Consider the following 109,701-nt stretch of genomic DNA (forward strand, 5'->3'; position numbering starts at 1 on the left):
CGTCCTGGTGCGCTTCGACGAAGTGCTGACCCGCAGCTACGTCGAGGGCATCGCCAACCCGGCCTGACCTTTCCCGCCACAACGCAACAGGACACTGCCATGCTCGTCAACGCAGCCAATCTCGATACCCTCCGCGTCGGGTTCAAGACGTCTTTCCAGGGCGGCCTGTCGCAGGCCTCCACCATGCACCTGCGGGTGTCGACCGTCGTTCCGGCTTCGACCAAGAGTCAGAAATACGGCTGGCTTGGCAAGATCCCCAACGTGCGCGAGTGGATCGGCCCGCGCGCCGTGCAGAACCTGTCGCAGCACGACTACACGATCACCGAGAAGCCCTGGGAGCTGACGATCGGCGTCGACCGGGACGACATCGAAACGGACAATCTCGGCATTTACACGCCGATGTTCAAGGAGATGGGCCAGTCCACCGGGGCCAAGTGGGACCTGCTGGTCTACGACTTCCTGAAGTCCGGCTTCTCGACGGTCTGCTACGACGGCCAATACTTCTTCGACACCGACCACCCGGTGCTCGACGCCGACGGTGTCGCCCAGTCGGTCGCCAACACCGATGGCGGTGCGGGCACGCCCTGGTTCCTGATCGACGCATCCAGGGCGCTGAAGCCGGTCATTCTGCAGAAGCGCCGCGACTTCCAATTCCAGGCGATGGACAATCTGACCGACCAGAACGTCTTCATGAACAAGGAATTTCTCTACGGCGCCGACGCGCGGGCCAATGTCGGCTTCGGCTTCTGGCAGTTCGCCTGGGGCTCGAAACAGACGCTCAACGCCGCCAACTACGCAATCGGCCGCGCCGCCATCTCCGGCATGAAGGGCGACCACGGCCGCCCGCTCGGCCTGATGCCGAACCTTCTGATTGTGCCGCCGTCGCTCGAAAGCGCAGGGCGCAAGATCCTCAACTCGGAAAATGGCTCTGGCGGCGAGACCAACGAGTGGAAGGGCACGGCCGAACTGCTTGTCTGCCCTTGGCTGGCCTGACGCATTCGGCGGCCGGTGCCCCTGGCCGCCGATCTACCCGCCGGCAGGGTATCACCGGCGGGTCTTTCGAAGGTCCCCATGTTCAACCTGGAGAGTTACTCATGAAGCTTATGGGTCTTTGCTTAGCCCTCGCGTCCGGCATCCTTGCCGTGTCGCTCGCCGTTGCCGCGCCAAGCCTGGCCATGGGCAATCGGATGGTCATCACCTCTTCCGCGCTGGAGCCGGCGCAGCTCTTCTCTCTCGACGTGACTTTTGTCCTGGGCGCCATCGCAGCCGTTGCCGTTGTCGTACTGGTAAAGGTGGGCGTGCCTGTCCGCATCGCCTTCCGCACCGGCAGGCGCTGGGTCTCGCGCTGTCTCGGGCGTGTGTCCGACCTGTTCATTCCGCGTCCGCTTCCATCGCCGAGTTGAGGGGGCGGCGATGTAGGACTGATCCGCCGGGAGCGATCCCGGCGGGTCTTTCGAAGGACGGCCCGCGCGGCCCTCCTCCCAAAGACCCGGAGACAGACATGGCGAAAGCATCAAAGCCGACTCGAGCGGTCAAAGTTCCCGATGGCGCAGCCGTGGCGGAAGCCGCGGTGGGCAAGAGTCCGGTCGACGCGGGCGGCGCGCAGCCCGACCCGGCCTTGGCCGAGGAGCGTGTGTCCTCCTCGGTGACCAATACTCAGGGGAAGCCGCCTCGCCCCGACGAGCAAGATGGGAGCGCCGAGGCGAGACCCATCCAGGCGGACACCGGGGCGGGAGACCCGGACACGAATACCCCGAGGGGGAGCTCTGGCACGGCTCGCGAGGCCTCCAGCACCGATGGCGGGACGACGGCGGAAACGCCGAGCGTAGGGACACAGTCCGGCTCCCCGAACGGGATGTTTGAAGAGGCGATGGAAGAGGCGAGGGCGATGTATCCTTGCTTCTTCACGGCGTCCGAGACCTGGAAGGCGGCTCATCCCGGCACCCTTCCGACGATCGTTCGGATATCGTCAAAGATCGAGGGCTTCCGCCGAGCCGATCTCGCGCATTCCAAGGCGCCCGTCGACCATTCGATCTTCGACTTCGACCCGGATCGGCTTGAGCGGCTGCTCGCCGAGCCGAACCTGAGGGTGGAGTTCGCGTGAGCTACAGCACCCAGGCGCAGCTCGTCGAGCGCTACTCGGAGAAGATGCTAATCGACATCTCCGACCGCGGCGAGACGCCGACCGGCGAGATCGACGCGGCGCTGATCGCGCGCGCGATCGCCGATGCAGATGCGCTGATCGACGGCTACCTGAAGGTGCGCTACGCGCTGCCGCTGGCCGACGTGCCGGACCTGGTGCGCGACCTGTCCCTCGCCATCTCGATCTACAAGGCGCATGCGCACGTCGCAGCCGAGAAGATCACGGCCGACTACAAGGATGCACTCAAGACGCTTGAGCAGATCGCGCGCGGCCTGATCCAGCTTGACGTCGAAGGGGTGGAGCCGGCGCCGTCGGGCGCGGCCGAGGTGCGCACCAATCAGCCCGAGCGGCCGCTCTCCGCGGCGACGATGAAGGGCTATATCTGATGACTGGCGTGCGCTTCGAGCTCAAGGGCAGTGACGCGGTGCTGGCCGCGCTGGCCGACACGCTCAGCAAGACTGACGACAAGCGCGGCCTGTTCGACGCGATCGGCGCGGCGCTCGCCTCTTCCACCCAGGCTCGCTTCGAAACCGAGACCGATCCGGAGGGCTCGCCCTGGCCGGACTCGTTGCGGAAGCTGGTCAATGGCGGCCGGACACTGACGGACAGTGCCCGCCTCGTGCAGTCGCTGACGCATGAGGCCACTGAGGAGTCCGTCGCGGTCGGCACCAACGTCATCTATGCCGCCATCCATCAGTTCGGCGGCACCATCAAGGCCAAGACCTCGTCAGGTTTACGCTTCCGCGGGCCGGGCAATGGCGGCTGGGTCACCAAGCAGTCGGTCGAGATGCCGCGCCGCACCTTCCTCGGCCTCGATGACGACGACGAGGCGGAGATCGGCCATCTCGCCGCCGAATGGCTGGGCGCGGACGACGACAGCGGAGGCGGCGATGCTCGTCTCTGATCTAGTTACCCGGATCGCCGGAGAAATCGACGCGCTCGACGACCGGGTCCAGGGCGCGGCCGAGCTGTCCGAACTGGTCAGGCGCAAGGCGCTGCCGCAGGCCTCGCCCTTCGCCTTCGTCCTGCCGAACGGTCTCATCGCGCGCAACCAGGGGGACGCGGGCGCCGCCGCCTTTACGCAGATGGTCGACGAGGTGTTCGCCGTCGTCCTCTTCGTCCGCGCTTCCGGCGACGTCACCGGCGCCAAGGCGCTGCCGACCATCGACGCGCTGATCTGGGCCGTAATCGAAGCCGTGTGCGGCTGGGGGCCGGACGACGCGATCGGCGTCTTTCATATGCGCCGCGGCCAGCTGCTCTCGGCGGAGGCCGGCGCCGTCATCTACCAGCTCGATTTCGGGCTGCAGCAACAGGTGAGGATCATCTCATGACCGAGACCCGCGTTCGCAAGATCCGTCCGCCGATGCCGGCGGAGGGCGGCAGCTATTCGCGCCAGGCGGACGGCGCGCTCGAGCTCGTCGAGCGGACGGCTCTGCCCGAGCCCGGCAGTGTCGCCGCAACGGCCGCCGAGCCGCTGGAAGCCGCGCCGCAGGATCCGCCGGCTGGCAAGTCCGCACGGCGCGTGAAGGAGGGTTGAAATGCCGATCAAGTGGAAGTCGAAGATCCTCCTGTTCAAGATTGAAAGCGTCTACGGCACCGATCCGACGCCCACCGGCGCGGCCAACGCAATCCTCGCCACCAACATCGTCTTCTCGCCGATGGAAGGCCAGGACGTGTCGCGAGAGCTGGAGCTGCCGTGGCTTGCCGCCCAGGCGACGATCCCGGCCGGCCTGCATTGCCGGATGACGTTCCGGGTGGAGATGGTGCCGTCCGGCACGCCGGGCGTGGCGCCCGCCTGGGGGCCGCTGCTAAGGGCCTGCCGGGCGGCGCAGGCGATCGTCGCGGATACGTCGGTCGCCTATAACGGGATCAGCGACAACCACGAGAGCGTCTGCGGTCATTTCTGGGTCGGCTCGACGCGCTACGTGATGAAGGGCACGCGCGGCAACGTGGTGATGCGCTTCACCGCGCAGGGGATTCCTTATCTGGAATTCAACGTCGTCGGTCTGTTCTCGCTGCCGTCCGAACAGGCCCGCCCGACGCCGACGCTCACCGCCTTCCTCAAGCCCGACCTGGTCACCAACGCCAAGACGACGTTCGAACTCGATTCCATTCCGCTGGTGATGCGCAGCTTCTCGCTCGACCTCGGCAACCAGGTCGAGACGCGATTCCTCGTCGGATCCGAGGGCGTGCTCATCACGGACGCGGCCGAGACCGTGGCCATGCAGGTCGAGGCGGTGCCGCTTTCGACCTTCGATCCCTATGCCGCGGCGGCGAACCAGGACGAGGTGCCGATCGTGATCACTCACGGAACGGTCGCCGGCCGGACCGCCACGCTCGAGATCGACGGCGCGCAGATCCAGCGGCCCTCCGGCTTCGAGAACCAGCAGAACATCCTGGAATGGCCGCTGCGCGCGGTGCCCTTGCCGTCGGCCGGCAACGACCAGTGGGTGCTGACGCTGACTTGATTTCGCTCACGGCCGAGCGCGCCTGCGGCGCCGGCCTCCGCGCAGGCGCGACAAAGGCCGCGACGGCCGGTCGGCCTACCGAAAAGGACAGAAAGGAGATCCCGTGTTCAATGTTGACGAGGAACCGACGTTCACCGGCACCGCAAAACTGCCGCCCAGCGTCGGCAAGGAGCCGGAGACCTTCACCGCCGACTTCCGCGCACTGCCGATCGACACGTTCTCGGCGTTCGACTTCTCGAACCCCGACGACGTGAAAGCGATGCTCGAGCAGTCGATCTTCAATCTAGGCGACATCATCGACGCGAAGAAGCAGCCGGTCCCCTACAGCGAGGAGCTGCGCGCGAGGCTGCTCAACAATCCGATCACCCGCGCAGCGCTGTTTCGCGCCTATGTCGAGACGATCGGCGTGGCGTCACGGGGAAACTGATCGCGGCCGCGCAGGCCTGGGCGGCCGGCGGCCTGATCGACGACATCGCCCAGCCAGAGCCGGAAGCCGTGCTCGACGCACGCCGCTGGAAACTGCCCGCGGAAGAGATCGCAGCGTTGCGACTTCATCTTGCCGGCCGCCGCGAGGGCGAGTTCGCCGGCGTCTGGCCGGACAATGTGGGCGCAGTGACCGCGTTCCTGCTGGCCGCCTCACAATGGCGCACATCGATCAGAATGGATGAAAGGAGGCTGCGCACAGTGTTCGTCGGGCTCGACTATTCGGGGGCAAAGGTCGCGATCGACGCCGCCGGCATTGTCCTCTCCGGTCCGACCTTCGCCGGCCTGCAGGTGATGGAGATGGCCGCGCGCGACGCCCTCAACGGCGAGGCAATGTCATGACCTTGCGCATGTCCCTCGTTATCGACGGAGAAGTGTCGGGCGCTCGCCGCGCTGTGCGCGAGACGAAGGACGACATCGTCGATCTCGGCAAGACGGCCGAAGAGACCAACAAGAAGCTCGCGCCAGGCAGCACGATCGACTGGGGGCCGAAGGCTGCGGACAGCCTGAAGAAGATCAAGGACGATGCGCCGGGCGCGGCCGACGCCCTGGCCGATGTCGGCGAGGCCAGCCGCGATGCGAAGCCGGAGATCGACGCTGTCGGATCGGCGGCGGCGGGCGCTGCGCCGAAGTTCTCCAACCTCAAGACATTGGCCGCCGGCGCTCTGGCGGGTTTTGCGACCGGTCTTGGCGCCGCTGCGATCGCGGCAGGTCTGTCGGCGGCCGCGGGTGCCGCCGGCGAACTGGCGGCCGAGATATTGTCGAACACGCCGATGATCGAGCGGGACCTCAAGTCCCACGAGCAGCTCGTCCGCAACATCAAGGGCGCCTATGCGGAGGCCGAGGGCGCCGCCTCGTCCTACGGCAAGAATTCCACCTCGCTGCTACGCTTCCAGGCGCAGCAGGACATCACCAGGCTGGAGCGCGACCTTGAGGCGGCGCTGGCTGACGCCCAGCGCGGTGCGCTGCATCCGGCTGCGGATCCGCATGGGGGGACGCGTGCTTCGGGTGCCGCGTACGACCTCATCGCGCAGTTTCGCCAAGAGCTCCAGGAAGGCAAGGCCGATGTCATCGAATTCCGCAACGAGCTCGGCAAGATCGGCGAAAGCCTTCCGGCCGGAGATTCGCAACGCGGGCTGATCGAGCAGATCGTCGGGCAGACCGAAACGGCGGCGCAGCTGCAGTCGGAACTGGAGCGCGCCCGCGACCTGCTGCAGGGTCTCCAAGGCGACGCGGACGCTGCGGCGACGGCGCTCGGCGGCTCGGCCGATAAGTATCGCGGGCTGGGCGAAGCCAGCGGCGCTGCCGCTCCGCCCCTCGGCGAAGCGGCCGGCGGGATCCGGGCGGGCGGCGACGCCGCAGCGGCCGCCAATCCGCACCTCGCCGAGACGGAGCGGCTGCTGCGCGCCATCGCCGGTCTGCCGAGCCCGGCGCGCCAGGCGGTCACGCCGGTGACGGCTGGCCGCGCCTTCGCCGCGGGCGGCTACACCGGCGACGGACCGGCCAGCGAGGTCGCCGGCTTCGTACACGGCAGGGAATTCGTGTTCGACGCGGCGTCGACCGCCGCGATCGGCGTCGGCAATCTGGAGGCGATCCGGCGCGGCGTGCGTGGCTATGCAGCCGGCGGTTATGTAGGTTCCACCTCCGCCGGCACCGGGGCGAGTTGGCTCGGGATCGGCTGGGGCGGCCTGAGCCTGGACGACCTGGAGGACGCGCTCCAGGACCTGCGCGGCGCTGCGATCGGCCTCGCCAAGGCGTTGCTGTCGGGCGAAGATCCGATGGAGGCCCTCGCACAGGCGGCGCTGTCGCTGGCGGACAAGCTGGCGAACGCGGCGCTGAACGAGTTCGGCGACTATCTGTTCGGCAAGGCCGGAGAAGGCCTGAGCGGCATTTTCGGCAACGCGCTGAGCTGGCTGTTCGGCGGCAATGTGACCGCCGGCCTCTGGCACTCCGGCGGCACGATCGGCGCCGCTCCCGCCGCGTCCCGGTCGGTGCCGGCGTCGCTGTTCGCCGCCGCGCCGCGCCTGCATGGCGGCGGCATGATCCGGGCGGGAGAGAGGCCGGCCATCCTGATGGAAGGAGAGGAGGTCGGCTGGCCCGATCAGCTCGCCCGCAAATATGGCGGCGACCGCGGGGGACAGACGGTCAACAATTTCTATGTCGAGACACCGACGCCGCGCGCCTTCGCCGAAAGCCGCGCCACCGTCGCCCGCGGCGCCTCCCGCCTCGTCAACCGGCTGGGGCGCTACTCATGATGGCGCTCACGGGCCGCACCGCTCGCGTTGCTCGCTGGCCCTCCGCGGGGGCGGCGAACGATCGCCGGCGCGCGGTCGCGCGCTTGCCGCACCGCTTTTGCAGGCCGCAAGCGCGGCCCGGCCGTCGTCGGCCGCCTCGTCCGGAGCGCAGGCCCGAAGGCCCGCTCGCGCGTGAGGACAAATCATGACAACCGCCTTCATGGACGACGCGATCTTTCCGCTCCATGTCAGCCTAGGCTCGCCTGGCGGTCCTGACTGGCCGGCCGAGATCGTCGAGCTCGCCTCGGGCCGCGAGGAGCGCAATACGTCCTGGTCGGCGCCGTTGAGGACGTACGATGCGCGCTTCGGCGTGCGCACGCCGGCGGAGCTCTACGAGGTCCTGTCGCTCTATCACGTGGCGCTCGGCCGCTTGCGCGGATTCCGCTTCCGCGACTGGACCGATTATCGCTCCGGCGCGCCGAACCAGCAGCCGACGGCCACGGACCAGGCGCTGGGCATCGGCGACGGTGCGACCACTGTCTTCCAGCTCGTCAAGCGCTACGGCTTCGCGGGCGAGTATTTCGACAGGCGCATCACCCGGCCCTACGGCACGCTGCTGATCGCGGTCGACGGGGCGCCGATGGTCTCGGGCTGGTCGCTCGACGTCACGACCGGCACCGTGACGTTCGACGATCCCCCGGCCGACGAGGCCGTGCTGACATGGGGCGGCCAGTTCCATGTGCCGGTGCGGTTCGACTGCAAGCTCGACCAGATCTCGCTGCGCTCTGCCGCGATCGGCGACATTCCGTCGATCTTCCTGAAGGAGCTGAGGGAATGAAAACGCTTCCGTCCGGCCTTGCCGCGTCGGTGGCCTCCGGCGTCACGACGTTGTGCACCTGCTTTCGTGTGACTCGGCGCGACGGCGCGGTGTTCGGCTTCACCGACCACGACCGCGCTTTGGCGTTCGAAGGCGTCGATTTCGAACCCGGCACCGGGTTCACCGGCTCCGACGTGTCGGCATCCATCGGCCTCGCCGTCGACACGATGGAGGTGGACGGCGCGCTGTCCTCGGACGCGATCACCGAGGACGATCTGGCGGCAAAGCGCTGGGACGGCGCGGCGGTGACCGTGTGGCGGGTCGACTGGAGCGACGTTTCCGATCGCGTCGTTGTCCTCTCCGGCACGCTCGGCGAGATCGAGCGCGGGCCGGTCGCACACCACACCGAGCTGCGCAGCCTGGCGCATGCCCTCAACCAGCCGACCGGCCGGATCTACGGCGCCACCTGCGACGCAGACCTGGGCGACAGCCGCTGCGGCGTCGACCTTGGCGCGCCGGCCTATTCCGACACGGGCTCGGTGGCGTCGAGCTCGTCCAGGAATGCGTTCACGACGGCCGGACTGGGTTCCTTTGCCGCCGATTGGTGCCGGCGCGGCAAGCTGACTTGGACAAGCGGGGCGAATGAGGGGCTGATCGTCGAGGTCAAGCGGCATCTGACGCTCTCCGGCGCGCGCGCGATCGAGCTCTCGGAGGAAATGCCGTTCGATATCGAGGCCGGAGACGGCTTCGCGATCGAGGCCGGCTGCGACAAGACGATCGCCACCTGCGCCGCCAAGTTCGACAACGTCGTCAACTTCCGCGGCTACCCGCACATGCCAGGCAACGACTGGATCATGTCCTATCCCAACCGGGACGACGGCAATGACGGCGGCAGCCGGCTGCGCGATGGAGGCCTCTTTGCGACGTGACCTTATCGTCGCCGCGGCGCGGCGCTGGATCGACACGCCCTATGTGCACGGCCAGTCGGCCTGGATGGCGGGGTGCGACTGCCTCGGGCTGGTGCGCGGCGTCTGGCGCGACCTCTATGGCAGCGAGCCGGAGCTGCCGCCGGTCTATACCGCGGACTGGGCCGAGATCGGCGGCCGGGAAGACCTGCTGTCGGCCGCGCGGCGCAACCTCGCCGAGATCCCGCTCGCCGAAGCTGCCGCGGGATCGGTTCTGCTCTTCCGCTGGCGGCCAGGCCTTCCTGCCAAGCACTGCGGCATCCTGTCGGCGCCCGGCCGAATGATCCATGCCTATGACAGGCGCCGCGTCCACGAGATCGCGCTGCCGGCCGGCTGGCGGCGCAGGATCGCCGCCGCCTTCGACTTCCCGGGGGCGAACTGATGGCAACGCTCGTCTTCGGCCTCGTCGGCAAGTGGATCGGCGGCTCGCTGCTCGGCGCGCTGGGCACCATCGCCGGCCGCGTCGTCGACCAGATGCTGTTCTCGCCGACCATCAAGCGGGAGGGGCCGCGGTTGTCGGACCTCACCTTCTCGGCATCGACCGAGGGCGCACCGGTGCCGCGCGTGTGGGGGCGCATGCGGATCTCGACACAAGTGATCTGGGCGACCCGCTACAAGGAGGAGAAGAAGACGACGACCTCCGGCGGCAAGGGCGGGCCGCGCGTCAAGACGACCGAGTATCTCTATTCCGTCTCGATGGCCGTGGGCCTGTGCGAGGGCGAAATCGCGGGCGTGGGACGAGTCTGGGCGGACGGCAAGGTCATCCGGCTCGACGACTACAACCACCGCGTTCATCTCGGCACCGAGGACCAGGAGCCGGATCCGCTGATCGCCGAGATCGAGGGCGAGGACCGGACGCCGGCCTTCCGCGGCACCGCCTATCTCGTCTTCGAGGATATGCCGCTGGAGAAGTTCGGCAACCGGGCGCCGCAGATCACGGTCGAGGTGATCCGCAGGCCCGCCGAGGGCGCAGCACTCGAAGACATGATGCGTGCCGTCACTCTCATCCCGGGCACGACCGAATTCGGCTATGCAACGACGCCGGTGTTCCTGTCGGAGGTGGACACCGAACTCGACGACGCGATCGGCGAGAACCAGACGGCGTCGAACGCCGCGACGGACCTGGTCATCTCGCTCGACCGCCTGCAGGCGGAGGCCCCGGCCGTCCAGGCGGTGGCCCTCGTGGTGGCCTGGCACGGCACGGACCTGCGCTGCGGCGAATGCGAGATCCGGCCGAAGGTCGAGGCTACCGGCCGAAACACCAAGCCGTTCGAATGGCGCGTCGCGGACGTGACGCGCGGCACGGCCCTGGTCGTCAGCCAGTATGGCGGGAGCCCGGCGGCCGGGGGGGCGCCCTCGGACCGCAGCGTCTACGAGGCGATCGTCGAGCTGAAAGGGCGCGGTTTCGAGGTGACGCTCTATCCGTTCATGCTGATGGACATCCCGGCAGGCAACGAGCTGCCGGATCCTTATGGCGGCGATGAGCAGGCGGCCTTTCCGTGGCGCGGCCGCATCACCTGCCATCCCGCGCCCGGCGAGCCCGGCACGGCGGACAAGACGTCCGCGGCGGCCGATCAGGTTGCCGCCTTCTTCGGCACGGCGTCGGCCGCCGACTTCGGCTGGAATGCGGCGCAGAAATGCGTCACCTATTCCGGCCCCGACGAATGGTCGTTCCGGCGGCACATCCTGCACCTGGCGGCGATCGCGGCGGCGAGCGGAGGATTGTTCGGCGGCGATCCGCTTGTCATCGATCGCTTCCTGATCGGCTCGGAAATGGTCGGGCTCACCTCGGTCCGGTCATCGTCGTCAAGCTATCCGGCCGTCGCCCAACTGATCGACCTGGCGGCCGAGGTCCGGGAACTTCTCGGCGAGGACACTCTCATCGGTTACGCGGCCGACTGGAGCGAATATCACAGCCACCGGCCCGCCGACGGCTCGGGCGACGTCTTCTTCAATCTCGATCCGCTGTGGTCGGACGACGAGATCGACTTCATCGGCATCGACAATTATCTGCCGCTCGCCGACTGGCGCGACGACCCCGTCCATCTCGACAAGACCGCCGGCGCGGCCTCTATCTACGACCTCGACTATCTCAGGTCGAACGTGGAAGGGGGCGAGTATTTCGACTGGTACTATACCGACCAGACGGCCCGTGACGCACAGGACCGGACGCCGATCGTGGACGGCGCGGAAGGCAAGCACTGGGTGTTTCGCCAGAAGGACTTCCGGGCCTGGTGGAGCGAAGCACACCATGACCGGCCGGCCGGCGTGGAAGCCGGCAGCCCGACCGCATGGGCTCCGCAGTCCAAGCCGATCGTCTTCACCGAGCTCGGCTGTCCGGCCGTCGACAAGGGCGCCAACCAGCCCAACGTCTTCGTCGACCCGAAGTCCTCGGAAAGCCATCTGCCGTACTATTCGCGCGGCCGTCGCGACGACCGGATGCAGCGTGCCTATCTGGAGGCGGTGTTGTCGTACTGGAGCGACGACGCGAACAATCCCGCTTCCGGCGAATATGACGGCAGGATGGTCGACGTCGACCATATCCACCTGTGGACCTGGGATGCACGGCCCTGGCCAGAATTCCCCCAATTCGCCAGTCTCTGGGCCGATGCGGCGAACTGGCGGCTCGGCCACTGGCTGTCGGGCCGTCTCGGCGCCGTCAGTCTCAGGGATGTCGTCGCCGACATCGGCGGCGGCTACGGCGTCGAACTCGACACGGGCCGCTTGGCGGGCCTGGTCTCCGGCTACCAGCTCGACCAGGTGATGACGGCGCGCAGCGCGCTCGAACCGCTGGCGCGCACTTACTTCTTCGACGCCTATGAATCAGGGGAGACCCTGCGCTTCCGGCATCGCGGCGAGACCCCGGCCGCGAGTTTCGCGCGCGCCGATCTCGTGGTGCGCGACAATGGCGACTTCGCCCTGACGCGCGCGCAGGAAAGCGAGTTGCCGCGCGGCGTGGACTTCAGCTTCTACCTTCCCGAGGCGGACTACCGGCAAGCGGCCGTCCGTTCTCGCCGGCTGGCGGGCGCGTCCAGGTCGATCGAGCAGGAAGGGGCGGCGATCGCCTTCTCCGAAGGCCGGGCGGGCGCGATTGCCGACACGCTCCTGTTCGAGGCGCACGCGGCACGAGAGAGGGCAGAGTTCACCTTGCCGCCGAGCGCGCTCGCCCTCGATGCCGGCGACGCCGTCGCACTGACGGTCCCCGCGGGCGGCGGAGCGCGGAAGGTGAACCTCAAGCTTGGCGTCGTCGGGCTCGACCGGGCGCGGACCGCCTCAGGCACCCGCGAAGACGCCTCGGTCTACGACCAGGACGACGGACCGGAAACGCCGCGGGCGCTGACCCGGCCTAAGGCGACCCCGCCGCCTGTGTTCCGCTTCCTCGACATTCCGCTGCTGCGCGATGCCGAGGCGGCGACCGCGCATGCGCCGCGCGTCGCGGCCTGGTCTTCGCCCTGGCAGTCGGTCAGCCTATTTCGCGCTGCCGCCGAAGGCGCATCGCTAGGCCTCGACACCGAGATCTCCGATCGGGCGGACATGGGCAAGCTGGCGCAGGCATTCTACCGCGGTCCGCTCTGGATCTGGGACGAGGGCAACGATTTGGTGGTCGACGTGGCCGCCGGCGTGACGCTCGCCTCTGCCACGGAGATCGACGTGCTTTCCGGCGCGAACACTGGGGCGGTGCATACCGGGTCGGACCGATGGGAAATCCTGCAGTGGCGGACGGCGGAGCTGATCGCGACACGCAGATATCGGCTGACCGGGCTCCTGCGCGGGCAGCGCGGATCCGACGCCGACATGGTGGACGAGGTGCCGATCGGTGCTGCTTTCGTCGTGCTCGACGTGGCAGTTACCGCGACCGGCTTGCCGGCGGCACTGGCGCTGCAACCGAACTACTGGCGCTGGGGACCGGCCGGAAAGGCCTCGACCGACGCACTCTACGAGGGGGCTACCAAGACCTTCGCCGCTGTCGGCCTGCGCCCGCTGTCGCCTGTCCATCTCGGTGCGTCGTGGGAGACGGACGGCGACATCCAGATCGGCTGGACGAGGCGCACCCGCATCGGCGGCGACGGCTGGGAACAGGTCGAGGTGCCGCTCGGCGAGGAGAGCGAGACCTATGAGGTCGAGATCCTCGATACGGCCGGCGCCAGCGTCGTGCGCACGGTCAGCGGCCTTGGCGCGCCGGCATGGCTCTACACGGTCGCGGACCAGACCGCCGACCACGGGGCGCCGCTCACCTCGATCAGGTTCCGCGTCTACCAGATGAGCGCCACGATCGGCCGTGGCGCGATGGCGGAGTATCCCTGATGGCCGTCACCGCCCTGAAGACAAGCTGGCTCGGCTACGAGAGCGAGACGGGTGCACTCGTCTTCTGGGACGGCTCGAAATACCGGCCGCTGCAGGAGGCGGCCGGCTATGCCTCGGCCGTGCACGGCCACGCGATCGCCGACATCGCCGGCCTGCAAGGGGCGCTGGACGCGAAGCTGGCGCTCTCCGGCGGATCGATGAGCGGGGCGTTGGAGGTGCCCCTAGTCGATCTCGGCGAGACCCGCCTGTCGGGGGACGGCGACGATCTCTATGTCTGGGGATTCAAGACCTGGCATCAGGGCAATGACGGGGCCGGCTCGGGCCTCGACGCCGACCTGCTCGACGGGCAGGACGGCGGCTACTACACCAACATAGCCGCCCGGCTCGGCTACACGCCCGTCAACAAGGCCGGCGACACGATGACGGGCACGCTGAACCTGCCGCAGCTCTCCCTGCACGCGTCGACCCCGCTGACGGGCGACGCCTCGGGCCTGTATGTCGCCGGCAGCCGGATCAAGACCGAGGGAAACCTGGCTGCGGGCCTGTTCCGCTCGCAGCAGACGTTCATCGCCAGCGGCACCTGGACCCGATCGTCCGGCATCAAGAGGATCCTCGTTTTCGCCTGGGGCGGCGGTGGCGGCGGGGGCGGAGCCCAGGGAGGGACGGCGAACGGCGCTTGCGGCGCCGGCGGCGGGGCCGGCGGATTCGGCTGGAAGCTGATCGACGTGACGGCGATCGCGAGCGTCACGGTGACGATCGGCGCCGGCGGCACTGCCGGCAGTTCGTCCGGCGGCACTGGCGGCACGGGCGGCACGACGAGCTTCGGCACGCACCTGTCCGCGACGGGCGGCATCGGCGGCACCGGCCAGACCAGCGGCAACTGGGCGCAGATCGTCGCCGGCGGATCGGGCGGCACCGCGTCCGACGGCGATTTCAACGTAACCGGTTCGCCCGGCGCACCGGGCATTCGCCTCGACTACCAGAACGGCATCGCGGGTCGCGGCGCGGCGGCTGCCTGGCTGGGCGGCGGCGGCAACGGATTCGCTGGCAACACCGCCGGCCAGGCCGGATTTGCGCGCGCCGACGGCGGCGGGGGCGGCGTCGTGGCCGACAACGCGACGGGACGGGCCGGCGGCGCGGGCGCGTCGGGCATGATCTGGGTCTGGGAATTCGAATAGGGATCGATCGATATGACGAACTCGCCGCAGCTGCAGCTGCCCTACATCGCCGCCGAGCAGGCGCAGAAGCACGTCACGCACAATACGGCGCTGCGCAAGCTCGACGCGCTGGTGCAACTGTCCGTCAGGGACCGAGACCTCACGGCGCCGCCCGGCGCGCCTTCGGACGGTGACCGCTACATCGTGGCGGGGGCGCCTACCGGCGCATGGGCCGGGCAGGCGGGAAAGATCGCCGCCTGGCAGGACGGAGCCTGGCAGTTCTTCCTCCCGCGGGAAGGTTGGGTCGGCTGGGTCGACGACGAGGACGTGCTGGTCTACTGGACCGGCGCGGCATGGGCGAAGATCAGCGCGACGACGACCGGCGCCCTGCCGGACTCCGGGGGCACGGGCATCGGCGTTTACAGCTTCGTCACCGCTGCGTTCACACCGCAAGCGCCCGTCTCTGGAACCGCCATTCACATGGCAAACGAGGGCGCGCAGACCCGCTTTCTGTTCGACAATTACCTTTCGGGCGCGGGGGGAAACATCATCACGGGCCGCAAGGCACGCGGGACAGCGGCGGCGCCATCAGCACTGGTCCTCAATGACAATATCCTCTCGTTCCATGCGTTTGGCCGCGGAGCCACCGGCTACTCAGCAAACCCGCGTGGGTTCCTCAATATCGCCGCCGCAGAGACCTGGACCGACTCCGCCCAGGGCACCAAGCTCTCGGTTGGCCTGACTGCGGTCGGCGCCGCGGCAGCAACGCTGGACCTCCTGACCCTGACCACGACTGAGATGAACCTCGACGGCGCGGTCGCCGTGACGATGGGCGGCGCCGCGAACGTGGTCATCGACACCAACCGGCTGTTCCGGCTGCGCTCCTACACCGTCGCCGCGCTGCCGACGCCCGGAACCGTCGGGCGCATGGCGTTCGCCTCGAACTGCCGTGTGTTCAACGGCGCAGGCACTCAGGAGGGCGCGGGCGCCGGGAGCGGCGGCCTCGTCGTCGACAACGGAACCGCATGGAAGATCGCCGGCACCAACGTGACTGCCGTCGCCTAACCAAGGAGAGTCTCATGGAAGAATGGATCGAGGAGTTTCTCTATCGCGGGAGACCGCCGAGCGGACCCGGCAGCGAGATGCCGAGCGAGTTCCAGGTGACGATCGGGCAGCAGGCGCCGAACCCGTTCGACCCGGCGTTGCCGCCGAGCCGCCGCACGATCGGACCGCTGACGCCGACGCAGGCCGCCGAGGCCGGCTGGCCCGTCGAGCGGCTGGTCGCCGGGCTCAACGCCGCGGCCTTGCGCGATCTGGACGCCGCGAAGGCCGATCTCGCGACCGTCACCGACAAGCTCTCTGCGCGAGAGGCCGAACTCCTGGCCCTCACGAGGGAGGCTGCCGACGCAACTACGTTCGATTCCTGACCACGGATGGCCCGGAGTTTGCTCCGGGCAGCGGGACCGCCGCCAAGCAAGAACCCGCCCGACAGCCAGGGAACATACCTGTCGCACCCGCTGCCCACGGAGGACCGTGGGCGAAGCGAGCGTGACCGATTCCTGGACACCCTTGAATGCCTGTTGAAAGCGAATTCACACCTGTTTCATCGACCCACCCGCCGGCGCCCTATATCGGCGGTAAGCGCCGCCTCGCGGCCGAGCTCGCGCGCCGCATCGCGGCGGTGTCCCACCGGACCTATGCGGAGCCGTTCGTCGGCATGGGAGGCGTCTTCTTCCGCCGCGATCGCCGGCCGCCGGCCGAAGTGATCAACGACCGAAACGGCGAGGTGGCGAACCTCTTCCGTATCCTGCAGCGTCACTATCCGCAGTTCATCGAGACCCTGCGTTTCCAGATCTCCGGGCGGAAGGAGTTCGAGCGGCTCAAGGCCTCAGACCCGACCACGCTGACCGATCTCGAGCGCGCCGGCCGATTCCTCTATCTCCAGCGGACCGCCTTCGGCGGCAAGGTGGCCGGGCAGAATTTCGGCGTCGATCCTCGCTCAAGCGGCGGCTTCAACCTAACGCGGCTGGTACCGGTACTCGAAGACGTGCACGAGCGGCTGGCCGGCGTGGTGATCGAATGCCTGGACTGGCAGGAGTTCATCCGCCGCTATGACCGGCCGGGCACGCTTTTCTATCTCGATCCACCCTATTGGGGTTCGGAGGGCGATTATGGGAAGACGTTGTTCGACCGGGCGCAGTTCGCGCTCCTGGCCGAGGTGCTACGCGGGATCAAAGGGCGTTTCATCCTGTCGATCAACGACCGACCGGAGGTCCGAGAGGTCTTCGCGGGCTTCCAGGCGGACGGGGCGGAACTGCTCTACTCGGTGGCCGAAGGCAAGCCAGTTGCGGCCAAGGAGCTGATCATCAGCGGACCCGCGCAATGAGGTGCGCCGGCCGTCAGCGGATCCAGCCGAAGGTCAGCGCCACGTGGCCGATCATGGACCCGAAGCGCGAGATGAATGCCAAAGCGAGCAGTAGACGGCCATACCAGGGCATTGCGGCGCTCCTAGATGAGATCCGGCGGAAGCGGATCAAGGATGTCCGGGGTGTTGTTTTTCGGCGACCCGACCGCGCGGCCGATCTTCCACATGGTCATCAGTTCGGCGGGGAAAGGCCGCATGAGGTCTGCCGGGTCCTCGCCGAACATCCAGCGGTGATAGTCCGCCGGGGCGATGATGACCGGCATGCGGTCATGGATCTCGGCGACCATCTCGTTCGGCGGGCAGGTGATGACGGTGAAGGTGCGGATGACCTCACCTGTCTCGGGGTGCATCCATTCCTCCCAAAGCGCCGCCAGGGCAAACGGCTCGCCCGAACGCATCGCGATCGCGTAGGGCTGTTTGTTCTTGCCGGTGCCAAGGATGTCCTTCCACTCGAAGAAGCCGTCGATCGGCATCAGGGCTCGGCGGGCCTGGTAGGCGGCGCGGAAGAGGCCGTTGGTTTTTACCGTCTCGCACTTGGCGTTGATCGGCTGCGGTCCGCCGCTGGCCTCCTTGATCCAGCGGGGGATGAGGCCCCACTGTGCCGCGATGAAGCCGCTTTCGCCGTTGGCGGCGTCGGCGGCGACGATGATCGGGTATTTCTGGCGCGGCGCGCCGTTCCACCTGGGCAGGGAATTGCCGAGCCCCTCGACCTCGGCCGAATTGGCGAAGCCGAACTGCGCAACCAGCTCGCGCAGCGTATGCTTGATGTGAACCCGACCGCACATGAACTGACCTCCTCACGCCTACGCTATGGGCATGTCGCCGCCGGCTTGACGCTCCTCGGGCGGCGCTCCATTTCTGTTCCCATGTCCTCAACCCGGCTGGAAACCATAGGCGATCTCGTCGATGGCGGCTACTCGCTGCACTATCTGTGCTGGTGCGGCCGACACGGCTGGCTGGACCTTGAGGGCATCGCCGAGGGTTTTGGTCGCGATATCCGCTACCTGCACGACAACCTGACGCGTCGTCTGACGTGCGCAGCCTGCAAGAGGAAGGGCCAGCTCACGTACCGGCTTCACGGTCCGTTGACGGACGGAACGCCCGTCAGCCGGGAGCGGCCTCGGATGCTCTACGGGGCGGGCTAGGGAAACCTTCCTCGGACAGAGCTCGGGCTGGCGTCCTACCACTGAGCTGAGCGTCTTAGCTGGCATTGGAGCGGCGGGTGCCCGCGCCGGGACTAGGCCGAACGTTGGGCTTTTCGTGGTCGCGGCGACAGTCTAACATGACAGCTCCGAATGATGAGGGTTGGGGGATGCTCATCATGACTACACGAGAATTGCTCTTGAGAGCGCTGGAAGACGCCCTGCGGGACGAGCGCTGGTTTCTGGCTTATCTGATCGAGATGGCTGTCCAGCAGGCGCACGACGAGGAGCACCAGCACTACCGCCCACGTCTTGTCGACCGGGAAGATTTCAGGGGCGTTGAATGACAGTTGAAGCGGGGGAGGATTCCGATCGCCGGTCGGGATGGGTGACCTTCGGCTTTATCGCCACGGCGCTCTATGCACTTCTGTTGGCGGTCTCAATCTGGTCGCCATGGACTGGCTGGGGCTGGTCGGCGTGGGTGACGCGGGGCCAGGCTCTCAGTCTCAACGAATTCGGTGATCTACTGGCGGGCGCCTTTGCTCCGCTCGCCTTCCTTTGGCTGATGGTCGCGGTGATGGTTCAATCGCAGGAATTGAGGCTGCAGAAGAAGGAGCTCGAATTGACGCGGCAGGTAGCGGTCGAAACGCGCGCCGAGATCGCCGTGCAAGCAAGTGCGGCAAAGGCAAATGCTGACTACGTAGGACAGCAGACGGAGATCCTTACCAAACAGCTCGAGAGGGAGCAGCGCAGAGCTGCTAGCGACCAATTTGCGATACTGGTTCAGCTCACCGCTACGGTCTTGCGCACTCGCCTCGCAAACGAGGTTCATTTTTTCAAGGATGGCCACCCAGGTTGGCATCTGGTGAGGTCAGAGTGGTTCATTGGCGATGACTACAGGGACTTGGTTGCCGCTTCGCGCCAGATGAGGCGGGTCAAGGAAAAGCACAAGTTGGAGCTTGAAGCAGGAACTCTCGTGCTAAGGACGCCCTTCACGCGACGTCGACTACTCCAGCTCATCGACCTTCTTGATGCAATGTCGAGCCTCTCTGTCACCGCATATCATATGTCGCCGTTCATGGACGCCATCGAGGTCGCTGATTGGCGTCAAGATCTTCAGTGGTTGGCTGACCTTCCGGGAACTGCCTAGCGGTGCCATTTGAAGTTGCGCGCCGCGCCGTTTGATTTTGCGCGCTACAGGAACCGGCGGGCTTCGCACGCAAACTCATTCATCTGGTCGCTCCATGGCTGTCGACCAGAGAGTCCACCGAGGGGGAGAGGGTGCGGATAGATTCATCGAGCAGATGACGTGTAGACGCCGGATTCCTCAATTGAATCAAGGAACGGAAAATCAGATAAGGGAAAAGTTTCCCAATTATATACTTGACAAAGCAAGCTTGATGGCGCTAGATAGCGACAACAGGGGGAACAGCAATGACCAACAAGACCGAGCGACAGATTGTTGAAGAGTTGCAGGCCAAGGCTGACCGCCAGCGCAAGCAAGCTATCGAAATCCAGTTGGGCGACCCCGGTCCTTACGTGACCCCTCGGTTTGTTCGGTTCGACTCCGCCATGATTTCGGATCAGAACACCGTTCAACTGTTTCTAGAGACAGCCAAAGGCCAACAAGTTCGGGTGCAAATTGCCGCGGACCAGCTTCCCGGAATGAAGCTGATGCTGGACCACCTAATTTCACAGAAAGCCCGATAACGGCGCGCGGGAAGAAACCCATGAAACTCGACTCCCCAATCTTTCAGGACGCCGACGCAGCCCGCGTCCACCTGGAAGCGCAGCGTTGGCCGCATGGCCCGAACTGCCCGCACTGCGGCAACGCCCGCGCCGACCGCATCACCGCCATGAAGGGCAAGGCGCACCGCCCCGGCCTCTACAACTGCATGGAATGCCGCGAGCAGTTTACCGTCACCGTTGGAACCGTTTTCGAGCGTTCCAAGATCCCGCTGAACAAGTGGCTGCTGGCAACCTTCCTTATGGCCTCCTCCAAGAAGGGCATGTCCGCGCACCAGCTCCACCGCATGTTGGGTGTCACCTATAAGACCGCGTGGTTCATGGCTCACCGCATCCGTGAAGCCATGAAGGAAGACGTTTCGTCCGCCGGTCCCATTGGCGGCGAAGGCAAGACCGTTGAGGCCGACGAGACCTACATCGGAAAGCGTGAGACGCCCCGTAAGCCTTCACCCGCTCGCAAGGGCCGTCCCTACACCAAGTCGGGCAAGGCGGGCGGCAATCAGAAGCGTATCGTGGTCGGCCTTGTGGAGCGCGGCGGCAAGGCCCGCATGTTCCACTTGAACGACGCGACCAAGGAAACCGTCCGCGAGGTTCTGGTCCGTAACGTCGACCGCGCCTCCACCCTCTATACCGACTCGTCCCGCCTCTACACCCGCACTGGCGAGGAATATGCCAAGCACCGCACCACTAACCATGCAGCCGGTGAATACGCTCGCCGCGAGGGCGACGTTGTGGTTCACTCCAATACGATTGAAAGCGTGTTCTCAGTGTTCAAGCGCGGCATGATCGGCGTCTACCAGCACTGCGGTGAAGCCCACCTGCATCGCTACCTTGCCGAGTTCGATTTCCGTTACAATCGACGCGCCGCGCTGAAGATCACGGACGCCGAACGCCACGACCAATTGCTTGCACGAATTGAAGGTCGACGCCTCACCTATCGGCGGATTAGTGAAGCCGATTACGCCTAAGCAAAAAGCGCGTAAGCTCCTCCAGATCAGGAGGAAGTCAAAATGAAACTTTCAGTCCAGAAAATGCCAAGGGCCTCGCTCTTGGAAGATGGAAGCTTGGTCGAACTTGAATTTGAAACGTCAGGTGCACCCGTGACGCTTCAATTCGACCCTGACTCCTTAGAAAACTTTGCTGTCCGTGCGGTCGAACTCATTCGCCATGCTCAAAATCAAAAACGAGCCAGCGCTGGCCATCTCTCACTTCGAGCGTCGGATGTGGTAGCGGTTGCCGCAGACGCTCCAGTCGGCAGCGGCAAAGTTGTTGTCTCCTTTCGAGGCACAAACGGCATCGTCCAGTCATTCGCGCTAACGCCCAAAATGTCTGAAGGATTGCGGCCAACCCTGCGAAAAGCAGAGGCCAAGGCGCAACAAAATTCACAAGCTTCACGGCACTGAATTCTCCCCGGACTCGACTCGTGAATATTCCAGGTCCACATTCGGCATTGCACCGCAGCTCGCGAAAGCCCCGACTGCTCAGTCGGACACCCTGGATCGATCCCTGCGGTCCCAATGCCGATGTCGAGAAGGACTGCGCTCAACCCGCAACACCCTAATCGGCAACCTTGGAGAGCCTTGGGATCTACAGGAGGCGGAAGGCCAACGCCGAATGTGGGCCGGTAATCGCATCAACGGCGGCTTATCCGTTCATGCGGCGCTAACAGCGAAACCCTAACCGGTCGAGCTGCGCAGCGAGGCCGAGGGAACTCCCATGCGCAAGCAGGAACAACCTCGACTCATCGTGACTGTGAACGTTGATCTAGCGGCGTGCCTTCGGGCTCTTGCCGTTCTGATCGCCCTCTTCACCTGATCGGGGGCGCGGGGCTTCGGCCTCGCGCTTCCCCTTTTTCGGCTCGGGCGGTGTCTTCAACATCCGCTTTAGCGTCTCGTTGAACGATTGCTCGTCGGCGTCGGGCGTCGAGTTATCCCCGACATCACGCGCGCGGCTGGGGGAAACTGGCCTTTTGGACTCGCGCTCCACCGTGGCTTTCCCATAAATTCTGATTCGTCAGGGCGATGGAGGGGGTGTGCTCACTGTCCAAGGCGCACACACCCGCCTCACAAGGCTCTCTGACTGGCGCACCCGGCATTGCTGCTGGTGCCTTCTGCCCCGATCCATCGCGAGGCAGTCGTAAGTGGGGGCGGCTTGGTAGCTAGTCCGGGCTTCCGACCTTGGGTCTAGAGGGTTCAACCCCCTCCGCCCCCACCGCTGTGCACTGTGAATCAGTCTGACTAAATTTCCAACCCGCTTGACGCCTTTTCTTTTTCCACAGCTTCCGGCCTGTCACGCAGAACGAATCATAAACCGGACACCATGCTTTGTCACGTATATAATTAGGAAAAGTTTCCTATTTCTGTTCACACCCTCGGACCCCGTCGCTATAAGAAGAAATTCCTATTGTGGACGGAGGGACGGAGTGGCGACGACACAGGCCTTGTTCAGCGACCCGAGCGATGCACCGGAGCCACGGCCGCCGCGGTTCCCGGTGATCCGCTCCGTCCGCCACATCGAGCGGAACATCGAACTCTGCGAATGCATGATCGATATCGCCGCCGCGCTCTTCAACGTGAGCGGCCGCGATCTGCGTCATCCCGGCCGCTCCTCGCATTCGGTCGCCCGGGTTCGCCAGATCGCCATGTATGTCGCCCATGTCGTCCTGGGCCTGTCGATGAACGAGGTGGGCAGGGGATTTGGCCGCGACCGGACGACGGTGCTGCATGCGTGCCATCTGGTCGAGGACATGCGTGAGGACATGGAGTTTGACCGGATCGTCGCCATGACCGAGCGCGTGGCGCGCGCCGCACTTCGCAACCGTGATGGGGAATACTGATATGTCGAACGACCAGACCGCAGGATGGCTGGCGCTGTGTGCCATCGCCGACGGAAAGTGCCACGTCGCGGCGGGCGATGGGCCGGAGAGCGTCGTTCTCGCGGATGCGGCGGGCGGACATCACCGGACCGATTCCGCGGTTCTGCGCACGCTCGCCCGCAAGGCGCTCGTCCGGCGCCAACAAGACCGGCTGGTGCTGTCGGTGCTGGGCAAGGCGCTGCTGCGCGGGGCACGTGGTTCCGATCCGTTCCAGGCGCGGCGGCTAGACCTGGCGCTCGACGAGGTCGAGACGCCGCAAGGCCGCGCGACCGCTCTGGTCAACCTGGCGGAATCGCCGCTCAGGCAATTGGTGCGGCGCAGGACCCGGAACGGCGACGCCTTCCTCAGCAAGCAGGAATTCGACGCGGGCGAGCGGCTGCGCGCGGACTATACGCGGGCGCAGATGCTGCCGCGGCTTGGCGCCAATTGGGAGCAACCGATCTCCACCGGCCGCCGCGCGGGCTCGGCCGCCGACCTGTCCGACGGCGCGATCGCCGCCAGGGAGCGGGTTGAGCGCGCGATCGAGGAGGTCGGCCCGGAACTCTCCGGCGTGCTGATCGACGTGTGCTGCTTCCTGAAGGGACTGGAGACGGTGGAGGCCGAACGCGGCTGGCCGGTCCGTTCCGCCAAGGTGCTGCTCAAGGCAGCCTTGGGCGCGCTGTCGCGGCACTACCAGCCGGCGGCGACGGGGAACAAGCGCTGGCAGATCCTGTCATGGGGCAGCGAAGACTATCGGCCGTCGATCGGCGGCTGATCAGGCGGCGGCAGTGGCGGCGTCGCGGCGGATGCGCGCCACCATCGAGCGCAGGCCGTTGGCGCGCTGCGGCGTCAGGTGCTCGTCGAGCCCGAGACGCTTCAGGACGGCCTCGGCGTCGATGCGCGCGATCTCGCTCGCCCGGCGGCCGGAGAATAGCGCCAGCATGATCGCGACGAGGCCGCGCACGATATGCGCGTCCGAATCGCCGATGAAGCGCATGACAGGGTCAGGTCCGTCGCCGCGCGTGGTCTCGAGCCAGACCTGGCTGACGCAGCCCTGGACCTTGTTCTGCGGCGTGCGGGCCGAATCGGGGAAGGCAGGCAGGTCGCGGCCGAGATCTATCACGTAGCGATAACGGTCCTCCCATTCTTCGAGGAGTTCGAAATCGTCGAAGATCTGCTGGATGCCCGGGTTGAGTGCGGTATCGCTCATACCCTGCATATAGGTCGAAAGATGCGGCCGTCACAATGGCCGCGTCGGCAAAGCCTATTCGGACTTGGCTTCCTCGGAAGCCGCGGCAGGAACGGTCTGTGTCGCCGGCACTGTGCCGGTGGTCGTCGCATCCGGCTCGCCGAACCTGTCGTCCAGCAGTTCGAAGGCGATTCGCGAGGCCTCGCGCGCCCTGACACCGATAGTCTGGAGCGCGGCCTTGCCGGTGACACAGACATCCGGCTTGCGCTCGCAGATGCCGCTGATGTCGCCGACCGCCTCGCGCGCCGCCGACAGCGCCTGGATCGGCCCGACCGATTCGACTGTCTCGTTGCCGCCGGAACTGCCGAACGGAATGATCAGAAGAACGAGCGAAAGCCAGAAAGTGCAGCGGATCAGAAAGCCCATCGTCGCAGTCCCCGTGCCGGTTCGTTTTCGGGCGTTTTCCAGATGCAATGCGCCCTTGACGCTGCGACTGTCGCACCGACGCGCAAATGGCGGCTTGCGGCGAAAGCGACGATTTGGCGCGAATTCGCATCAAATTCGAAACATCCGGATTTGATTCAAAAACGATGAAAACTTGAATGGATTGCTTAACTTCGGATTAACCATATAAGTCTTTGAAGATATTGAATATTCGTCCTGTCTTGCCGTGGCGAGGACGAGATCTCGCCTTTTTCGACCGGCCGTGCGGGCATAACGGCACGTTTACCATGACGGCATTTCGCGCCGTTCCGCGATCCGCAAGGCGCCCGTTTCGGCTCTGGCAGGGACGGAAACGAGCCCGCCTTATTCATTCTTTAAACCGTGGGTGCGAGGGTCGGTCCAAGGAAGCAGATCCGCTCTGCGGAAGTGTCTCGGGTAGACCGGTTTGAGTTCAGTTGCGTCCAGCGTCATCGGGTTTTCGGCAGGAGTGGCCGCGAGCTGCGACCGTCTCGTCGCCCCCACGGTCGGGGGCGTGGAGCGGGCGTGCCAGCGGCGCCTCATCGCCGCTTTGCTTGCCGGTCCCTTCGTGCTGGCGGGTGTCTGGCCGTCGGTGTTCGCCGCCGGCCTGCCGCGCGATCTGAGCTTCGGCGTCCTGACGCTCTGCTTCTTGATGGCCTGGGCGAGCATCGCCTATGTCGCGACACGCGCCGACCTGCCTAATACCGCCTCGGCGACGCTCGCGGCGGCGACGATGCTGCTGGCCGTGGCGATTGCCGGCGCGGGAGGAGTTTCCTCCCCGGTGATGCTGATCGCCGGTGCGCTCACCTTCGAATCCTGGTGGATCATGCGCAGCCGCAGGGCGCTCGTCTGGGGCGGCGTCGCGGCAGCCGTCGCGATCACCGCGCAGCCTCTGATGGGAATGTTCGGCCTTGTGCCGGCCTCCGCCTTCAGCGCGTGGCACTGGCTCGTGCCGCTGGCCTATGGCGCCATCGCCGCGCCGCGCCTGGCGAGCGCCGTGCGCGAAGAGATCGAGGCGCAGCGCCAGCCGCGCGAGACGGCGGTCGAGGACGTGCTCGACGCGGTGGTGCTGCGGATCGCCCGCAGCGGCGACACGACGGATGTCGGCGGTCGCAGCGACGCGCTGCTGGGTGTCGCGCCCGAGCTGCTGCTCGGCGAAGGCTTCTTTGAGCGCGTGCATGTGAGCGATCGGGTCGAGCTGATGCGCGCGCTGGCGGATGCCGATCGCGGCCATGCGGACTTCGAGTTGCGCATCCGCGTGGCGGGCGACAGCGCGGGCACCTTCCGCAGCTTCGAGGCAGAGCTGCATGGCGGGTCGCCGCGCCTGCTGGTACTGCGCGGCAACGGCAAGGTGGAAGCGCTGCGGCAAGAGCTCGCCGAGGCGCGCGAGCAGGCGGCCGGCAGCGATGTTGCCAAGGCGCGATTCCTCGCAGCCGTGAGCCATGAGCTGCGCACGCCGCTCAACGCCATCATCGGCTTCTCCGACATGCTGGCCTATGAGATGGTCGGCCGCTTCACCGATCCGCGCCAGAAGGAATATGCCTGCCTGATCCGCGATTCCGGCGGCCATCTGCTGAGCGTGGTCAACTCGATCCTCGACGTGTCGAAGATCGAATCGGGCGCCTATCCGATCCGGCCGGAGCCGTTCCGGTTCGCGGAAGCGGCGTCCACCTGCCATGCGATGCTGGCGCTGCAGGCCGCCGAGAAGTCGGTCGAGCTCTCCAACCGCGTCACGCCGGCCGTGGGCGAAATCTGCGCCGACCGGCGCGCGGTGCAGCAGATCCTGATCAATCTGCTCTCAAACGCGGTGAAGTTCACGCCGCGCGGCGGCTCGGTGAAGCTCGACGCGCGCCGCCACGGCCGCATGATCACCTTCGAGGTGGCCGACACCGGCATCGGCATCGACGAGGAGGATCTTGCGCGGCTCGGCCGGCCTTTCGTACAAGTGCACAACGACTATACTCGCCAGTTCGACGGCGCGGGGCTGGGGCTTTCCATCGCCAAGGGTCTGGTGGCGCTTCACGGCGGCGCGATGTCGATCCAGAGCTCGCCGGGCGCGGGCACGGTGGTGAGCGTGACCCTGCCGATCGAGGGACATGCGGTGGTGGCCGCTCCCGAGCCGAAGGTGCAGGACGCGGAGGTTGAGGAGTACGACGGTGCGACGTTCCGAAAGTCGGCTTGAAGAAGACAGCCCCGTCGGCGCCTTCCTGCGCGACGGCGTCTATGCGGCAGGGGCTGCGATCTCGCGCAATCCCGTCCTGGTCGGCGGCACCACCGCCTTCCTGGTGACGCTGTTCTACGTCTCGGCCAACGCGCTGTGGTACCAGCCGCAGCCGCATGCGAGCGCCTTCTTCATCACGCGCGAGATGCCGAACTACGTCGCCCCGCAGCCGGAGACCGATCCGTTCCAGGACGAGGAGGAAGAACACTCCGCCGCGCCGCCTCCCGCTGCCGCGCCCCGCCTGCCGGCGGACCCGACCGTGCAGCAGGTGCAGGACATTCTCGGCGACCTGAACCTCTATACAGGCTCCGTGGACGGCATCGCCGGACCGCAGACCAAGAAGGCGATCGCCGACTACCAGAAGCTGGTCGGGCTCGATCCCTCGGGCGAGATCGACCAGAGCCTGCTCGACGAATTGATGGCGCGGCGCGCACCGCAGAAGACGGACGACACGTTGCCGCCGCGGCCAGCACCTCGGCCCGCGCGCGTTGAAGCGGTGGCCGCGGTCGCGGCCCAAGAGCCGCGCGAGGACGTACTCAAGATCCAGGCCGGGCTCAAGGCCTTCGGCCATGACGGAATCGAGCTCGACGGCAAGCTCGGGATGAAGACCAAGACGGCCATCCGCGAGTTCCAGTCTTTGTTCGGCCTGCCGGTGACCGGCGAGCCGGACGAGAAGCTGCTGGCCAAGATGCGCCAGATCGGCTTGACCAACTGAGCTTTCCCGCGCAGGGAAGGCGATGCGTGTCACCAGCGATCTCTGGGTCTCGGCCTTGCTGCGACGGGCCTTCGGCGAGGGCGGCTTCGGCGCCGTGCTGCGCCGCGGCGGCGACAGCGCCGGTGCGATCTTCATCGTCACCCGCGACAGGATGGGCGAGGCGACCCTCTACGGCCCGGCACCGCAGACCGGCTACGACGATGCGCGGCCTGACGACCGGCTGTTCGTGGAGCTGATGCGGACGACCGAGGAGGCGCGGATCGACGAGCGGCTGGCGAAGGAGAGCCGCTTCGACCCCGACCTGTGGCTGGTCGAGATCGAGCCGGGACGGCCGGACGCCGAGCTTTTTCCGCTCATGAAGCCCTGATCACGAGGCCCTGAGAAGCCGCGCTTCGCCGGCGACCGTTTCGGCTTCAGCCTGACGCTGCACGAGCGCGGCAACGCTTTCGGCCTTGAGCCGGCGGATCTCGTCTCGGCCCGCTTCGGCATGGATGAGATTGTAGTGCTCGACAAAAAGGCGGATCGCCTCCGCATGCGGGTGGGCGTTCGGATCGATGGCGCTGACCACCAGGAAGGCCTGCTCGACGCTGAGACCTAGACCGCGCAGCACCAGGACCAGCGAGCGACGCAGGGCGCGCTGCGACAGCGGCCGGGCCTGCGTGTAGGCGATGTCGGCGGTGTCGGCGAGCGCGGTCTGGAAGAGGGCGGGGACGCCGGTGAGCGCGGTGTCGCGCAGCTTGCCATAGTCCGTCGTAGCTGGCTGGGCCTCGGGATCGGGAAGCGACCGCCTTGCTTCGCCGCCGACGGCCATCATCGCGCGCAGCCTGGCGCGCGCGCCCTCGGCCGTGCCGGCGGGGCGCGGGATCGCCGTCTCGGCGCTGGGCGACAGGACGATCTCCTCCTCGAGCGACGGCGCCTGGTCGGACGGAGCGTCCAAGGCCTCCTGCGCGGCGGAAGCCGCTTCCAGGGCTCGGATGAGCCGGGCGATCGCCGGGTTGAGGGATGAGCGGTTGGCGATAGCACGCGCATGGTCGATGCCGTGGCGGGCGATCAGGCCGATCAGGTCGACATCCTTCAGCGCGCGCGACCGCATCAGGATCGGGGCGGAGATTTCTAGTGGTTCGGCCGCAAGACGCCGAACCAGACCGGCGGGGGCGGGCCGGCATTCCGACAGTGCGGCGGCTACGTAGCGGCGGGCTTCCGCGGAGACCTGATCGTAGAGAGGCAGGGTGAGATCGTCGAGCTGGACCGCATTCTGCCGTGTCGGGCGGGTGAGGGCGCAGAAGGCGGAGACGGAGGCGCGGAAAAGCCTTTCGGCCTTGCCCTCCTCGCCGCGTATGGCGATCTCTCTGAAGTCTGAACTGGACACGGACGCTGCTGATACTCGACGCGGAACTGGCGTGAATGACCGCAAACGGCGGATTTCACGGGGCATTCTTCATTTTAGACATGATCCGTTAGCAGTCCGTTAACCGTATGGGCGTCTCATCGACGAGAGGTTGAGTTGCAGTCGCAAGGAGTGTGCATCCAGAAAGGCGGATCGAATGGCGACCATACTGAATTTCCGACCAAGAGAGTCGACGATTTCCAGACCGAGGGAGGGCAGCGGCCCGGCCCAGGTGGTGTTCTTCACCGGCGTGCGCTACGAGCGCACCGCGTCGGGCGAGGCGCGAAAGGCCGAAGCGAAGGGCGACGACCGCAAGCTAGGCTCGCAGCAGGCCACGCTTCCCCACTAGAGCCGTCAGCCCGCTCCCGTCTCGCAGCGCGCGGCGGAGATGTGGCGCTCGACGGTCTGCCGCCAGCTCGGATCCGGCACGAAGCTGCGCAGGATGACCATGCCTTCCGAAATGTCGGTTTCCACGAAGACGGCGTTCTCGTAGTTCGCCGGCATCGCCTTGCGAAGCTCGATCAGCTGCAGCGGTTTCGCCACCACCACGTCGAGGATGCCGCCGGTGGCCGTGCGCTCGCTGAGGCTGAAAACGTTCTGGCCCCGCCGGTCGAACACCGACAGCGACCAGTAGGGAACGTGCCCTGGCGAGAAAAGGTGCACCGAGCCGTCCTCGAGGTCGAACCGGCAGGCCGCGACCTCGAACATCGGATCGGCGTTCGCGAGCGCCTTGCCCGCAGGGCCGGCGCGGTCGAGCCGGTGGACCAGGTAGGGCGGACCCGCCTCGGAGACGAGCGCCCATGAATCGCGCTCGGAATAGAACGGGATCAGGAAGACGATCGCGATGTGGACGATGCCCGCGCCCACCAGCCCGACCAGCACGGCATAGAGAAGCCTAGCCATCGCAGCCGACCCTCAGAACCTGTGGCAGCTCCGTGCCGGCGATGTCCTCGTTGGAGGCGACGGGCGTGTCGTAGAGGGTGAGCACCAGCGCCATCGTCCCGTCGCCGGACAGGGCAAGCCAGTTGCCCGGTGAAGGGTGGCGGCTCGCAGTGAGCACGACCGAGCCGTCGCTTTCCCGCATCAGCGCCTGCGAGGGCAGCGCCGCTGCGCGGGCCACGCCTGCGCCGGTCACATGCAGCGTCCAGAAGCGGGCGGAGGGAACCTGGCCCTCGACGCGGTAGGTGCAGGACAGGCGCAGCGGCTCCCCGCCTGAATCGCGGCCGGTGGTGAAAGCGATGCCCTCTGCGCGGCCAAGCGGTAATTCGGCTTCGCGCGCGACGCGCGCCTTCGAATAGGGATCGGCATCCGGCGAGCCGGCGTTGGGATAGGCGGTCCAGCCACGCACGGTGAGCGCGCCGACGCCTTCCGCGCTTTCCAGCGCATACCATGCGCTGGCCGCGCCGCCACCCACGGCGATCACCGACGACAGGAGTATGGTCATGGCATCGCGAAGCATCGGATCAGGCGGGCCGGAGGGAAACGGCGACCGGTCTAACGCGGCGGCGCGGGGGCAGGCAAGTGCGGGTCACAGGGCCGACAGCGTCTCGCTGGCGGGTGGCGCGATCTTCGGCGCCTCCTCGAATCGCTTCGACAGCGACATCAGGAAGGACGCCGTCTCGGCGGACAGGGAACGCGGCAGCTCCGGGGCGGGGGCGGCGTTCTCGGCCGGTTTGGCCGCGGCCACCGCCGGCTCCTTCGGCTTGTCGACGAAGGGATTGTCGATCAGCGGGATCGGCTTCAGCTCGACGTTCTGGTGGGCGTACGCCATCAGCCGCTGCCAGGTCATCGCCGGCAGCGAGCCGCCGGTCATGTTGCGGGTGGGCGTCGACTCGTCATTGCCCATCCAGACCGCCGCCAGGTAGTTGCCGGTGAAGCCGACATACCAGGCGTCCTTGTAGGCCTGGGTCGTGCCCGTCTTGCCCGCGCTCCGGATACCGGGAAGAGCCGCGCGGCGGGCGGTGCCGGTTTCGGGGATCTGGACCATGATCGAGTTCATCGACGCCACGGCCTGCTCGGACAGCACGCGGTGCGGGGGAGGGGCGTCGCGGGCGTGGTCGTAGACGATCTCGCCGGAATGGGTGGTGATCTGGGTGATGCCGTGGCGCGTGCCGGCCATGCCGCCGTCGGCGAAGACCTGATAGCCGGTCGCCTGGTCCATCACGGTCAGCGAGGAGGTGCCGAGCACCATCGTTTTGTCGGAGAAGACGGGCGATTCCACGCCCATGTCCTCGGCGAGCTTCTTGATCGGCGCGATGGTAAGATGCTCCTTGGCGAGCCTGACCGGCACGGTGTTGATCGACTTGATCAGCGCGGTGGCCAGCGTCATGCGGCCCGAATAGCCGCGCGAATAGTTCTTCGGCGACCAGTTGCCCCACGAAATCGGGCCGTCGGAGATGACGGACTCCGGCTTGAACCCCATCTCCATCGCGGTCGCATAGACATAGGGCTTGAACGACGAACCGGTCTGCCGCTCGGCCTTGGTGGCGCGGTTGAACTGGCTCTCGCCATAGTCGCGCCCGCCGACGATCGCCCGCACCGCGCCCGAATGGTCGAGCACGACGATCGCGCCCTGCTTGACGCCGTAATCCTTGCCGAACTGGCGCAGGTGGAATTCGAGCGACTCCTCCGCCGCCCGCTGGATGTTCAAATCGATCGTGGTGCGCGCCACCAGCGAATGCGAGGGCGCCGCCGCCGCGATGCGCTTGACCTCGTCGAAGGCCCAGTCGAGGAAATAGTCCGGCCGCTGCGTGTCGCCGCGGTCGACCGGAGTGGCCGGGTTGCGCCGCGCCGCCAGCACCTGGCCCTCGGTGAGGAAGCCGCCGTCGACCATGGCGGTGAGCACGACATTGGCGCGGGCGCGTGCGGCCGGCAGGTTGATGTGCGGGGCATATTTGGCCGGCGCCTTGAACAGGCCGGCCAGCATCGCGGCCTCGGCGAGGTTCACCTCCTTGATGCCCTTGCCGAAATAGAAATCGGCCGCCGCGGTCACGCCGAACGTGCCGCCGCCCATATAGGCGCGGTCGAGATAGAGCTGCAGGATTTCCTTCTTGGTGAGGTTCATCTCCAGCCAGACGGCCAGGAACGCCTCCTTGACCTTGCGCTCGATGGTGCGCTCGTTGGACAGGAACAGGTTTTTCGCCAGCTGCTGCGTCAGCGTCGAGCCGCCCTGGACGACGGAATTGGCGCGCACGTTCTCGCTCATGGCGCGGAACAGGCCGAGGAAATCGATGCCGTAATGCTCGAAGAAGCGGCGGTCCTCGGTGGCGAGCACGGCCTTGATGACATGGTCCGGCATCTCGTCGATCGGCACGGAATCGCGCTGGATGATGCCGCGCTGGCCGATCTCGTTGCCGTAGCGGTCGAGGAAGGTGACGGCGAATTCCTGCTGCGAGCGCCAGTCCTTGGAGGTTTCCTCGAAGGCGGGCATGGCGAGCGCCAGAAGTACGATCGAGCCGGCCGCGCCCATGGTAAAACCTTCGGAGAAAAGCTCCACCAGCCCGCGCCGCCAGCCCGACACGCGGAAGCGGCGGAAGAAGATGGTGATCGCCTCCCATCCCTGGCCGAGGCGAAAGCCGAGATCGTAGAGCGAGGAATCGATCCATGCGTCGAGATCGAGCAGCCTTGTGGCTCTCGGACCCCGCGATGTCCTCTTCCCCGTGCGATCGTCCATAGCGCTTCAGCCCACCGCCAGCGGCCGCATAGATGCGCCCGAGCACGGCAATTTCGGGGCAGTCCCCACCCGGTTTCCCCTCAGGCCGCCCTTGTCGGCTATTTCGCGGGGAGGGACAAGAAGGATTCGGGCGGGGATACGGAAAGGTGAAGGAGGGTGGGAAATCGCAGCGGGCGTCCGGATGAGGGTTGAGCGACCGACTTGGGGCCGCAAGGAGACGGGGTGCTGCTTTCATCGAGGCAGGGCTGACTGACCCTGGCTAACCTATTCAGCGCATTGTGGGGCGCTGAAGCCGGCCGCGTAATGTTTCCATGCAGGCATATTGCCCGCGGACACTCTCGGCCGGCCTCCACCGCCTTAGTGTAAGCCGAATTCCCGCAGCAGCGCCTCGCGGTGCCGCACGAAGCGATTCTCGCTGCGATCCCGCGGACGCGGCAGATCGATATCAACCACACGGATAGGCGTTCCCTTTTCCTTCGGCATGACGAGCACCCGATCGGCCAGGTAAATCGCCTCTTCCAGATCGTGGGTGACGAGGATCATCGTGACCTCCTCCTCACGCCAGATGCGCGCGAGCTCCTCCTGCATGGTGATCTTGGTCATCGCATCGAGAGCGCCGAGCGGCTCGTCGAGCAACAAGATTTCCGGTTGCACCGTCAGCGCCCGGGCGATGCCGACCCGCTGCGCCATACCGCCGGAAAGCTGACGCGGATAGGCATTCTCGAACCCGTCCAGGCCAACGAGGCGGATGTAACGTCTTGCCTTCTCCTCGGCGTATGCTTTGGAATCGCCGCGAACATCCAGCCCGAACGAAACATTTCCCAGCACTGTGAGCCATGGGAGTAGCCGCGGCTCCTGGAAGATGATTGCACGCTCGGTTCCAACGCCGTGCACAGGCACGTCGTCAATCAGCACCTCGCCGGCATCTGGCACCTCCAGCCCTGCCAATATTCGTAGAAGCGTGGTCTTGCCGCAGCCTGAAGGCCCTACAATGGCCAGTATCTCGCCGCCCCGGATATCTAGCCGCAACTCTCGCAGCACGTTCAGGCGTTGCCCATTCATCGCGAAGGACTTGGAAAGACCGCGAACGGCGACCTCTCCGCGGCGCGTTTGCACGACAACGCTCATCGCCGCTCCCTCAGTTGGTCGACGCGCCGCCGGTGACAAGGAGAATGTCCTTCGCCACCAGCTTGCCCGCTTCGATACGGCCCTCGCGCTCCAGCACGTCGATCCAGAACTGGATATCGCGCTCCACGGGCAGACCGCCGGCGCGCACGCCGTAGCCCTTGAAGTGCTTTGCAAGATCGGGGTTCTCGCCACGCTCCTGGAGGGCCTTGGCGAGGATAACCCGCGTTTCCGCCGGGTTCTCGCGGGCATAGTCGAGCGCCTTGGCAGCCCCTTCGACGAAGGCCCGAGCCTGTTCTGGATGGGCGTCGACCCAATCGCGGCGAAGCACCACAAAGCCGCCGGCGATCTCGCCGAGCACGTCGGTGTCGTCGAAGATAGCGCGGATTCCGCCCTTCTCGCGCGCGGCACCTTCAAAGGTCGTCTGCCAGTAGCCGAAGGCCGAGATGTCGACCTGCCTGGAGCGCAGGACCTGCTCCAACTGCGGGCCCGGGACGACGATCAGGTTAGCCGCATCTTGCGGCAGCCCGTTCTGGTGCAGCGCTTCACGGACGGCATAGTCGAGGTGCGCGCCGAGCGTGTTTACGGCGATCGTCTTGCCGGCGATGTCCTTGATGCTCTTGATGGGGCTGTCGTCCAGGACGTAGAAGATGGACTGCGCCTCGTCGTTGATGCCGTTCGACGGATAGGCGGCCACGAAGTCGTTGCCTCCTGCTATCGAATTTAGGACTGCGGCGGTGGCAGCACTTCCAAGCTCGACGCTGCCTCCGGCAAGAGCGATCAGCGATTCCGGTCCGCCGGTTGCATATCCGACATTCTCCAGCTTGATCTCGGCCTTGTCGTAATAGCCGAGTTCCGCGGCCAGCTCATGGGCCGAGATGCCGCCATGGCTGGCGAGGAAGCGTATGGTAACTTCTTCTGCCAGCGCGAGATGGCTGGTGGTCGAGAGAAGGACTGCGAGGGTCAGGCTTCGAACAAGCGCTTTCATGTGGATCTCTCCTTGTTGGTTCACGTCTGTGGTGGTGAAAAGGTTTAGCGCGCGACCTCCGACCAGCGACACAGGCGGCGCTGGAGCGTGACGAGTACGGCATTTGCCGCGAGGCCAAGCGCGGCGAGCAGGAAGATTGCGCCGAACATCAGCGGGATCTGGAAGTTGTACTGAGCGTTCATCACCTGGAATCCGAGGCCCTTGTTCGCGCCGATCATCTCGGCCGCTATGAGGAGCAGGAGCGCGGTGGTGGCAGAGAGGCGCAAGCCCACGAAGATCGCGGGAACCGATGCCGGGAGGACGACGCGCCTGAACACCGTAAGCCTCGACGCCCCGAAGGTTCGTGCCATTTCGATCAGCTTGGGGTCGACCTCCTTCACGCCGCCGATGGTGGCGAGGAGGAGGGGAAACAGCGTCGCCCAGAAGATGACGAACACCTTCGATGTTTCGCCTAGTCCGAGCAGCAGAATGAATACGGGATAGAGCGCCAAGGCGGATGTCTGGCGGAACAATTGCAAGATTGGATCCAACGCCCGCTCCACGGAACGGATCTGGCCCATGAAGAGACCAAGCGGAATGCCGATGATGACTGCCGCCCCGAACGCAATGCCCGACCGTTGCAGGCTGATCGCGATGTCCCCCACCAGACGCCCGGATGCGAGCGCCTTCCAGACTGCCGCAGCGATGGTGTCCAGAGGCGGGAAGATGGACGGGTTCACCCAGCCCATCTTCGCAGAAACCTGCCACAGGACGAGGAAGCCGACCAGCAGCCCGTAGCGAGAAAGCGCGTGTTGAAACGCGACGGCGGCTGGATGACTGGCTACGCCAACGGGTTCCCCGCGACGACGCGGAAGCGGCAAGGTGTAGACGTTCTGAATGGTCATGGCCTCACTCCGCTGCTTCGATCGAGTGTCGGGCGGTCGCCCAGCGGTTTTCGGGGAACGGCAGGCCCAGATTCTCGCGAAGTGTGCGGCCTTCATAGGCCGTGCGGAACAGGCCGCGACGCTGCAGCTCGGGAATGACCAGTTCGACAAAGTCGTCGAGCCCAGTCGGCAACCAAGGCGGCAGGATGTTGAAGCCGTCTGCAGCCTCGTTTTCGAACCACTCCTGCAACGTGTCGACGATCTTGACGGGCGTGCCGATGATGGTGAAGTGGCCGCGCGCAGAAGCAACCCATTGGTAGAGCTGGCGGATCGTGAAGCCGTTCTCGTCCGCAATCTGCCGGATGAGCGCCTGGCGGGACTTCATTCCCTCCGTCGGCGGAGCAGGCGGCAGCGGACCATCAAGGTCGTATCCGGCGAGATCGAGTGTGCCCCCTGTCAGTGCATTGAGGAGAGCGATGCCGTCTTCTTCGAGGATCAGGCTGGTCAGGCGGTCGTACTTTTCGCGGGCCTCGTCTTCCGTTCGCCCGATGAAGGGGGAGACGCCGGGCATGACAAGGACATGGTTCGGGTTACGGCCCAGACCGCGTGCGCGGGACTTGATGTCTCGGTAGAATTCCTGGGCGGTGCCAAGATGCTGGTGGGCGGTGAAGATCACCTCGGCCGTCCTGGCTGCAAGACCCCGACCGTCATCCGACTGCCCGGCCTGAACGATGACGGGGTGGCCCTGCGGCGACCGGGGAACGTTCAGCGGTCCCCTAACCTGGAAGTGCTCCCCCTTGTGATCCGTGCGGTGCAGTTTCTGAGGATCAAAGAAGCGTCCGGACGTCCGATCCCTAAGGAATGCGTCATCCTCGAAACTGTCCCAGAGCTTCTTTACCACGTCGACATGTTCGCTTGCGCGTCGATAGCGGTGTGCGTGGGGATGCTGAATGTCGAGGTTGAAATTGTGCGCCGCGGCCTCCGTTGCCGTGGTGACGACGTTCCACCCTGCGCGTCCGCCCGAGATCAGGTCGAGCGACGCGAATTTTCGCGCCAGGTTGTAGGGCTCTTCGTAGGTCGTCGAGGCTGTAGCGATGAAGCCGAGGTTTTTAGTGAGCGGCGCGAGCGCCGAGAACAGTGTCACGGGCTCGAAGCCCGCGACCTTGGCGTTGCCGCCTTCCGTTCCGCCCCCGAAGCTGACCGCCAGTCCGTCCGCGAGGAAGTAGGCGTCGAACAGGCCGCGTTCTGCCGTCAGGGCCAGCTGTTTGTGGAACTCGAAATTGGTGGCGCCGTCGACCGGCTGATCCGGGTGACGCCAAGCGGCGACGTGCTGTCCGCCGCCGGGCAGGAAAGCGCCAAGCTTTATCTGTTTCGACTTGGGCTGGTTCGTCATGGAAACCTCCTCAAAATGGGCGCACACCACCGCTCCCGCGCCGGGAGCGCGGGCTGGTTGATCCTTCATGCTTTGGTACGGCCGCTAGGCGGCCAGGCTCACGCTTTCAGTTCCGCCGATGGCACGGCACGCCTCGGCGACAGCCTGCTGCGCCCTCGCGCGGATGGCGTCGGAGGCGAGCGCGCCGTCGGCGAAATCGCGGTCCGACGCGTAGATGGCGGTCGGCATGGTCAGCGCCTCGAAGAAGCCGAACAGCGGCCGGAGTTGGTGCTCAACGATGAGCGAATGGCGTTCGCCTCCGCCGGTCGCGGCGAGGATGACCGGCTTGCCCCGCAGCGCCGATGGATCGAGCAGGTCGAAGAAGTGCTTGAACAGACCGGTGTAGCTGCCTTTATAGGTGGGCGAGCCGACCACGAGCACGTCGGCGGCCACAACCCGCTCCACCAGGTTGCGGGCGGCCGGATCCAATTCACCAAGCCGCCGCGCTTGGCCGAGCGACAGCCCGAGATCCTGGATGTCGAAAGTCACGGATGCCGCGTCGATGCGTACAGCCACCTGCCCGACTATGTGTTCGACAAAGGCTTTCGTCTTCGACGGGCGAGTGATGTTGCCTGACACTCCCAGCACGAGCTTTGCTGACATTCCACGCTCCTGATCAGCTATTGCCCACTAAATCTACCAATTTTGTAGAATTTAGCAAGGAAGAAGATTTTGAAGGTCGGCACGTTCAGGGGACCAGGTTCTATATTCCGGTAATGTCGGAGCAATTCGCGCGGCCGATCGCGATGATTGGAGATGCAGCCTTCGTGCGCGGACGTTGTGGACCAGCACCGACGGAAAGCCGCTCTCGCCCTTGAACTCCGCCTCGCTCCGTGACAACAGTGACGTTGGGGCATTGGGGGATTTTCGATGAACATCGTCAGGGTGGCGGCGCTTGGCGTTGTGTGGCTGGGGCTTTCGCAGGCGGCTGAGGCGCAGACGGTCAATTGCGTGGAGATCGCGGCGCTGCCGGCGGTGATCTCGGAGCCCGGCGTCTACTGCCTGAAGAAGAACTTCTCGGTGAGCCTGGCCGACGATGTCGCCATCGCGGTGCTGGCCAGCAACGTCACCATCGACTTCAACGGCTTCAAGATCGGCAACATGCCGGCCGGCGAGGAAACGCTCGCCGTGGGGGTCGGCGTGTTCGAGCGGCGCAATGTCGTGCTGCGCAACGGCAACTTCCGCGGCTTCATGATGACCATCGGCCTGCTCGCGTCGGATCCCGAGAAGTCCTCGGGGCACCTGGTCGAGAACATGATGATCGATTCCAGCCTGGTCTACGGCATCTTCGCCGTCGGCAACGGGCTGGTGCTGCGCAACAACCAGATCGTCAACTCGGCCGACACGCGGGTCAGCTCGACGAGCGTGACGCGGATGCTGGCCAAGGCCGGCGCGGGCGGCGTGACACGGCAGCTGCGCGCCATGCGCACGGCCCGTGCGCGGGCTCATGCGCGGGCCGGCGCGGCCGGCGTCGCGCCGCAGATCGACACGCCCGGCGTGGCGCCGATCATGGCCGCCGTGACCAACAGCGTGATCGAGAAGAACACGATCTCCTCCGTGCGGGCGCTGGGCGAGGCGGACGGCATCGTGGTGCTGGCCGGCCAGGGCGTGGCGGTGCGGGACAATTTCATCGCCGGCCTGCGCGCCGGAACGCTCGTCGCGGGCATCGGCGTGTCGGATTTTTCCGACAACATCCTGCTTCAGAACAACACCATCCTGGACGGCGAGACGACCGGCGCCGACACGGTCTACGGGATCGAGTCGCAAGCGGTGAGCGGCGTCATGTGCCTCAACAACGTGATCGCCGGCTTTTCCACCGCCGCCTCCTATGGCTGCGTGCCGGCGACCTGCGACGACGGACGGGCCGATGCCTGCACGACGCCGACGACGGGCGCGGTGAGCAACGGCCGCGTGCCGGCACCGACGAGCCTGCGGGCGCGGTAGAGCTGCCCGGTGCCGCAGGCGAGGCTGCGATAGCGCCGGGCGTGGCCGCCGTGAGGCCGGTGAGGCCGGGCATCCGGCCGACACCGAATGCCCGGTCGCCGGGGGCGAAACGCGGGGCCTTGTTTCGAACACCATTTGCGCCTATATGTCGTTCATCGATCTTGCTTGTTGAACTTTCTTTCTGGCGCCTGGCGCTGTCTGCGATCTTCCTCTCTCAAAATCGATCTGAACCGTTTGCGCTGCATGTGCAGGGCAAGCCATTTGCTACGACCGATTGACAGGAAATCGTCATGAACACTGGTACCGTCAAGTTCTTCAATGCGACCAAGGGCTACGGCTTCATCGCTCCCGACAACGGCGGCGCGGACGTCTTCGTTCACGTCTCCGCCGTTGAGCGCGCTGGCATGCGCACCATCGTCGAAGGCCAGAAGCTGAGCTTCGAAGTTGTGCAGGACCGCCGCAGCGGCAAGAGCGCTGCCGAGAACCTGCAGGCCGCGTAAGGAATCGTCTTCGATCCGCGACCGCGGATGTACCGGCGCGGATCGTCGAGACGACTGGAGAGGTCGGGCCAACGCCCGGCCTTTTTGCTTTTCGGGGGCAGGAAAGGAACGACGCCATGAGCGATGTAACCCAGCAGAACCTGTTCCGGCCGGCCCGTTCGAAGGCCGAGTCGAAGGCAGACATCACCAACAACGCGGCCCGCGCGATCATCGACGACGAGGCCGCCCGGCGCGAAGCCAAGACCGCCAAGCTGAGACAGGCGCGGCTGGAACTGGAAGCCGCCGCCGAAGCCGAGGCCAAACCCGCCGCGCGCAAGGCGAAGCGGCGGGGCTGACTGCGCCCGGCCAAAAGGCCGCGGCCGGCGCATGAAATATCATAGGAAAAAAGTCCTTGACGCCGTGACGGTGGTCTGATAGGGTTTCGTCATCGTCGGAAGTGTGCCCCTCAAGCTCCTCCCCGGAGCGGGCGCCCCGGCGGGTTTCATGTCATCACATCGTCGGAGCAGTGGATGGGCCGCGGGATCAGCGAGGCGCAGTGGTTTGCCGCGCGCGAGCTCTCGGAGGGCCAGCCGCCGACCAGGGTGCGGGTGGCGGCCGTGCTGGGCGTCGACAATTCCCACGTCTATTCCCGTTCTTCCGCCGAAGGCTGGAAGACGATCGACCATCGCAACCAGGAAATCCGCGGCCTCTATCGCGAGGTCCAGGCGATCGCCGCCGCCCTGTCGGGGCGCGCGCCGCCGGAGGAGAAGGTCGCGGATTTGCCGCCGCTGGACGAGAAAGAAGCGAGGGGACCTGAAGGACAGCCGCGTCCTGCAAACCCGCCGGCGGACCCGGCCGCGATCGCGCCGGAGCCGGCGATGGGCCCGGACGCCGGGGAGGGCGCCGCGCGCGGCCCTGCCGCCGAGCCCGCGCTTGCCGTGCCCGATTGGGACAGGATGGACCCGGTCGAGCTGCTCGCCAATGCCAGCGGCTTCGTCGCGCGGCAGGTCGGCCGGCTGATCGAGAATGCCGACCGGCGCGGCGGGCGGCTCGACAAGGCGCAGGTCGAGGGGCTGGCCGCGCTCGGCAAGATGATGGACCGCTGGGAGGTGCTGGCGGCCGAACGGACGAAGGACGACAAGAAGAAGAGCGATGAGAAACTCGCCGACGTATTCAAGAGAATTGACCGCCGAATTGTCGAACTCGCTGTCGAAGGCGCCGAGTTCCTCGACCAGCGGCGCCGGCGAGGACGAGGCACGACGCGTCGACGCGGAATGGCTGATGCGGGGTCGCCCGGAACAGATTCCGATCTGGCGCAGCCTGCTCGCTGACCCGCCCGAGACCTGGCTGGTGGTCGGCGGGCGCGGCGCCGGCAAGACGCTGCTGGGCGCGGAATGGGTCGCCGGGCTGGTGCGCGGCTTCCCGCCTTATTCGCGACGGCCGAAATACAGGAACATCGCGCTGGTGGGCGAAACGCTGGCCGACGTGCGCGAGGTGATGATCGACGGCCCGTCGGGAATCCGGACCGTCGCGCGCGGTTCGCGGCCGCGCTTCGAGGCGACCCGACGACGGCTGGTGTGGGACAACGGCGCGGTGGCGCAGGCGTTCTCGTCGGAGGATCCGGACAGCCTGCGCGGGCCGCAGTTCGACGCGGCCTGGTGCGACGAGTTCGCCAAGTGGAAGAATCTGCAGGCGACCTGGGACATGCTGCAGTTCGGGCTTCGCCTCGGCGAACCGCTGCAGCTGATCACCACCACGCCGCGGCCGGTGAAGCTCCTGAAACAGCTGATGGCGCATGAGCGGGTGCATGTGACGCAGATGCGCACGGCCGACAATGCGCAGAACCTGGCGGCCGGCTTTCTCGCCGCGGTGAAGGAGCGCTACGGCGAGACGCGACTGGGCCGCCAGGAGCTCGACGGCGAACTGGTCGAGGACCGCGACGACGCGCTGTGGAACCGCGCCAAGATCGAGGCCGAGACCGCGCCGGCCGGCGAACTGCGGCGCATCGTGGTGGCGGTCGATCCGCCAGCCTCGGCGACCAAGCGCTCGGACGCCTGCGGCATCGTCGCGGCGGGGCTGGAGGCGGACGGACGCGCGGTCGTGCTGGCGGATTTGAGTGCTGCCGGCCTTTCGCCGCTCGAATGGGCGGGCAGGGCGGTGGCGCTGTACCACCGCCTCGGCGCTGACTGCATCGTCGCCGAGACCAACCAGGGCGGCGACATGGTGGGCACGGTGATCACGCAGGTGGATCCGGCCGTGCCGGTCAGGCCGGTGCGCGCCAGCCGCGGCAAGTGGCTGCGCGCCGAGCCGGTGGCGGCCCTGTATCAGCAGGGCAAGGTGCGGCACGCGGAACGGTTCGCGGCGCTGGAGGACGAGATGTGCGACTTCGGCCCGGACGGCCTCGCCAACGGCCGCTCGCCCGACCGCGTCGACGCGCTGGTCTGGGCGGTAACGGAGCTGATGCTGAGGCAGCGGTCGGAGCCGCGGGTGAGGGGGATGGGGTAGGGGAGTAAGGCAGTAGGCAGTAGGCAGTAGGCAGTAGGCAGTAGGCAGTAGGTGCAGGACTTCATGAGCCCAACTATTGCCGTTTCGCTTATGTTGCGGCCTGACCAAGCGGTTTGTAGTTCTCCTACTGCCTACTGCCTACTGCCTACTGCCTACTGCCTACTGCGTCACTCCGCTCACCATTCGACCGCAACAAACTCCAAGGAGGTAGCCTCGATGGCTTGGACCTGGCCGTTCGCCGGGCGCGGACGTGTGCGCCTTTCAGAGACCCTGGAGAGGCGCGAGCCGGTCGCCTCGCCAGTAGCTTCGACGCAAGTGGCGGCAACCAAGGCGTCGTCCGGTTTCGTGGCGCTGCACATGCAGGGCGAGGCGGCGTGGACCAGGCGGGACTATGCCGGGCTGGCGCGGCAGGGCTACATGATGAACCCGGTCGCGCATCGCTGCGTGCGGCTGGTGGCGGAGGCGGCGGGCGCCGCGCCGCTCGTGCTCTACCAGGGCGCGCAGGAGCTGGAGCGGCATCCGGCGCTGGAGCTGCTCGCCGCGCCCAATCCGCGCCAGACGGGCGCCGCCTTCATGGAGGCGCTGGCCAGCCACCTGCTGATCTCGGGCAATGCCTATATCGAGATGGCGGAGGCGAGCGAGGACGCGCGGGAACTGCATCTGCTGCGACCGGACCGGGTGAGCGTCGTGGAGGATGCTGGCGGCTGGCCGGTGGCGCTCGACTATCGGACGGGCAAGGCCAAGCGGCGCATTGCGCTGGGCGAAGAGGCGCTGCACCTGGCGCTGTTCCACCCGCTCGACGACCACTACGGCTTTCCGCCGCTGGAGGCGGCGCTGACGGCGCTCGACCTGCACAATGCATCGGGGCGCTGGAACAAGGCGCTGCTCGACAATTCGGCCCGGCCCTCCGGCGCGCTGGTCTATGCGCCGAAGGAGGGCGGCAACATGACCGACGAGCAGTTCGACCGGCTGAAGGTCGAACTGGAGCAGACCTACTCGGGCGCGGCCCATGCCGGGCGGCCGATGGTGCTCGACGGCGGGCTCGACTGGAAGGCGATGGGGCTGACGCCGAAGGATATGGACTTCCTCGAGGCGCGCAACGGCGCCGCGCGCGACATCGCGCTCGCCTTCGGCGTGCCGCCGATGCTGCTCGGGATACCGGGCGACAACACCTATGCCAACTATCAGGAGGCCAACCGGGCCTTCTACCGGCTGACCGTCCTGCCGATGGTCGGCCGGATCGCGGACGCGTTTTCGCAATTCCTGTCGGGCCGTTTCGGCGAGGAGCTTCGGCTCTGGTACGACCCCGACGGGATCGAGGGCCTATCTCTGGAGCGCGAGGCGCTGTGGCGCCGGCTGCAGGCGGCGGACTTCCTGAGCGAGGACGAGAAGCGGGAGGCGGTGGGGTATGGGAAGAGGCAGTAGGCAGTAGGCAGTAGGCAGTAGGCAGTAGGGAAGAAGATCCTTCCGTGCCGGATAGCCTTACTCCGACTACTGCCTAAGCCCTACTGCCTCCCCCAAGGGATCATCCAACATGACAGATCTGTCGAACACGGCCTGGCTGTGGGTCGCGAAAGGGCTTGGCGCGGTGGCGGGGTCGGCGATCTCGATCGCCTATGTGCTGCCGAAAGGACGCCGCGAGGCGGCGATCCGGTTTGCGGTGGGCGTCGTCGCGGGGCTCGTCTTCGGCGGGGCGACCGGCATCAAGATCGCGGCGGAGCTCGAGATCGCAGATCGGCTGGGGCCGGTCGAGACGACGCTGATGGGCTCGGCGGCGGCGAGCCTGTGCGCCTGGTGGGCCGTGGGGCTCGTCTCGCGCCGGCTGGCGCGCAAGCCAGCGGCCGCGGCGCGCGACTGATCGCGGGCGGCGTCGCCCCGTAGGCCGGCACGGAGCCAGGCAGCACAATCACAAGGAGAGCGAGATGACGGTGGAGCCGGCGCGCCGGCCTGTCGAGCGCAAGTTCGCGGGCGTGGTGCTGGAGGATGTCGAGGCGGACGGCGCCTTTTCGGGCTATGCCAGCCTGTTCGGCAAGGTGGACCTGTCGCGCGACGCGGTGGAGCCGGGCGCCTTCCTACGCTCGCTGAGGCGGCGCGGGCCGGAAAGCGTGCGGATGCTGTTCCAGCACGACCCGAACCAGCCGATCGGCAGGTGGATGACGATCCGCGAGGATGCACGCGGGCTCTATGTGCGCGGCCGGCTGACGCCGGGCGTGGCGCGGTCGCGCGAGGTGCTGGCCCTGATGCGCTCGGGCGCACTCGACGGGCTGTCGATCGGCTTCCGCACCGTGCGGGCACGGAAGGACGCGGGCACCGGCGTGCGGCGCATCCTCGAAGCGGATTTATGGGAAATCTCGGTCGTGACCTTCCCGATGCTGCCGGAGGCGCGGATCGACCGCGTCAAGGGAACCGGCCCGGCGGGCATGACGCGGATGCGCCGGGACATCGTGCGGCAGCTGCGCGGCGAAGCCGCGGCGCTGAGGCAGGCAGGGCTGGCGGAACGGTTCCGCCAGACCGCGCAGACACTCCAGACAGAAGAAGAGGACAGGTTCGCATGAGCAACGACACGCATGCGCCCGAGGTTAAGGGCGCCGACATTTCCGAGGCCTTCGGCGAGTTCATGAGCGCCTTCGAGGCATTCCGCGAGGCCAACGACGAGCGCATCGCGCAGATCGAGACGCGGTTCGGCGAAGACGTGGTTACGGCCGAGAAGGTGGATCGCATCGGCAAGGCGCTCGACGAGCAGAAGCGGGCGATGGACCAGCTGCTGCTCAGGAAGGCGCGACCGGCGCTCGGCCGCGAGGCGGGCGGCCGCGTCGCCAGCGAGCACAAGGAGGCCTTCGAGGCCTATGTGCGGCGTGGCGACGAGCGAGGCCTGCAGGCGGTGGACGTGAAGGCGATGTCCTACGGTTCGGGCCCCGACGGCGGCTACCTGGTGCCGGAGGAGACCGAGACCGAGATCGGCAAGCGGCTGGCGAACCTGTCGCCGATCCGCTCCATCGCTTCGGTGCGGCAGGTGTCGACCGCCGTGCTGAAGAAGCCGTTCGCGGTGTCCGGCCCCGCGTCCGGCTGGGTGGCCGAGACCGCGTCGCGACCGCAGACGAACACCTCGACGCTGTCCGAACTGTCGTTCCCGGCGATGGAAATCTACGCCATGCCGGCGGCGACCGCCTCGCTGCTCGAGGACAGCGCGGTCGATCTCGACCAGTGGATCGCGAGTGAAGTGGAGGCGGCCTTCGCCGAGCAGGAGGGCACCGCCTTCGTCACCGGCAACGGCACCAACAAGCCGAAGGGCTTCCTCGACTATACGGCGGTGGCGGACGGGTCGTGGAGCTGGGGCAATCTCGGCTATGTCGCGACGGGCGTCGACGGCGCCCTGCCGGCGTCCAATCCGTCCGACAAGCTGATCGACCTGATCTACAGCCTGCGGGCCGGCTACCGGCAGAACGCGAGCTTCGTAATGAATCGCAAGGTTCAGGCGTCGATCCGCAAGCTGAAGGATGCCGACGGCAACTATCTCTGGCAGCCGCCGGCGGGCCCCGGCGCGCGGGCCATGCTGATGGGCTTTCCGCTCGTCGAGGCCGAGGACATGCCGGATGCGGCGACGGATTCGCTGTCGATCGCCTTCGGCGACTTCGGTCGCGGCTACCTGGTGGTCGACCGAACCGGCGTGCGCGTGCTGCGCGATCCCTACTCCGCCAAGCCCTACGTGCTGTTCTACACCACCAAGCGCGTCGGCGGCGGGGTGCAGGACTTCAACGCGATCAAGCTGATGAAGTTTGGGGAGTAGGGGAGGGAGGGGAGTAGGGGAGATAGGGGAGTAGGGCAGTAGGGCAGTAGGGCAGTAGGGCAGTAGGGGCAGCCGCGATGGTGCTCTTATTGCCCGAGTCGGCCCGACTGCCGCTGCTCACTCCCTTACTCCCTTACTCCCTTACTGCCTTACTGCCCTACTGCCCTACTGCCCTACCCCCCAACTCCCAGGACCCCTCATGACCCTCTACCGAACCGTGGATCCAGCGGGCGAGCCGGTGACGCTTGCCGAGGCGAAGGCGCAGTTGCGCGTCGCGCATGACAGCGAGGACGTGCTGATCGCGGGCCTGATCAGGGCAGCGAGGGCCGAGGTCGAGGCGCAGACAGGTATGGCGCTGATCGACCAGTCGTGGCGGCTGTCGATGGACGACTGGCCGCACGACGGACTGGTGCGGCTGCGCCGGCATCCGGTGAAGCAGATCCTGTCTGTCACCGTATATGGCGAGGAAGGCGAGGCGGCGGTGCTTGATCCTCAAAGCTACGAGGCGGACCTGGCGAGCCGGCCGGCCAGGCTGCATTTCACCGCGCCGCCGGCGCCGGAACGGCGGCTGAACGGCATCGAGGTCGATTTCACCGCCGGCTTCGGCGAAGCGGGGACGGATGTGCCGGACCTTCTGAAGCGCGCCGTGCTGATGCTGGTGGCGCACTGGTATGAGTTCCGGGGCAGCTACCGCGCCGAAGACCAGCCGGTGTCGATCCCCGCCGGCTTCGACCGGCTGATCTCGACCTATCGGACGGGGCGGCTGTGATGCGGGTCGACCCGGGAGAATTGCGCACGGAGCTCGTGCTGGAGGAGGCGTCGCGGACGCCGGACGGCGCGGGTGGGTTCACGGAAAGCTGGACCGGAATCGCGACCGTGTTCGCGCGATTGCAGCCGATCGTCGTGCGGGACAGGTTCGGCGCTGACCAGACGATCGAGGAGGTGACGCATCGCGTGACGATCCGCCACCGGCCGGACGTCGCGAGCGGGATGCGCTTCGTCATGGGGGACAGGACCCTGTCGATCCTCACCGTGCACGATCCCGACGAGACGGGGCGCTATCTCGTCTGCCGGACCAGGGAGCAGGGCCGATGAAGGTGGCGCTCAGCCTGACCGTGGACGGGCTGATCCGCGCGCTGCGCGGGCGCGGGCACGCTCTGGCGGAAACGGCGGAGGTTCGCTACCGTCGCGAGGCTCATGCCCCGCGCAAGCCGAAGCGGGCTAACTCCGCACGACGGATCGAGGGGAGGGATCGCGATGACGTCGCCGGCCGTTGACCTGCAGAGGGCGATCCATGCGCTGCTGACGGCGGATGCCGCGCTGGTGGCGCGGCTGGGCGGGCAGAAGGTGTTCGACGCCACGCCGCCCAATGCGGCCTTTCCCTATGTCAGCTTCGGCCGCACCTCGATCTACGACTGGAGCACGGGGACCGAGAGCGGCACGGAACAGCTGTTCACCATTCATGTCTGGTCGAAGGCCAAGGGCAAGACCGAGACGCTGGAGATCATGGAGACGATCCGCCAGCTGATCGACGCTGCGCCGAAGGAACTCGACGGGCACGCCCTGGTGAACATGACGCTCGAATTCGCCGAGGCCCGCTACGACGAGGACCTGTCGGTGCACCACGGCCTGCTGCGGTTCAGGGCGGTGACGGAGCCGGTGGGGTAATCGGACGGCTGCGGTCTTCGACGCACTGGCCAGAGTTCCCACCTTTCATATTCGACGCCGTCATGCCCGGGCTTGACCCGAGCATCTGCGGCGTTGGTCACTGTTGCACGACGTCAATCGCAAGGGTCGGCAGATGCTCGGGTCAAACCCGGGCATGACGGCGCAGATTTTTTAACGTCAGATCAGGGAGACCTTCATGGTCGCACAGAAGGGCAAGGACCTGCTGCTGAAGCTCGACCAGAGCGGAGAGGGCAGCTTCGTCACGGTGGCGGGGCTGCGGACGAAGCGGCTCGCCTTCAACAGCGAGACGGTGGACGTGACGGATTCGGAGAGCGCGGGACGCTGGCGTGAATTGCTCGCCGGCTCGGGCGTGCAGCGGGCTTCGCTGTCGGGCGCGGGCATCTTCAAGGACCAGGCGTCGGATGCGGCGATCCGCAGCGCATTCTTTTCCGGCGCGATCCGCGACTGGCAGGCCGTGGTGCCGGATTTCGGCACGGTGGAAGGCCCGTTCCAGATCACCTCGCTCGAATATACCGGCGCGCATGACGGCGAGGTGACCTTCGAGATCGCGCTGGAATCGGCGGGGCTGGTCGCCTTCGAGGCCGCAGCATGAGCGTGAACCGGCACCGCGGCGAGATCGCGGCGACGTTTGACGGCAAGCCGTTCAGGCTTTGCCTGACGCTCGGCGCGCTGGCCGAGCTGGAGGATGCGTTTGCAGCCGAGGACCTGTCGGCGCTCGTGGCGCGCCTTTCCGCAGGACGGCTGTCGGCCTCGGACATTGTGCGTATCCTCGGCTGCGGGCTGCGCGGTGCCGGACACGCGGTGAGCGACGACGAGGTGCGCGCGATGCGCTGCGAGGACGGCATTGCCGGCTTTGCGCGGATCGTGAGCGAACTTCTGACGGCGACGTTCGGCAGCGCGAAGGAGCGCCCGTCCACGGACCCTTAAGTGCCGCAGCGGGCGCGCCGGCGGCCTTTCCCTGGGCGCAGGCGATGACCATCGGGCTTGGCCTGCTGCGGCTTTCACCAAAGGATTTCTGGGCGATGAGCCCGCGCGAATTCGACCGCGCGGTGCGCGTGCTGTTTCCAGCGGGAGACGGCGCACCCGGCCGTGCGTCGTTCGAGGCGCTGATGCGCCGCTTTCCGGATGAGGAGAAGGACGGATGGACGAAGAGGTGATCGTCTCGGTCAGGGCGGACACGGCGCCGTTTGCCGACGCGCTGGCGGAGCTGGAGGGCCTGGCGGACGCCTTCGGGTCGCAGCTGACCGGAGCGCTGAAGTCGGCGGTGATCGGCGGCAAGGAACTGGACGACATCCTGCGCCGCGTCGCGCTGAACCTCGCGGGCATGGCGCTGAACCAGGGCCTGGCGCCGCTGCAGTCGCTGTTCGGCTCGTTCTTTTCCGGCCTGCTGGGCGGGATCCTGCCCTTCGAGAAGGGCGGCGTGCCGGGGCGCGTGACCCCGTTCGCGGCCGGCGGCGTGGTCGCCGCCCCGACCTATTTCGGCATGCAGGGCGGGCTCGGCCTGATGGGCGAGGCGGGCGCGGAGGCGATCCTGCCGCTGCAACGCACCGCCGACGGGCGTCTGGGCGTGGCGGCGGGCGGCGGTGCGGCCACGCAGACGATCGTGTTCAACGTGACGAGCCCCGACGCGGCCTCCTTCCGCAAGTCCGAGGCGCAGATCTCCGCGATGCTGGCGCGAGCGGCGTCGAGGGGGATGAGGGGGATTTAGGGGAGGCAGTAGGCAGTAGGCAGTAGGCAGTAGGCAGTAGGCAGTAGGCAGTAGGCAGTAGGAAGCATCCTCCCTGCATGTCTTGCCGCGGCTGTTTTGCTGTCCTGCAATCCTTCCCTACTGCCTACTGCCTACTGCCTACTGCCTTCACGACGGGACCAACCACCATGACCGACCTTTCCACCTTTCACGACGTGGTGTTTCCGATTGCCGTGTCCTTCGGGGCGACGGGTGGGCCGGAGCGGCGCAATGAGATCGTCGAGCTGATGTCGGGGCGCGAGACGCGCAATGCGCGCTTTGCCCATGCCAGGCGGCGCTATGATGCCGGAACGGGGCTGCGTTCGACCGACGACCTCTACGATGTGCTCGCCTTCTTCGAGGCGCGGCGCGGCTCGCTGCATGCGTTCCGGTTCCGCGATCCGTTCGACATGACGTCCGGGCGACCGGAGGCGGAGCCGACGCCTCTCGACCAGCCGATCGGCGCTGGAGACGGAGAGACGGCGACGTTCCAGCTCGCCAAGACCTATGGCGATGGAGCGGATGCGTATGTGCGGCCGGTGACGAGACCGGTGGCCGGCAGCGTGCGGGTCGCGGTGGGCGGTGAAGAGGTCGGGGAGGGTGTGGCGTTCATGGTCGACGCCGCGACAGGTGTCGTGACCTTTCTCCCGGGCCATGTGCCGGGCGAGGGCACCGCGGTAACGGCGGGGTTCGCGTTCCATGTCCCGGTGCGCTTCGATACCGACCGGATCGAGGCGAGCCTGGCAAGCTTTCGCGCCGGCACGGTGCCGACCATTCCGCTGGTCGAGGTGGTCGCATGAGCGGCTTCTCGGAGGATTTCCTTGCGCATCTGGCGCGGGATGTGACGACGCTCTGCCACTGCTGGACGGTGGCGCGAACGGACGGGTTTGTCCTCGGCTTCACCGACCACGACCGGACATTGACGGTCGGCGGCGCGTCCTGCGAGCCGCAGAGCGGCATGACCGCGACCGAGGCGCGCGATGCGATCGGGTTGGCCGGCGACGCGACCGATGTCGAGGGCGCGCTGTCGTCAGATGCGATCAGCGAGGCGGACATCGCGGCAGGTCGCTATGACGGCGCCGTGGTGACGACCTATCTGGTCAACTGGCGCGCGCCCGAACAGAACGCGGTGGTGCGCAGGGCGACGGTGGGCAAGATCACACGCGCCGACGGCGCGTTCCGCGTCGAGCTGAACGGGCCGGCGGCGTCTCTGGAGAAGCGCGTGGGGCGGCACTTCCGCCGGACCTGCGATGCGCGGCTGGGCGACGGACGGTGCGGCTTCGACCTGACGCAGGAAGGCTTTCACGGCGCGGGCGCGGTGACGGAGCAGCGAGGCGCGGAAATCGACGTCTCCGGTCTCGATACGTTTGCGGCCAGCTGGTTCGCACATGGCGAACTGAACTGGACGAGCGGTGCGCTCGATGGGCGGACGGCGCGGATCGCGGTGCATCGCAGGGAGGGCAGTCGCGTGACGCTGACGCTCGACGAGGGCGGTGAGGGTGTCGAGACGGGGGATGCGTTCGCGATCGTCGCCGGCTGCGACAAGCGCTTCGAAACCTGTCGAACGAAATTTGCCAACCGACTCAATTTCCGCGGTTTTCCGCACATGCCGGGCAATGACGCGGCCTATGCCTATGTGACCGACGGCATCGAGTTCGACGGCGGGGCGCTGGTGCCGTGAGCGCGGCGGCGGAGAGGATCGTCGCCGCAGCACTTGGCTGGCTCGGCACGCCCTATCGGCACCAGGGTGCACGGAAGGGCGTGGGCTGCGACTGCCTAGGCCTGGTGCGCGGCGTGTGGCGCGAAGTCTATGGCGCGGAAACCGAGGCGCCTGGGCCTTATGCCGCCGACTGGGCGGAGACCGGCGAGGGCGATCCGCTGATGGCAGCGGCGCGCCGGCATTGCCGGGAGAAGGGGCAACGGCCCGTCGCGGCCGGCGACCTGCTGCTCTTCCGCATCCGGCCAAGGTTGCCGGCGCGGCATTGCGGCATCGCGGTCGCGCCGGACCGGTTTCTCCATGCATATCAGGGCCATGCGGTGGTTTCCTCGCCGCTCGACCCGCACTGGCGCCGCAGGCTTTGCGGCACGTTTTCCTTTCCGGACCTTCGAGGCTGACCATGGCGACATTGATCCTGCAGGCCGCCGGGGCGTTTCTCGGCGGCTTTTTCGGCACGACCGGCGCGGCTGTGCTGGGTGCAGCGGGATCGATGGCCGGCTACCTGATCGACCGAGCGCTGATCAATTCGACGCTGCATCGCGAGGGGCCGCGGCTCGATGCGATGCGGCCCTTCACCGGCGAGGAGGGCGCGCCGATGGCGCGTGTCTACGGCGCGGCCCGCATCGGCGGCACGCTGATCTGGGCGACGCGCTTCGAGGAAGCGAGCCATACCGAGCGCCAGGGCTTCAAGGGCGGCGCGCGGACGACGACCTATTCCTACTTCGCCAATGCCGCCTTCGGCCTGTGCGAGGGAGAGATCGCCGGCATCCGCCGTGTCTGGGCCGACGGGCGCGAGGTGGATCTGAGCGAGGTCGAGATCCGCATCCATCGCGGCGGCGAGGGGCAGATGCCCGACACGCTGGTGGAGGCGAAGCAGGGGGAGGGCAAGACGCCCGCCTATCGGGGCACGGCCTATGCGGTGTTGGAGCGCTTTCCGATCGGCGACTATGGAAACCGGCTCCCGCAGATGCAGTTCGAAGTGCTGCGGCCGATCGGCGATTTCGGCGCGCGGCTCACGGCGGTGGCGCTGATTCCCGGCGCGACAGAGCACGGGCTGGCGAGCGAGCGCGTCACCAAGACGATAAGGCGCGGCGAGACGGAGATCGTCAACCGGCACGTGCTGTTCGCAGAGACCGACATCGACGCCTCGCTGGACGAGCTCGCCATGCTCGCGCCGAACCTGAAGCATGTGGCGCTGGTGGTGACCTGGTTCGGCGACGATCTGCGCGCCGGCGCATGCGACCTCTATCCGGCCGTTGTGGAGGCGGAAGGGCCGTTTCTCGGCACTGGCTGGAGCGTGAACGGGCTGAGCGCGGCCGACGCCAGGACGGTGTCGCAGCATGGCGGCGCTGCCTATGGCGGCACGCCGTCGGATAGGTCCGTGGTGCAGGCGATCGAGGCGATCAAGGCGCGGGGATGGGAGGTGACGCTCTATCCGTTCGTGATGATGGATGTGCCGCCCGGCAACGGACTGCCGGACCCGCATGGCGCGACAGAGCAGGCGGCCTATCCCTGGCGCGGGCGGATCTCGTGCTTTCCGGGGCCGGAGCAGGAGGGCAGCGCGGACGTGACGGCGACCGCGCGAGCGCAGGTCGAGGCCTTCTGCGGCGCGGCGGAGGCGGGCGAGTTTGCCGATGGCGACGACACGGTAATCTTCGCCGGCGACGCGGACGACTGGGGCTATCGCCGGCTGGTGCTGCATTATGCGCACCTGGCGGCACTTGCCGGCGGCGTCGACGCCTTCCTGATCGGCTCCGAGCTGCGTGGGCTGACGACCCTGCGCGACGGGGCGAACGCGTTTCCCTTTGTCGAGCAGCTGGTGGCGTTGGCGGCCGATGTGCGCGGCATCCTCGGTGGTGGCACGAAGATTACCTACGGCGCGGACTGGAGCGAGTATTTCGGCCATCACACGGCGGGCGGCGACGTATTCTTCCACCTCGACCCGCTGTGGGCGAGCGGGAACATCGATGCGCTGGGCATCGACAACTACATGCCGCTGTCGGACTGGCGCGACGAGGATTTTGCCGGAGGCAATCCGGATGGTTTTGCCTCACCCTACGATCGCGACGGGCTGCGGCGCGGCATCGCCTCGGGCGAGGGCTTCAACTGGTTCTATCCGGACGCCGAGGCAAGGCGGGTGCGGGAGCGGATGCCGGTCGCGGACGGGCTGGCGGGCAAGGATTGGGTATTTCGCTACAAGGACCTCCGATCGTGGTGGTCGAACCGGCATTTCGATCGCGTCGGCGGCGTGGAGAGTGCGGAACCGACGGCGTGGGAGCCGCGGTCCAAGCCGCTGTGGTTCACGGAGCTGGGCTGTGCCGCCGTCGACAAGGGGCCGAACCAGCCGAACGTCTTTCCGGACCCGAAATCGTCGGAAAACGCGCTGCCCTACTTTTCGAACGGCGGGCGCTCCGACCTTGCGCAGCGGCGGTTTCTGGAGGCGCATCTGCGCCATTGGACGCCGGGCGGGGAGGATTTTGTCGAGACGGACAATCCGGTGTCGGACGTCTATGGCGGACGCATGCTCGATGCGGAGCGGGTCTATGCCTGGGCCTGGGACGCGCGGCCGTTTCCGGCCTTTCCGCTGGAGCGCGAGGTGTGGCGCGATGGCGAGAACTGGCTCGCCGGCCACTGGCTGAACGGCAGGCTTGGCGCGGTCGAGATCACCGACGTGATCGAAAGCGTCTGTGCCGAATGCGGGCTCGAGGTAGATGCGCGGGCGGCGGACGGTATGGTGGCTGGTTACGTGCTGCCGCAGCCGGGCAGCGGGCGCGACGCGCTGTCGCCGCTGGTCGAGCTGTTCGATCTGGCGTTCGATGCGTCGGGTGCTGCGCCGCGCTTCGCGACCATCGGCGCGTCGGCGGAGCCGGCCTTCGCCATCGACGATCCGGTGTCGGCGGGCGAGGGACGGCCGGCGATCGAGCTCACGCGGCCGCCGGACCTGGAGCTTCCGACCGAGGCGCTGCTGGGCTTTGGCGATCCGCTGGACGACTATCAGTCGGGCGCCGCGCGCGCCGCACGTGGGGGCGGGCAGAACGTCGCCAGCCTCGACCTGCCGGGCGCGATCGAGGCGGGGCAGGCGGAGGCGCTTGCCGCGGACTGGCTGCGCCGCGCCTGGACCGGCCGCGAGACGGCGCGGTTTGCGGTGCCCGCGCGGCAACGCGCCCCGAGGCCGGGAAGCCTGGTGGCACTGCCCGGCCGGGCCGGGGGCGAGTTCGTGGTGAGCGCCATCGAGGAAGGGCTGACGCGGCAGATCGAGGCGCGGCGCATCCTGCGCCTGCCGCCAGCGCCCGACCGGGCAAGATTGCCGGCGAAGCGTGCGACAGGCAGCGCACAGCCCGGCGCGCCGCTGGCGCTGTTCCTCGACCTGCCGTCGGCGGGCGGCGAAGCCGCGTACGAGCGCTTCAAGGTCGCGGCCCATGCCAAGCCCTGGACGACGCAGCAGGTCTATTGCTCGCCGGAGGAGACCGGGTTCGAGCTGCGCGCGACGCTGACGCGTCGCGCCACGATCGGCGAACTGGCGCAGGCCTTGCCGCCCGGCGCGGAGGGCAGGCTAGACGAATTCGGCGCCGTGGTCGTGCGGCTTTACGCCGGCGCGCTGGCGAGCGTGCCGCTGGCGCAGATGCTGAACGGCGGTAACGTGATTGCCATCCGCTCGGCGGCCGGAAGCTGGGAGCTCGTGCAGTTCGCCGATGCCGAGGAAATCGAGCCAGGCGTCTGGCGGCTGACGCAGCTCCTGCGCGGCCAGCTCGGCACCGCCGATGCGATGACGGCCGGCGCGGCGATTGGCGCGGATGTCGTGCTGCTGGACAGTGCCGTGCAGTCGGCGGGGCTGCGCGAGGGCGAGGCGGGGCTGGAACTGTCCTGGCGGGTCGGCCCGGCCGGGCGCGAGTTCGGGGCCGACATGACGGTGACCGAGACCCATATCGGCGGCGCGCGCGCCGGCCTGCCGCTGTCGCCGGTGCATCTCAAGGCCGAGAGGCAGGCGGACGGCGGCTTCGTCTTCACCTGGGTGCGGCGCGGGCGGCTCGACGCGGACAGCTGGACGGGCGTCGAGATCCCGCAGGACGAGCCGTTCGTGACCTATGTGCTGCGCATCGGCGAGCCGGGCGGCGCGGCCGCGCGGCAGGTCGCTGTCGGCGAGCCGTCATGGACCTATGCGGCCGCGAGCATCGCCGCGGATTTCCCGGTGCTGCCGGACGAACTGGAACTCGACGTGCGGCAGCTCGGCCGTGCAGGCGAGGGCATCGCCGGCCGGCTTACATTCGCGACCGCCGGCTGAGCTACGGCCAACCGGACATGTGACGGGCCCGGATCGAACCGACCGTTCCAACAGACCATCCCAACCAAGGAGACGACCCATGACCACGGCAAAACCCTGGTACCTCTCGCGCACGATCTGGGCCTCGATCGTGGCCGTGCTGTCTGGAGGGGCAGGCTATTTCGGGATTCCGATTGGCGGTGTGGAGAACGGCGAGCTGACGGACGCGCTGCTGCAGGCGGTGTCGGCTGTGGCGGGGCTGGTGGCGATTTTGGGGAGGCTGGGGGCGAAGGATCGGATTGGGTGAGGTCCATGCCGTCATCATTCATTCCCCGTTCAGCCGATCTGCGCTAGAACGCTGGCCATGAACACGTTCCACACCCTCAGGCGCGCCATGATCGTGCTGCTGCTTTCCGCCTCGGCGGCGTTCGCCGCGCCGGTGGCGGCACCTCTCGATGCGCCGGTGCTGGCACAGCCAGTCGCTGCGAACTGTAACGCGATCGCGCAGCAGATGGCGGCGCAGTATGGCGGCAAGGCGCGGGCGACGCTGCAGAACCGTGGCGGCCAGCAGGTCTGCGTCGTCGTTATCGTGGTCGAAGGCAAGAACGGCCAGCGCGCGCAGCGGATCGAGCAGGTCGTGCCGGCGAATTGAGGCCAATTGCGCGAACGGCGGTCGGGCGCGGCGGGGATTTGCTGGCCGTTGGATGCGCGGCCGTCCGGTTTGCAAGCGAATGGCCGGATCCCGGCCGAATTGCCGCCGGCCGGTCGCATGAGGGAACAGAGGGGGACGAATGCGAATTCTGGTCGTCGAGGATGACAAGGAGCTGAACCGGCAGCTGGCGGAGGCGCTGGTCGACGCAGGTTATGTCGTCGACCGCGCCTATGACGGCGAGGAGGGGCATTTCCTCGGCGACACCGAGCCGTATGACGCGGTGGTGCTCGACATCGGCCTGCCGCAGATGGACGGCATCTCCGTGATGGAGAAATGGCGCCGCGAAGGGCGCAAGATGCCAGTGCTGATGCTGACCGCGCGCGACCGCTGGAGCGACAAGGTCGCCGGCATCGACGCGGGCGCCGACGACTATGTGACCAAGCCGTTCCATATCGAGGAAGTGCTGGCGCGCATCCGGGCGCTGATCCGCCGCGCGGCGGGGCATGCCTCGTCCGAGCTGGTCTGCGGGCCGGTCAGGCTCGACACGGCGGCCTCGAAGGTCGACGTCAACGGCAAGCCTCTCAAGCTCACCTCGCACGAGTTCCGCCTGCTTGCCTATCTGATGCACCATGTCGGCAAGGTCGTGTCGCGCACGGAACTGGTGGAACACCTCTACGACCAGGATTTCGATCGCGATTCCAACACGATCGAGGTGTTCGTCGGCCGGCTGCGCAAGAAGATGGGCATCGACATGATCGAGACTGTGCGCGGCATGGGCTATCGCCTGCGCGAGCCCGATGCGTGACCGGCGAGACGCAGGGCGCTGAGCTGGGCGCGCGGCGGCCGACGATCTGGCTGCCGAAATCGCTCGCCACGCGCGTCATCACCTTCTCCACCATCTGGGCGATCCTCGCGCTGGTGGTCATCGCGACCGTCGTCTCGGCGCTGTTCCGCGAAGCCTCCGAGCGCGGCTTCGACAGCCTGCTGTCGGCCAATCTCTTCAACCTGGTGGCTTCCGTCGGCGCGGACGAGAACGGCAACCTGACCGGCACGCCGGAGCTCGGCGACGAGCGCTACCTCACGCCCGATTCCGGCTGGTACTGGTCGGTTGAGCCGCAGACGGCGGGGTTGAAGGGGGATCTGCGCTCGACTTCGCTGCTTGCGACGATCCCGGCCCCGGCGGTGGCGGAAGTGCCGTTCGGATCGGGCTTCCAGCGCCGCTACGAGGCGGCCGGGCCGAACGGCCAGAGCCTTGCGGTGCTGGAGACGGAAGTGGTGCTCGGCGCGCCGGACCGCATCGCGCGCTATCGCGTGATGGGAAATCTCGACGATCTGAACGCCGAAATCTCCTACTTCAACCAGCAGCTCTACACCTATCTGGCGCTGTTCGGCGTCGGCATGATCGCAATCAATGCGGCCGCGATCTGGCTGGGTCTGCGCCCGCTCGGCCGCGTGCGCGAGGCCTTGCAGAGCGTGCGCGAGGGCACGGCGAAGCGGCTGGACGGAACGTTTCCGGCCGAGATCGAGCCGCTGGCCAACGAGACCAATGCGCTGATCGAGAACAACCGCCGCATCCTGGAGCGCTCGCGCACGCAGGTCGGCAACCTGGCGCACTCGCTGAAGACACCGCTGGCGGTGCTGACCAATGAGGGCCACGCACTGGGCGGCGAGAAGGGCCGGCTGATCTCCGAGCAGACCGGCGCGATGAAGCAGCAGATCGACCACTACCTGCAGCGTGCGCGGATCGCCGCACAGCGCGAGAGCGTGGTGTTCCGCGCCCCGGTCGTGCCGGTGCTGGACCGGATGACGCGGGTGATGGCGAAGCTCAACCCCAAGATCGACGTCGCCTTCGAGCACGAGGGCGGCGACACGGTCTTCGCCGGCGAACGCGAGGATCTGGAGGAGATCGCCGGCAACCTGCTCGAGAACGCGATGAAATGGGGCCGGACGCAGGTCATGGTCACGCTGGCCGATCCGGCACCGGATGCGCCAGACTGTTTCGTGATGACGGTCGAGGACGACGGGCCCGGAATTCCCGAGGACAAGGCGCGCGAGGCGCTGAAGCGCGGCCGCCGGCTTGACGAATCCAAGCCCGGCACCGGGCTGGGTCTCGCCATCGTGTCCGACCTGGTGGCGGAGTATGGCGGGACGCTGCGGTTGGAGCGATCGGAACTCGGCGGGCTTCGCGCCGTTGTGCAAATGCGAAAAGCCGCATGACAGCGGAACAAAATTAGGACAAACATCGCCCATAGGGCTCCGCGAAGACGCGATCGCGGACGCATCGGAACCGGATGGAATGAGAATATCGGCAGGGATAGTCGCGGTCGCGCTGGCGCTTGGCGGGTGCGCGACCAGCAATACGGGTGCATCGGGCGTGTCCGGCTTCGCCGGCCAGCCGACGCGTCCTTCCGCCCAGCCGGCCGGACAGGCGATCATCAAGGCGATGGCCGGCGGCCTGATCGGCGGCAATGTCGGAACCGGCCTGTCCAGTAACGAAAAAGTGCAGGCGCTCGAGGCAGAGTACCGCGCGCTCGAATATTCGCAGCCGGGACAGCCGGTGGCCTGGGGCGACAAGGGCTCCGGCCGCTACGGCGAGGTGGCGGCGGCGCAGCCCTATCGTGTCGGCTCGCAGGATTGTCGGCAATACACGCATACGGTGACGCTCGGCGGCGCGCAGAACGTTGCGCGGGGCACGGCCTGCCGCAACTCCGACGGCAGTTGGACGCCTCTGACCTAAGAGACTGCTTGGAAACGCGCTCTGGCGGCCATCTGATGGCGTTTTCTGCGCTTCCAGTGCTCACGGACCCAAATGTCCGCTCCGCTCGTCGCTGAAGCGACCCCGAAACCACCACCATATCACTCGCCAGAACGCGTTTCGAAACAGTCTCTGACCCTTTGCGGCAGATCAAAGCGGTGCGCCGTGCGCCCGCATAGGGACATCATCGTTCGCCACAACCGGCAAAAGGCCGCATCCCGCCTCTGTTGGCAGGGGAAGGGGCGATGGCTAAATGGTGCCCATGCTGTTCTGGATCGCCGCCGCCGCGCTGACGCTGGCCGCCTGCCTGGCGGTGCTGGTGCCGTTGACGCGCCAGCGCGCGGCCGCCGTTGCCGGCGGCCATGACGTCGAGGTCTATCGCGACCAGTTGCAGGAGGTCGAGCGCGACGCCGCGCGCGGCGCCATCGAGACCTCGCAGGCCGAGCAGGCCAAGGTGGAGATTGCCCGCCGGTTGCTGAAGGCCGACGCCGATGCGCGGTCGACGCGCGCGGCAGGCCAGGGGGGCATGGTACGTGCCGCCGGACTTGTCGGCGTGCTCGTCATTCCGCTGGTGAGCTGGGGCCTCTACACGACGATCGGCGCGCCGGGTCTGCCGGGCGAGCCGCTGGCCGAACGCATGGCGCGAAACCCTTCGGAGAGCACGGTCGACGAGCTGGTGGCGCGGGCCGAAAAGCACCTTGCCGACAATCCCGACGATGCGCGCGGCTGGGAAGTGCTGGGCCCCGTCTATATGCGCCAGCAGCGTTTCGCGGATGCCGCGACAGCCTGGCGCAACGCCATCCGGCTCGCAGGTTCCAACGCACAGCGCGAGAGCGCGCTCGGCGAGGCGATCGCAGCCGCCGCCGGCGGCGTGATCACCGCCGAGGCGCATGCAGCCTTCGAACGGGCGCTGGCGCACGATCCGAACGAGCCGAAGGCGCGCTTCCTGCTGGCGAGCGGCCTGGCGCAGGAAGGCAAGATCGCGGAGGCCGCGGAGGGCTGGCGGATGCTGAAGGCGGCTCTCCCTGCCGACTCGGGCTGGCACGAGCCGGTCGACCGCGCGATCGCGGAGGCCGAGGAACGGCTTGGGGCGCCAGCGGCGAAGGGCCCGGACGCGGATGCTGTGGCCGCCGCGAACGAGATGTCGCCGCAGGACAGGCAACAGATGATCGAGGGCATGGTGGCCAGCCTCGACGAGAAGCTGCGCGCCAATCCCGACGACCTGGAAGGCTGGCAGCGCCTCATTCGTTCCTATGTGGTGCTGGGCCGCGCCGACGATGCGAGGGCCGCGCTCGGGCGGGCGCTGGCCGGTCTCGAAGGCGACAAGAAGGACCAGGTGAGCGCGTTCGCAGCGGAGCTCGGGGTGAAGGTGGACGGCTGATGACCAGGAAGCAGAAACGGCTGGCGGTGATCGCGGGCGCGCTGGTGTTTCTCGGCGCCGCGACGGGGCTGACCTTCTACGCGCTCGGCCAGCGCACCTCCTATTTCTACATGCCGGCGGATCTCGCCGACAAGCCGGTGGAGCCCGGCCAGCGCATCCGCCTCGGCGGGCTGGTGGAGAAGGGTTCGATCCAACGCGGCCAGGGCACGGAGGTCGAGTTCGCGGTGACCGACCAGATCAAGGTGGTCAAGGTCGTCTACAACGGTTTGCTGCCCGACCTCTTTCGCGAGGAGCAGGGCGTGGTCACTGAAGGCACGTTCGACGCCCGGGGCGTCTTCGTGGCGGACAGCGTGCTCGCCAAGCACGACGAGAACTACATGCCGAAAGAAGTGGCCGACAGCCTGAAGGAAAAGGGCGTCTGGCAGCAGACAGGCGACGGAAGCTGAGCAGATGGTCGAGATCGGACATTTCGCCCTCGTTCTCGCCTTCGCGCTGAGCCTCGTTCAGGCAGCGCTGCCCTTCATCGGCGCGCGCACACGCCAGGACCGGCTGATGGCGGTGGGGGGGCCGGTGGCCGTGACCGCTTTCGCGATGACGGCGCTCGCCTTCGTGTCGCTGGCCTCGGCCTATGTCCAGTCCGATTTCTCCGTGCTGAACGTCTGGGAGAACTCCCATTCGGCCAAGCCGCTGCTCTACAAGATCACCGGCACGTGGGGAAACCATGAGGGCTCGATGCTCTTGTGGGTGCTCATCCTTACTTTCTTCGGCGCGCTGGTCGCCGCCTTCGGACGCAACCTGCCGGCGGTGCTGAAGGCGGACGTGATCTCGGTGCAGGGGCTGATCGGCGCGGCCTTCTTCCTGTTCGTTCTCACCACGTCCAATCCGTTCGTGCGGCTCTCGCCGGCGCCGATCGAGGGCAACGACCTCAATCCGGTGCTGCAGGACGTCGGCCTCGCGATCCATCCGCCGCTGCTCTATCTCGGCTATGTCGGCTTCTCCGTCTGCTTCTCCTTCGCCGTCGCGGCGCTGGTGGAAGGACGGATCGATGCGGCGTGGGCGCGCTGGGTGCGGCCCTGGACGCTGGCGGCCTGGATATTCCTCACCGGTGGCATCGCGATGGGCTCCTACTGGGCCTATTACGAGCTCGGCTGGGGCGGGTTCTGGTTCTGGGATCCGGTCGAGAACGCTTCGTTCATGCCCTGGCTCGCGGGCACGGCGCTGCTCCACTCGGCGATCGTGATGGAACGGCGCGAGGCGCTGAAGATCTGGACGATCCTGCTCGCGCTGCTCGCCTTCTCGCTGTCGCTGCTCGGCACCTTCCTGGTGCGCTCGGGCGTCCTGACATCGGTGCATGCGTTTGCGACCGATCCGACGCGCGGCGTGTTCATCCTGGCGCTGCTCGCCTTCTTCGTCGGCGGCTCGTTCTCGCTGTTCGCGTTCCGCGCGCAGTCGCTGCAGGCCGGCGGCCTGTTCCAGCCGATCTCGCGCGAGGGCGCGCTGGTGTTGAACAACCTGTTCCTGACCACGGCGACGGCGACCGTCTTCGTCGGCACACTCTATCCGCTGGCGCTGGAGGCGCTGACGGGCGAGAAAATCTCCGTGGGGGCGCCCTTCTTCAACCTTACCTTCGGGGCGCTGATGGTGCCGCTGATCGTTGCCGTTCCCTTCGGGCCGCTGCTGGCGTGGAAGCGCGGCGACCTCTTCGCGGCGGGCCAGCGCCTGTTTGCGGCAGCGGGAGCGGCAGTGCTGGCCGGTCTCGTCGCGATCTTCTTCGTCGACGGGACGACGGCCTTTGCCGCGATCGGCTTCGGGCTGGCGACCTGGCTGCTGATCGGTGCGGCGACCGACCTGGTGCTGAAGGCCGGCATCGGCAATGTGAGCGCCTCGGTCGCGCTGCGCCGTTTCACCGGCCTGCCGCGCTCGGTGTTCGGCACGGCGCTGGCGCATTTCGGTCTGGGACTGACCGTGCTCGGCGTGGTCGCGGTCAGTTCGCTCCAAGCAGAGCGGATCGTCGCGATGCAGCCGGGAGAGACGGTCGCGATTTCGGGCTATGTGCTGAAGTTCGACCGCATGGAGCCGGTGCGAGGCCCGAACTACACCGAGGACAGGGCGCATTTCGCCTTGTCGAGCGTGGGTGGTCGCAGCCTCGGCGAGATCATCTCCTCGAAGCGCGTCTACACCGCGCGGCAGATGCCGACCACGGAGGCGGGCATCGCGACGCGCGGTTTCAGCCAGGTCTATGTCTCGCTCGGCGACCCCGCCGCCAACGGCGGCACGGTGGTGCGCGTCTGGCACAAACCGCTCGTGACGCTGATCTGGATCGGCGCGCTGGTGATGATGGCCGGCGGAGTGATGTCGCTTGCCGACCGGCGCCTGCGGGTCGGCGCGCCGGCCAAGCGGAAGCTCAAGGCTGCGCCTGCCGGGGTGCCCGCCGAATGAGGGGCTGGCGTCTTTTGATCCTGCTCGCGGCGCTGTTCCTTGCCGTGCAGCCTCTGGCTCTGCGCGCGGTGACGCCGGACGAGGTCCTGCCCGATCCGGCGCTTGAGGCGAGGGCGCGCGCCATCTCGGCCGGCCTGCGCTGCATGATCTGCCAGAACCAGTCGATCGATGAATCGGACGCGGACCTCGCACGCGACCTGCGCGTGCTGGTCCGCCAAAGACTGGTCGCGGGCGACACGGACGATGAGGTGATCGCCTACGTCGTTTCGCGCTATGGCGAGTTCGTGCTGCTCAAGCCGGTGTTCAACTGGCGGAACGCGCTGCTTTGGGGCACGCCGGTGCTGCTTCTCCTGGCGGGCGGAGGCTATATCCTGCTCGCCTCGCGCCGCAGACGGCCGGTGCCCGCCGAGGCTCTCTCCGACGAGGAGAAGGCGGCGTTGGCCGCGGCGCTGCGGCGGGAGGAGTAACCAGCCTCGCCAACATTACGAAACTTTCATTTCCCGGAAAGAACGCCGTAATGTGACTGCCTCTATCTCTCATGTCCGACGGTGCGCAGGGCGCATCAGATTCTGGAAAGGACATGATCGAGATGAGCAACGTTTCTTCCCCGGCGAGAAAGCGACTGCTGGCTGCGGCCGCTTCCCTCGCGATCGCCGGCGCGATTGGCGTCGGCGCGGTGACCAGCGCGACGATCCCCGTTTTCGCCGAGGCAGTGCGGGTCGATGCGCCCCAGGCTCCCGGCTTCGCCGACGTGGTCGAGAAGGTCTCCCCGGCGGTGGTGAGCGTGCGCGTCAAGTCGCGCATCGAGTCCGCCTCCGACGATTCCGGCTCGCTGTTCGGCGGCCCCGGCGGTGGTTTCTTCAACGGTCCCGGTTTCGACGAGCTTCCGGACAACCATCCGCTCAAGCGCTTCTTCCGCGAGTTCCGCGGTGACGGAGGCCCCCGTGCCGAAGGTCCGCGTTCCGAGCGTCGCGAGCAGCGCCGCCAGGAACGCCGCGCCGAGAGGCTGCGCCCCTCCTCGCAGGGCTCGGGCTTCTTCATCTCCGAGGACGGCTACCTCGTCACCAACAATCACGTCGTGAACGGCGGCGCCGAATACACCGTCGTGATGGACAATGGCGACGAGCTCGACGCCAAGCTGATCGGCACCGACGAGCGCACCGATCTGGCCGTTCTGAAGGTCGATGCCGAGCGCAAGTTCACCTATGTCGCCTTCGCCGACGATTCGAAGATCCGCGTCGGCGATTGGGTCGTCGCGGTCGGCAATCCGTTCGGCCTCGGCGGCACGGTGACGGCTGGTATCGTGTCGGCGCGTGGCCGCGACATCGGCGCCGGCCCGTACGACGACTTCATCCAGATCGACGCTGCGGTGAACCGCGGCAACTCCGGCGGCCCGGCCTTCAACCTCAACGGCGAGGTGGTCGGCATCAACACGGCGATCTTCTCGCCGTCCGGCGGCAATGTCGGCATCGCCTTCGCCATTCCCGCGACCACGGCCAAGGATGTCGTCGCCAAGCTGATGGATGGCGGCTCGATCCAGCGCGGCTGGCTGGGCGTGCAGATCCAGCCGGTGACGGACGAGATCGCCGAATCGATCGGCCTCGACAAGCCGCGCGGCGCGCTGGTGAGCGAGGCACAGGCGGACGGTCCGGCCAAGGCGGTCGGCATCGCGGCCGGTGACGTGATCGTCTCGGTCGACAAGAAGCCGGTCGCCTCGCCGCGTGAACTCGCCCGCCTGGTCGGCAACATCGACCCCGGCAAGAACGTGGCCGTAGAGGTGTGGCGCGCCGGGAAGTCGCAGACCTTCGACGTCAAGCTCGGCACGTTGCCGGGTGCGCAGGACCGCGCCGATGCGACCCAGGACAAGGCTGCGCCCGAGACCGGTTCGCTGGAAGGCTTCGGCCTGACCGTCACCAAGGCGGAAGACGGCAAGGGCCTCGTCGTGACCGACGTCGAAGCCGACAGCGAGGCCGCCGATCGCGGCATCCAGGCGGGAGACGTGATTACCGCGGTGAACTCGAAGGAAGTCTCCAGCGCGGCCGATGTCGAGGCCGCGGTGCAGGAAGCCTCGAAGGCCGGCCGCAAGGCAGTGCTGTTCCAGGTGAGCCGCGACCAGACCAACCGCTTCGTCGCCCTGCCGGTGGCGCGCGGCTGACGGATCCAGAAGCCGGCCGCTTGTGAGGAGCGGTTGGCTTCGCGGACAGGCGCGGGCCGTTCGACTCTCGCGCCGGCGGCAGCGGGCTCCCCCATCGCCCGCTGTCTGCTTTTCAGTGAGGTCGATCGCGAGATCGGGCGGAATGGGCAGCCCTGCTTTTTCCGCCAGATCGCCTATATGTGACACATGAAGATTCTGGTGATCGAGGACGACCGCGAGGCGGCGGAATATCTGGAGCGGGCGCTCACCGAGGCCGGCCACACCGCCCATGTCGCGCGCGATGGCGAGACGGGCTTCAGCCTGGCCGATTCGGGCGACTACGACATCCTCGTCATCGACCGCATGCTGCCGCGGCGCGACGGCCTATCGGTCATCGCCGGCCTGAGGGCGCGCGGCAACGAGACGCCGGTGCTGATCCTCTCCGCGCTCGGCGAGGTCGACGACCGTGTGACGGGACTGCGCGCCGGCGGCGACGACTATCTGACCAAGCCCTATGCCTTTTCCGAGCTCCTGGCGCGCGTCGAGGTGCTGAAGCGGCGCGCGAATTCGCGCGACAGCGAGACGACCTACCGGACCGGCGACCTCGAACTCGACCGCCTGTCGCATGCGGTGCGGCGCGCCGGCAAGGAGATCGCGCTGCAGCCGCGCGAGTTCCGCCTGCTCGAATATCTGATGCGGCATGCCGGGCAGGTGGTGACCCGCACCATGCTGCTGGAGAACGTCTGGGACTATCATTTCGACCCGCAGACCAACGTCATCGACGTTCACGTCTCGCGCCTGCGTTCGAAGATCGAGAAGGGCTTCGAGAAGCCGCTGCTCCACACCGTCCGCGGCGCGGGCTACATGCTCCGGGCCTGACATGGGCCGACTGCCCGCGATCTTCCGCACGACGGCCGCCCGGCTGTCCGCGCTCTATCTCCTGCTCTTCGCGGCGTCGGCGCTGGTGCTGGTTGTCTATATGACGTCGCTGTCGACGCGCATGCTGACCGACCAGACTCGCGAGACGATCCTGGAGGAGGTGCTGTCGCTGTCGCGCTTCTACGAGAGCGGCGGCCTGTCGCGGCTCGTGCGGGTCGTGTCGCAGCGTTCGCGCCAACCCGGCGCCTATCTCTATCTCCTGACCGATCCCAACGGGCGTCCGCTTGCCGGCAATGTCGAAAGCCTGGAGCCCGGCGTGCTGGAGACGGACGGCTGGACCGAGCGTCCCTTCTCCTATCGTCGCTACGGCGATGCGAACAGCCAGGCCCAGACGACGGACGGCCACAGGGCGATCGCGCAGGTGGTGCGACTGCCCAACACCATGATCATCCTGGTCGGCCGCGACCTCGGCGAGCCGGAGCAGTTCCAGCTCGTGGTTCGGCGCGCGCTGACGGCGGCGCTGGCGCTGATGGGCATCGGCGCGTTCTTCATCTGGTTCTTCGTCGGCCGCCAGGCGCTGCACCGCATCGACAGCATTTCCGACGCCTCGAAGCGCATCATGGGCGGCGACCTTTCCGGCCGGCTGCCGGTGACGGGCACGGGTGACGAGTTCGACCGGCTGTCGGAGAACCTGAACGGCATGCTCGCCCGCATCGGCGCGCTGAACGACGGCCTGAAGCAGGTCTCCGACAACATTGCGCACGACCTGAAGACTCCGCTGACCCGGCTGCGCAACCGCATCGAGGCGACGCTCGCTGGCTCGCGCACGGAGGCCGAGTATCGCGAGGCGCTGGAGGCGGCAATCGCCGAATCCGATCAGCTCATCCGAACCTTCAACGCGATCCTGATGATCTCGCGGCTGGAGGCCGGCTATTCGGCGGAGGCGACGGACGAGGTCGATCTCGCCGCGATCCTGCGCGACGTGGTGGAACTCTACGAACCGGCCGCGGAGGAGGCGGGCGTGACGCTGACCGCCGAGGAGAATGCGGAGGCAAAGATCGCCGGCAACAGGGAACTGATCGGCCAGGCGCTGTCCAACATCGTCGACAACGCGATCAAGTATTCCGCCGGCGCCGAGGGCGGGGCGAAAGTGACCGTGTCCATCGCCCGGCAGGATGGAAACTTCCGTCTCGGCGTCGCCGACAACGGGCCGGGAATCCCGCCCGAGGACCGCGTGCAGGCGACGGAACGCTTCGTGCGGCTGGAGAAGAGCCGCTCGCAGCCCGGCTCGGGCTTGGGGCTGAGCCTTGCCAAGGCGGTGATGACATTCCACGGTGGCAGCCTGGAACTGTCCGGGAGGGAGCCCGGGCTGCTGGTGGAAATGGTGTTTCCGCGTCAGGGGGGATGATGGCAAAGGCAGCGGCCGCGAAAGAGGCGGCGGGGGAGGGGAACTGGTTCGGGGCCGTGCCGGCGCGGCTCGTGCCGCTCGACGCGGGGGCGGCGAAGGCCGAACTTGCCGACCTGATCTCGAATGCCGACGAGGTGGGGCTGGACGGTCTCGTGGCCGATCTCTCGCGCGGTGGCGCGACAGTGGATTTCCTCGCGGCGGCGCTCGACCTCTCGCCTTTCCTGCGCGACAGCATGCGCCGCGCGCCGCAGATACTCGACCATCTGCGCGCTGTGCCTGCGCCCAAGCGGATCGACGCGATCCTGAAAGAGGTGGAAGCCCTCGGCCGCGCGCCGGAGATTTCCGAGGCAAGGCTGATGGCCGAGCTCAGGCGGATGAAGACGGAAGCGCATGCGCTGATCGCGCTGTGCGACCTCGCGCGCGTGTTCGACGCCGAGACCACCGTCCGCAGGCTGAGCCGGCTTGCCGATGCGGCGATCGGCGCGGCGGTCTCGTTCCTGCTGCGCGACGCCCACAACCAGGGCAAGATCGCCCTGCGGGATCCGTCCGACCCGTCGAAGGAGTCCGGCTGGATCCTGCTTGCGATGGGCAAGCTCGGCGCGCATGAGCTCAACTTCTCCTCCGACATCGACCTGATCTCGTTCTTCGACCCGGAAGCGCGGGCGATCACCGATCCCTACGAGGCGAACGAACTGTTCGCGCGTCTGACGCGGCGGCTGGTGCGTATCCTCCAGGATCGCACCGAGGACGGCTATGTCTTCCGGACCGACCTGCGGCTCCGGCCGGACCCCGGCTCGACGCCGCTGGCGATCCCGGTCAGCGCGGCGCTGCACTATTACGAAAGCCGCGGCCAGAACTGGGAGCGCGCGGCGATGATCAAGGCGCGGCCGGTGGCCGGCGACATCGAGGCGGGCAGCGCCTTCCTTGCCGAGCTGAAGCCCTATGTCTGGCGCAAATACATGGATTTCGCCGCGATCGCCGATGTCCATTCGATCAAGCGGCAGATTCATGCCCACAAGGGCCATGGCGACATCGCGGTGAAGGGTCACAACGTCAAGCTGGGGCGCGGCGGCATCCGCGAGATCGAGTTCTTCGTCCAGACGCAGCAACTGATCGCCGGCGGCCGTTTCCAGGAACTGCGCGGCCGCGAGACGGTGGCAATGCTGGGCGAGCTCGCGAACCGCGGCTGGATCTCGCCCGAGGCGCGCGACGCGCTCGCCAAGCAGTACTGGTTCCTGCGCGACGTCGAGCATGCGATCCAGATGGTGGCAGACGAGCAGACGCATCTGCTGCCGGAGGATGACGAGGGCCTGGAGCGCATCGCGCACATGCGCGGCTACAAGGATGCGGCGTCGTTCTCCGCCGATTTCCGCACTTCGCTGCAGGTGGTGGAGAGCCACTACGCGGCGCTGTTCGAATCTGCCCCGCAGCTTTCGACGGACGTGGGCAATCTTGTCTTCACCGGCGATGTCGACGATCCCGACACGCTGCAGACGCTGTCGCAGCTTGGCTTCGAGCGGCCGAGCGATATCTGCCGCGTCATCCGCACCTGGCATTTCGGGCGCTACCGGGCGACGCAGTCGGCCGAGGCGAGGGAACGGCTGACGGAGTTGACGCCCGCACTCCTGCAGGCCTTCGGCAACACGCGCCGCGCCGACGAGGCGCTGATGCGTTTCGACGCCTTCCTCGCCGGACTGCCGGCGGGCATTCAGCTCTTCTCGCTGCTTCAGTCGAACCCGGCGCTCCTGAACCTTCTGGCGATGATCATGGGCGCAGCACCTCGGCTGGCGGCGATCATCACCAAGCGGCCGCATGTCTTCGACGGCCTGCTCGACCCCATGCTGATGGCGGAACTGCCGGACCGGCGCTATCTCGCCGGGCGTCTCGGCGCCTTCCTCGAGGGCGTGAGCCTGCACGAGGAGATTCTCGACCGGCTGCGCATCTTCGCGGCGGAGCAGAAGTTCCTGATCGGCATCCGCCTGCTCACGGGCGCGATCGACGCGACGCGCGCCGGCAAGGCGTTTTCCGACCTCGCCGACCTCACCATCGGGGCGGCGCTGGAGGCCGTCCGCGCCGAGTTCTCGATCCGGCACGGCAGGGTGGCGGGCGAGAAGGTGGCGCTGCTCGGCATGGGCAAACTCGGCAGCCACGAGCTCACCGCAGGCTCCGACGTCGACATGATCCTGCTCTACGATCATTCGGATGCCGCCGAGGAGTCCGGCGGCGAGAAGCCGCTGGCGCCGGCGCTCTATTTCACGCGGCTGACCCAGCGTCTGATCGCGGCCGTCTCGGCGCCGACGGCGGAGGGGGTCCTCTACGAGATCGACCTGCGCCTTCGGCCTTCCGGCAACAAGGGTCCGGTCGCCACCCACATCGCCTCGTTCCGCAAATATCAGCGCGAGGAGGCCGAGACCTGGGAGCACATGGCGCTGACACGGGCGCGCGTCGTGGCGGGTGACGCTGACTTCGCCGCCGCGATCGAGAAGGAGGTCGCGAGCGTCGTGGCAGCACCTCGCGATTTCGCCTCCGTCGCCCGCGAGGCGCGACAGATGCGGGCGCTGATCCAGAAGGAAAAGCCGCCGGCCGACGAATGGGACCTGAAGCTGGTGCCGGGCGGGCTGATCGACCTTGAGTTCATCGCGCAGGTCGCGTCGCTGATCGACCGCGTCGACGGAGACGGCAGGACCACCGCCACGGCCGAGGTGCTGCGCCGCCTCGCGGACGATTTCGCCGGTCCGCAGGTTCGCGGCGACCTCTTCGAGGCGCATCGACTTTATACGGGCCTCACGCAGGTCATGCGGCTCTGCCTGACCGGAAACCTCGATCCCGCCGATATTCCGCCCGGTTTGTCCGATCTACTCATCCGCAGCGCCGATGCGCCGGACATCGCTGTCCTGCGCGCGCTGCTGAAGGACACGACAGGGAACGTACGAAAGCACTTCGACGGTCTCCTGACGGGAAAATCCGCGGCACGGTAATGGAAATGACATGATCCGGTCCCCATGTGCGGATCAGGTCGAAGAATGGAGCAGAATATGAAGAAGTCGGTTCTGGCTTGGACTTTCGTGGCCTTCGCCGGTGCGGTCGGGGCCACCGCATCTCCTGCCGTCGCTCAGGACGAGGCGCTGTTCGAACGCCTGGATGCGGACAAGAGCGGCGATGTCTCGTTCGAGGAATTCGTCGCGGTGATCAAGGGTCGCCTCGAGAAGGCGGATACGGACGGTGACGGCAAGCTGACGGTCGAGGAGATTTCCGCGACCTTCAACGGGCCGCAGGCCAACGATCAGGCGGCAGCGCTCGTCGAACGCTTCGATGCGGACAAGGACGGGACCGTCACGATCGCGGAGGCGGAGGAGCGCCGGAAGCAGCGCTTCGCCAAGCTGGACACCAACTCCGACGGCAAGCTGGTGAGGGAAGAGATGTCCACCGGCGCGGCCGCGCCGGCCGGCGGCAGCGGCAAGGGCGACCGGCTGAAGGCGTCCGCCGACTGAGGCCGGATCGGGCCGCCTCTCAGGCGGCCTTTCGCGACGGCTGCGACGCAGCCTTCTTCTTCACCGGGATGCGCACCGAGACGATCGTCCCGACGCCCTCGGTGGACCGGATCTTCAGCGCGCCGCCATGCAGCTGGGCCAGCGATCGAGAGATGGCGAGCCCGAGCCCGGAGCCGGCATGGCTCTTGGTGAACTGGTTCTCGACCTGCTCGAACGGTTTGCCCAGCTTCCTGAGCGCCTCGCGGGGAATGCCGCAGCCATTGTCCTCGATGGTGAGGATGACGGCGCCGGAGGTCTTGCGGGCGCGAAGGGAGATCTTGCCGCCGGGGCCGGTGAACTTGACCGCATTCGACAGAAGGTTGATCGCGATCTGCTTGATCGCGCGGCGGTCGGCGTTGAGCGTCATCGAGTCCGCGATCTTGGTCTCGACGGTGATCGATTTCTGTGCCGCCTGCAGCGAGATCACCCGCACGGTCTCGCGCACCAGCGGGCACAGATCGATCTGCTCGCGGTCGATCGAGAACCGGCCCGCTTCGATCTTCGACATGTCGAGAATGTCGTTGATGACGCCGAGCAGGTAGTTGCCGCTGCCCTGGATATCGCGGACATATTCCTCGTAGCGTTCCGAGCCGAGCGGCCCGAACAGGCCAGACTGCATCAGTTCCGAGAAGCCGATGATCGCGTTGAGCGGCGTGCGCAGCTCGTGCGACATGTTGGCGAGGAATTCCGACTTGGCGCGGTTGGCGGCCTCGGCGCGCTCCGTCTCGCGCATGCACTTCCTGTTGAGCTCGGCGAGTTCCCGCGCGCGGTCCTCCTCCGCCTTGCGGGCGACGGACAGGTCGTGGATCGTCGCCATGAGCCGCCGCTCGCTGTCGACCAGCTTTTCCTGATGCTGCTTGATCTGCGTGATGTCGGCGCCGACCGACACGATGCCGCCGTCGCGCGTGACCATTTCGTTGACCTGTACCCAGCGGCCGTCCTTGAACTGGCGCTCATAGGTGACGGCGCCGTTGCGGCCGTTGCCGTTGGCGAGCCGGCGCTCCGACGCGAAAGGCGTCATCCGCTCCTCGATCTTGGCGCGCGGCGTTCCCTGCTCGATATCGGCATCGGCGAGGCCCGCCTGCTCCTGGAAGCGCGTGTTGCACATCACCAGCCGCTGGTGCGAATCCCACAGCACGAAGGTTTCGGAGATGTTCTCGATGGCGGTGCGCAGCCTGGCGTCCGCCTCCTCCGACTGCATGGCGAGGTGGTATTGCTCGGTGACGTCGATGGCGATGCCAAGCAGGTGCACGTCCTGCTCATCGGGATCGATGATCTGTGCCCGCGCCCGCACCCACACCCACTGCCCGTTGGCGTGGCGCATGCGGAAGACCTGATCGATCTGGTCGACCTCGCGGGCGGCAAGCGCCTTGGCAACCGTGAACAGGTCGCCATCCTCCTCGTGGATGATTTCGTTGACCTCGCCGAAGGACAGCATCGCGTCGCTGGGCTCGTAGCCCAGCATCTCGTACATCGAGCGCGACCAGAACAGCCGCCCGCGGCCCATGTCCCAGTCCCACAAGCCGCAGCGGCCGCGCAGCAGCGCGGAGTCGATGCGCTGGTGCGCTTCCGAGTAGATCCTGTCGGCGGCCTGCGCCCGCGCCGCCTGCGCGAAATAGGCGTAGAGGATGACGATCAGCACGCTCGACGTCAGCACGAACAGCGTCACGTTGAGCGAGACGAGCTTGCGCCAGTCGGCGAACACCGTATCGGCGGACACCAGCGCCACGGCCGCATATTGGCGGTCGGGCCCGAGATCAGCCGCGGCGAACCAGTGCGCGCCGTCGATCGTCACGTCCATCACGCCGGCGCGCTCGCCGAACATGAAGAGCGGCTGGCCGCCATCGATCTGGTTCTCGAGCCTCCGGCCTTCCCAGCCGATGTCGCGGGGAGCTGCCGCCGTCACGCGGAAGCCGCCGTCCGTCACCAGCAGCACATGGGTCTGCGCGAGATAGCCCGTCTGCGCGGCCGCATCCACGGCGCGCCGATGGAGGTCGGTGGCATCCGGCGATGCCGCCAGTTCGGCCTTGAGCGAGGCGGCGATCTGGGATGCCGCGAGCGCGACCATCGAACGCGCGTCGCGCTCGATGTCGTCACGCAGCGCCAGCAGCGAAAGTGCCCGCGTCGCAGCCACGACGATGAGGAAGATGACGATCAGCGCCGGAATGGACCGCCGCAGATAGGGCTCCGCTGCCAGCAGCCGGCGATAGGCCGGCGCGGCGATGATCTCCGGAATCTTGGCTCCGTCGCCGGCCCGTCCACCGGCAAAGAAACGCCCGCCAGTCGCCCCCCAGGCGCCTGTCTTTCCCATTGAAGGGCCCCGCAAAAGTTGTTGTTCCGGCTATTTGTTCGGAAACGCCGCACATCCGAATCGCCATTAAAGAATCAAAGGTGATTCGCCTTGTCCAGAGGCCGATTCAGAAATTCTTTACGATTTGGAATTTTGGCGCAGAAAGTGGGGCTCGGGGCCCCGTGCGAGTGCCGAAAGAGGACTCTATGAGCTCGATGCGCGTCACGAAGGCCGGCAGGCGCTCCTGCCGCCGGCTCACCACGTCCCGGCAAATGCAGCGCCCGCGAGAAGCGCTCCGGTCAGGATGTTCGCGAGGAACATACGATAATTCACTTCCGGGCGCTGGAGGTCGATCCGCCAATTCTGCCATGCGAGGTGGCCTGCTATGACCAGCATTCCGAAGGCGTAGGGTGCAGACATACCCGACATCCAGCCGCCGAGCGACCAGGCAATGACCGTCAGGGCGTAGAACAGGCCGATCAACGTCTTGCCGCGGGCGCCGAACAGGATCGCAGTCGATTTCAGGCCGAGACGGGCGTCATCCTTGACGTCGACATAGGCGTAGACGGTGTCGTATCCAATCTGCCATGTGATGGCGCCGGCCCACATCAGCACGGCACCGGCAGGCACGTGCCCTGCGATCTCGGCCCATGCCATCAGCATTCCCCAATTGAATGCCGCGCCCAAGACCACCTGCGGCCAATGGGTGAACCGCTTGCAGAAGGGGTAGAGGAACACCAGCGGCAGGACGCAAATGGCGATCAGCCGGGTGTATGGCGTCAGGAACACGAGCAGCGCCGCCGCCAGTGCAAGTTCGGCTGTCAGGAAGGCGACGGCCTGTCTCGTCTCGATCTGGCCGCTCGCCAGGGGGCGAAAGCGGGTGCGCTCGACATGGCCGTCGAAGTTGCGGTCTGCGATGTCGTTGATCGTCGACCCGGCGCTCCGCATGAGGAAGGCGCCCAAGGTGAAAATCGCCAGTTCTCGCAGGTCGGGAATGCCGTGCGCCGCCTGGATGAGGGCGGCCCAGCAGGGGAACAAGGTCAGCCATATGCCCACCGGCCGGTCCAGTCGCGCGAGCCGCGCGTATGGCCGCCATGCCTGCGGCATCCGGCGATCCACCCAGTCGCCGTGGTGGATGTCGCTGAGGTCCGGTCGGCTCAAGGTCGTCATGACGCAATCCCGCGCGGGTCGCTTCCCTATGCCAGCGTCCGCTCCACGATGTCGCGCAGGTCTGCCGACAGCGCAGGCGCGGCCTTGATCCGCGACAGCGTCGCACGCGCGCGCTCCCTGCGGGCCTCCTCGAGGGACCGCCAGGAGCGGAAGGCGGTGGCGAGGCGCGCCGAGAGCTGCGGGTTCTTTGGATCGACCGACAGGGCGATCTCGGCAAGGAGTTCGTAGCCCGCGCCGTCGATACGGTGGAAGCCGGTCTGGTTGGCGGTCGTGTAGGTGCCGATCAGCGACCGCACGCGGTTGGGGTTGCCGAGCGAGAAGCCGGGATGCGTCATCAGCGCACGCACGCGGTCGACCGCGCCGTCGCCGGGCGCGATCGCCTGGATCTGGAACCACTTGTCCATCACCAGCGGATCGTTGCCGAACCGCGCCTCGAAATCCGCCAGCGCCTCGGTTGCCTCGGCGGAACCCGGATGGCGCATGGTCAGCACCGAAAGGGCCGCGGCGCGGTCCGTCATGTTGCCCGCTCCGCGATACTGGCGCGCGGCAATGTCCGGCGAAGCGGTCGCCAAGGTGACGTAGTCGAGCATGACGTTGCGCAGCGCCCGCCGCCCGGCGCTCGCGGCGTCGGGGGAATAGCCGCCGGTGTCGGCGAGGCTTTCATAGGTCGACACGAAGCTGTCGGCATTCGCGGTGGCGATCACGCCGGCGAGCAGGTTGCGCGCCGAAAGGATCGCGTCCGGATCGATGTTGGAGCCAATCTCGCGGGCGATATCCGCCTCGGCCGGCAAGGTCAGCGCCAGCGCCTTGTAGGCCGGCTCCAGCGCCTGGCTGCGCACCGTCTCAAGGCAGATCTGCGACAGCTCGGGCGCGATCTTCGCCGCCTTGCGGCCACGGATGGCGCCAGCGGCTTCGATCAGCGCGCCGGACATCAGGCCGGTCAGCGCCTGCCAGCGCGAGAACAGGTCGCCGTCGTTGCGGGCGAGCAGCATGCGTTCCTGCAGCGGCTGGTCGAAGGCGATCGTCACCGGGGCGGAGAAGCCGCGGTTGAGCGAGATCGCCGGCCGCTCGGGCAAGCCCTCGAAGCGGATGACGTGCCGGCGTTTCCTGAGGTGGATGACGCCGTTCTCGACGGTGGCGCCGCTGACGGACGAGCAGGCAATGTCGTTGCCGTCGGCACCGACGAGGCCGAAGGCGAGCGGAATGTGCATCGCCTTCTTGCGGCTCTCGCCGGGGGTCGGCGGCACCGACTGCTCGATCTCCAGCGTCAGCGTCGCGGCATTCGCGTCATGCGCGGCAGAGACCATCAGGTTCGGCGTGCCGGCCTGGTGATACCAGAGCGAGAATTGCGACAGATCGCGGCCCGAGACGTCCTCGAAGACCTTGACGAAATCCTCGATCGTCGCGGCCTCGCCGTCGTGTCGCTCGAAATAGAGGTCCATGCCGCGCCGGAAGTCTTCGGCGCCGAGGATGGTGCGGATCATGCCCACGACCTCCGAGCCTTTCTCGTAGACGGTGGCCGTGTAGAAGTTGTTGATCTCGCGATAGCGTCGCGGACGGACCGGGTGGGCGAGCGGTCCCTGGTCCTCGGGGAACTGGTGCGCGCGCAGCGTGCGCACGTCGGCGATGCGCTCGACCGCGCGCGAGCGCTCGTCGGCCGAGAACTCGTGGTCGCGGAAGACGGTCAGCCCTTCCTTGAGGCAGAGCTGGAACCAGTCGCGGCAAGTGATTCTGTTGCCTGTCCAATTGTGGAAATATTCGTGCGCGATGATCGCCTCGATGTTGGCGAAGTCGGCGTCCGTCGCGGTCTCGCGGTCGGCCAGCACGTATTTGTCGTTGAAGATGTTGAGGCCCTTGTTCTCCATCGCGCCCATGTTGAAGTCGGACACGGCGACAATGTTGAAGACGTCGAGATCGTATTCGCGGCCGAACGTCTCCTCGTCCCAGCGCATCGAGCGCTTCAGCGCTTCCATCGCATAGGCGGCGCGGTCCTGCTTGCCGTGCTCGACGAAGATGCCGAGCCGCACCTTGCGCCCCGACATGGTGACGAATTCGTCTGCCACCTCGGCGAGGTCGCCGGCGACGAGTGCGAAGAGATAGGACGGCTTGGGGTGCGGGTCGAACCATTCGGCGAAGTGCCAGCCGTCGGCGAGCTCGCCCGCAGGCCCCGGATTGCCGTTGGCGAGCAGCAGCGGCGCCTCGGCGCGCCGCGCCTCGATCCGGACCTTATACACCGAGAGCACGTCGGGCCGGTCGAGGAAATAGGTGATCCGGCGGAAGCCTTCCGCCTCGCACTGGGTGCAGTAGTTGCCGCCCGAGCGGTAGATACCCATCAGCGCCGTGTTGGCCGACGGCGCGGTCTCCGTCTCGATCGTCAGCCGGAAGGAGCGGGCGCGCGGCGGCGCAGCGATCGTCAGTTGCTGCGGCGTTGCCTCGTAGCTGCCGGGCTCCAGCGGCACGCCGTCGACCGAGATCGCGAGCAGCGCGATGCCGTCGCCGTCGAGCACCAGCGGCGTCGAGACAGCCACGCCGGCGCGGCGCTCGATGGTGAGCTCCGCGACAACGCGCGTGCGGTCCGGATCGAGCCGGAAGGTCAGCGATGTCCTGGGAATGAGCCAGTCGCTCGGACGATAATCCTCGAGCCTGAACACCTGGCCTGTATCTGTGCGCATGCGACGTCTTTCGGGCTCGGCCGCGGCCTTGGTCCAAACGGTCGAAGCCCTTGGCGCGACAAACTGTTATGCTAGGTCTTTACACGAAACATCGGCTCGTCAAAACTCACGGTGCGTAAGCATTCGCACCCGCACCAGCCGCAGATCCACGAGGGAAGACCATGACTGTTCAAACTCCCAAGTTTGGAATGGGCGCATCCGTGCTGCGCAAGGAGGACGACACGTTCATCTTCGGACGCGGACGCTACACCGACGATTTCGCGCCGGCCGGCATGCTGCACCTCTACGTGCTGCGCTCGCCCACCGCGCGGGCGAAGTTCACCATCGTCTCGACGGAGGCCGCGAAGGCGGCGCCGGGTGTCCATCTGGTGCTGACCGCCGCCGACATCGATCTCGGCGACCTGAAGTCCGGCGCGATGCAGAAGCAGCCTGACGGCTCCCGCGCGCCAACCCGCGATATCCCGATCCTGTGCCGTGACGAGGTGTCCTATGTGGGCGACGCGGTGGCCTGTGTCGTCGCGGAGAGCCGTGCGCTGGCGCAGGACGCGGCGGAACTGATCGAGATAGACTACGAGGACCTGGAGCCCGTTGCCCTGACGGCGCAGGCCCTCGATGCGGACGCGCCGCTGGTCTGGCCCGAACACGGCAGCAACCGCGCCTTCCGCTACGAGCTCGGTGATGCGGCGAAGACCGATGCGGCCTTCGCCAAGGCGAAGCACGTGACCAGGACCGTCTTCCGCAACAACCGCCTCGTCTGCAACTACATGGAGCCGCGCGCGGCGCTTGCAGAGTGGAACGCCGAGGAGAAGAGGCTCGTCCTGACTGTCGGGTCGCAGGGCGTGCATTCGATGCAGCGCATCCTGTCCGGCGTGCTGGGCATCGCGCCGGCGGGCCTGCGCGTCGTCACGCCGGATGTCGGCGGCGGTTTCGGGCCGAAGACCTTCGTCTATCGCGAGTATGCGCTGGTGCTGGACGCCGCGCGCCGTCTCGGCCGGCCGGTGAAGTGGGCGAGCGACCGCACGGAACACTTCCTCACCGATGCGCAGGGGCGCGACAATGAGGTCGAGGCGGAAATGGCGATGGATGCCGACGGCCGGTTCCTCGGACTGCGCGTCGGCCTTGTCGCCAATCTCGGCGCCTATTGCTCCCAGTACGGACCGTTCATTCCCTATGTCGGCGCGACGATGTCGACCGGCGTCTACGACATCGAGGCGCTGCATGTCGGGATCGACGGCGTCTACACCAACACCTGCCCGGTGGACGCCTATCGCGGCGCCGGCCGCCCGGAAGCGGCCTATCTGCTGGAAAAGCTGGTCGATGCCTGCGCGCGTGACATGAACCTGTCGCCGGCCGAGATCCGCCGCCGCAATTTCATCCGGCCCGAGCAGTTCCCCTACACGACAGCGACCGGTCGCAAATATGACGTCGGCGAGTTCGACGGGCACATGACGCTGGCCTTGGAGCGGGCCGACTGGGACGGCTTCGAGGCGCGGCGGCAGGCATCGAAAGCCGCCGGCAGGCTGCGCGGCATCGGCATGGCGACCTATGTCGAGGCCTGTGCCTTCGCCGGTTCCGAAGCTGCCCACCTGACGCTGAACGGCGACGGCACCGTGACGCTGTTCATCGGCACGCAGACCAACGGCCAGGGCCACGCCACGGCCTACTCGCAATTCGTCGCCGAGAAGCTCAACCTGCCGATCGAGAAGATCCATGTCCGGCAGGGCGACACGGACGAGCTGGACAAGGGCGGCGGCACCGGCGGCTCGCGGTCGATTCCGCTCGGTGGCGTCTCGGCCGCCTATGCCGGCGACAACCTCGCGGAGAAGATCAAGAAGATCGCGGCGGACGAGCTGGAGGCGGGTGCCGCCGATATCGAGCTGGTCGACGGCACCGCCCGCATCGTCGGTACGGACCGCTCGCTCGATTTCGCCGCGATCGCGAAGGCCGCGAAGAGCCCGGACGACCTGAAGGGATTCGGCGAGTTCGTCCAGGACGAGGCCACCTATCCGAACGGCACCCATATCTGCGAGGTCGAGATCGATCCCGTCACCGGAACGACGGAGATCCTGCGCTACACCATCGTCGACGATTTCGGAGCGGTGGTGAACCCGATCCTGCTCGCGGGACAGGTGCATGGCGGCGTCGTGCAGGGCATCGGCCAGGCGCTGACCGAGGATGCTGTCTATGGCGAGGACGGGCAGTTGCTGACGGCGAGCTTCATGGACTACGGCATGCCGCGGGCGGATCTGATTCCGTTCATTGACTTTTCGACCCGCAACGTACCCTCGACCACCAACGCGCTCGGCATCAAGGGCGCGGGCGAGGCGGGCACGATCGGCGCCACGCCGGCGGTGATGAACGCGGTGACGGATGCGCTGTGGCAGGCCCATCGCATCGGCCATATCGAGATGCCGGCGACGCCCCTGAGGGTCTGGCAGGCGATCCAGGACGCTGCCTAGACGTGCCACATTTCACATTCTCGCGGCCGGTCGCCGCGATCATCCTCAAAACGTCGTCGGTGGCGGTTTTCGTGGGGATGCAGTCGTTCATCAAGCTGGCCGGGGTCGTCCCTGCCGGCCAGATCGTGTTCTTCCGTTCGTTCTTCGCGCTGATACCGATCCTGATCCTGCTGGCCTGGACGGGCGAGCTCAGGACGGCGTTCTACACCAGCCGGCCGGGACGCCACGTGGTGCGCGGCCTTGTCGGCGTCTCGTCGATGATGCTGGGCTTCTTCGCGCTGACGCGGCTGCCGCTGCCCGAAGCGATCATGCTCAACTACGCGCAGCCGTTGCTGGTGGTGGTCATCAGCGCGCTGGTGCTGGGCGAGGTGGTGCGCATCTTCCGCTGGACAGCGGTCGCGGTCGGCTTCGTCGGCGTGCTGATCATCTCATGGCCGAAGCTCACTCTGTTCACGTCGCCGGACGGGATGGGAAGCGCGGAGGCGGTCGGCGTCATCGCCGCCCTCATCGCCGCCGCCATCTCCGCCGTCGCGCTGCTCCAGGTGCGCTCGCTCGTGACCACCGAGAAATCCTCGACGGTCGTCATCTGGTTCTCACTTACCGCATCGGCCGCGGGACTGCTCACGCTTCCCTTTGGCTGGGCGCCGCTGACCGGCTGGCAGGTCTTCTACCTCGTGATGAGCGGCATTTGCGGCGGCGTTGCCCAGGTGCTGATGACGGAGGCCTATCGCCACGCGAGCGTCGCGACGGTGGCGCCGTTCGAATACACCTCGATCCTGTTCGGTCTTGTCGCGGGCTTCCTGCTCTTCGGCGATCTCCCGACCATCCATTCGATCGTCGGCGGGGTGATCGTCGTGGCGTCCGGCCTGATGATCATCTGGCGCGAACAGCGCCTCGGCATAGAGCGGGCGAAGGCGCGCAAGGTCACGCCGCCGCAATAGTCTCGGGTGAGGCTCTGGCCGCGGCAAGCGCCCGCAGCGTTTCGGCCGTCTGCGCGTCGGCCGGGAAGAAGGATTCGATCGCGATCTCCGACACCGTCACGTCCAGCGGCGTGCCGAAGACGGTGACCGTCGAGATGAACGACAGGCTGGCGCCGGCCGCCTTGATGCGCAACGGCACGGCGATGTTCGAATAGTCGTGCCTGATCGGGCCGCCGGTCGAGCGGCCAGGATAGGCGCGAAGCTCGGCTTCGAGTTCCGCGACCTCAGGATTGCCGCTCGCTGCCGCCAGCCGCTTCAGCCGCTCCAGCACATCTGCGCGCCATTCCGCCAGGTTCTCGATACGTGGGGCGAGACCGCCCGGATGGAGGCTCAGCTTGAGCACGTTGATCGGCGGCTCGAGCAGGCTCGCTTCTTCGATGTCTTCGAGGAATGGCGCGATCGCCGCGTTCGCGCGGACCAGGTTCCAGCACCCGTCGACGGCGAGGGCGGGATTCGGCTCGTGGGCTGTGAGCACGCGGCCGATCGCCGCCATTGCCGGTGCGAAGGCTTCATCGTCGACCAGCCGCTCGGGATAGGTCGGCGCGTAGCCGGCCGCCAGCAGCATCCGGTTGCGCTGGCGCAGCGGCAGGTCGAGGCGCTCGGCGAGCCGGATCACCATGTCGCGCGACGGAGCGGCGCGCCCGCTTTCGAGGAAACTCAGATGCCGCTGGGAGATCTCGGCGTCGAGAGCAAGGTCGAGCTGGCTCATGCGGCGGCGGGCGCGCCACTCACGCAGCAGGTGGCCAACAGAGGTGTGCGGCGTATCCATGCCGCAAAGCTAGCCCGGTTCGGGAATGGTTGCCATTACCTGGCACGTAATCGCCAACACGATCCTCGCGGTCGATGATCCGCAGCAATCCGGTCGATACCGGTGCAACTGAAAGGATCGCAACATGTCTATCGCCGTTACCCCCTACGTCCGCAACGTCCTCCTTCTCGATGGCCTCGTCAGCGGCGCGGCCGGAATCGTCATGGCGGCGGGCGCTTCGCTGCTCGCTCCGCTCCTGTCGCTTCCGGTCGATCTCCTGTTCTGGGCGGGCATCGTTCTCTTGCCCTGGTGCGCGGCGCTCGTCTTCCTTGCGCGCCGGCAGGTCATGTCCCGGATGTTGATGCTGGACGTGATCGCAATCAACGCGCTCTGGGTCGCGGCGAGCTTCGGCATCATGGTCGCCGGTCTCGTTCAACCCAGCCTGCTCGGTGTGCTGTTCGTCACGGCGCAAGCGCTGACGGTGGCGCTGTTCGTCGCGTTGCAGCTTGGCGTGATGCGCCGCGCAGGCGCAGCGGCCTGAGACGACCCGCGTGGACGCCGGGGCCGGAGAGACCGTGCTCCGGCTTTCGCATCTCGGAGGTCAGCCGGCGTCCCGCAGCTTCGCCTTCACTTCGAGGAAATCGCGCCAGGCGAGCTTCTTGTGGGCGGGGTTGCGCAGCAGATAGGCCGGATGCAGGGTCGGCATCAGCGGGATCTCGACGCCGCTCCCGATCGAATGAGACTTCCACGCCCCGCGCAGCCGCATGATGCCCGTCTGGGTCTTCAGCAGCGCCTTGGTGGACGCATTGCCGAGCGTGACGAGTACCTTGGGATTCACCAGTTCGATCTGCCGCTCGATGAACGGGCGGCAGATCTCCGTCTCCATCGGCGACGGATCGCGGTTGCCCGGCGGCCGCCACGGAATGACGTTGGCGATGTAGACCGAGGTGCGGTCGTATCCGATCGCCGCGAGCATCCGGTCGAGCAACTGGCCCGAGCGGCCGACGAAGGGCAGGCCCTCCAGGTCCTCCTCGCGTCCCGGGGCCTCGCCGACGAACATCACCGACGCCGCCGGATTGCCGTCTGCGAAGACCAGCGACTTGGCCGTGAACTTGAGATTGCACCCGTCGAAGCCGGCGAGGATCTGCCGGAGTTCGTCGAGCGAGCCGGCGGAGCGGGCTGCTTCACGGGCGCGCGCGGCCTGCGCCTCGTCGGGCACGCTCGGGGCAATTGCCGGGGCTGGCGGCCTTGCGGGTGCCTCCTGCCGCGGCATCTCGACCGGGGCCGGCGGAGCGGTGCGCGCGGGAGGTGGCGCGGCCCTGGCCGATTGGGCAAAGCGATCCACCGGCGCGTCATCGAGCGCCTCGTCCACGCCGGTTTCGGCATAGAAGCGCAGAAGCTCCTCGAGGGAGGCGCGGGTGTCGATGGCGTCGGTCATGGTCAATTCATGCGGCCACGTTGCCGCTGCACATTCAATAGGGCGGTGCCCGTCCGGCGTAAACCTCCATGCTCACGACAGCGGAATGCGCGGGTCCTGCCGCAGGTAGAATTCGAGCTTCGGCGTGAAGTCGGTGACGTAGAACTTGAAGTCGGCCGTTTCCAGCGGATCGACATGGCCGTCGGAGAAGACGAGACGGTCGTTTGGCTCGAAGTCGGTATCATGGATGCGGAAGGAATCCGACGACCGGTTTTCCGGGCTGGTGCGCCGCTGGTCGAAGGAGAGGCCGTCGCCATGCACGCTCGGAATGCCGAGCTGCTCCTGCAGCTCGAATTCGTACTCCGTCCAGGCGATGCCGCTGTTGTTGAGCGAGCGGATGCGGAGGTGCATCATGCCGGTGGCGAACTGCCCCGGCGCACCCTGGGTGCGGATTTCGGAGGCAACCCGGATGACGAGCGTCACCGGGCTCGCCGAAACCATTTCCTGCTCTATCACGAACGGATCGGCCTTCGTGCCGATACCCGACACGCCAAGAAGGATGAAGCCGCCGAGTTCGTCGGAGAAGGAATAGGCGCCGGAGCGCCATAGACGCCGTTCGCCGCCCTCCGCCGCGGCCAGGAAGGGCAGGACGGCAAGACAGCCTGCGATCGCCTTCCAGAGAGCATTCATCGTCTCGTCCGGCAGCACGTACCTTGGCGAGGATAGACTCCTTCGACTGCAAATGGATACGGCAAATCCGACGGGCTAGGCATTCGGAAGGAACAAACGGAATTGAATTGACGTTTACGTTAAGGTAAGTTGATGGAGATGAATCTAACGTTCGTTAGAAACATGCGACGCTTTCGCGCGGCGGCGGGTCTGGTGCAGCCGTGAGAATTAAGGCAAGAGGATCGGCGACCGGCCGGAGGACGAGATGAGCGAAGTCGAACGCGAGAGCATGGAATTCGATGTGGTGATCGTCGGAGCAGGCCCCGCTGGCCTTGCCGCCGCGATCCGGCTCAAGCAGGTCAATCCCGATCTCTCGGTCGTCGTGCTCGAGAAGGGCGGCGAGGTCGGCGCGCACATCCTCTCCGGCGCCGTGGTCGACCCGATCGGCATCGACAGGTTGCTGCCAGACTGGCGCGAGGATGCCGACCATCCGTTCCAGACCGAGGTGAAGGACGACCACTTCCTGGTGCTCGGACCGGCCGGCTCTGTGCGTATGCCCAACATCCTGATGCCGCCGCTGATGAACAACCACGGCAATTACATCGTCTCGCTCGGCAATGTCTGCCGCTGGCTCGCGACCAGGGCGGAGGCGCTGGGCGTCGAGATCTATCCGGGCTTCGCCGCCGCCAGCCTCACCTATGACGAGAAGGGCGCGGTCACCGGCGTCATCACTGGCGACATGGGCGTGGAGAAGGACGGCACGCCGGGCCCGGGCTACGCCCCCGGCATGGCCCTCTACGGTAAATATGTGCTGATCGGGGAGGGCGTGCGCGGCTCGCTCGCCAAGCAGCTCATCGCGCAGTTCAAGCTGTCGGACGGTAAGGAGCCGCAGAAGTTCGGCATCGGCCTCAAGGAACTCTGGCAGGTCAAGCCCGAGAACCACAAGCGCGGGCTGGTGCAGCATTCCTTCGGCTGGCCGCTCGGCATGTCGACCGGCGGCGGCTCGTTCCTCTACCATTTCGACGACAACCTGGTCGCGGTCGGCTTCGTCGTCCATCTCAACTACAAGAATCCTTATCTCTCGCCCTTCGAGGAGTTCCAGCGCTTCAAGACGCATCCGGCGATCCGCGGCACGTTCGAAGGCGCCAAGCGCCTGTCGTACGGCGCACGCGCGATCACCGAGGGCGGCTGGCAGTCGGTGCCGAAGATGTCGTTCCCCGGCGGCGCGCTGCTCGGCTGCTCGGCCGGCCTCGTCAACGTGCCGCGCATCAAGGGCTCGCACAATGCGGTGCTCTCCGGCATCCTCGCGGCCGAGCATGTGGCGGATGCGATCGCCGCCGGCCGCCAGCACGACGATCTGGTCTCCTACGAGGAGGCCTGGCGCGCGAGCGACATCGGCAAGGACCTGAAGCGCGTGCGCAACGTCAAGCCGCTCTGGTCGCGCTTCGGCACGCTGATCGGCATCGGCCTCGGCGGGCTGGACATGTGGACAAACCAGCTCTTCGGCCTGTCGCTTTTCGGCACGCTGAAGCACGGCAAGACAGACGCCGCCTCGCTGGAGCCGGCCGCCAAGCACAAGAAGATCGCCTATCCGAAGGCTGACGGCGTGCTGACCTTCGACCGCCTGTCGTCGGTGTTCCTGTCCAACACCAACCATGCGGAAGACCAGCCGGTGCACCTGCAGGTCAAGGACATGGCCCTGCAGAAGACCTCGGAACACGACGTCTTCGCCGGCCCGTCGACCCGCTACTGCCCGGCGGGCGTCTACGAATGGGTCGACGCGGAAGGCAACGCCGCCGCCGACAAGATGGGCGTCGACGTCAAGTTCGTGATCAACGCGCAGAACTGCGTCCACTGCAAGACCTGCGACATCAAGGATCCGAACCAGAACATCAACTGGGTGCCGCCGCAGGGCGGCGAAGGGCCGGTCTACGTCAACATGTAGCCGGACTGCACGCGCAGATTGCCATCGCGCCCGCCGCATGTTTTTCTGGCGTGGGTTTGGGAGCATTGGCGGGAATGCGTGGTTTCGCAAAGCTTGGAATGATGGTCGGCGCTGCCCTTATGGCGTCGACCCTGGCGGTCCGCGCGGATGTGACCGTCAAGACGAAGTATTACGACATCAAGGGCAAGACCGGCCTCGAACTGTTCTACGACATGAACAGGAAAGGCCCCCGCCACGGCTTCCTCACCAAGGCGATCGCCCAGACCCAGTTCAAAACCAGCCTCAAGGGCGACTTTGTCCATTCGAACGGAGTCTGCCGCACGAAGGGCGCCGGAATGACGATGCAGATCACCTATGTCTATCCGCGCCCGGTCGACAAGCTGCCGTCGGCGCTCGCCCGCCGCTGGAAGAAGTTTCAGGCGACGAACGTCACACATGAGGAAATGCATGGCAGGCTCGCCAAGAAGATGGTGGGCGACGTCAATCGCACCTTGCGCGGCTTCAGGATGGCCGACGGCCAGTCTTGCCGCAAGGCGAACGCGAAGCTGATGAAAGAGCTCGACAGGATCGTCATCGCCTACAACAAGTCCCAGGTCGACTTCGACAAGCGCGAGCATCGGGACGGCGGGCCGGTGGAAAAAAGCGTTCTGGCCCTCATCGGCAAGCTCAACTAGCCGGCAGAGGGCCGTCGATGGCCGTTGCATCGCCCGGGCTCAAGCTTTCCCCATCGTCATCACGCGACGCTGGCGAATTGGTGAACGAATAGTCAACATTGTCTTGAAACGGTTGGTTTCTTGTGATGCACTTAGGGCGTACGGAGATACCGCATGCGCCTGTTTGCCTGTTCATGCTGTTTTCTTGCCCTCCTCGGCGCGATCACGCCGGCGAAGGCCGGTCCGAAGGTTTCGTCGCGAACGACGAGCTTCCCGATCTCCGGAGAGACGGGAGATGCGCTTTTGAGGCAGCTCGAGCTGAAGGGGCCGAAGCACGGCTTCACCTCGCGCGCGATCGCGCAGACTCGCTACACGATGAATTCGGAAGCCGACTGGATCCATGCCGACGGTATGTGCAAGGTGACGCGGCCGCAGGTCCGGCTCGACATCAACTACATCTATCCCGAAGTGAAGGGCGAGGTCAGCGGCCCGCTGCGCAGCCGCTGGCAGCGCTTCATGGCAGGCATCAGGAAGCACGAGGAACAGCACGGCCGCATCGCGCGCGAGATGGCCACGGAGGCTGATCGCACGATCGCAGGCCTCAAGGTCGCGGACGGCAAGTCGTGCGGCAGGCTGCGGGCGGAGATGAAGCGGGTCGTGGCGGAGATCGTTGCCCGCTACGAGGCGCGCCAGCGCCAGTTCGACGTGGTCGAGCACTCGAGCGGCGGCAACATCGAAGGCCTGCTCAAGCGCCTAACGAAGTAGCGGCTCTTTCGGCGGGCGTTGTTACGACCGTCGTGCCGGAGGCCTCCGGCCTGGCCTGCGAAGGCACCCAGAACTCGGTCAGGACCGGCAGATGGTCGGAGCCGACATCCTCTGCGCGCTCCAGCTTCGTGACGATCAGGCCGGCGCCGGCCAGCACATGATCGATGCCCAGCCCGGCCGCGCGCCGCAGCGCGTCGGGCAGGATGCGCGGCAGCCAGGACGGGCCGACCGGGCCCGCATCCTCCAGCCGCGAGGCGGCGGCGATCTTGGAAAACGTCCCGCTCCAGCGCGCCGCGTTGAAATCGCCCGCGAGAATCGCGGCGTCCGGTAACTGCGACAGGCGCGGCGCGATGCGCTCGACCTGCGCCGGCTGCTCGAACGGCCACGGCCAGTAGAGATGAAGTGCCGCGACCGTCACGATCTCGCCGGCGAAATCGATCGGAGCGATGGCGAGCGTCCCGCCGTCGACGCATTCGCCCGTGGCACCTTCCGCGAGGGGCCTGCGCGACAGGATCGCGACGCCGCCGACCTTGCCCCGCGCATCGCAGAATGTGCTGTAGGGATAGGCGGCCGACAGCGTCTCCAGCCGCTGCCGCCACATCGCCGACACCTCGTTGACGGTCACGACATCCGGCCGCAGTCGCGCGATCAGCGACAGGAAGCGCCCGGGATCCGGATGATCGAAACGGGCATTGAGATGCAGCAGCCGATAGGTCGCGCGGTCGTCGGGTGCGGCGGACGCCTTCGCCTGGTTGCTGATGGCGTTGTCGAACCAGGTTCCCGGTGTGACGAAGGCGGCACCCGTGGCTAGCGCAAGGCCGGCGAAGGCCTCGCGCCGGAAGCCTGCCGCGATCAGCCCGAACGCCCCCACCGCCAAGAGAGCCGCGAGATGCAGCCGGAAATGCGAGAACGAATCGAAGGCCGGATGGAGCCTGCCGAGGAAACCGAGCCCGATCGCCGCCGCCGCGATGCCGCAGGCGACGAGCAACATAATGGACAGGACGGTGACGGCGCGCTTCATGCGGCTTCCTCGCCTGCGATTGCGGCAGGGATAGGGACGGACCCTACTGGAACGCGGTTTCGGAGAAGCTCCTCAGCTTGCGCGAGTGCAGTCGTTCCGGCGGCATCGCGGCGAGCTTCTCCACGGCCCTGATGCCGATGGTGAGGTGCTGCGCCACCTGGCGCTTGTAAAATTCCGTCGCCATGCCCGGCAGCTTCAGCTCGCCGTGCAGCGGCTTGTCGGAGACGCACAGCAGCGTGCCGTAGGGCACGCGGAAGCGGAAGCCGTTGGCGGCGATCGTGGCCGATTCCATGTCGAGTCCGATCGCGCGGGACTGCGACAGCCGCTGCACCGGCCCGCGCTGGTCGCGCAGTTCCCAGTTGCGGTTGTCGATCGTCGCGACCGTGCCGGTGCGCATGATGCGCTTCAGCTCGAAGCCGGAGAGGCCGGTGACCTCGGCCACCGCCTCCTGCAGCGCCACCTGCACCTCGGCCAGCGCTGGGATCGGCACCCAGACCGGCAGGTCGTCGTCGAGCACGTGGTCCTCGCGCACATAGGCATGCGCCAGCACGTAGTCGCCGAGCGCCTGCGTGTTGCGCAGGCCGGCGCAGTGGCCGAGCATCAGCCACGCATGCGGCCTCAGCACCGCGATATGGTCGGTGATCGTCTTTGCGTTGGAGGGGCCGACGCCGATATTGACCATCGTGATGCCGGAGTGTCCGGGCTTGACGAGGTGATAGGCCGGCATCTGCGGCAGGCGGGGCGGGTGGGACCCATCGGACGGGCCGGACTCGCCGGCATGGGTGATGAGGTTGCCCGGCTCGACGAACGCCTCGTATCCCCCGCCGCCATTGACCATCAGCTCGCGGGCATGATTGCAGAACTCGTCGATGTAGAACTGGTAGTTGGTGAACAGGACGAAGTTCTGGAAATGGTTGGGGCTCGTCGCCGTGTAATGCGACAGCCGGTGCAGGGAATAGTCGATGCGCTGCGCCGTGAAGGGCGCGAGCGGCATCGGCTCGCCGGGGGCCGGCTCGTAGGTTCCGTTGGCGATCAGATCGTCGGTCGCGTTCAAGTCCGGCACATCGAAGATGTCGCGCAGCGGCCGCATCAGCCGGTCGGCGATCGAGCCTTCCACATGCGTGCCTTCGAGAAAGGCGAAGTGGAGAGGTATGGGCGTTTCGGATTCGGCGACCGTCACCGGCACGCCGTGATTGCGCATGATCAGGCCGAGCTGGTCGACGAGATAGGTCTCGAACAGGTCGGGCCGGGTGATGGTGGTCGAATAGTGCCCCGGATCGTACATATGGCCGTAGGCGTACCGGGAATCGATCTGCGCGTAGGATGATGTCGAGATCCGCACCTCGGGATAGAAGGCGCGAAAGCGGCGCAGCGGCTGGTCCTTGGCGAGGCTGGCGAAGGAGTCGCGCAGGAATGCGGTGTTGCGGTCGTAGAGGTGGCGCAGGAGCTGCACCGCCTCGCGGGCGTCGGTAAAACTCTGCCGGGCAAACGGCTCCGGCGTGACAACTGTTTCGATCGGCTTGGGATAGATTCTCTTTTCCATGCTCCATTATAGTCGAGCAGCATGACGCTTGGGAGTATCCCTCGCGAGAATCACTTTCAACGCATCCGCTGCAATCCAACCGCGAGCACGAAGCCGACGCCGCTGGGCTTGGCGATCTGGCCGCCGACGAGCATGACGTCGGTCACGACGGCCTCGGGCGCGGCGTTGACCTTGCTGACGGCGAAGGCGGTCGAGCCGATGAACAGCCCGATCAGTGCGAGCCGCGGCAGCATCCGGACGACGTCGGCGATGGGAGTGGCGTGAATGGTCATCTTCTTGTCTCGTCTCTTTCCGGATCAGAGCTCGGCGCCGCCGCATTTCACCCCGGCATCGAAGACGCAGGGCACGACCTGGTTCGTCTTCCAGCGGCGATCCCGGCCGGCTTCGGCCACGATGATCGCGAACACCATTCCGAACAGGATGGTCATCAGGCTGACGATGGTGAGGCGGCGGGCGAGCATTGGTTGATCCCTCAGTGTTGAGGGGAAGATGCCAGATGCGCTCTGAACTCATCCTGAGACGGGCGTTCATCCGTGGTTCAGGGAGGTAAATGTGCTTTTGCTCGTGATCGGACGGGGCCGCATGACCGAGACCAGTCGGCAAAAAAGAAGAGGCCGCGCGAGGCGGCCCCTTCTTCATGCAACTACAATCGATGCTACTGCCGGGTCAGGCTTTCCGACTTGCAGATCACCCCGCCGAGCACACAGCCCGACAACGACAGCGTGTTGCCCTTGACGGAGGCCTTGCCGTTGTAGGTCTTCTTCTCGTCGAGCTTGTTGACCTTGCCCTTGTACGAGCCGTCGGCGCCCTTCATGCAGCCGATCGACTGTCCCTTGAATTCGCCGGTCAGCACCGTGCCGCAGAAATTGCCGCCGGAGCCGGCATATTTGATCAGCGTGCCGTTCGGGCGCTTCCAGGTCCCCTCGATGGGGTCCGCGAGCGCCGCGCCGGCCATCATCAGCGTTGCCGCGGCCGCCGCAATTGCAATTCGATACATGTTTTCCTCCTGCGTCAGATGGGCGGCGGAGCGGGACCTCCCATCCGCATGCGCCTTACGCGAACGTCAACGTAAACCAGCCTCGGGCGAAACGGAAGCGGTGCGGTTGCGGCGGATCGAGGAATTTCGCCATCGTCCGCCAGCCTGTTTCTGGTCTCGGGACGCCTGCTTTCCTTCGATGCGCGGCGAGCGAAAGATGAGCCGTGGTTAGCGGAGTCTTTCGGCGCGACGAGGGGATTTTATGCGCATTCGAATGGAATCGCGAGAAGTCCGGCGGCTTCGATGCTTAACGGAATCTGCCGTTTACTTATTGTTTTAGCTTTGTTTTCCGCAAATTAAGCACGCCTGTTCACCCGCAATTCAAGCCTCCCCGCCATTCTCGAACCCATCAGACAACGCCTTGAAGCGGGCAACGAACCGCAGGGCAACAGGGACAGACAGGGGATAGAAAATGGCACGTTTCGAGATGTTTGAGGCAGGCTTCGGATCGATGGGCGCCAACGCCCAGGCGGACATCCTGTTCGAGCTGGGCATGATGTATGCGACCGGCCGCGACTGCGAGGTCGATCCGGTGGCGGCCCACAAGTGGTTCAACATCGCCGCGATCAAGGGCTCCGCCCGCGCCGCCGAACTGCGCGCCGAACTGGCGGTGTCGATGTCCAAGCCGGAACTGGCCCGGGCGCTCCGCGAGGCGCGCGAATGGATGACCATGCACTGATTGTTGTCACGCGAACAGGGCGGTTCGCGTCGTCTGGGCGGGGGACGCCGTGACGACGTGGAAAGGCCGCGACCGGCAGGGGACAATGCCGGCGCGGCTTTTCTCTTTTTTGCTCAGCTCATGCCCATGTAGCGGCCGGGCTTGTGGTTGATGCCCAGGATCAGGTTCACCACCGCCGCGCCGACGAGCGACAGGACCACCTTCTCCAGCGGCAGCACGAAAAAAGCGGCGATGAGGATCGCCACATCCACCGCGAGCTGGAACCAACCCGCGCGCATGATGCCCTTGTCCTGCAGATAAAGGGCAAGAATGTTCAGCCCGCCAAGTCCGGCGCGATGGCGGAACAGGATCAAGAGGCCCATGCCGATCAGCCCGCCGCCGGTCACGGCCGCGTAGAGCGGGTCGAGCGCCGCGATGTCGATCCAGCCCGGCGTCAGCCGCGAGAACAGCGACAAGAGCGCCACGGCCGCGAAGGTGCGCAGCGTGTAGGGCCAGCCCATCCGCAGGATTGCCAGCGCGTAGAACGGCAGGTTGACGACGAAGAAGATCGGACCGAAGCCGTAGCCGGTCAGATAGTTCAGCAGCATGGAGACACCGGCAACGCCGCCCGTGGCCAGCGTCGCCTCGGTGTAGAGCGTCACGCCGAAAGAGGCGAGAAGCGTGCCCAGCAAAAGCGCAAGCACGTCCTCGTAGAGACGGTGCTTCTGTTCGGGTAGCTTGCCAGCATCATCGACGCTCATGCTGCAAGTGCTAACAGCGCCCGTTGCGTGGTGCAATCATGCTTCCGCAAATCGCACCAGCACGGTTCCGTCGGTTACCTGCTGTCCCTCGGCGACGATCTCGGCGACCTCGCCGTCATGGGGGGCGGCGATGGTGTGTTCCATCTTCATCGCCTCGAGCACCAGCAGCGCCTGCCCCTTGCTGACATGTTCGCCGACGCTGGCCCGCACGACTTTCACCAATCCCGGCATCGGCGCGCGCAGGCTGCCCGCGCCGGCGTCGGCGTCGGCGGCATCGGCGAACGGATCGGGCGCCTTGAAACTGTGTGCGACGGCGCCTTCGAACACCGTGACGTGCCCTGGCCAGGCTGCGACGCGCGCCGCTGCGGGGGCGGGACGTTCCAAGTCGTCGATCTCGACCACGATCCGCCCGGCCTTGACCTGCACCGAGGCAGTGATGTCCGTCTCGCCATAGGCGAGCGCCACCTTGCGCCGCACCGGGCTCCAGTGGGCGTAGCCGGCCAGCGCGTCCCACGGATCGGCGCCGGCCGGCGTCAGGCTCGCATTCGACGCGGCGACGGCGGCCGCGGCGGCCGCTTCCGCCGACGGCGGGGGAAGGGCGGTCAGCGCCGCCTGCCTGCGACCGATCAGGCCGGTGTCGACATCGCCCGACGCGAAGTCGGCGTCGGCGGCGAGCGCGGCGAGGAAGGCCGTGTTGACGGTCGAGCCGGCGATCTCGGTGTGCCGGAGCGCAGCGCCGAGCGCTGCAAGCGCGCCGCTGCGGTCGGCCGCGTGGACGACCAGCTTGGCGATCATCGGATCGTAGAAGGGCGAGATCGCATCGCCCTGGCGGACGCCCGTCTCGATGCGGATCGCGGTTCCCTCCGCGCCGGAAGCCGGGAATTTCAGGTGGTGCAGCGTGCCGATCGCTGGCAGGAAATCGCGCGTCGGGTCCTCGGCATAGATGCGCGCCTCAAAAGCGTGGCCCGACAGGCGGATCTGGTCCTGCGACAGCGGCAGCTTCTCGCCCGCGGCGACGCGCAACTGCCACTCGACCAGATCGACGCCGGTGACCATCTCGGTCACCGGATGCTCGACCTGGAGGCGCGTGTTCATCTCCATGAACCAGAAGCGGTCGGGCCTGAGGCCCTCGGAAGCGTCGACGATGAACTCGATCGTGCCGGCGCCGGAATAGCGGATCGCCTTCGCCGCCTTGACGGCGGCATCGGTCATCGCGGACCGCATCTCGGCCGTCATGCCGGGGGCAGGGGCCTCCTCGATCACCTTCTGGTGGCGGCGCTGTGCCGAGCAGTCGCGCTCGAAGAGGTGGACGGCGTTGCCGTGATTGTCGCCGAACACCTGCACCTCGATATGGCGCGGCTTCTCGACATATTTCTCGATCAGCACCGCCTCATCGCCGAAGGCGGCCTTGGCCTCGCGCTTGGCGGAGGCCAGTGCGTCGGCGAAGTCGTCGGGATGATCGACGCGGCGCATGCCCTTGCCGCCGCCGCCGGCACGCGCCTTGATCAGCACCGGATAGCCGATCTCCTTGGCCTTGCCGGCAAGCAGCACCAGCGCCTGGCCGGCGCCGTGATAGCCGGGCACCACCGGCACGCCGGCCTTTTCCATCAGCGCCTTGGCCGCGTCCTTCAGGCCCATGGCGCGGATCGAGGCCGCAGATGGCCCGATGAAGACGAGACCGGCGGCCGCCACCTGATCGACGAAGCCGGGGTTCTCGGATAGGAAGCCGTAGCCCGGGTGGATCGCCTCGGCCCCCGTGGCAAGTGCGGCCTCGACGATTCGGTCGCCGCGCAGATAGCTTTCCGAAACCGGCGCCGGCCCGATGCGCACCGCTTCGTCCGCTTCGCGCACGAACAGGGCGCTCGCGTCGGCGTCGGAATGGACGGCGACGGTCGCGATGCCCATGCGGCGGGCGGTCCGGATGATGCGGCAGGCGATCTCGCCGCGGTTCGCGATCAGGATCTTCTTGAACATGCATGATCCATAGCCTTGCCGCGATTGGATATGAAGGCCCCTCTTCGAATGTCGATCGCCGGCCGGCCTCTCCCGCCTGTCATCCCGCTGGGCTAGTGTCCGGCTCCCGATCACCAGAGGATTTAGATTCATGGACGCCGTCGCCCCGCAGGGACTTCGCGCGCAGTCTGCGACGATGTGGACCGCGCTGTGGGCGTCGCCCGTGCGGCGCGGCATCCTGATGCTCTATTTCGGCATCACGGCCGTGATCCTCGCGACCGCGTTCGGCCAGGTGTTGCTGAACCGCTGGAACCAGCCCTTCTACGATTCGCTGGAAAAGCGCGACCTCGCGGCTTTCTTCGACCAGCTCCTGGTCTTCGCCTACATCGCCGGTTCGCTGCTGGTGCTGAACGTCGCGCAGGCCTGGCTGAACCAGATGCTGCACATCAAGCTGCGCGAAGGCCTGGCGCGCGATCTCATCGGCGAGTGGATGAAGCCCCGCCGCGCTTTCCGCCTCGGCTATGCCGGCGAGATCGGCGTCAATCCCGACCAGCGCCTGCACGAGGATGCGAGGCATCTTGCCGATCTCACCGCTGACCTGTCGATCGGTCTGATGCAGGCGACCATCCTGCTCGCGAGCTTTGTCGGCGTGCTGTGGTCGATTTCCAGCAACTTCACCTTCATCGTCGGCGGCCGGAGCTTCGACATCCCCGGCTACATGGTGTGGGCGGCCTTCTTCTATGCCAGCCTGGGCTCTGGCCTGAGCTGGCTTGCCGGCTGGCCGCTGATCCGCCTCAACGAGGCGCGCTACGCCCGAGAGGCCGAGTTGCGCTTCTCCCTGATGCGGGTCAACGAGCGCGTCGATGCCATCTCGCTCGCCGGCGGCGAGGCGGACGAGAAGGCGAGGCTGGAGCGCGACCTGCAGACCGTGCTCGCGGCGGCGCGGCGCATCATGAGCGCGGCGGTGCGGCTGACATGGGTGACTGCCGGCTATGGCTGGATCACCGTCGTCGCGCCGATCGTCATCGCCTCGCCGGTCTACTTCTCGGGCAGCCTCTCCTTCGGCGGGCTGATGATGGCGGCGGCCGCCTTCAACCAGGTCAACGGCGCGTTGCGCTGGTTCATCGACAATATCGGCGGCATTGCCGACTGGCGCGCGACGCTGCTGCGCATCGCCACCTTCCGCACCAGCGTGGTGGCGATGGACGCGCTGCACGGCTCGAAGGAGCGGATCGCGGTCGTGTCGGACGAGCCGGACGGTCTGACGCTGGACGACCTCTACGTCGCCTCGCCGGACGGCTGCGCCCGGCTTTCGGTGCCGCAGGCGCATATCGAGGCGGGCGGACGGCTGCACATCGTCGGCGAGCCGGGTGCCGGCAAGACGCTGCTCTTCCACGCGATCGCCGGCCTGTGGCCTTGGGGCGGCGGCACGATCCGGCTGCCGAAGGACAGGACGGTCGCCTTCCTGCCCGGCCAGCCCTTTATCCCGCGCGGCACGCTCGCAGGCGTCCTCGCCTATCCACTCTCAACTCCGATCGCCAAGGCGGAGGCCGAGCGTGCGCTGGAGCGCGTCGGCCTCACTCGGCTCACGGGCCGGCTGGATGAGGTCGTGCGCTGGGACCGGGAACTGAGCGACGACGACCAGCGCCTGCTCGCCTTCGCCCGGGTGCTGGTGCAGAAGCCGGATTTCATCGTCGTCGACGAGGCGCTGGATGCGCTGGGCGACACGGCACGGGAGCGCGTGCTGGATGCGCTGGGGGAGGCCTTGCCAGGCACCGCGCTTCTGACCATCGGCACTGTCGCGCCCAGGGACACGCGTCTCGGCCCGGTCGTCGGCCTGCGCTTCGACCGGAACGGAAAGGCGCTGGGCAAGGAAGGGGCAAAGGTTGCGACCGCATGAAAGCGAGCCCGACCAAACCTTCGACCGGGGCGGATCGCGGCGCTTTTCCGTCGTGTCACAAACCGGATGAGAGTGGGAAAACACCTCGCAACAAAACGAAATACAATTCATATGTAGGCAAACAAGATAGAAATTCAGATTTTCTCCAGTTTCGAAGTACAATAATCTGTTAACCATACTATACGACCATGACTCCAGAATTCCTGTGGGAGAGGTGTCATGGAATTTCGAATCCCGATCTTGGCCGTCTCTGCTTTGATTTGTATGCACACAAATAATGCGAGCGCTGCGACGAGCAATGTCATCTTCAATGCCACCGTCGACGCCACCTGCACGCTGCAGGTCGTCTCCGACGGCACGATGGCGGTGAGCACCGACCTGCAGAACCTCAGCTCGAAGAATGGCGGGGCGAGCGCCGGCAGCGTGACGCTGTAGACGACCGGCGGTGTGGAGGTGGGCGTGAACCCGACCGTCGTCGCCACGCCTCCGGCCGGCGATTCGGCCACGACCTGGACGCCGGAATATTCGGTCTCCGGCGCGCATACGGTCGCCCTGACCACCACGCCGACGACGCTCACCGCCGCGGGCACTTCCAACGTCACCGTTCATCTGACGGGCACGAAGAGCGGCAGCGACAGGTTCACCAACGGCACCTACCAGGCTGTCGTCACGGTCACCTGCGAGTAGGCGCCATGTCCAAGCGCCTTCTCCTGGCCTCGGTCCTGGTGGCGATGGCCGCGCCGTCCCTGGCGCAATCCATGTCGCCGATGCGTGGCGAGATCACCAGTTTCACCGATTCCTTTGCGGTGAAAGTCTTTCCGGCAAATCCTTACGGGCACCGGATCGACGTCTCTGTGAAGGTCTACGACCAGAATTTCCGCCCGGTCGATGCAAGAATATCTCCAGGAACCTTCAAGCTTGCGGGCGGGGCATCCCGGTCCGTTCTTGTGGTTGTTCCTTTCGATGGAAGCACGTCGCGTAAGATACGTATCTGTACGGAAAGCGTTCCTTTTCCAGGCCAGCAAACCCAGATAAGGGCACAGATATGTGGCAGGTTCCTTGCGCAGCGGCGGTCTTGAGCCAGATCCTGATTGCCACGCCGGCTCACTCGGAGGACGTCTACAATCTCTACCAGCGCCAGACCGGCTTTTCGCTGCCGGGCGTGACCTTGCCGCAGGGCCAGGACGAGGTGCGCGCGGCGGACGGCACGACCTGCCGCTCGGCGGTCTCCGGCTCCGGCGCCTATCTCGATGTCGGCGTGATCCAGGGTGCCGCCCGCGACACCGGCGAGACGGCGGCCTACGGCCGCGTCGTCATTCCGCTGGAACGGCCGCGTAAGCGCGTCGACTGCACGCGTCTCTACGAGCTCGAGGTCGAGCGGCTGCAGATGGAGATCCGGCTGCTCAAGATGGGCCTTGCCGATGGCGGCGGCGCGACGCGCACGCAGAAGGCCGGCTGGGCCGAGGAAGGCTGGACGAACGCGGGCCAATGAGGAGGGCGCGCGCCGCTCGACCGCTCATCGCGCTCGCTGCGGGCGCAACGCTCCTGGCTGCCTTGCCGGGAGCAGGGCTCGCGGCGGTGATCGGCTCCTGCACCATCATGGTGCAGTCCAGCGGAACGATGAAGGTCGCGCCCTTGCTGACCTCTATGAGCTCGCGCAATTCCGGCGGCAGCGCCGCCCAGGTGTCGGTCAATCCGCAGTCGCTGATCTGCAATATCCTGGCGCTGCTCGACTGCTATTCCATCTCGACGCCGGCGCCCGCCTCATTCCTGACCTGGCCCTCCGGCTGGAGCGGCTCGGCTTCGTTCGCTTCCGCCTTCACGATCAATGGCGGCGTCGAACGGCCGGGCAATACGCCGGTTATGGTCGCCAACGGCACCAAGACGCTGAATATCCACCTCGACGCCACCGGCAGCGGCATCTTCCGCGCCGGCGCCTATCAGGCGCAGGTGACGGTACGGTGCGAGTAAGGTCGGCGCCGCCTACGCCATCGCCTCGCGGAACGACACCAGTCGCCTGGCGCGCTCGTCCCAAAGCACCAGCTTCACGCAGCGCAGGCTGTCCAGGACGGTGATGCGGCCGATCTCGGACAGTTCCGGATGGTCGCGCAACACTTCGGGCAGCCGGTAGAACGGCACGCGGCTCGACAGATGATGCACGTGGTGGATGCCGATATTGCCGGACAGCCATTGCAGCGGGCGCGGCAGCAGGTAGTTCGACGCGCCGTGCAGCGCGCTCTCCTCGAACGTCCACTCCGATCCGTCCGACCAGTGCGTGTCCTCGAACTGGTGCTGGACGTAGAACAGCCAGATGCCCGCCGCTCCCGCCAGGACCGCGATTGCGAGATGCACAGCGAGGAACGGAACGATGCCGGTCAGCCAGATCAGCAAGGCACCGAGCGCCACGATAACCAGATTGGTCAGCATGGTGGACCGCCACGGCATCCCGGCGACACGAAAGGTTTCGAACGGCCAGCGATGCTTCAGCACGAACAGATAGACCGGTCCGATCGCGAACATCACCAGCGGATTGCGGTAAAGCCGGTAGCGCAGCCTGCCCCAGCGCGACAGGGCGCGGTATTCCGCCACCGTCAGCGTCAGGATGTCGCCGACGCCGCGTTCGTCGAGATTGCCAGCCGAGGCATGGTGCGTCGCGTGGGCCGCCCGCCAGTAGTCGTACGGCGTCAGTGTCAGAATGCCGAGCGCGCGGCCGGTCCAGTCGTCGGCGCGGCGGTGGGCAAAGAAGGCGCCGTGGCCGCAGTCATGCTGGATCATGAACAGGCGCAGCAGGAAGCCGGCAGCAGGCACGATCAGCACCAGGCCCCACCAGAAGCCGTAATGGGCCGACGCCAGCGCCAGTCCCCAGAGGGCGAGGAAGGGTCCAAGCGTCACGCCCAGCTCGAGCAGGCTGCGCCGGCTGTTGGGCTGGCGATAGCGGCTCAGCGCTTTGAGCCACGACTTCGCGGTAGGCGGGGCAGTTGACTGCGTTGGCGCGACGTGGACGTTCATCCGAGGCCTCCGAAGGCGCGGCGCGAAGCGCGTGGCCTGGGTGTTGGCGCATTGTGCGGCGCCGTTGGGTGAGGTCTGGCGGATTGACCATCCCGGCGTTTGCCACGGGCGGACGTTCTTGGCAATCGGAAAGCTCGAACCAGTGGTGGGAGGGACGCGGACCGTCCCCGAGGGCGAGCCCGAGAACCCTTCCGGGTCATCGTTCATTTCTTTCAGCGACAACGGATTGCGAATAGCGAGGGGTGACAAGGGGTTGACGCGGCAGGGCGCTGAAATCGGCGCACAGCCAGCCGCCCGCGCAGGTTGCTTTGCCCACTCGATCCCAATAGGCAGGGTCCACACAGGGAGATCGAATATGCCGAGACCGCCGAACTACAATCACGAACGCCAGGAGCGGGATCGCGCCAAGGCCAAGAAGAAAGCCGAGAAGCTCGCTGCGAAAGCGGCCGCAAAAGAGCGAGACAGCGACAAGACCGATACCGAAGTGGAGGTTGAGTCCGAGGACTAGCCTGCCACGGTCGTCGCTTTCTGATCGACGAAAACGCCGGCTTCGCGGGCCGCTGCGACGAAAGCGCGCCGCGCTCCGATGGGGGGCTTGCCTCCATTCTGGACGTCAGAACAGGCCTGGAGGGCTGCCCGATGCTTTTCGGTGCGCTTTCCAGGCCATCGGTTGAGGAGGAAGTCCGAGGTGTCGCGGGCGGTTCGGAGGGTAAGCAGCCCGCCCGTCGCTTCGACCTTGACGGTGATGGGCATATCGAATTGATCTTTTTCCATCGCCGCTCTTACGGCAATGGAAGGACAGAAGCGAGGAAATACCTACCAGACCTGCCAATGTGGGCGGGCGAACCGGGATGCCGCAGATCAGGCCTTTGATCCGGTTGTGCGACGGGTTGGGGTAGGAGGCGGAGCTAGTTGCGCGGCGCGTTCGGCCCGTGGCGCAGCAGCGCGTCGCGGTCGGCCGAGCGGATGCGCACCCAGTTCTCCCTCCCGTCTCGCACGACGCGCAGCGGCACCTCAATGCCGGCCGGCCCGCTCGACCAGAGCGTGCGGTAGAAGTCGGCGAGGCCGTGGACCTCCTTGTCGCGCAGCTCTGCGATCACGTCGCCCTGTCGAAGCCCCGCCTCCTCGGCGGGCCCGCCCTCGGCGACGGACAGCACGACCACCGTGCCGTTGCGCTCGGCCGAATAGGCGCCGAGCCAGGGACGCGGCGGGGCTGGCGTTCGGCCACGCCGCACCAGATCGTCGAGGATCGGCTTCAAAAGGTCGATCGGCACCGACATGTTGATGCCGGAGGTCTCGCCGTCCTCCATCATCTCCAGCCGCAGCGAACCGATGCCGATGAGCCGGCCATCCTCGCCGACGACGGCAGCACCGCCCCAGGAAGGATGCGCCGGCGCGGTGAAGATCGCCTCCTCCAGCAGATATTCCCAGTAGCCGGCGAACTCCTGCCGCGCCACGATCGCACCCTCGACGAAGCGGCCGGCACCGTCCGCGAAGGTGATCCTGTCGCCGACCGCGGCCTCGGAGGAGCTGCCGAGCGGCATCGCCGGCAAATCGAGCCGGCCGAGCGCCTTGACCAGGCCGAAGCCGGTCTCCTGGTCATAGGCGAGCGGGTGGGCCGGCACCACGCGCCCGTCGTGGCGGGTGAGCCAGACCTCGTCGGCCTCCGTGATCAGGTAGCCGATGGTGAGCACCAGCCCGTCCGAATTGATGACGACCCCGGAGCCCTCGCGCTCGGTGCCGAGCACGCCGGCGGTGAAGGCGTCGTCGGGCACGCGGGCACGCAGCGCGACAAGGGAAGGGCGGATGGAGGATTTCGGCATGACGGGGCTCCGGCAGCGCGTGCGACTTAGGGATCAGGATATAGGTATTCCGCCGACCAGGAGATGCAAGACATAGCGCCGCTGCGCGTCTGCGAGGTGCCGTTGGATGCAAATGAGGTCTGAAGGACTGGGTAGCGCGTTCATCGCCCCCACGTTCCTGATCAGCCCTCGGTCGAAAGATCTGCCGGACGCAACGATAACGACTGCACCGGAACCAAGAGATCGTTATGGTAATGGCGAGCGGCATGCAGTTCGGTTCGAAAAGAACATCGGTTTGAGCCTAATAGATTCATGTTGAAACGTCATTCTGTTCTATTCCATATTCGACTGGGGAACAGAACGTCGGATGTAAGGGGGAATTATGCAGGGGGATGAGCAGAAAGACCAGACAGGCACGACCGGGGGCGATATAAGAGAAGATATTCTAAAAACTCTTGATCAGATAAATGGTAGAATTCAATTTATCGAAAGGAATTATGACCCAGGTGTCCTCAACAACAAGACATCTAATGTCATAGCATTCATTTCGCTTCTGATAGTCGGCCTGGGCCTCATCGGGGGGAGTAGTTTTATCTGGCAAAGCCAGCAGACCGAAGTTGTCAATCGCCGGCTCGACGAGTTTCGTGCGGAGATTGATAGAGGCGCAGATAGATCGATCAATGACATTGACCGTCAGTTCGTGCCCCTGAAGGCAGCTCTGGAAGCGCAAGCGCTGGAACTCGGCAGACGTTACGATCAGCTGGAGCGCGACCTGACCAATCGCCTCAAGGGTGGCGAGCAGACGAAGGATGTATCCATTCGTCTTATATCCGATGTTATCCAGTTCAGGGAAGCTAAGGATGGCTGGTGCACAGGTCACATCATATTGGGTATAGTAAACAATACAGAGTTTCTAACTGAGCTTGTTTACCTGAGGCGTTTCTCAAAAATTCCAATCGCCGGAGAAAATTTATCGTGGATAGATGGTTGGGAGGGTTATTCCCAGCACGGTCTCGAAAAGGACAATCTGTTGGCGGGATCGGATAGCAGGCCGTTCTATTTGAGTGTTGGAATAGGACCTCGTTGGCATGCAGCTCTTGCGGATGGTTGGTCGGAAGAAAAGTTATATCCAATCAAGGTGGACCTCTACTACCTGAACGAGGGTGGAAAGACGGGGCGATATGGAATCGAGCAGAGTATGAGAGTGTCCGCCGACCTGGCTGCGTGTGCAAAGGGTCGAGGAAAGCTGCTACGTTGAACTAAAATCACTCTACCCGCAAGATCTTCTCCATCTTCTTCCCCTTGGCCAGCTCGTCCACCAGCTTGTCGAGATAGCGGATCTCGCGCATCAGCGGGTCCTCGATCTCCTCGACCCGGACGCCGCAGATCAGGCCTTTGATCCGGGCGCGGGACGGGTTGGGGCGAGGGGCCTTGGCGAAGAACGTCTCGAAGTCGGTCTTGTCCGACAGGATGGTTGCGAGATCGTCGGGGCCGTAGCCGGTCAGCCAGAAGATGATTTCGTCGACCTCGGCCTTCGTGCGACCTTTCTTTTCCGCCTTGGCGATGTAGTGCGGATAGACGCTGGCGAAGTTCATCGAATAGATGCGGTGTCTGACAGCCTTGGGTTGATCCTTCATCAGCGAATGCTTCCTACCACTTATGAGCGCTTCCCGCTTTCCTCACTCCGCGGAGCGCTGAGGCAGCTCTCTCGGCGAACGTCGATCCTACCGAATTTCAGCACAATCATCCGTGGCATCAAAGACTAAGCCAACAGTCAAGTTGCCTTGAACCGGACCAAGCGACAGGGTTGTCCGCTTCATCTGCACAACAAAGAAACGAAGGTTCTCGAGGCCTGGGCGCGATTTGTTCTTTGTAACGAGCGCCGCGCCTACTTTGCGACAGATTGATCTGGCGGCGTCTCGGTGTTCTTGAGCTAGATCGCTGAGGGACACTTCGAGCGTCGAGCGAGTGTTGAATATCAATGAGAGTCCGCTCTGACCGCCTGTCCAATCGTCAGGAAGCGATCTGATTTCGGCGGAAACATACTCGGCCTTCAGAACTTGCATTTCTTCCGCAATCTGCTGAGCGATTGCGGAAGACGTGATGGTGGTAACGAGCCCGGTCACCGCAGCAATCGATGCAATTCGAGCTTGCAACATCAGCGTTGCCGATCCTCCACCATCTTGAATTACGCGTGCTACATCCTGAACACGCCCACCTTCGTCTCCTCGACCTCCGCGTTGAGTGCGGCGCTCAGGCTCAGCGCCAGGACCTCGCGGGTGTGGGCAGGGTCGATGATGCCGTCGTCCCACAGCCGGGCGGACGAGTAGAGCGGGTGACCTTCCTTCTCGTATTTCTCCAGGATCGGCGCGCGGAAGGCGGCTTCATCCTCGGCGCTCCATGAGCCGCCCTTGCGCTCGATGCCCTCGCGCTTGACGAGTGCGAGCACGGTCGCGGCCTGTTCGCCGCCCATGACCGAGATGCGGGCATTGGGCCACATCCACAGGAAGCGGGGCGAATAGGCGCGGCCGCACATGCCGTAGTTGCCGGCGCCGAACGAACCGCCGATGATGACCGTGACCTTGGGCACCTTCGCGGTGGCGACGGCGGTGACCAGCTTGGCGCCGTCCTTGGCGATGCCGCCGGCCTCGTATTTGCGGCCGACCATGAAGCCGGTGATGTTCTGGAGGAAGACCAGCGGGATCTTCCGCTGCGTGCACAGCTCGATGAAATGCGCGCCCTTGAGCGCGCTTTCGGAGAACAGCACGCCGTTGTTGGCGATGATGCCGACCGGCAGGCCGTGGATACGGGCGAAGCCGGTGACCAGCGTCGTGCCGTAGTTCGCCTTGAACTCGTCGAGCTCCGAGCCGTCGACCACACGCGCAATGATCTCGCGCACGTCGTAGGGCTGGCGCGTATCCTGCGGCACGATGCCGTGGATCTCGCTCGGGTCGAACAGTGGCGGCCGCGGCGGCTCGGTAGCGACCTGCAGGCGCTTCGTCCGGTTGAGGTTGCGCACGATCTTGCGGGTGATGGCGAGCGCATGCGCGTCGTTCATCGCATAGTGATCGGCGACGCCCGACTGGCGGGTGTGAACCTCGGCGCCGCCAAGATCCTCGGCCGAGACCTCCTCGCCGGTCGCCGCCTTCACCAGCGGCGGGCCGCCGAGGAAGATGGTGGCCTGATTGCGCACCATGATTGTCTCGTCTGACATCGCCGGCACATAGGCGCCGCCGGCGGTGCAGGAGCCCATGACGCAGGCGATCTGCGGGATGCCGGCGGCGGAAAGATTCGCCTGGTTGAAGAAGATGCGGCCGAAGTGCTCGCGGTCGGGGAAGACCTCGTCCTGGTTGGGCAGGTTCGCGCCGCCGGAATCGACGAGGTAGACGCAGGGCAGGTTGTTCTCGCGCGCGATCTCCTGCGCGCGCAGGTGCTTCTTCACCGTCATCGGATAGTAGGTGCCGCCCTTCACAGTGGCGTCGTTGACGACGACCATGCATTCGCGGCCTTCAATCCGGCCGATGCCGGCGATCATGCCGGCGGATGCGATGTCGCCGCCATACATGTCCCACGCCGCGAACTGGCCGATTTCGAGAAAGGGCGCGCCGGTGTCGAGCAGCTGGGCGAGGCGGTCGCGGGGCAGCAGCTTGCCGCGCGACACATGCCGCTCGCGCTGCTCCTCTGGCCCGCCCTGTTCGACGATCGCGGCCTTGGCCCGGATATCGGCGACGAGCCCGCGCATCCTCTCGGCATTGGCGCGGAAGGTATCGGAAGAGGGGGAAATCGATGAGGAAATGGCGGGCATGACTACCTATCGGATGAATTCGACCGGACAGGGCAGGTCGAGATCTGCCCAGTTTCGATCCGCGGTCAGGGCGGGGGCACCCTCCCGGTCCGCCAGCGCCAAGCATGCACGATCGGCAAGCGAGAGTCCTCTGGATTTCGTGGGATTGCGAAGAGCGGCAGCCGCACGGGCCAGTGCCACGTCCAGATCGTGCAAAGGAATTTCGAGCAGATCGAGTGCCTCCCAGGCCAGTTCCGGCGTCATGCCCTTGTCGATGAGCTTGGAGCTCACTTCAATTGCATTTACCGTACTCATGCCCGCATCGGTGAGCTTATCGATGACATGCTCGGCGCCGGCCTCTCCGTTGAGGAGGGCCAACACTGCCGAAGCATCGAGAACATATTTCATTCGGCGTCTTCCCGCCGTGCTTCAGTTCGCCTGTCGCTAAGCAGTTCGTCAACGAGTTTCGTGCCCGCCGGCACGAACTGACGAACCAATTCTTGAGCGCGCTTCACCGCGCTGTTCTGCGAAAGCAATCTGAGTTCGCCATCGACGACCCGCGCGATCAGTTCGTCGCCTTCCGAAATGCCCATCGCGACCCTCATTTCAACAGGTATGACGATCCGACCTCCGGCACCTATCTGTATCTTCGCCTTGAGGCGCGGCTGGGCAGCCGTTTGTCCATGGGATGCGTCCTGCACGGCCGACACACGCACTTTGGCAGGTGATCTGGAGACAAGCACGTTCCGGACATGCTGGTAACGCTTGTCGAGAAAGCGTGCGATGTCGGCACGTTCGAAGCCGGCATCATCCAAGGCCCTGATCTTGTCCGAGACCGTCGTGAGGTTCTTCACGACGTCCTGCATGCGGTGCGTCTCCAAAGCCGTCATGACATATCTCTCCTGTCGCAACGTAAGAAAAATGGACCGAGGAGGATAGAATGTCAATGATGTAGGTCATGTGGCATAAACTGCTGCCTATGCCGAGCGGCGCCTTCACAATCCCGCCACGATCCGTCTTTAGCAGCCCGCTCCCGCCACTTCCGCCGGGGAAGAGGCCATTCGTCCGAGGAGACCGTCATGACCGGCCAACCGAGAGCCACGCATATCGCGCCGGCGCTCGCATTGCGTCCGGCAGACAGGACTCCAGTGAGGATGGACGGCCATGGCACGTTCCCTATTGAAACAGCGGCGCGACGCCGAGCGCCAGCGCATCGAGGCCTATGAGGCGACGCTCCGGCGCGTCTTTGCGGCCCCTCGGCCCGCGCCCGATTTCGAGAACGCGATCGACGAGGTCAAGCGCGGCTTCGTGAACGACATCGTGCGGCCCTCGCACGAGTGGCAGCCGAAGCTGAAGACGCGCGACCCCGGCCGGCTCAGGCTGGCGGCGGCGCGCCATCTCTTCGCGCGCTATGCCGTGCCCGCGCATCTCGAGCGGATCTGGATCGAGCCGGGTGGGCTCGATCCGGCCGAGGCGATGCTGCGCAAGCGCTGGTATGTGGCGGCGGCCCGCGGTGACTCGCTCTACAAGGCCGGTGCATCCGAATGGCTGAGCCGCAAGGAGGTGCACGCCTTCCTCTCGGCGCGGGGAGACCTGCGCTTCGAGGAGGCGTTCTGGCTCGCCATCGCGCGCGGCCTGTCGGAGGATCCGGCGCTTGCGCTGCGGATCGCGCGGTCGCGGATCGCCGCCACGCCCCGGGCCGAGCTCGGCTTCTGGCGCGAGGTGGCGCGCTTCTTCTGCACGCACCCGGCGAGCCGCGAGGAGATCGACGATCTCTGCGACTACATCGCCGCGGCGCGCGAGCGCGACCGGCGCTTCAGCCTGAAGGGGCGCACGCTCGCCTCGCTCCGGCGCCTGTCCGCAGAGTGGCACCGCGACGTGGCCGCCGTGGCGCGGATCGAGGCGATGCGCCGTCGCTTCAGCGGGCCGCAGGCGGCTCAGGAGACGCGGTGGGCCGGCTCCAGGCTGCAGAACTGGAGCTGGCAGCCGCCGGGCAAGGAGGCGAGGGCGCGGCGCGAGGAGTTCGTGGTGGTGCAGCTGACCAGCGCGGAGGACCTCGTCGCCGAAAGCCGCGCGATGCACCACTGCGTTTGGACCTACGCAGGCAAGTGCATTGCCGGCCATGCCTCGATCTGGTCGCTGCGGAGGAAGGCTGGCAAGGACGCGTCGCGGCTGCTCACCATCGAGCTCGACCGCAACGACCGCGCCGTGCAGATCCGCGGCTTCGGCAACAGGTTGGCTTCGGCGGACGAGACGAAGGTGCTCGACCGTTGGGCACAGGCCAGGGGCGTGTCGCTGTGAAAAGGCCCCGCGCGGCGCGAATGCCGCGCGGGGTTCATCTGGAAGGACGCATACGCCCCGCCTACCGCATCGTAATCCGGCCCGTTTATCGCTCCCATTGAGGCGATGTGGGCGATCGTCTAGCATGTATGATCGGGCGGAATGTCTGCTCAGGAGGTGGCTATGGAGACGTCGGCCGGCATCTACAAGAGCGCCTTGTTCCCGGACGGCTTCAGCCATGGGATCGTGCCGCATACGCCCGTTCAGAAAGCCATGCTCGACGCGAGCGTCGACTGCATCAAGGTCATTTCGACCGATGGCACGCTCCTGCAGATGAACAGAGCCGGATGCGTCGCTCTGGGCGTCGCCGAGGACAGCGGCTTCGGCATGCCGTGGCTGCCTCTGCTGCCGGATGGGGTGCACCAGGCCGGGCAGATCGCCCTGTCGCACGCAGCGCAAGGACAGAATGCCCGCTTCCCGGGCCAGAGCGAGGCGGAAGGCGAGACACGCTATTGGGACAACCTTCTGACGCCGGTGATCGACGAGGCAGGAGAAGTTCAACTCATCCTGTGCGTCTCCCGCGACGTGACCGCCAAGGCACGGTTGGAGCGCGAGCTGGAAATCGCGATGGAGGGGGAGCGATTGCTGGCCCGGGAGATGCGTCACCGCATCAAGAACGTCTTCGCCGTGGCCTCAGGGCTGATTTCTATGTGCGAGAGGCAGGCTGCCGCCGACCCTGACGGAGCAAGCGCGACGGAAATCCTTCGCGGCAGGCTGGAGGCGCTCGCACTCGCTTCTGATACAGCCTTCGAACAGTCCGAGATGCCTTACTCCTCGGCCCATGCGCTCGATGTCGGCCTGCTCGTGGCCTCGGTGCTGAAGCCATATGAGGGCAAGTATCACGGCGCCGGCGAACAGGCTTTCGTGGCCCAGCGCGACATGACGACGGTGAGCCTTTTTCTGCATGAACTCGCCACCAACTCGGTCAAATACGGCGCCTTGGGCTCGGAAAACGGGCGAGTCGACATAGACTGGCGCACGAAAGGCGCCGAACTAGTTCTGACGTGGGTCGAGACTGGAGGACCCGCCGTTTCCGATCCGAAGCGGAGCGGCTTCGGCAGCGCGATGATCGATCGGGTTGTCCGCAGCGCCGGCGGATCGGTCGAGAGGGCGTGGGAGCCGGGCGGCCTGCGCGTCGTCATGCGCCTGCCGGCGGCGGAGAGCGCATAGCGGCTGCGGTTGCCGTCCATCCGTCCATGTCAATGCGTGGCGGACGCTGTCTTACCCCTCGGCCATGATCTCCCGGCCAATCAGCCAGCGCCTGATCTCGCTGGTTCCCGCGCCGATCTCGTAGAGCTTGGCGTCGCGCAGCAGGCGGCCGGTGGGGTAGTCGTTGACGTAGCCGTTGCCGCCGAGGAGCTGGATCGCGTCGAGCGCCATCAGCGTCGCCTTTTCCGCGGCGTAGAGCACGCAGCCTGCCGAGTCCTTTCGGGTGGTCTCGCCGCGGTCGCAGGCCTGGGCCACGGCGTAGACATAGGCCCTGGCTGCGTTCATCGTCGCATACATGTCGGCGAGCTTGCCCTGCACGAGCTGGAATTCGCCGATCGGCTGGCCGAACTGTTTGCGCTCGTGGACGTAGGGAACAGCGACGTCCATGCAGGCGGCCATGATGCCGACAGGGCCGGCGGCGAGCACGACGCGCTCATAGTCGAGGCCGCTCATCAGCACCTCGACGCCGCGGCCTTCCTCATGCAGGACGTTCTCGAAGGGGATCTCGACATCGTCGAAGACCAGCTCGCCGGTGTTGGAGCCGCGCATGCCGAGCTTGTCGAGCTTCTGCGCCACCGAGAACCCTTTCGTGGCGGTGTCGAGGATGAAGGCGGTGATGCCGCGCGACGCGCGCTCGGGATCGGTCTTGGCATAGACCACCAGGGTGCGCGCGTCTGGCCCGTTGGTGATCCACATCTTGGAGCCGTTGAGCACGTAGCGGTCGTTCTTCTTTTCCGCCCGCAGACGCATCGAGACCACGTCGGACCCCGAGCCGCTTTCCGACATGGCGAGCGCGCCGACATGCTCGCCGGAACAGAGCGCCGGCAGGAAGCGCTGCTTCTGCTCGGCCGTGCCCCAGCGGGTAATCTGGTTGACGCAGAGGTTGGAATGCGCGCCGTAGGAGAGGCCGACCGAGGCCGATGCGCGCGAGATCTCCTCCACCGCGATCACCTGCGCCAGATAGCCTAGCCCGGTGCCGCCGAAATCCGGTTCGGCGGTGATGCCGAGCAGGCCGAGATCGCCGAGCTCCTTCCAGAGCTGTTGCGGGAACTCGTTCGAGCGGTCGATGCCGGCGGCCAGCGGCGCGATGCGCTCCTGCGCGAAGCGGCGCACCATGTCGCGCAGCGCGTCGATCTCCTCGCCGAGGCCGAAATTGAGCGTATTGGTGTACATGTCGCTCCTCCTGACGGTGCCAATCTATTCCCGCGCCTTGCCCTTCCCCGCAGCGGGAAGGGGAGACGGGTAAGGGGTGGGGGTGTCGCGGAAAACGCCCGTTGACGACGCCGCGCCCACCAGCCGCATCGTCATCGTGTGATAGGTCTCGGCCACCTCCTCGACCGAGAGCCGTTCGTCGGGACGGAACCAGACGATGACGCCGGTGATCATCTGGATGATCGCCATGGCGGTGAGCTCGACGTCATCGATGGCGAAGGCGCCACTCTCGGCCCCTTCGCGCAGGATTCGCCGCAACTCTTTCTCGTAGGAATTGCGCAGCCGCAGGACCTCGGTGAGCCGGGCCGGCGACAGGCTTCTGAGCTCGAGGTTCGAGACATGCGTCGAATGCCGCCGCGCGACGTGGAAGCCGATATGATTGCGCACGAAGGTCGACAGGCCGCCGAGCGGATCACGCGCCGCCGGCCGGGCCGCATCCCAGGATGCGATCAGACCTACCATATGGTCGCGCATCAGCGTGAAGAGCAGGTCTTCCTTGGTAGGAAAATAGCGGTAGAGGGCAGCCGCCTGCACGCCGACCTCCTCGCCGAGCTGGCGCATCGACACGGCATCGTAGCCATGCCGCGCGATCAGCTTCAGCGCCGCCTCGCGGATCGCCGCTTCGGTGCGTTCGCCGTCGGATCCCGTCGTGCGCGCCATCAACTCCTCCCAATAGGTGCAGTAATAAAACGATCGTTCATTTAATTCAAGGTGGACGGGCGACGTGTGACGACGGTAGCCGGCGGAGCGCCCGGCCCGCCCTCATATATGTGAAGCGGATACGGGAGGCTGGCATTTCAGGGCCGGGTCGGGCATCTGAGGACGGCATCCGGCCCTCTGTCTCGAGGTAGGGTCGGATCGTCAGATGGAGGATATGCGATGCCCACGAACACAAGGATCGTTCTCGCCGCACGGCCGCAGGGGCGCCCGAAGCCGACCGATTTCCGCATCGAGACGGTCGATGCGCCTCAGCCGGCGGAAGGGGAGGTGCTGCTGAAGATCCTCTATCTCTCGCTCGACCCCTATATGCGCGGTCGCATGAACGACGCCAAATCCTACGCCAAGCCGGTGGACATCGGCGCGGTGATGGAGGGTGGCACGGTCGCCGAGGTGATCGCGTCGCGAAATCCGAAGTTCGCCGTGGGCGACGTCGTGCTGTCCCATTCGGGCTGGCAGAGTTTCGCGATCTCCGACGGCGCGGGGCTGCGCAAGCTCGATGCCTCCGCCGCGCCGCTGACCACCGCGCTCGGCGTGCTGGGCATGCCGGGCTTCACCGCCTATGCGGGCCTGCTGACCATCGGCAAGCCGCAGCCGGGCGAGACCGTCGTGGTGGCGGCCGCGAGCGGCGCGGTCGGCTCGGTCGTCGGGCAGATTGCGCGCATCAAGGGCTCACGTGCCGTCGGCATCGCGGGCGGGCCGGAGAAATGTGCCTTCGTGCGCGACGAGCTGGGCTTCGATGCCGTCGTGGACCACAGGTCGCCCGACTTCGCCGCCGAGCTCGCCGCAGCCTGCCCGGACGGGATCGACGTTTATTTCGAGAATGTCGGCGGCCATGTCTGGGACGCCGTCTTCCCGCTGCTGAACGAATTCGCGCGCATTCCGGTCTGCGGTCTGATTGCCCAGTA

121 protein-coding genes (2 of these 121 cut by a window edge) are annotated in these 109,701 nt (G+C 66.5%); 85 read left to right on the plus strand and 36 right to left on the minus strand.

Annotated features, from left to right (window positions below; all coding sequences use genetic code 11):
• From B9Z03_RS13375 to B9Z03_RS13470, 20 genes are all read left to right on the plus strand, one after another.
• Positions 1-67, plus strand: partial view of a hypothetical protein gene (locus tag B9Z03_RS13375; RefSeq protein WP_085464652.1) — the final stretch only. Its footprint begins 386 nt before the window's first position; 67 of the gene's 453 nt are visible here — the last part of the coding sequence; its start codon lies beyond the left edge, outside the window; it ends in the stop codon at positions 65-67.
• Between the two features lie 32 nt (positions 68-99).
• Positions 100-993: a Mu-like prophage major head subunit gpT family protein gene (locus B9Z03_RS13380; protein WP_085464653.1), complete on the plus strand. Its 894-nt coding sequence runs from the start codon at positions 100-102 to the stop codon at positions 991-993.
• Between the two features lie 101 nt (positions 994-1,094).
• Complete coding sequence (locus tag B9Z03_RS13385) at positions 1,095-1,403, plus strand: hypothetical protein (protein ID WP_085464654.1); 309 nt, start codon at positions 1,095-1,097, stop codon at positions 1,401-1,403.
• Between the two features lie 98 nt (positions 1,404-1,501).
• Positions 1,502-2,104 carry a hypothetical protein gene (locus B9Z03_RS13390; protein ID WP_085464655.1) on the plus strand — a complete coding sequence of 201 codons (603 nt, stop codon included), beginning with the start codon at positions 1,502-1,504 and terminating at the stop codon, positions 2,102-2,104.
• Positions 2,101-2,529: a gp436 family protein gene (locus B9Z03_RS13395; RefSeq protein ID WP_085464656.1), complete on the plus strand. Its 429-nt coding sequence runs from the start codon at positions 2,101-2,103 to the stop codon at positions 2,527-2,529. The genes B9Z03_RS13390 and B9Z03_RS13395 overlap by 4 nt, the downstream gene beginning before the upstream one ends.
• Positions 2,529-3,047: a phage virion morphogenesis protein gene (locus tag B9Z03_RS13400; protein ID WP_085464657.1), complete on the plus strand. Its 519-nt coding sequence runs from the start codon at positions 2,529-2,531 to the stop codon at positions 3,045-3,047. Before B9Z03_RS13395 ends, B9Z03_RS13400 begins: the two co-directional genes overlap by 1 nt.
• Positions 3,034-3,474, plus strand: coding sequence for a phage tail terminator protein (locus B9Z03_RS13405; protein ID WP_085464658.1), 441 nt, complete (start codon positions 3,034-3,036; stop codon positions 3,472-3,474). The genes B9Z03_RS13400 and B9Z03_RS13405 overlap by 14 nt, the downstream gene beginning before the upstream one ends.
• Positions 3,471-3,680 carry a hypothetical protein gene (locus tag B9Z03_RS13410; RefSeq protein ID WP_085464659.1) on the plus strand — a complete coding sequence of 70 codons (210 nt, stop codon included), beginning with the start codon at positions 3,471-3,473 and terminating at the stop codon, positions 3,678-3,680. The genes B9Z03_RS13405 and B9Z03_RS13410 overlap by 4 nt, the downstream gene beginning before the upstream one ends.
• 1 nt (position 3,681) lies before the next feature.
• Positions 3,682-4,611 (plus strand): phage tail tube protein, encoded by a 930-nt coding sequence (locus B9Z03_RS13415; RefSeq protein WP_085464660.1) that lies wholly within the window; start codon positions 3,682-3,684, stop codon positions 4,609-4,611.
• A gap of 103 nt (positions 4,612-4,714) precedes the next feature.
• Entirely contained in the window at positions 4,715-5,038 is a 324-nt protein-coding gene (locus B9Z03_RS13420; protein WP_085464661.1) for a hypothetical protein, read from the plus strand.
• Positions 5,039-5,106: 68 nt separating this feature from the next.
• Positions 5,107-5,436: a DUF1799 domain-containing protein gene (locus B9Z03_RS13425; RefSeq protein WP_176247516.1), complete on the plus strand. Its 330-nt coding sequence runs from the start codon at positions 5,107-5,109 to the stop codon at positions 5,434-5,436.
• 8 nt (positions 5,437-5,444) lie between these two features.
• Entirely contained in the window at positions 5,445-7,349 is a 1,905-nt protein-coding gene (locus B9Z03_RS13430) for a hypothetical protein (RefSeq protein WP_176247517.1), read from the plus strand.
• Between the two features lie 184 nt (positions 7,350-7,533).
• Positions 7,534-8,166: a DUF2460 domain-containing protein gene (locus B9Z03_RS13435; RefSeq protein WP_085464664.1), complete on the plus strand. Its 633-nt coding sequence runs from the start codon at positions 7,534-7,536 to the stop codon at positions 8,164-8,166.
• Positions 8,163-9,074 (plus strand): DUF2163 domain-containing protein, encoded by a 912-nt coding sequence (locus B9Z03_RS13440; protein ID WP_085464665.1) that lies wholly within the window; start codon positions 8,163-8,165, stop codon positions 9,072-9,074. The genes B9Z03_RS13435 and B9Z03_RS13440 overlap by 4 nt, the downstream gene beginning before the upstream one ends.
• Entirely contained in the window at positions 9,052-9,492 is a 441-nt protein-coding gene (locus B9Z03_RS13445; RefSeq protein WP_085467650.1) for an NlpC/P60 family protein, read from the plus strand. The genes B9Z03_RS13440 and B9Z03_RS13445 overlap by 23 nt, the downstream gene beginning before the upstream one ends.
• Positions 9,492-13,415 (plus strand): baseplate multidomain protein megatron, encoded by a 3,924-nt coding sequence (locus B9Z03_RS13450; RefSeq protein WP_085464666.1) that lies wholly within the window; start codon positions 9,492-9,494, stop codon positions 13,413-13,415. Before B9Z03_RS13445 ends, B9Z03_RS13450 begins: the two co-directional genes overlap by 1 nt.
• Entirely contained in the window at positions 13,415-14,593 is a 1,179-nt protein-coding gene (locus B9Z03_RS13455) for a glycine-rich domain-containing protein (protein WP_085464667.1), read from the plus strand. The genes B9Z03_RS13450 and B9Z03_RS13455 overlap by 1 nt, the downstream gene beginning before the upstream one ends.
• A 12-nt stretch (positions 14,594-14,605) precedes the next feature.
• On the plus strand, positions 14,606-15,637 hold the full coding sequence (locus tag B9Z03_RS13460; protein ID WP_085464668.1) for a DUF2793 domain-containing protein: 1,032 nt from the start codon (positions 14,606-14,608) through the stop codon (positions 15,635-15,637).
• A gap of 14 nt (positions 15,638-15,651) precedes the next feature.
• Positions 15,652-15,999 carry a hypothetical protein gene (locus tag B9Z03_RS13465; protein ID WP_085464669.1) on the plus strand — a complete coding sequence of 116 codons (348 nt, stop codon included), beginning with the start codon at positions 15,652-15,654 and terminating at the stop codon, positions 15,997-15,999.
• A 146-nt stretch (positions 16,000-16,145) separates the two neighbouring features.
• Positions 16,146-16,958 carry a DNA adenine methylase gene (locus tag B9Z03_RS13470; RefSeq protein ID WP_085464670.1) on the plus strand — a complete coding sequence of 271 codons (813 nt, stop codon included), beginning with the start codon at positions 16,146-16,148 and terminating at the stop codon, positions 16,956-16,958.
• A 122-nt stretch (positions 16,959-17,080) separates the two neighbouring features.
• On the opposite strand, the gene B9Z03_RS13475 is transcribed toward B9Z03_RS13470, so the two are convergent.
• A complete protein-coding gene (locus B9Z03_RS13475; RefSeq protein WP_085464671.1) occupies positions 17,081-17,782 on the minus strand; it encodes an SOS response-associated peptidase in 702 nt (233 codons plus the stop codon).
• On the opposite strand from B9Z03_RS13475, the gene B9Z03_RS13480 reads away from it, so the two are divergent.
• From B9Z03_RS13480 to B9Z03_RS29410, 6 genes are all read left to right on the plus strand, one after another.
• Positions 17,756-18,142 carry a hypothetical protein gene (locus B9Z03_RS13480; RefSeq protein ID WP_139832265.1) on the plus strand — a complete coding sequence of 129 codons (387 nt, stop codon included), beginning with the start codon at positions 17,756-17,758 and terminating at the stop codon, positions 18,140-18,142. The genes B9Z03_RS13475 and B9Z03_RS13480 overlap by 27 nt on opposite strands.
• A 176-nt stretch (positions 18,143-18,318) precedes the next feature.
• A complete protein-coding gene (locus B9Z03_RS29845) occupies positions 18,319-18,486 on the plus strand; it encodes a hypothetical protein (protein ID WP_176247518.1) in 168 nt (55 codons plus the stop codon).
• Positions 18,483-19,289, plus strand: a complete 807-nt coding sequence (locus B9Z03_RS13485; protein WP_085464673.1) for a hypothetical protein — start codon at positions 18,483-18,485, stop codon at positions 19,287-19,289. Before B9Z03_RS29845 ends, B9Z03_RS13485 begins: the two co-directional genes overlap by 4 nt.
• A gap of 284 nt (positions 19,290-19,573) precedes the next feature.
• Positions 19,574-19,849: a hypothetical protein gene (locus B9Z03_RS13490; RefSeq protein ID WP_085464674.1), complete on the plus strand. Its 276-nt coding sequence runs from the start codon at positions 19,574-19,576 to the stop codon at positions 19,847-19,849.
• A 20-nt stretch (positions 19,850-19,869) separates the two neighbouring features.
• A complete protein-coding gene (locus B9Z03_RS13495; RefSeq protein WP_085464675.1) occupies positions 19,870-20,853 on the plus strand; it encodes an IS1595 family transposase in 984 nt (327 codons plus the stop codon).
• Between the two features lie 42 nt (positions 20,854-20,895).
• Positions 20,896-21,288: a hypothetical protein gene (locus tag B9Z03_RS29410; protein WP_139832266.1), complete on the plus strand. Its 393-nt coding sequence runs from the start codon at positions 20,896-20,898 to the stop codon at positions 21,286-21,288.
• A 361-nt stretch (positions 21,289-21,649) separates the two neighbouring features.
• On the opposite strand, the gene B9Z03_RS29415 is transcribed toward B9Z03_RS29410, so the two are convergent.
• Entirely contained in the window at positions 21,650-21,871 is a 222-nt protein-coding gene (locus B9Z03_RS29415; protein WP_139832267.1) for a hypothetical protein, read from the minus strand.
• Positions 21,872-22,307: 436 nt separating this feature from the next.
• Between B9Z03_RS29415 and B9Z03_RS13500 the strand changes: the two genes are divergently transcribed.
• Both B9Z03_RS13500 and B9Z03_RS13505 read left to right on the plus strand, forming a co-directional pair.
• Positions 22,308-22,721, plus strand: a complete 414-nt coding sequence (locus tag B9Z03_RS13500; RefSeq protein ID WP_432416997.1) for a helix-turn-helix domain-containing protein — start codon at positions 22,308-22,310, stop codon at positions 22,719-22,721.
• Position 22,722: 1 nt separating this feature from the next.
• Positions 22,723-23,514, plus strand: coding sequence for a DUF6456 domain-containing protein (locus B9Z03_RS13505; protein WP_085464676.1), 792 nt, complete (start codon positions 22,723-22,725; stop codon positions 23,512-23,514).
• Here B9Z03_RS13505 and B9Z03_RS13510 read toward each other — a convergent pair whose 3' ends face one another.
• Both B9Z03_RS13510 and B9Z03_RS13515 read right to left on the minus strand, forming a co-directional pair.
• A complete protein-coding gene (locus B9Z03_RS13510) occupies positions 23,515-23,949 on the minus strand; it encodes a SufE family protein (protein ID WP_085464677.1) in 435 nt (144 codons plus the stop codon).
• 54 nt (positions 23,950-24,003) lie between these two features.
• Positions 24,004-24,354, minus strand: a complete 351-nt coding sequence (locus tag B9Z03_RS13515; protein ID WP_085464678.1) for a DUF5330 domain-containing protein — start codon at positions 24,352-24,354, stop codon at positions 24,004-24,006.
• A 463-nt stretch (positions 24,355-24,817) separates the two neighbouring features.
• Between B9Z03_RS13515 and B9Z03_RS13520 the strand changes: the two genes are divergently transcribed.
• Genes B9Z03_RS13520 through B9Z03_RS13530 form a run of 3 tightly spaced genes read left to right on the plus strand, consistent with a single transcriptional unit; the run spans position 24,818 to position 27,693 of the window.
• Positions 24,818-26,572, plus strand: a complete 1,755-nt coding sequence (locus tag B9Z03_RS13520) for a sensor histidine kinase (protein WP_139832269.1) — start codon at positions 24,818-24,820, stop codon at positions 26,570-26,572.
• Positions 26,547-27,326 (plus strand): peptidoglycan-binding domain-containing protein, encoded by a 780-nt coding sequence (locus tag B9Z03_RS13525; protein WP_244561740.1) that lies wholly within the window; start codon positions 26,547-26,549, stop codon positions 27,324-27,326. Before B9Z03_RS13520 ends, B9Z03_RS13525 begins: the two co-directional genes overlap by 26 nt.
• 22 nt (positions 27,327-27,348) lie before the next feature.
• Positions 27,349-27,693 carry a DUF1491 family protein gene (locus tag B9Z03_RS13530; protein ID WP_085464681.1) on the plus strand — a complete coding sequence of 115 codons (345 nt, stop codon included), beginning with the start codon at positions 27,349-27,351 and terminating at the stop codon, positions 27,691-27,693.
• Here B9Z03_RS13530 and B9Z03_RS13535 read toward each other — a convergent pair whose 3' ends face one another.
• Positions 27,694-28,695, minus strand: coding sequence for a hypothetical protein (locus B9Z03_RS13535; RefSeq protein ID WP_085464682.1), 1,002 nt, complete (start codon positions 28,693-28,695; stop codon positions 27,694-27,696). It lies immediately after the preceding gene.
• Between the two features lie 175 nt (positions 28,696-28,870).
• Between B9Z03_RS13535 and B9Z03_RS29420 the strand changes: the two genes are divergently transcribed.
• Positions 28,871-29,062 carry a hypothetical protein gene (locus tag B9Z03_RS29420; RefSeq protein ID WP_139832270.1) on the plus strand — a complete coding sequence of 64 codons (192 nt, stop codon included), beginning with the start codon at positions 28,871-28,873 and terminating at the stop codon, positions 29,060-29,062.
• A gap of 5 nt (positions 29,063-29,067) precedes the next feature.
• Here B9Z03_RS29420 and B9Z03_RS13540 read toward each other — a convergent pair whose 3' ends face one another.
• The 8 genes from B9Z03_RS13540 to msuE all read right to left on the minus strand — a co-directional run bounded on the left by B9Z03_RS13540 (position 29,068) and on the right by msuE (position 37,397).
• On the minus strand, positions 29,068-29,616 hold the full coding sequence (locus B9Z03_RS13540) for a DUF1254 domain-containing protein (protein WP_085464683.1): 549 nt from the start codon (positions 29,614-29,616) through the stop codon (positions 29,068-29,070).
• On the minus strand, positions 29,609-30,157 hold the full coding sequence (locus B9Z03_RS13545) for a DUF1214 domain-containing protein (protein ID WP_432416998.1): 549 nt from the start codon (positions 30,155-30,157) through the stop codon (positions 29,609-29,611). Before B9Z03_RS13545 ends, B9Z03_RS13540 begins: the two co-directional genes overlap by 8 nt.
• An 84-nt stretch (positions 30,158-30,241) precedes the next feature.
• Positions 30,242-32,386, minus strand: a complete 2,145-nt coding sequence (locus B9Z03_RS13550) for a transglycosylase domain-containing protein (protein WP_085464685.1) — start codon at positions 32,384-32,386, stop codon at positions 30,242-30,244.
• A gap of 357 nt (positions 32,387-32,743) precedes the next feature.
• Positions 32,744-33,514: an ABC transporter ATP-binding protein gene (locus tag B9Z03_RS13555; RefSeq protein ID WP_085464686.1), complete on the minus strand. Its 771-nt coding sequence runs from the start codon at positions 33,512-33,514 to the stop codon at positions 32,744-32,746.
• A 10-nt stretch (positions 33,515-33,524) separates the two neighbouring features.
• Entirely contained in the window at positions 33,525-34,499 is a 975-nt protein-coding gene (locus B9Z03_RS13560; RefSeq protein WP_085464687.1) for an ABC transporter substrate-binding protein, read from the minus strand.
• Positions 34,500-34,543: 44 nt separating this feature from the next.
• Positions 34,544-35,383: an ABC transporter permease gene (locus tag B9Z03_RS13565; protein ID WP_085464688.1), complete on the minus strand. Its 840-nt coding sequence runs from the start codon at positions 35,381-35,383 to the stop codon at positions 34,544-34,546.
• 4 nt (positions 35,384-35,387) lie between these two features.
• Positions 35,388-36,755, minus strand: coding sequence for an LLM class flavin-dependent oxidoreductase (locus B9Z03_RS13570; protein ID WP_085464689.1), 1,368 nt, complete (start codon positions 36,753-36,755; stop codon positions 35,388-35,390).
• Between the two features lie 84 nt (positions 36,756-36,839).
• A complete protein-coding gene (gene msuE / locus B9Z03_RS13575) occupies positions 36,840-37,397 on the minus strand; it encodes an FMN reductase (RefSeq protein WP_085464690.1) in 558 nt (185 codons plus the stop codon).
• 267 nt (positions 37,398-37,664) lie between these two features.
• Here msuE and B9Z03_RS13580 point away from each other — a divergent pair, with 267 nt between their 5' ends.
• From B9Z03_RS13580 to B9Z03_RS13745, 35 genes are all read left to right on the plus strand, one after another.
• Complete coding sequence (locus B9Z03_RS13580; RefSeq protein ID WP_085464691.1) at positions 37,665-38,738, plus strand: right-handed parallel beta-helix repeat-containing protein; 1,074 nt, start codon at positions 37,665-37,667, stop codon at positions 38,736-38,738.
• A gap of 290 nt (positions 38,739-39,028) precedes the next feature.
• Positions 39,029-39,238: a cold-shock protein gene (locus B9Z03_RS13585; protein ID WP_085464692.1), complete on the plus strand. Its 210-nt coding sequence runs from the start codon at positions 39,029-39,031 to the stop codon at positions 39,236-39,238.
• Between the two features lie 116 nt (positions 39,239-39,354).
• Positions 39,355-39,573: a hypothetical protein gene (locus B9Z03_RS13590; RefSeq protein ID WP_085464693.1), complete on the plus strand. Its 219-nt coding sequence runs from the start codon at positions 39,355-39,357 to the stop codon at positions 39,571-39,573.
• Between the two features lie 174 nt (positions 39,574-39,747).
• Positions 39,748-40,548 carry a hypothetical protein gene (locus B9Z03_RS29425; protein ID WP_139832271.1) on the plus strand — a complete coding sequence of 267 codons (801 nt, stop codon included), beginning with the start codon at positions 39,748-39,750 and terminating at the stop codon, positions 40,546-40,548.
• Positions 40,499-41,722: a DNA-packaging protein gene (locus B9Z03_RS13595; protein ID WP_139832272.1), complete on the plus strand. Its 1,224-nt coding sequence runs from the start codon at positions 40,499-40,501 to the stop codon at positions 41,720-41,722. Before B9Z03_RS29425 ends, B9Z03_RS13595 begins: the two co-directional genes overlap by 50 nt.
• 216 nt (positions 41,723-41,938) lie before the next feature.
• Entirely contained in the window at positions 41,939-43,147 is a 1,209-nt protein-coding gene (locus B9Z03_RS13600) for a phage portal protein (protein ID WP_085464695.1), read from the plus strand.
• A gap of 109 nt (positions 43,148-43,256) precedes the next feature.
• Entirely contained in the window at positions 43,257-43,580 is a 324-nt protein-coding gene (locus B9Z03_RS13605) for a DUF6107 family protein (protein WP_085464696.1), read from the plus strand.
• Positions 43,581-43,644: 64 nt separating this feature from the next.
• On the plus strand, positions 43,645-44,277 hold the full coding sequence (locus B9Z03_RS13610) for an HK97 family phage prohead protease (protein ID WP_085464697.1): 633 nt from the start codon (positions 43,645-43,647) through the stop codon (positions 44,275-44,277).
• Positions 44,274-45,509: a phage major capsid protein gene (locus B9Z03_RS13615; protein WP_085464698.1), complete on the plus strand. Its 1,236-nt coding sequence runs from the start codon at positions 44,274-44,276 to the stop codon at positions 45,507-45,509. The genes B9Z03_RS13610 and B9Z03_RS13615 overlap by 4 nt, the downstream gene beginning before the upstream one ends.
• Before the next feature lie 199 nt (positions 45,510-45,708).
• Positions 45,709-46,278, plus strand: a complete 570-nt coding sequence (locus B9Z03_RS13620; protein WP_085464699.1) for a head-tail connector protein — start codon at positions 45,709-45,711, stop codon at positions 46,276-46,278.
• A complete protein-coding gene (locus B9Z03_RS13625; RefSeq protein ID WP_085464700.1) occupies positions 46,278-46,604 on the plus strand; it encodes a phage head closure protein in 327 nt (108 codons plus the stop codon). Before B9Z03_RS13620 ends, B9Z03_RS13625 begins: the two co-directional genes overlap by 1 nt.
• Positions 46,601-46,786, plus strand: coding sequence for a hypothetical protein (locus B9Z03_RS13630; protein ID WP_085464701.1), 186 nt, complete (start codon positions 46,601-46,603; stop codon positions 46,784-46,786). Before B9Z03_RS13625 ends, B9Z03_RS13630 begins: the two co-directional genes overlap by 4 nt.
• Positions 46,767-47,177 (plus strand): DUF3168 domain-containing protein, encoded by a 411-nt coding sequence (locus B9Z03_RS13635; protein WP_085464702.1) that lies wholly within the window; start codon positions 46,767-46,769, stop codon positions 47,175-47,177. The genes B9Z03_RS13630 and B9Z03_RS13635 overlap by 20 nt, the downstream gene beginning before the upstream one ends.
• Before the next feature lie 196 nt (positions 47,178-47,373).
• Complete coding sequence (locus B9Z03_RS13640; RefSeq protein ID WP_085464703.1) at positions 47,374-47,790, plus strand: phage major tail protein, TP901-1 family; 417 nt, start codon at positions 47,374-47,376, stop codon at positions 47,788-47,790.
• On the plus strand, positions 47,787-48,125 hold the full coding sequence (locus tag B9Z03_RS13645; RefSeq protein ID WP_085464704.1) for a gene transfer agent family protein: 339 nt from the start codon (positions 47,787-47,789) through the stop codon (positions 48,123-48,125). The genes B9Z03_RS13640 and B9Z03_RS13645 overlap by 4 nt, the downstream gene beginning before the upstream one ends.
• Positions 48,029-48,355, plus strand: a complete 327-nt coding sequence (locus B9Z03_RS30420) for a rcc01693 family protein (RefSeq protein ID WP_280174854.1) — start codon at positions 48,029-48,031, stop codon at positions 48,353-48,355. The genes B9Z03_RS13645 and B9Z03_RS30420 overlap by 97 nt, the downstream gene beginning before the upstream one ends.
• Positions 48,340-48,906, plus strand: a complete 567-nt coding sequence (locus B9Z03_RS13655) for a phage tail tape measure protein (protein WP_085464706.1) — start codon at positions 48,340-48,342, stop codon at positions 48,904-48,906. Before B9Z03_RS30420 ends, B9Z03_RS13655 begins: the two co-directional genes overlap by 16 nt.
• A gap of 167 nt (positions 48,907-49,073) precedes the next feature.
• Entirely contained in the window at positions 49,074-49,724 is a 651-nt protein-coding gene (locus B9Z03_RS13660; protein WP_085464707.1) for a DUF2460 domain-containing protein, read from the plus strand.
• Positions 49,721-50,605 (plus strand): DUF2163 domain-containing protein, encoded by an 885-nt coding sequence (locus B9Z03_RS13665; protein WP_085464708.1) that lies wholly within the window; start codon positions 49,721-49,723, stop codon positions 50,603-50,605. Before B9Z03_RS13660 ends, B9Z03_RS13665 begins: the two co-directional genes overlap by 4 nt.
• Positions 50,602-51,039 (plus strand): NlpC/P60 family protein, encoded by a 438-nt coding sequence (locus B9Z03_RS13670; protein ID WP_085464709.1) that lies wholly within the window; start codon positions 50,602-50,604, stop codon positions 51,037-51,039. The genes B9Z03_RS13665 and B9Z03_RS13670 overlap by 4 nt, the downstream gene beginning before the upstream one ends.
• A 2-nt stretch (positions 51,040-51,041) precedes the next feature.
• Positions 51,042-54,923, plus strand: coding sequence for a baseplate multidomain protein megatron (locus B9Z03_RS13675; RefSeq protein ID WP_085464710.1), 3,882 nt, complete (start codon positions 51,042-51,044; stop codon positions 54,921-54,923).
• A gap of 79 nt (positions 54,924-55,002) precedes the next feature.
• Positions 55,003-55,209 (plus strand): hypothetical protein, encoded by a 207-nt coding sequence (locus B9Z03_RS13680; protein WP_085464711.1) that lies wholly within the window; start codon positions 55,003-55,005, stop codon positions 55,207-55,209.
• 57 nt (positions 55,210-55,266) lie between these two features.
• A complete protein-coding gene (locus B9Z03_RS13685) occupies positions 55,267-55,554 on the plus strand; it encodes a hypothetical protein (protein WP_085464712.1) in 288 nt (95 codons plus the stop codon).
• A 139-nt stretch (positions 55,555-55,693) separates the two neighbouring features.
• A complete protein-coding gene (locus B9Z03_RS13690) occupies positions 55,694-56,359 on the plus strand; it encodes a response regulator transcription factor (RefSeq protein WP_085464713.1) in 666 nt (221 codons plus the stop codon).
• The gene (locus tag B9Z03_RS13695) at positions 56,356-57,771 is read left to right on the plus strand and encodes an ATP-binding protein (protein WP_085464714.1); all 1,416 of its coding nucleotides are present in this window, start codon (positions 56,356-56,358) and stop codon (positions 57,769-57,771) included. Before B9Z03_RS13690 ends, B9Z03_RS13695 begins: the two co-directional genes overlap by 4 nt.
• A gap of 79 nt (positions 57,772-57,850) precedes the next feature.
• Entirely contained in the window at positions 57,851-58,291 is a 441-nt protein-coding gene (locus tag B9Z03_RS13700; RefSeq protein ID WP_085464715.1) for a hypothetical protein, read from the plus strand.
• 280 nt (positions 58,292-58,571) lie between these two features.
• The gene (gene ccmI, locus B9Z03_RS13705; RefSeq protein ID WP_085467652.1) at positions 58,572-59,690 is read left to right on the plus strand and encodes a c-type cytochrome biogenesis protein CcmI; all 1,119 of its coding nucleotides are present in this window, start codon (positions 58,572-58,574) and stop codon (positions 59,688-59,690) included.
• Positions 59,690-60,136 carry a cytochrome c maturation protein CcmE gene (gene ccmE / locus B9Z03_RS13710; RefSeq protein ID WP_085464716.1) on the plus strand — a complete coding sequence of 149 codons (447 nt, stop codon included), beginning with the start codon at positions 59,690-59,692 and terminating at the stop codon, positions 60,134-60,136. The genes ccmI and ccmE overlap by 1 nt, the downstream gene beginning before the upstream one ends.
• A gap of 4 nt (positions 60,137-60,140) precedes the next feature.
• Positions 60,141-62,129 carry a heme lyase CcmF/NrfE family subunit gene (locus tag B9Z03_RS13715; protein WP_085464717.1) on the plus strand — a complete coding sequence of 663 codons (1,989 nt, stop codon included), beginning with the start codon at positions 60,141-60,143 and terminating at the stop codon, positions 62,127-62,129.
• Positions 62,126-62,596 carry a cytochrome c-type biogenesis protein gene (locus tag B9Z03_RS13720; RefSeq protein ID WP_085464718.1) on the plus strand — a complete coding sequence of 157 codons (471 nt, stop codon included), beginning with the start codon at positions 62,126-62,128 and terminating at the stop codon, positions 62,594-62,596. The genes B9Z03_RS13715 and B9Z03_RS13720 overlap by 4 nt, the downstream gene beginning before the upstream one ends.
• A 113-nt stretch (positions 62,597-62,709) precedes the next feature.
• Positions 62,710-64,284 carry a Do family serine endopeptidase gene (locus B9Z03_RS13725; RefSeq protein ID WP_085464719.1) on the plus strand — a complete coding sequence of 525 codons (1,575 nt, stop codon included), beginning with the start codon at positions 62,710-62,712 and terminating at the stop codon, positions 64,282-64,284.
• A gap of 186 nt (positions 64,285-64,470) precedes the next feature.
• Complete coding sequence (locus tag B9Z03_RS13730; RefSeq protein WP_085464720.1) at positions 64,471-65,142, plus strand: response regulator transcription factor; 672 nt, start codon at positions 64,471-64,473, stop codon at positions 65,140-65,142.
• Position 65,143: 1 nt separating this feature from the next.
• Complete coding sequence (locus tag B9Z03_RS13735) at positions 65,144-66,550, plus strand: sensor histidine kinase (protein ID WP_085464721.1); 1,407 nt, start codon at positions 65,144-65,146, stop codon at positions 66,548-66,550.
• Positions 66,547-69,528 (plus strand): bifunctional [glutamine synthetase] adenylyltransferase/[glutamine synthetase]-adenylyl-L-tyrosine phosphorylase, encoded by a 2,982-nt coding sequence (locus B9Z03_RS13740; RefSeq protein ID WP_432416999.1) that lies wholly within the window; start codon positions 66,547-66,549, stop codon positions 69,526-69,528. The genes B9Z03_RS13735 and B9Z03_RS13740 overlap by 4 nt, the downstream gene beginning before the upstream one ends.
• A 57-nt stretch (positions 69,529-69,585) precedes the next feature.
• Entirely contained in the window at positions 69,586-70,041 is a 456-nt protein-coding gene (locus tag B9Z03_RS13745) for an EF-hand domain-containing protein (RefSeq protein WP_244561742.1), read from the plus strand.
• Between the two features lie 19 nt (positions 70,042-70,060).
• Here B9Z03_RS13745 and B9Z03_RS13750 read toward each other — a convergent pair whose 3' ends face one another.
• The 3 genes from B9Z03_RS13750 to pepN form a co-directional block, all read right to left on the minus strand.
• Complete coding sequence (locus B9Z03_RS13750; RefSeq protein ID WP_085464723.1) at positions 70,061-72,391, minus strand: PAS domain-containing sensor histidine kinase; 2,331 nt, start codon at positions 72,389-72,391, stop codon at positions 70,061-70,063.
• 234 nt (positions 72,392-72,625) lie between these two features.
• Complete coding sequence (ubiA, locus tag B9Z03_RS13755; protein ID WP_085464724.1) at positions 72,626-73,540, minus strand: 4-hydroxybenzoate octaprenyltransferase; 915 nt, start codon at positions 73,538-73,540, stop codon at positions 72,626-72,628.
• Positions 73,541-73,566: 26 nt separating this feature from the next.
• Complete coding sequence (gene pepN / locus B9Z03_RS13760) at positions 73,567-76,212, minus strand: aminopeptidase N (RefSeq protein ID WP_085464725.1); 2,646 nt, start codon at positions 76,210-76,212, stop codon at positions 73,567-73,569.
• Between the two features lie 161 nt (positions 76,213-76,373).
• Here pepN and B9Z03_RS13765 point away from each other — a divergent pair, with 161 nt between their 5' ends.
• Both B9Z03_RS13765 and B9Z03_RS13770 read left to right on the plus strand, forming a co-directional pair.
• Positions 76,374-78,671: a xanthine dehydrogenase family protein molybdopterin-binding subunit gene (locus B9Z03_RS13765; RefSeq protein ID WP_085464726.1), complete on the plus strand. Its 2,298-nt coding sequence runs from the start codon at positions 76,374-76,376 to the stop codon at positions 78,669-78,671.
• A 2-nt stretch (positions 78,672-78,673) separates the two neighbouring features.
• Entirely contained in the window at positions 78,674-79,612 is a 939-nt protein-coding gene (locus tag B9Z03_RS13770; RefSeq protein WP_244561743.1) for a DMT family transporter, read from the plus strand.
• Here B9Z03_RS13770 and B9Z03_RS13775 read toward each other — a convergent pair.
• Positions 79,596-80,420 carry a helix-turn-helix domain-containing protein gene (locus B9Z03_RS13775; protein ID WP_085464728.1) on the minus strand — a complete coding sequence of 275 codons (825 nt, stop codon included), beginning with the start codon at positions 80,418-80,420 and terminating at the stop codon, positions 79,596-79,598. The two genes, B9Z03_RS13770 and B9Z03_RS13775, sit on opposite strands and share 17 nt — an antisense overlap.
• A gap of 124 nt (positions 80,421-80,544) precedes the next feature.
• Here B9Z03_RS13775 and B9Z03_RS13780 point away from each other — a divergent pair, with 124 nt between their 5' ends.
• Complete coding sequence (locus B9Z03_RS13780) at positions 80,545-80,940, plus strand: hypothetical protein (RefSeq protein ID WP_085464729.1); 396 nt, start codon at positions 80,545-80,547, stop codon at positions 80,938-80,940.
• A 60-nt stretch (positions 80,941-81,000) separates the two neighbouring features.
• On the opposite strand, the gene B9Z03_RS13785 is transcribed toward B9Z03_RS13780, so the two are convergent.
• The gene (locus B9Z03_RS13785) at positions 81,001-81,837 is read right to left on the minus strand and encodes a uracil-DNA glycosylase (protein WP_085464730.1); all 837 of its coding nucleotides are present in this window, start codon (positions 81,835-81,837) and stop codon (positions 81,001-81,003) included.
• A 72-nt stretch (positions 81,838-81,909) separates the two neighbouring features.
• Positions 81,910-82,506 carry a hypothetical protein gene (locus B9Z03_RS13790; RefSeq protein WP_085467654.1) on the minus strand — a complete coding sequence of 199 codons (597 nt, stop codon included), beginning with the start codon at positions 82,504-82,506 and terminating at the stop codon, positions 81,910-81,912.
• Positions 82,507-82,750: 244 nt separating this feature from the next.
• Here B9Z03_RS13790 and B9Z03_RS13795 point away from each other — a divergent pair, with 244 nt between their 5' ends.
• The 3 genes from B9Z03_RS13795 (at position 82,751) to B9Z03_RS13805 (ending at position 85,848) form a co-directional block, all read left to right on the plus strand.
• Positions 82,751-84,430 carry an electron transfer flavoprotein-ubiquinone oxidoreductase gene (locus B9Z03_RS13795; protein ID WP_085464731.1) on the plus strand — a complete coding sequence of 560 codons (1,680 nt, stop codon included), beginning with the start codon at positions 82,751-82,753 and terminating at the stop codon, positions 84,428-84,430.
• A gap of 74 nt (positions 84,431-84,504) precedes the next feature.
• Complete coding sequence (locus B9Z03_RS13800; RefSeq protein WP_085464732.1) at positions 84,505-85,104, plus strand: DUF922 domain-containing protein; 600 nt, start codon at positions 84,505-84,507, stop codon at positions 85,102-85,104.
• 153 nt (positions 85,105-85,257) lie between these two features.
• Positions 85,258-85,848 carry a DUF922 domain-containing protein gene (locus B9Z03_RS13805; protein ID WP_085464733.1) on the plus strand — a complete coding sequence of 197 codons (591 nt, stop codon included), beginning with the start codon at positions 85,258-85,260 and terminating at the stop codon, positions 85,846-85,848.
• Here B9Z03_RS13805 and B9Z03_RS13810 read toward each other — a convergent pair.
• The 5 genes from B9Z03_RS13810 to B9Z03_RS13825 all read right to left on the minus strand — a co-directional run bounded on the left by B9Z03_RS13810 (position 85,829) and on the right by B9Z03_RS13825 (position 89,409).
• Positions 85,829-86,869 carry an endonuclease/exonuclease/phosphatase family protein gene (locus tag B9Z03_RS13810; RefSeq protein WP_085464734.1) on the minus strand — a complete coding sequence of 347 codons (1,041 nt, stop codon included), beginning with the start codon at positions 86,867-86,869 and terminating at the stop codon, positions 85,829-85,831. The two genes, B9Z03_RS13805 and B9Z03_RS13810, sit on opposite strands and share 20 nt — an antisense overlap.
• Positions 86,870-86,912: 43 nt before the next feature.
• Entirely contained in the window at positions 86,913-88,412 is a 1,500-nt protein-coding gene (locus B9Z03_RS13815; protein WP_085464735.1) for an AMP nucleosidase, read from the minus strand.
• A 56-nt stretch (positions 88,413-88,468) separates the two neighbouring features.
• Entirely contained in the window at positions 88,469-88,684 is a 216-nt protein-coding gene (locus B9Z03_RS13820; protein WP_085464736.1) for a hypothetical protein, read from the minus strand.
• A 24-nt stretch (positions 88,685-88,708) separates the two neighbouring features.
• Positions 88,709-88,873 (minus strand): hypothetical protein, encoded by a 165-nt coding sequence (locus B9Z03_RS29850; protein ID WP_176247519.1) that lies wholly within the window; start codon positions 88,871-88,873, stop codon positions 88,709-88,711.
• 194 nt (positions 88,874-89,067) lie between these two features.
• The gene (locus tag B9Z03_RS13825; RefSeq protein WP_085464737.1) at positions 89,068-89,409 is read right to left on the minus strand and encodes a DUF2147 domain-containing protein; all 342 of its coding nucleotides are present in this window, start codon (positions 89,407-89,409) and stop codon (positions 89,068-89,070) included.
• A 451-nt stretch (positions 89,410-89,860) separates the two neighbouring features.
• On the opposite strand from B9Z03_RS13825, the gene B9Z03_RS13830 reads away from it, so the two are divergent.
• A complete protein-coding gene (locus B9Z03_RS13830; RefSeq protein WP_085464738.1) occupies positions 89,861-90,127 on the plus strand; it encodes an SEL1-like repeat protein in 267 nt (88 codons plus the stop codon).
• A 113-nt stretch (positions 90,128-90,240) separates the two neighbouring features.
• Here the strand turns inward: B9Z03_RS13830 and B9Z03_RS13835 are convergent, their stop codons facing one another.
• Positions 90,241-90,867 (minus strand): YitT family protein, encoded by a 627-nt coding sequence (locus B9Z03_RS13835; RefSeq protein WP_085464739.1) that lies wholly within the window; start codon positions 90,865-90,867, stop codon positions 90,241-90,243.
• 36 nt (positions 90,868-90,903) lie between these two features.
• Positions 90,904-92,841: an acetyl/propionyl/methylcrotonyl-CoA carboxylase subunit alpha gene (locus B9Z03_RS13840; RefSeq protein WP_085464740.1), complete on the minus strand. Its 1,938-nt coding sequence runs from the start codon at positions 92,839-92,841 to the stop codon at positions 90,904-90,906.
• Positions 92,842-92,971: 130 nt separating this feature from the next.
• Here B9Z03_RS13840 and B9Z03_RS13845 point away from each other — a divergent pair, with 130 nt between their 5' ends.
• From B9Z03_RS13845 to B9Z03_RS13865, 6 genes are all read left to right on the plus strand, one after another.
• Positions 92,972-94,720, plus strand: a complete 1,749-nt coding sequence (locus B9Z03_RS13845; protein WP_085464741.1) for an ABC transporter ATP-binding protein/permease — start codon at positions 92,972-92,974, stop codon at positions 94,718-94,720.
• Positions 94,721-94,939: 219 nt separating this feature from the next.
• The gene (locus tag B9Z03_RS30515) at positions 94,940-95,155 is read left to right on the plus strand and encodes a hypothetical protein (RefSeq protein WP_348529023.1); all 216 of its coding nucleotides are present in this window, start codon (positions 94,940-94,942) and stop codon (positions 95,153-95,155) included.
• A 24-nt stretch (positions 95,156-95,179) separates the two neighbouring features.
• Positions 95,180-95,407 carry a hypothetical protein gene (locus B9Z03_RS30520; RefSeq protein WP_348529024.1) on the plus strand — a complete coding sequence of 76 codons (228 nt, stop codon included), beginning with the start codon at positions 95,180-95,182 and terminating at the stop codon, positions 95,405-95,407.
• 5 nt (positions 95,408-95,412) lie between these two features.
• Positions 95,413-95,799 (plus strand): hypothetical protein, encoded by a 387-nt coding sequence (locus tag B9Z03_RS13855; RefSeq protein ID WP_085464742.1) that lies wholly within the window; start codon positions 95,413-95,415, stop codon positions 95,797-95,799.
• Positions 95,796-96,212, plus strand: coding sequence for a hypothetical protein (locus tag B9Z03_RS13860; protein WP_432417000.1), 417 nt, complete (start codon positions 95,796-95,798; stop codon positions 96,210-96,212). Before B9Z03_RS13855 ends, B9Z03_RS13860 begins: the two co-directional genes overlap by 4 nt.
• Positions 96,209-96,691 carry a hypothetical protein gene (locus B9Z03_RS13865; RefSeq protein ID WP_085464743.1) on the plus strand — a complete coding sequence of 161 codons (483 nt, stop codon included), beginning with the start codon at positions 96,209-96,211 and terminating at the stop codon, positions 96,689-96,691. The genes B9Z03_RS13860 and B9Z03_RS13865 overlap by 4 nt, the downstream gene beginning before the upstream one ends.
• Positions 96,692-96,703: 12 nt before the next feature.
• Here B9Z03_RS13865 and B9Z03_RS13870 read toward each other — a convergent pair whose 3' ends face one another.
• Complete coding sequence (locus B9Z03_RS13870; RefSeq protein WP_085464744.1) at positions 96,704-97,729, minus strand: fatty acid desaturase; 1,026 nt, start codon at positions 97,727-97,729, stop codon at positions 96,704-96,706.
• A gap of 355 nt (positions 97,730-98,084) precedes the next feature.
• Here B9Z03_RS13870 and B9Z03_RS29855 point away from each other — a divergent pair, with 355 nt between their 5' ends.
• Positions 98,085-98,237, plus strand: a complete 153-nt coding sequence (locus B9Z03_RS29855) for a hypothetical protein (protein WP_176247520.1) — start codon at positions 98,085-98,087, stop codon at positions 98,235-98,237.
• Here B9Z03_RS29855 and B9Z03_RS13875 read toward each other — a convergent pair.
• Positions 98,234-98,503, minus strand: a complete 270-nt coding sequence (locus tag B9Z03_RS13875) for a DUF982 domain-containing protein (RefSeq protein ID WP_085464745.1) — start codon at positions 98,501-98,503, stop codon at positions 98,234-98,236. The genes B9Z03_RS29855 and B9Z03_RS13875 overlap by 4 nt on opposite strands.
• 134 nt (positions 98,504-98,637) lie before the next feature.
• Positions 98,638-99,552, minus strand: coding sequence for a S1C family serine protease (locus B9Z03_RS13880; RefSeq protein WP_085464746.1), 915 nt, complete (start codon positions 99,550-99,552; stop codon positions 98,638-98,640).
• Between the two features lie 361 nt (positions 99,553-99,913).
• On the opposite strand from B9Z03_RS13880, the gene B9Z03_RS13885 reads away from it, so the two are divergent.
• Positions 99,914-100,789, plus strand: a complete 876-nt coding sequence (locus B9Z03_RS13885; RefSeq protein WP_085464747.1) for a hypothetical protein — start codon at positions 99,914-99,916, stop codon at positions 100,787-100,789.
• A gap of 7 nt (positions 100,790-100,796) precedes the next feature.
• Here B9Z03_RS13885 and B9Z03_RS13890 read toward each other — a convergent pair whose 3' ends face one another.
• From B9Z03_RS13890 to B9Z03_RS13910, 5 genes are all read right to left on the minus strand, one after another.
• Positions 100,797-101,168, minus strand: coding sequence for a DUF2200 domain-containing protein (locus B9Z03_RS13890; protein WP_085464748.1), 372 nt, complete (start codon positions 101,166-101,168; stop codon positions 100,797-100,799).
• Positions 101,169-101,255: 87 nt separating this feature from the next.
• Positions 101,256-101,690 carry a hypothetical protein gene (locus tag B9Z03_RS13895; RefSeq protein WP_085464749.1) on the minus strand — a complete coding sequence of 145 codons (435 nt, stop codon included), beginning with the start codon at positions 101,688-101,690 and terminating at the stop codon, positions 101,256-101,258.
• Positions 101,691-101,728: 38 nt separating this feature from the next.
• Positions 101,729-103,336, minus strand: coding sequence for a carboxyl transferase domain-containing protein (locus tag B9Z03_RS13900; RefSeq protein ID WP_085464750.1), 1,608 nt, complete (start codon positions 103,334-103,336; stop codon positions 101,729-101,731).
• A gap of 6 nt (positions 103,337-103,342) precedes the next feature.
• A complete protein-coding gene (locus B9Z03_RS13905) occupies positions 103,343-103,723 on the minus strand; it encodes a type II toxin-antitoxin system VapC family toxin (RefSeq protein ID WP_085464751.1) in 381 nt (126 codons plus the stop codon).
• Entirely contained in the window at positions 103,720-104,205 is a 486-nt protein-coding gene (locus B9Z03_RS13910; RefSeq protein ID WP_085464752.1) for an AbrB/MazE/SpoVT family DNA-binding domain-containing protein, read from the minus strand. Before B9Z03_RS13910 ends, B9Z03_RS13905 begins: the two co-directional genes overlap by 4 nt.
• 274 nt (positions 104,206-104,479) lie before the next feature.
• On the opposite strand from B9Z03_RS13910, the gene B9Z03_RS13915 reads away from it, so the two are divergent.
• Both B9Z03_RS13915 and B9Z03_RS13920 read left to right on the plus strand, forming a co-directional pair.
• A complete protein-coding gene (locus tag B9Z03_RS13915) occupies positions 104,480-105,616 on the plus strand; it encodes a PcfJ domain-containing protein (RefSeq protein ID WP_085464753.1) in 1,137 nt (378 codons plus the stop codon).
• A gap of 162 nt (positions 105,617-105,778) precedes the next feature.
• Positions 105,779-106,825, plus strand: coding sequence for a sensor histidine kinase (locus tag B9Z03_RS13920; RefSeq protein ID WP_176247521.1), 1,047 nt, complete (start codon positions 105,779-105,781; stop codon positions 106,823-106,825).
• A gap of 51 nt (positions 106,826-106,876) precedes the next feature.
• On the opposite strand, the gene B9Z03_RS13925 is transcribed toward B9Z03_RS13920, so the two are convergent.
• Together B9Z03_RS13925 and B9Z03_RS13930 are read right to left on the minus strand one after the other, a co-directional pair.
• Positions 106,877-108,037, minus strand: coding sequence for an isovaleryl-CoA dehydrogenase (locus tag B9Z03_RS13925; RefSeq protein WP_085464755.1), 1,161 nt, complete (start codon positions 108,035-108,037; stop codon positions 106,877-106,879).
• 24 nt (positions 108,038-108,061) lie between these two features.
• Complete coding sequence (locus tag B9Z03_RS13930) at positions 108,062-108,736, minus strand: TetR/AcrR family transcriptional regulator (protein WP_085464756.1); 675 nt, start codon at positions 108,734-108,736, stop codon at positions 108,062-108,064.
• A 219-nt stretch (positions 108,737-108,955) separates the two neighbouring features.
• Here B9Z03_RS13930 and B9Z03_RS13935 point away from each other — a divergent pair, with 219 nt between their 5' ends.
• Positions 108,956-109,701, plus strand: partial view of an NADP-dependent oxidoreductase gene (locus tag B9Z03_RS13935; RefSeq protein WP_085464757.1) — the 5' portion only. Its footprint extends 268 nt past the window's final position; 746 of the gene's 1,014 nt are visible here — the first part of the coding sequence; it begins with the start codon at positions 108,956-108,958; its stop codon lies beyond the right edge, outside the window.

The sequence above is a fragment of the Mesorhizobium australicum genome, from assembly GCF_900177325.1.
Lineage (GTDB): Bacteria > Pseudomonadota > Alphaproteobacteria > Rhizobiales > Rhizobiaceae > Mesorhizobium_A > Mesorhizobium_A australicum_A.

Coding starts and splice junctions, on each gene's coding strand:
- B9Z03_RS13830 (WP_085464738.1), top strand. CDS start 89,861: ATGGCACGTTTCGAGATGTTTGAGGCAGGCTTCGGATCGATGGGCGCC.
- B9Z03_RS13845 (WP_085464741.1), top strand. CDS start 92,972: ATGGACGCCGTCGCCCCGCAGGGACTTCGCGCGCAGTCTGCGACGATG.
- B9Z03_RS13745 (WP_244561742.1), top strand. CDS start 69,586: ATGAAGAAGTCGGTTCTGGCTTGGACTTTCGTGGCCTTCGCCGGTGCG.
- B9Z03_RS13530 (WP_085464681.1), top strand. CDS start 27,349: ATGCGTGTCACCAGCGATCTCTGGGTCTCGGCCTTGCTGCGACGGGCC.
- B9Z03_RS13775 (WP_085464728.1), bottom strand. CDS start 80,420: ATGGATACGCCGCACACCTCTGTTGGCCACCTGCTGCGTGAGTGGCGC.
- B9Z03_RS13725 (WP_085464719.1), top strand. CDS start 62,710: ATGATCGAGATGAGCAACGTTTCTTCCCCGGCGAGAAAGCGACTGCTG.
- B9Z03_RS13405 (WP_085464658.1), top strand. CDS start 3,034: ATGCTCGTCTCTGATCTAGTTACCCGGATCGCCGGAGAAATCGACGCG.
- B9Z03_RS13385 (WP_085464654.1), top strand. CDS start 1,095: ATGAAGCTTATGGGTCTTTGCTTAGCCCTCGCGTCCGGCATCCTTGCC.
- B9Z03_RS13515 (WP_085464678.1), bottom strand. CDS start 24,354: ATGGGCTTTCTGATCCGCTGCACTTTCTGGCTTTCGCTCGTTCTTCTG.
- B9Z03_RS13450 (WP_085464666.1), top strand. CDS start 9,492: ATGGCAACGCTCGTCTTCGGCCTCGTCGGCAAGTGGATCGGCGGCTCG.
- B9Z03_RS13445 (WP_085467650.1), top strand. CDS start 9,052: ATGGAGGCCTCTTTGCGACGTGACCTTATCGTCGCCGCGGCGCGGCGC.
- B9Z03_RS13700 (WP_085464715.1), top strand. CDS start 57,851: ATGAGAATATCGGCAGGGATAGTCGCGGTCGCGCTGGCGCTTGGCGGG.
- B9Z03_RS13410 (WP_085464659.1), top strand. CDS start 3,471: ATGACCGAGACCCGCGTTCGCAAGATCCGTCCGCCGATGCCGGCGGAG.
- B9Z03_RS13440 (WP_085464665.1), top strand. CDS start 8,163: ATGAAAACGCTTCCGTCCGGCCTTGCCGCGTCGGTGGCCTCCGGCGTC.
- B9Z03_RS13690 (WP_085464713.1), top strand. CDS start 55,694: ATGCGAATTCTGGTCGTCGAGGATGACAAGGAGCTGAACCGGCAGCTG.
- B9Z03_RS13655 (WP_085464706.1), top strand. CDS start 48,340: ATGGACGAAGAGGTGATCGTCTCGGTCAGGGCGGACACGGCGCCGTTT.
- B9Z03_RS13680 (WP_085464711.1), top strand. CDS start 55,003: ATGACCACGGCAAAACCCTGGTACCTCTCGCGCACGATCTGGGCCTCG.
- B9Z03_RS13640 (WP_085464703.1), top strand. CDS start 47,374: ATGGTCGCACAGAAGGGCAAGGACCTGCTGCTGAAGCTCGACCAGAGC.
- B9Z03_RS13815 (WP_085464735.1), bottom strand. CDS start 88,412: ATGGAAAAGAGAATCTATCCCAAGCCGATCGAAACAGTTGTCACGCCG.
- B9Z03_RS13805 (WP_085464733.1), top strand. CDS start 85,258: ATGCGCCTGTTTGCCTGTTCATGCTGTTTTCTTGCCCTCCTCGGCGCG.
- B9Z03_RS13460 (WP_085464668.1), top strand. CDS start 14,606: ATGACGAACTCGCCGCAGCTGCAGCTGCCCTACATCGCCGCCGAGCAG.
- B9Z03_RS13825 (WP_085464737.1), bottom strand. CDS start 89,409: ATGTATCGAATTGCAATTGCGGCGGCCGCGGCAACGCTGATGATGGCC.
- B9Z03_RS29845 (WP_176247518.1), top strand. CDS start 18,319: ATGACTACACGAGAATTGCTCTTGAGAGCGCTGGAAGACGCCCTGCGG.
- B9Z03_RS13485 (WP_085464673.1), top strand. CDS start 18,483: ATGACAGTTGAAGCGGGGGAGGATTCCGATCGCCGGTCGGGATGGGTG.
- B9Z03_RS13820 (WP_085464736.1), bottom strand. CDS start 88,684: ATGACCATTCACGCCACTCCCATCGCCGACGTCGTCCGGATGCTGCCG.
- B9Z03_RS13890 (WP_085464748.1), bottom strand. CDS start 101,168: ATGAAGGATCAACCCAAGGCTGTCAGACACCGCATCTATTCGATGAAC.
- B9Z03_RS13570 (WP_085464689.1), bottom strand. CDS start 36,755: ATGACGAACCAGCCCAAGTCGAAACAGATAAAGCTTGGCGCTTTCCTG.
- B9Z03_RS13430 (WP_176247517.1), top strand. CDS start 5,445: ATGTCCCTCGTTATCGACGGAGAAGTGTCGGGCGCTCGCCGCGCTGTG.
- B9Z03_RS13635 (WP_085464702.1), top strand. CDS start 46,767: ATGACGTCGCCGGCCGTTGACCTGCAGAGGGCGATCCATGCGCTGCTG.
- B9Z03_RS13730 (WP_085464720.1), top strand. CDS start 64,471: ATGAAGATTCTGGTGATCGAGGACGACCGCGAGGCGGCGGAATATCTG.
- B9Z03_RS13765 (WP_085464726.1), top strand. CDS start 76,374: ATGACTGTTCAAACTCCCAAGTTTGGAATGGGCGCATCCGTGCTGCGC.
- B9Z03_RS13560 (WP_085464687.1), bottom strand. CDS start 34,499: ATGAAAGCGCTTGTTCGAAGCCTGACCCTCGCAGTCCTTCTCTCGACC.
- B9Z03_RS13750 (WP_085464723.1), bottom strand. CDS start 72,391: ATGGGAAAGACAGGCGCCTGGGGGGCGACTGGCGGGCGTTTCTTTGCC.
- B9Z03_RS13735 (WP_085464721.1), top strand. CDS start 65,144: ATGGGCCGACTGCCCGCGATCTTCCGCACGACGGCCGCCCGGCTGTCC.
- B9Z03_RS13475 (WP_085464671.1), bottom strand. CDS start 17,782: ATGTGCGGTCGGGTTCACATCAAGCATACGCTGCGCGAGCTGGTTGCG.
- B9Z03_RS13865 (WP_085464743.1), top strand. CDS start 96,209: ATGAGGAGGGCGCGCGCCGCTCGACCGCTCATCGCGCTCGCTGCGGGC.
- B9Z03_RS13505 (WP_085464676.1), top strand. CDS start 22,723: ATGTCGAACGACCAGACCGCAGGATGGCTGGCGCTGTGTGCCATCGCC.
- B9Z03_RS13390 (WP_085464655.1), top strand. CDS start 1,502: ATGGCGAAAGCATCAAAGCCGACTCGAGCGGTCAAAGTTCCCGATGGC.
- B9Z03_RS13415 (WP_085464660.1), top strand. CDS start 3,682: ATGCCGATCAAGTGGAAGTCGAAGATCCTCCTGTTCAAGATTGAAAGC.
- B9Z03_RS13510 (WP_085464677.1), bottom strand. CDS start 23,949: ATGAGCGATACCGCACTCAACCCGGGCATCCAGCAGATCTTCGACGAT.
- B9Z03_RS13740 (WP_432416999.1), top strand. CDS start 66,547: ATGATGGCAAAGGCAGCGGCCGCGAAAGAGGCGGCGGGGGAGGGGAAC.
- B9Z03_RS13870 (WP_085464744.1), bottom strand. CDS start 97,729: ATGAACGTCCACGTCGCGCCAACGCAGTCAACTGCCCCGCCTACCGCG.
- B9Z03_RS13910 (WP_085464752.1), bottom strand. CDS start 104,205: ATGACGGCTTTGGAGACGCACCGCATGCAGGACGTCGTGAAGAACCTC.
- B9Z03_RS13630 (WP_085464701.1), top strand. CDS start 46,601: ATGAAGGTGGCGCTCAGCCTGACCGTGGACGGGCTGATCCGCGCGCTG.
- B9Z03_RS13715 (WP_085464717.1), top strand. CDS start 60,141: ATGGTCGAGATCGGACATTTCGCCCTCGTTCTCGCCTTCGCGCTGAGC.
- B9Z03_RS13665 (WP_085464708.1), top strand. CDS start 49,721: ATGAGCGGCTTCTCGGAGGATTTCCTTGCGCATCTGGCGCGGGATGTG.
- B9Z03_RS13900 (WP_085464750.1), bottom strand. CDS start 103,336: ATGCCCGCCATTTCCTCATCGATTTCCCCCTCTTCCGATACCTTCCGC.
- pepN (WP_085464725.1), bottom strand. CDS start 76,212: ATGCGCACAGATACAGGCCAGGTGTTCAGGCTCGAGGATTATCGTCCG.
- B9Z03_RS13555 (WP_085464686.1), bottom strand. CDS start 33,514: ATGAGCGTTGTCGTGCAAACGCGCCGCGGAGAGGTCGCCGTTCGCGGT.
- B9Z03_RS13785 (WP_085464730.1), bottom strand. CDS start 81,837: ATGACCGACGCCATCGACACCCGCGCCTCCCTCGAGGAGCTTCTGCGC.
- B9Z03_RS13620 (WP_085464699.1), top strand. CDS start 45,709: ATGACCCTCTACCGAACCGTGGATCCAGCGGGCGAGCCGGTGACGCTT.
- B9Z03_RS29850 (WP_176247519.1), bottom strand. CDS start 88,873: ATGCTCGCCCGCCGCCTCACCATCGTCAGCCTGATGACCATCCTGTTC.
- B9Z03_RS13595 (WP_139832272.1), top strand. CDS start 40,499: ATGCGGGGTCGCCCGGAACAGATTCCGATCTGGCGCAGCCTGCTCGCT.
- B9Z03_RS29425 (WP_139832271.1), top strand. CDS start 39,748: ATGGGCCGCGGGATCAGCGAGGCGCAGTGGTTTGCCGCGCGCGAGCTC.
- B9Z03_RS30515 (WP_348529023.1), top strand. CDS start 94,940: ATGGAATTTCGAATCCCGATCTTGGCCGTCTCTGCTTTGATTTGTATG.
- B9Z03_RS13685 (WP_085464712.1), top strand. CDS start 55,267: ATGAACACGTTCCACACCCTCAGGCGCGCCATGATCGTGCTGCTGCTT.
- ccmE (WP_085464716.1), top strand. CDS start 59,690: ATGACCAGGAAGCAGAAACGGCTGGCGGTGATCGCGGGCGCGCTGGTG.
- B9Z03_RS13495 (WP_085464675.1), top strand. CDS start 19,870: ATGAAACTCGACTCCCCAATCTTTCAGGACGCCGACGCAGCCCGCGTC.
- B9Z03_RS13780 (WP_085464729.1), top strand. CDS start 80,545: ATGTCTATCGCCGTTACCCCCTACGTCCGCAACGTCCTCCTTCTCGAT.
- ubiA (WP_085464724.1), bottom strand. CDS start 73,540: ATGACGACCTTGAGCCGACCGGACCTCAGCGACATCCACCACGGCGAC.
- B9Z03_RS13875 (WP_085464745.1), bottom strand. CDS start 98,503: ATGGAAAAAGATCAATTCGATATGCCCATCACCGTCAAGGTCGAAGCG.
- B9Z03_RS13580 (WP_085464691.1), top strand. CDS start 37,665: ATGAACATCGTCAGGGTGGCGGCGCTTGGCGTTGTGTGGCTGGGGCTT.
- msuE (WP_085464690.1), bottom strand. CDS start 37,397: ATGTCAGCAAAGCTCGTGCTGGGAGTGTCAGGCAACATCACTCGCCCG.
- B9Z03_RS13550 (WP_085464685.1), bottom strand. CDS start 32,386: ATGGACGATCGCACGGGGAAGAGGACATCGCGGGGTCCGAGAGCCACA.
- B9Z03_RS13610 (WP_085464697.1), top strand. CDS start 43,645: ATGACGGTGGAGCCGGCGCGCCGGCCTGTCGAGCGCAAGTTCGCGGGC.
- B9Z03_RS13720 (WP_085464718.1), top strand. CDS start 62,126: ATGAGGGGCTGGCGTCTTTTGATCCTGCTCGCGGCGCTGTTCCTTGCC.
- B9Z03_RS13880 (WP_085464746.1), bottom strand. CDS start 99,552: ATGCCGAAATCCTCCATCCGCCCTTCCCTTGTCGCGCTGCGTGCCCGC.
- B9Z03_RS13835 (WP_085464739.1), bottom strand. CDS start 90,867: ATGAGCGTCGATGATGCTGGCAAGCTACCCGAACAGAAGCACCGTCTC.
- B9Z03_RS13545 (WP_432416998.1), bottom strand. CDS start 30,157: ATGACCATACTCCTGTCGTCGGTGATCGCCGTGGGTGGCGGCGCGGCC.
- B9Z03_RS13455 (WP_085464667.1), top strand. CDS start 13,415: ATGGCCGTCACCGCCCTGAAGACAAGCTGGCTCGGCTACGAGAGCGAG.
- B9Z03_RS13840 (WP_085464740.1), bottom strand. CDS start 92,841: ATGTTCAAGAAGATCCTGATCGCGAACCGCGGCGAGATCGCCTGCCGC.
- B9Z03_RS13795 (WP_085464731.1), top strand. CDS start 82,751: ATGAGCGAAGTCGAACGCGAGAGCATGGAATTCGATGTGGTGATCGTC.
- B9Z03_RS13590 (WP_085464693.1), top strand. CDS start 39,355: ATGAGCGATGTAACCCAGCAGAACCTGTTCCGGCCGGCCCGTTCGAAG.
- B9Z03_RS13615 (WP_085464698.1), top strand. CDS start 44,274: ATGAGCAACGACACGCATGCGCCCGAGGTTAAGGGCGCCGACATTTCC.
- B9Z03_RS13810 (WP_085464734.1), bottom strand. CDS start 86,869: ATGAAGCGCGCCGTCACCGTCCTGTCCATTATGTTGCTCGTCGCCTGC.
- B9Z03_RS13400 (WP_085464657.1), top strand. CDS start 2,529: ATGACTGGCGTGCGCTTCGAGCTCAAGGGCAGTGACGCGGTGCTGGCC.
- B9Z03_RS13540 (WP_085464683.1), bottom strand. CDS start 29,616: ATGGCTAGGCTTCTCTATGCCGTGCTGGTCGGGCTGGTGGGCGCGGGC.
- B9Z03_RS13480 (WP_139832265.1), top strand. CDS start 17,756: ATGCTTGATGTGAACCCGACCGCACATGAACTGACCTCCTCACGCCTA.
- B9Z03_RS13645 (WP_085464704.1), top strand. CDS start 47,787: ATGAGCGTGAACCGGCACCGCGGCGAGATCGCGGCGACGTTTGACGGC.
- B9Z03_RS13930 (WP_085464756.1), bottom strand. CDS start 108,736: ATGGCGCGCACGACGGGATCCGACGGCGAACGCACCGAAGCGGCGATC.
- B9Z03_RS13855 (WP_085464742.1), top strand. CDS start 95,413: ATGTCCAAGCGCCTTCTCCTGGCCTCGGTCCTGGTGGCGATGGCCGCG.
- B9Z03_RS13905 (WP_085464751.1), bottom strand. CDS start 103,723: ATGAAATATGTTCTCGATGCTTCGGCAGTGTTGGCCCTCCTCAACGGA.
- B9Z03_RS13380 (WP_085464653.1), top strand. CDS start 100: ATGCTCGTCAACGCAGCCAATCTCGATACCCTCCGCGTCGGGTTCAAG.
- B9Z03_RS13800 (WP_085464732.1), top strand. CDS start 84,505: ATGCGTGGTTTCGCAAAGCTTGGAATGATGGTCGGCGCTGCCCTTATG.
- B9Z03_RS29410 (WP_139832266.1), top strand. CDS start 20,896: ATGAAACTTTCAGTCCAGAAAATGCCAAGGGCCTCGCTCTTGGAAGAT.
- B9Z03_RS13490 (WP_085464674.1), top strand. CDS start 19,574: ATGACCAACAAGACCGAGCGACAGATTGTTGAAGAGTTGCAGGCCAAG.
- B9Z03_RS13605 (WP_085464696.1), top strand. CDS start 43,257: ATGACAGATCTGTCGAACACGGCCTGGCTGTGGGTCGCGAAAGGGCTT.
- B9Z03_RS29855 (WP_176247520.1), top strand. CDS start 98,085: ATGCCGAGACCGCCGAACTACAATCACGAACGCCAGGAGCGGGATCGC.
- B9Z03_RS13920 (WP_176247521.1), top strand. CDS start 105,779: ATGGAGACGTCGGCCGGCATCTACAAGAGCGCCTTGTTCCCGGACGGC.
- B9Z03_RS13675 (WP_085464710.1), top strand. CDS start 51,042: ATGGCGACATTGATCCTGCAGGCCGCCGGGGCGTTTCTCGGCGGCTTT.
- B9Z03_RS13885 (WP_085464747.1), top strand. CDS start 99,914: ATGCAGGGGGATGAGCAGAAAGACCAGACAGGCACGACCGGGGGCGAT.
- B9Z03_RS13435 (WP_085464664.1), top strand. CDS start 7,534: ATGACAACCGCCTTCATGGACGACGCGATCTTTCCGCTCCATGTCAGC.
- B9Z03_RS13600 (WP_085464695.1), top strand. CDS start 41,939: ATGGCTTGGACCTGGCCGTTCGCCGGGCGCGGACGTGTGCGCCTTTCA.
- B9Z03_RS13895 (WP_085464749.1), bottom strand. CDS start 101,690: ATGTTGCAAGCTCGAATTGCATCGATTGCTGCGGTGACCGGGCTCGTT.
- B9Z03_RS13565 (WP_085464688.1), bottom strand. CDS start 35,383: ATGACCATTCAGAACGTCTACACCTTGCCGCTTCCGCGTCGTCGCGGG.
- B9Z03_RS13790 (WP_085467654.1), bottom strand. CDS start 82,506: ATGAATGCTCTCTGGAAGGCGATCGCAGGCTGTCTTGCCGTCCTGCCC.
- B9Z03_RS13465 (WP_085464669.1), top strand. CDS start 15,652: ATGGAAGAATGGATCGAGGAGTTTCTCTATCGCGGGAGACCGCCGAGC.
- B9Z03_RS13585 (WP_085464692.1), top strand. CDS start 39,029: ATGAACACTGGTACCGTCAAGTTCTTCAATGCGACCAAGGGCTACGGC.
- ccmI (WP_085467652.1), top strand. CDS start 58,572: ATGCTGTTCTGGATCGCCGCCGCCGCGCTGACGCTGGCCGCCTGCCTG.
- B9Z03_RS13470 (WP_085464670.1), top strand. CDS start 16,146: ATGCCTGTTGAAAGCGAATTCACACCTGTTTCATCGACCCACCCGCCG.
- B9Z03_RS29420 (WP_139832270.1), top strand. CDS start 28,871: ATGGCGACCATACTGAATTTCCGACCAAGAGAGTCGACGATTTCCAGA.
- B9Z03_RS13915 (WP_085464753.1), top strand. CDS start 104,480: ATGGCACGTTCCCTATTGAAACAGCGGCGCGACGCCGAGCGCCAGCGC.
- B9Z03_RS13925 (WP_085464755.1), bottom strand. CDS start 108,037: ATGTACACCAATACGCTCAATTTCGGCCTCGGCGAGGAGATCGACGCG.
- B9Z03_RS13660 (WP_085464707.1), top strand. CDS start 49,074: ATGACCGACCTTTCCACCTTTCACGACGTGGTGTTTCCGATTGCCGTG.
- B9Z03_RS13625 (WP_085464700.1), top strand. CDS start 46,278: ATGCGGGTCGACCCGGGAGAATTGCGCACGGAGCTCGTGCTGGAGGAG.